This window comes from Gluconobacter sp. DsW_058 (assembly GCF_002153615.1).
Classification (GTDB): Bacteria; Pseudomonadota; Alphaproteobacteria; order Acetobacterales; family Acetobacteraceae; genus Gluconobacter; species Gluconobacter cerinus.
Window position 1 is genome coordinate 55,612 of sequence record NZ_JOPH01000002.1, and the last position, 81,628, is coordinate 137,239.

The 81,628-nt window shown below is 57.5% G+C and carries 66 protein-coding genes, 3 tRNA genes and 1 pseudogene (1 of these 70 cut by a window edge); 42 read left to right on the forward strand and 28 right to left on the reverse strand.

The annotated features are described in order from the left end of the window. The 5 genes from ileS to dld form a co-directional block, all read left to right on the forward strand. A protein-coding gene (gene ileS, locus HK24_RS01985; protein WP_086633101.1) for an isoleucine--tRNA ligase crosses the window boundary here: on the forward strand, positions 1 to 2,506 show its 3' portion. The gene continues 341 nt to the left of window position 1, outside the view; the window shows 2,506 of its 2,847 coding nt (coding positions 342-2,847); its start codon lies off the left edge, out of view; its stop codon occupies positions 2,504 to 2,506. Beyond that, entirely contained in the window at positions 2,506 to 3,018 is a 513-nt protein-coding gene (lspA, locus tag HK24_RS01990) for a signal peptidase II (RefSeq protein WP_080951423.1), read from the forward strand. The genes ileS and lspA overlap by 1 nt, the downstream gene beginning before the upstream one ends. 49 nt (positions 3,019 to 3,067) lie before the next feature. Beyond that, on the forward strand, positions 3,068 to 3,643 hold the full coding sequence (locus HK24_RS01995) for a DUF3035 domain-containing protein (protein WP_064274244.1): 576 nt from the start codon (positions 3,068 to 3,070) through the stop codon (positions 3,641 to 3,643). Positions 3,644 to 3,682: 39 nt separating this feature from the next. Then, positions 3,683 to 5,545 carry a DNA mismatch repair endonuclease MutL gene (gene mutL, locus HK24_RS02000; protein ID WP_086633102.1) on the forward strand — a complete coding sequence of 621 codons (1,863 nt, stop codon included), beginning with the start codon at positions 3,683 to 3,685 and terminating at the stop codon, positions 5,543 to 5,545. A gap of 165 nt (positions 5,546 to 5,710) precedes the next feature. Beyond that, positions 5,711 to 7,426, forward strand: coding sequence for a D-lactate dehydrogenase (gene dld / locus HK24_RS02005; protein ID WP_086633103.1), 1,716 nt, complete (start codon positions 5,711 to 5,713; stop codon positions 7,424 to 7,426). A gap of 19 nt (positions 7,427 to 7,445) precedes the next feature. Here dld and HK24_RS02010 read toward each other — a convergent pair whose 3' ends face one another. From HK24_RS02010 to HK24_RS02020, 3 genes are all read right to left on the reverse strand, one after another. Then, a complete protein-coding gene (locus HK24_RS02010; protein WP_086633104.1) occupies positions 7,446 to 8,342 on the reverse strand; it encodes a DMT family transporter in 897 nt (298 codons plus the stop codon). A gap of 2 nt (positions 8,343 to 8,344) precedes the next feature. Further along, positions 8,345 to 10,360: a DNA topoisomerase IV subunit B gene (gene parE / locus HK24_RS02015; RefSeq protein ID WP_086633105.1), complete on the reverse strand. Its 2,016-nt coding sequence runs from the start codon at positions 10,358 to 10,360 to the stop codon at positions 8,345 to 8,347. A gap of 81 nt (positions 10,361 to 10,441) precedes the next feature. Beyond that, the gene (locus HK24_RS02020) at positions 10,442 to 11,002 is read right to left on the reverse strand and encodes a hypothetical protein (protein ID WP_249203008.1); all 561 of its coding nucleotides are present in this window, start codon (positions 11,000 to 11,002) and stop codon (positions 10,442 to 10,444) included. Between the two features lie 316 nt (positions 11,003 to 11,318). On the opposite strand from HK24_RS02020, the gene HK24_RS02025 reads away from it, so the two are divergent. Further along, a complete protein-coding gene (locus HK24_RS02025; RefSeq protein WP_233125953.1) occupies positions 11,319 to 11,870 on the forward strand; it encodes a hypothetical protein in 552 nt (183 codons plus the stop codon). 139 nt (positions 11,871 to 12,009) lie between these two features. Here the strand turns inward: HK24_RS02025 and HK24_RS02030 are convergent, their stop codons facing one another. The 9 genes from HK24_RS02030 to gltX all read right to left on the reverse strand — a co-directional run bounded on the left by HK24_RS02030 (position 12,010) and on the right by gltX (position 23,722). Next, the gene (locus HK24_RS02030; protein WP_086633107.1) at positions 12,010 to 13,158 is read right to left on the reverse strand and encodes an OmpA family protein; all 1,149 of its coding nucleotides are present in this window, start codon (positions 13,156 to 13,158) and stop codon (positions 12,010 to 12,012) included. 142 nt (positions 13,159 to 13,300) lie between these two features. After that, the gene (locus HK24_RS02035) at positions 13,301 to 13,642 is read right to left on the reverse strand and encodes a DUF1491 family protein (protein WP_086633151.1); all 342 of its coding nucleotides are present in this window, start codon (positions 13,640 to 13,642) and stop codon (positions 13,301 to 13,303) included. Positions 13,643 to 13,668: 26 nt separating this feature from the next. Then, positions 13,669 to 15,384: a S41 family peptidase gene (locus HK24_RS02040; protein WP_233125954.1), complete on the reverse strand. Its 1,716-nt coding sequence runs from the start codon at positions 15,382 to 15,384 to the stop codon at positions 13,669 to 13,671. A gap of 148 nt (positions 15,385 to 15,532) precedes the next feature. Further along, entirely contained in the window at positions 15,533 to 18,238 is a 2,706-nt protein-coding gene (topA, locus tag HK24_RS02045) for a type I DNA topoisomerase (protein ID WP_086633109.1), read from the reverse strand. Between the two features lie 20 nt (positions 18,239 to 18,258). Continuing rightward, a complete protein-coding gene (dprA, locus tag HK24_RS02050; protein WP_086633110.1) occupies positions 18,259 to 19,446 on the reverse strand; it encodes a DNA-processing protein DprA in 1,188 nt (395 codons plus the stop codon). A 41-nt stretch (positions 19,447 to 19,487) separates the two neighbouring features. Continuing rightward, positions 19,488 to 20,117: a glycerol-3-phosphate 1-O-acyltransferase PlsY gene (gene plsY, locus HK24_RS02055; protein WP_086633111.1), complete on the reverse strand. Its 630-nt coding sequence runs from the start codon at positions 20,115 to 20,117 to the stop codon at positions 19,488 to 19,490. After that, the gene (locus HK24_RS02060; RefSeq protein ID WP_086633112.1) at positions 20,114 to 21,388 is read right to left on the reverse strand and encodes a dihydroorotase family protein; all 1,275 of its coding nucleotides are present in this window, start codon (positions 21,386 to 21,388) and stop codon (positions 20,114 to 20,116) included. Before HK24_RS02060 ends, plsY begins: the two co-directional genes overlap by 4 nt. Continuing rightward, entirely contained in the window at positions 21,385 to 22,326 is a 942-nt protein-coding gene (locus HK24_RS02065) for an aspartate carbamoyltransferase catalytic subunit (protein ID WP_046900251.1), read from the reverse strand. The genes HK24_RS02060 and HK24_RS02065 overlap by 4 nt, the downstream gene beginning before the upstream one ends. Beyond that, on the reverse strand, positions 22,319 to 23,722 hold the full coding sequence (gene gltX, locus HK24_RS02070) for a glutamate--tRNA ligase (protein ID WP_086633113.1): 1,404 nt from the start codon (positions 23,720 to 23,722) through the stop codon (positions 22,319 to 22,321). Before gltX ends, HK24_RS02065 begins: the two co-directional genes overlap by 8 nt. A 200-nt stretch (positions 23,723 to 23,922) precedes the next feature. Between gltX and HK24_RS02075 the strand changes: the two genes are divergently transcribed. From HK24_RS02075 to HK24_RS02085, 3 genes are all read left to right on the forward strand, one after another. After that, the gene (locus tag HK24_RS02075) at positions 23,923 to 24,510 is read left to right on the forward strand and encodes a cupin (protein ID WP_086633153.1); all 588 of its coding nucleotides are present in this window, start codon (positions 23,923 to 23,925) and stop codon (positions 24,508 to 24,510) included. Continuing rightward, the gene (locus HK24_RS02080; RefSeq protein ID WP_086633152.1) at positions 24,507 to 25,232 is read left to right on the forward strand and encodes an NADPH-dependent F420 reductase; all 726 of its coding nucleotides are present in this window, start codon (positions 24,507 to 24,509) and stop codon (positions 25,230 to 25,232) included. The genes HK24_RS02075 and HK24_RS02080 overlap by 4 nt, the downstream gene beginning before the upstream one ends. A gap of 163 nt (positions 25,233 to 25,395) precedes the next feature. Beyond that, entirely contained in the window at positions 25,396 to 27,480 is a 2,085-nt protein-coding gene (locus HK24_RS02085; protein ID WP_086633154.1) for a ComEC/Rec2 family competence protein, read from the forward strand. A gap of 6 nt (positions 27,481 to 27,486) precedes the next feature. Here HK24_RS02085 and nth read toward each other — a convergent pair whose 3' ends face one another. Beyond that, positions 27,487 to 28,167, reverse strand: a complete 681-nt coding sequence (nth, locus tag HK24_RS02090) for an endonuclease III (protein ID WP_198942037.1) — start codon at positions 28,165 to 28,167, stop codon at positions 27,487 to 27,489. A gap of 121 nt (positions 28,168 to 28,288) precedes the next feature. On the opposite strand from nth, the gene HK24_RS02095 reads away from it, so the two are divergent. From HK24_RS02095 to HK24_RS02105, 3 genes are all read left to right on the forward strand, one after another. After that, positions 28,289 to 30,127 carry an ABC transporter ATP-binding protein gene (locus HK24_RS02095; RefSeq protein ID WP_086633156.1) on the forward strand — a complete coding sequence of 613 codons (1,839 nt, stop codon included), beginning with the start codon at positions 28,289 to 28,291 and terminating at the stop codon, positions 30,125 to 30,127. Positions 30,128 to 30,228: 101 nt separating this feature from the next. Beyond that, positions 30,229 to 31,614 carry an amidohydrolase family protein gene (locus HK24_RS02100; RefSeq protein WP_086633157.1) on the forward strand — a complete coding sequence of 462 codons (1,386 nt, stop codon included), beginning with the start codon at positions 30,229 to 30,231 and terminating at the stop codon, positions 31,612 to 31,614. A gap of 235 nt (positions 31,615 to 31,849) precedes the next feature. Further along, complete coding sequence (locus HK24_RS02105) at positions 31,850 to 32,311, forward strand: hypothetical protein (RefSeq protein WP_198942038.1); 462 nt, start codon at positions 31,850 to 31,852, stop codon at positions 32,309 to 32,311. Here the strand turns inward: HK24_RS02105 and rdgB are convergent. After that, the gene (gene rdgB, locus HK24_RS02110; protein WP_086633114.1) at positions 32,289 to 32,888 is read right to left on the reverse strand and encodes an RdgB/HAM1 family non-canonical purine NTP pyrophosphatase; all 600 of its coding nucleotides are present in this window, start codon (positions 32,886 to 32,888) and stop codon (positions 32,289 to 32,291) included. The genes HK24_RS02105 and rdgB overlap by 23 nt on opposite strands. After that, positions 32,888 to 33,598, reverse strand: coding sequence for a ribonuclease PH (gene rph / locus HK24_RS02115; protein WP_086633158.1), 711 nt, complete (start codon positions 33,596 to 33,598; stop codon positions 32,888 to 32,890). The genes rdgB and rph overlap by 1 nt, the downstream gene beginning before the upstream one ends. A gap of 83 nt (positions 33,599 to 33,681) precedes the next feature. Here rph and hrcA point away from each other — a divergent pair, with 83 nt between their 5' ends. From hrcA to HK24_RS02160, 9 genes are all read left to right on the forward strand, one after another. Next, positions 33,682 to 34,752: a heat-inducible transcriptional repressor HrcA gene (gene hrcA / locus HK24_RS02120; protein ID WP_198942039.1), complete on the forward strand. Its 1,071-nt coding sequence runs from the start codon at positions 33,682 to 33,684 to the stop codon at positions 34,750 to 34,752. Positions 34,753 to 34,814: 62 nt separating this feature from the next. After that, positions 34,815 to 35,705, forward strand: coding sequence for an aldo/keto reductase (locus tag HK24_RS02125; protein WP_086633116.1), 891 nt, complete (start codon positions 34,815 to 34,817; stop codon positions 35,703 to 35,705). A gap of 85 nt (positions 35,706 to 35,790) precedes the next feature. Continuing rightward, positions 35,791 to 38,409: a penicillin-binding protein 1A gene (locus tag HK24_RS02130; RefSeq protein WP_086633117.1), complete on the forward strand. Its 2,619-nt coding sequence runs from the start codon at positions 35,791 to 35,793 to the stop codon at positions 38,407 to 38,409. A 37-nt stretch (positions 38,410 to 38,446) separates the two neighbouring features. Then, positions 38,447 to 39,578, forward strand: a protein-coding gene (prfB, locus tag HK24_RS02135) for a peptide chain release factor 2 (RefSeq protein ID WP_099213300.1) whose coding sequence is annotated in 2 segments (ribosomal slippage) — positions 38,447 to 38,515 and positions 38,517 to 39,578 — 1,131 coding nt in all. Because the reading frame shifts where the segments join, the coding sequence is not laid out codon by codon here. A 397-nt stretch (positions 39,579 to 39,975) separates the two neighbouring features. Next, complete coding sequence (locus tag HK24_RS02140; RefSeq protein WP_046900242.1) at positions 39,976 to 40,641, forward strand: energy transducer TonB; 666 nt, start codon at positions 39,976 to 39,978, stop codon at positions 40,639 to 40,641. Positions 40,642 to 40,782: 141 nt separating this feature from the next. Then, complete coding sequence (locus HK24_RS02145) at positions 40,783 to 41,862, forward strand: MotA/TolQ/ExbB proton channel family protein (protein ID WP_080951457.1); 1,080 nt, start codon at positions 40,783 to 40,785, stop codon at positions 41,860 to 41,862. A 4-nt stretch (positions 41,863 to 41,866) separates the two neighbouring features. Beyond that, positions 41,867 to 42,292 (forward strand): biopolymer transporter ExbD, encoded by a 426-nt coding sequence (locus HK24_RS02150; RefSeq protein ID WP_086633118.1) that lies wholly within the window; start codon positions 41,867 to 41,869, stop codon positions 42,290 to 42,292. A 72-nt stretch (positions 42,293 to 42,364) separates the two neighbouring features. Next, positions 42,365 to 42,799, forward strand: a complete 435-nt coding sequence (locus HK24_RS02155) for a biopolymer transporter ExbD (protein WP_086633119.1) — start codon at positions 42,365 to 42,367, stop codon at positions 42,797 to 42,799. A 3-nt stretch (positions 42,800 to 42,802) separates the two neighbouring features. Next, a complete protein-coding gene (locus HK24_RS02160; RefSeq protein ID WP_086633120.1) occupies positions 42,803 to 44,050 on the forward strand; it encodes a hypothetical protein in 1,248 nt (415 codons plus the stop codon). A gap of 59 nt (positions 44,051 to 44,109) precedes the next feature. Here HK24_RS02160 and flgH read toward each other — a convergent pair whose 3' ends face one another. After that, positions 44,110 to 44,856 carry a flagellar basal body L-ring protein FlgH gene (gene flgH / locus HK24_RS02165; protein WP_086633121.1) on the reverse strand — a complete coding sequence of 249 codons (747 nt, stop codon included), beginning with the start codon at positions 44,854 to 44,856 and terminating at the stop codon, positions 44,110 to 44,112. 302 nt (positions 44,857 to 45,158) lie between these two features. Between flgH and HK24_RS02170 the strand changes: the two genes are divergently transcribed. From HK24_RS02170 to HK24_RS02175, 3 genes are all read left to right on the forward strand, one after another. Continuing rightward, the gene (locus HK24_RS02170; RefSeq protein ID WP_233125956.1) at positions 45,159 to 46,661 is read left to right on the forward strand and encodes a carbohydrate porin; all 1,503 of its coding nucleotides are present in this window, start codon (positions 45,159 to 45,161) and stop codon (positions 46,659 to 46,661) included. A gap of 78 nt (positions 46,662 to 46,739) precedes the next feature. Further along, positions 46,740 to 46,907 carry a hypothetical protein gene (locus tag HK24_RS13665; RefSeq protein WP_167386170.1) on the forward strand — a complete coding sequence of 56 codons (168 nt, stop codon included), beginning with the start codon at positions 46,740 to 46,742 and terminating at the stop codon, positions 46,905 to 46,907. Positions 46,908 to 47,112: 205 nt separating this feature from the next. Then, positions 47,113 to 48,018, forward strand: a complete 906-nt coding sequence (locus tag HK24_RS02175) for an NAD(P)-dependent oxidoreductase (RefSeq protein ID WP_086633122.1) — start codon at positions 47,113 to 47,115, stop codon at positions 48,016 to 48,018. A 56-nt stretch (positions 48,019 to 48,074) separates the two neighbouring features. Here HK24_RS02175 and HK24_RS02180 read toward each other — a convergent pair whose 3' ends face one another. Next, entirely contained in the window at positions 48,075 to 48,719 is a 645-nt protein-coding gene (locus HK24_RS02180; RefSeq protein ID WP_086633123.1) for a D-sedoheptulose 7-phosphate isomerase, read from the reverse strand. A 207-nt stretch (positions 48,720 to 48,926) separates the two neighbouring features. Between HK24_RS02180 and HK24_RS02185 the strand changes: the two genes are divergently transcribed. Then, the gene (locus HK24_RS02185) at positions 48,927 to 50,672 is read left to right on the forward strand and encodes an alpha-glucosidase (RefSeq protein WP_086633124.1); all 1,746 of its coding nucleotides are present in this window, start codon (positions 48,927 to 48,929) and stop codon (positions 50,670 to 50,672) included. 26 nt (positions 50,673 to 50,698) lie between these two features. Here the strand turns inward: HK24_RS02185 and nagA are convergent, their stop codons facing one another. The 5 genes from nagA to HK24_RS02210 are packed head-to-tail and all read right to left on the reverse strand — an operon-like array spanning position 50,699 to position 56,296. Continuing rightward, entirely contained in the window at positions 50,699 to 51,808 is a 1,110-nt protein-coding gene (gene nagA / locus HK24_RS02190) for an N-acetylglucosamine-6-phosphate deacetylase (protein ID WP_086633125.1), read from the reverse strand. Further along, complete coding sequence (gluP, locus tag HK24_RS02195) at positions 51,805 to 53,085, reverse strand: glucose/galactose MFS transporter (protein WP_086633126.1); 1,281 nt, start codon at positions 53,083 to 53,085, stop codon at positions 51,805 to 51,807. The genes nagA and gluP overlap by 4 nt, the downstream gene beginning before the upstream one ends. Then, the gene (locus tag HK24_RS02200) at positions 53,082 to 54,368 is read right to left on the reverse strand and encodes a D-tagatose-bisphosphate aldolase, class II, non-catalytic subunit (protein WP_086633127.1); all 1,287 of its coding nucleotides are present in this window, start codon (positions 54,366 to 54,368) and stop codon (positions 53,082 to 53,084) included. The genes gluP and HK24_RS02200 overlap by 4 nt, the downstream gene beginning before the upstream one ends. A gap of 3 nt (positions 54,369 to 54,371) precedes the next feature. After that, positions 54,372 to 55,325, reverse strand: coding sequence for an SIS domain-containing protein (locus HK24_RS02205; RefSeq protein WP_086633128.1), 954 nt, complete (start codon positions 55,323 to 55,325; stop codon positions 54,372 to 54,374). 11 nt (positions 55,326 to 55,336) lie between these two features. After that, positions 55,337 to 56,296, reverse strand: coding sequence for an N-acetylglucosamine kinase (locus HK24_RS02210; protein WP_233125959.1), 960 nt, complete (start codon positions 56,294 to 56,296; stop codon positions 55,337 to 55,339). Positions 56,297 to 56,356: 60 nt separating this feature from the next. Here HK24_RS02210 and HK24_RS02215 point away from each other — a divergent pair, with 60 nt between their 5' ends. Genes HK24_RS02215 through HK24_RS02230 form a run of 4 tightly spaced genes read left to right on the forward strand, consistent with a single transcriptional unit; the run spans position 56,357 to position 59,180 of the window. Beyond that, complete coding sequence (locus HK24_RS02215; protein WP_233125965.1) at positions 56,357 to 57,256, forward strand: DeoR/GlpR family DNA-binding transcription regulator; 900 nt, start codon at positions 56,357 to 56,359, stop codon at positions 57,254 to 57,256. 1 nt (position 57,257) lies between these two features. Beyond that, positions 57,258 to 57,638: an oxalurate catabolism protein HpxZ gene (gene hpxZ, locus HK24_RS02220; protein ID WP_086633130.1), complete on the forward strand. Its 381-nt coding sequence runs from the start codon at positions 57,258 to 57,260 to the stop codon at positions 57,636 to 57,638. Between the two features lie 31 nt (positions 57,639 to 57,669). Continuing rightward, positions 57,670 to 57,849 (forward strand): DUF4089 domain-containing protein, encoded by a 180-nt coding sequence (locus HK24_RS02225; protein WP_046900228.1) that lies wholly within the window; start codon positions 57,670 to 57,672, stop codon positions 57,847 to 57,849. Next, positions 57,846 to 59,180 (forward strand): AtzE family amidohydrolase, encoded by a 1,335-nt coding sequence (locus tag HK24_RS02230; RefSeq protein ID WP_086633131.1) that lies wholly within the window; start codon positions 57,846 to 57,848, stop codon positions 59,178 to 59,180. The genes HK24_RS02225 and HK24_RS02230 overlap by 4 nt, the downstream gene beginning before the upstream one ends. A gap of 46 nt (positions 59,181 to 59,226) precedes the next feature. Here the strand turns inward: HK24_RS02230 and HK24_RS02235 are convergent, their stop codons facing one another. Beyond that, positions 59,227 to 60,792 carry a gamma-glutamyltransferase family protein gene (locus HK24_RS02235; RefSeq protein WP_086633161.1) on the reverse strand — a complete coding sequence of 522 codons (1,566 nt, stop codon included), beginning with the start codon at positions 60,790 to 60,792 and terminating at the stop codon, positions 59,227 to 59,229. 39 nt (positions 60,793 to 60,831) lie between these two features. Next, positions 60,832 to 61,713, reverse strand: a complete 882-nt coding sequence (locus tag HK24_RS02240) for a LysR family transcriptional regulator (protein WP_086633132.1) — start codon at positions 61,711 to 61,713, stop codon at positions 60,832 to 60,834. 101 nt (positions 61,714 to 61,814) lie between these two features. On the opposite strand from HK24_RS02240, the gene HK24_RS02245 reads away from it, so the two are divergent. Next, entirely contained in the window at positions 61,815 to 63,050 is a 1,236-nt protein-coding gene (locus HK24_RS02245; protein WP_086633133.1) for an allantoate amidohydrolase, read from the forward strand. After that, positions 63,047 to 64,273 carry an alanine--glyoxylate aminotransferase family protein gene (locus tag HK24_RS02250; RefSeq protein ID WP_086633134.1) on the forward strand — a complete coding sequence of 409 codons (1,227 nt, stop codon included), beginning with the start codon at positions 63,047 to 63,049 and terminating at the stop codon, positions 64,271 to 64,273. The genes HK24_RS02245 and HK24_RS02250 overlap by 4 nt, the downstream gene beginning before the upstream one ends. Before the next feature lie 50 nt (positions 64,274 to 64,323). Here the strand turns inward: HK24_RS02250 and HK24_RS02255 are convergent. Further along, a pseudogene (locus tag HK24_RS02255) lies at positions 64,324 to 64,491 on the reverse strand (plasmid stabilization protein); the annotation flags it as partial. Positions 64,492 to 64,665: 174 nt separating this feature from the next. On the opposite strand from HK24_RS02255, the gene HK24_RS02260 reads away from it, so the two are divergent. The 4 genes from HK24_RS02260 (at position 64,666) to HK24_RS02275 (ending at position 68,727) form a co-directional block, all read left to right on the forward strand. After that, positions 64,666 to 64,741, forward strand: a tRNA-Thr gene (locus HK24_RS02260). Positions 64,742 to 64,965: 224 nt separating this feature from the next. Continuing rightward, the gene (locus tag HK24_RS02265; protein ID WP_086633136.1) at positions 64,966 to 66,441 is read left to right on the forward strand and encodes a paraquat-inducible protein A; all 1,476 of its coding nucleotides are present in this window, start codon (positions 64,966 to 64,968) and stop codon (positions 66,439 to 66,441) included. Next, positions 66,438 to 68,108, forward strand: coding sequence for an intermembrane transport protein PqiB (locus HK24_RS02270; RefSeq protein WP_046900221.1), 1,671 nt, complete (start codon positions 66,438 to 66,440; stop codon positions 68,106 to 68,108). The genes HK24_RS02265 and HK24_RS02270 overlap by 4 nt, the downstream gene beginning before the upstream one ends. A 4-nt stretch (positions 68,109 to 68,112) precedes the next feature. Then, positions 68,113 to 68,727, forward strand: a complete 615-nt coding sequence (locus tag HK24_RS02275; protein ID WP_086633137.1) for a membrane integrity-associated transporter subunit PqiC — start codon at positions 68,113 to 68,115, stop codon at positions 68,725 to 68,727. A gap of 75 nt (positions 68,728 to 68,802) precedes the next feature. Here HK24_RS02275 and nusG read toward each other — a convergent pair whose 3' ends face one another. The 3 genes from nusG to HK24_RS02290 form a co-directional block, all read right to left on the reverse strand. After that, on the reverse strand, positions 68,803 to 69,333 hold the full coding sequence (nusG, locus tag HK24_RS02280) for a transcription termination/antitermination protein NusG (protein ID WP_046900219.1): 531 nt from the start codon (positions 69,331 to 69,333) through the stop codon (positions 68,803 to 68,805). A gap of 9 nt (positions 69,334 to 69,342) precedes the next feature. Next, complete coding sequence (secE, locus tag HK24_RS02285; protein ID WP_232309136.1) at positions 69,343 to 69,597, reverse strand: preprotein translocase subunit SecE; 255 nt, start codon at positions 69,595 to 69,597, stop codon at positions 69,343 to 69,345. Between the two features lie 62 nt (positions 69,598 to 69,659). Further along, positions 69,660 to 69,736, reverse strand: a tRNA-Trp gene (locus HK24_RS02290). 174 nt (positions 69,737 to 69,910) lie between these two features. Here HK24_RS02290 and HK24_RS02295 point away from each other — a divergent pair. From HK24_RS02295 to HK24_RS02325, 7 genes are all read left to right on the forward strand, one after another. Then, a tRNA-Gly gene (locus tag HK24_RS02295) sits at positions 69,911 to 69,984 on the forward strand. 503 nt (positions 69,985 to 70,487) lie between these two features. Next, positions 70,488 to 71,060 carry an ATP synthase F1 subunit delta gene (gene atpH / locus HK24_RS02300; protein WP_064274294.1) on the forward strand — a complete coding sequence of 191 codons (573 nt, stop codon included), beginning with the start codon at positions 70,488 to 70,490 and terminating at the stop codon, positions 71,058 to 71,060. Then, positions 71,060 to 72,595: a F0F1 ATP synthase subunit alpha gene (gene atpA, locus HK24_RS02305; protein ID WP_086633138.1), complete on the forward strand. Its 1,536-nt coding sequence runs from the start codon at positions 71,060 to 71,062 to the stop codon at positions 72,593 to 72,595. Before atpH ends, atpA begins: the two co-directional genes overlap by 1 nt. Positions 72,596 to 72,604: 9 nt before the next feature. Then, positions 72,605 to 73,492: a F0F1 ATP synthase subunit gamma gene (locus tag HK24_RS02310; protein ID WP_046900217.1), complete on the forward strand. Its 888-nt coding sequence runs from the start codon at positions 72,605 to 72,607 to the stop codon at positions 73,490 to 73,492. Positions 73,493 to 73,513: 21 nt separating this feature from the next. Continuing rightward, on the forward strand, positions 73,514 to 74,977 hold the full coding sequence (atpD, locus tag HK24_RS02315; protein WP_086633139.1) for a F0F1 ATP synthase subunit beta: 1,464 nt from the start codon (positions 73,514 to 73,516) through the stop codon (positions 74,975 to 74,977). Between the two features lie 5 nt (positions 74,978 to 74,982). Continuing rightward, positions 74,983 to 75,399, forward strand: a complete 417-nt coding sequence (gene atpC, locus HK24_RS02320; RefSeq protein ID WP_046900215.1) for an ATP synthase F1 subunit epsilon — start codon at positions 74,983 to 74,985, stop codon at positions 75,397 to 75,399. A gap of 125 nt (positions 75,400 to 75,524) precedes the next feature. Then, a complete protein-coding gene (locus HK24_RS02325) occupies positions 75,525 to 81,539 on the forward strand; it encodes a DUF4011 domain-containing protein (RefSeq protein ID WP_086633140.1) in 6,015 nt (2,004 codons plus the stop codon). Positions 81,540 to 81,628 lie beyond the last annotated feature (89 nt).

The window sequence follows — 81,628 nt, forward strand, 5'->3', positions numbered from 1 at the left end:
CGAATGGCGGATCGAGGAACAGTACCGCAAGGCTGGCAAGGACAAGGATCAGGTTCCCCTGCTCCAGTTCCGTGCAGAGTGTCGCCAATATGCCGCCGAGTGGGTGAGCAAGCAGGCGGAAGACTTCAAACGCATCGGTGTTCAGGCCGAGTGGGCCAATCGTTACGTCACGATGGACTACAGCTCTGAAGCCAAAATCGTTGGAGAAATCGGCAAGTTCCTGCTGAATGGCGGTCTGTATCGGGGCCTGCGCCCTGTTATGTGGAGCCCCGTCGAGAAGACCGCTCTGGCCGAAGCCGAGATCGAATATCACGACGTTGATTCCACCACGATCTTCGTCGCCTTCCCGATCATCAAAGACCCGACGCCGGGTGACGCTCTCGATGGCGTCTCAGCCGTTATCTGGACCACAACGTCGTGGACCATTCCAGCCAACCGCGCGCTCGCTTATGGTCCGGACATCACCTACGTGGTTCTGCGTGCTGATGAGATCACGGAAGCCAGCGTTGTCCCGCAGGGCGCGCGTCTGCTGATCGCGGAAGACCGTGTTGAGGCCTTCTGCGCTGAAACCGGTATCAGCGCGCATCACATTCTTTACACGCTGCCCGGCAGCGCGCTGGAAGGCGCTATTGCCGCTCATCCGCTACGTGGTCGTGGTTACGAATATGACGTGCCGATGCTTCCGGGCGATTTCGTCACGACAGATGCTGGTACGGGCCTTGTTCACATGGCGCCGTCTCATGGTCAGGATGACTTTATCGTCTGCCGCCAGTTCGGCATTGAAGTGCCGGAATTGGTGCAGGATGACGGTCGCTACGCGTCATGGGTTCCGCATCTCGAAGGCATCCATGTTTTCAAAGCGGCTGACCCGGTCTGTGATCTGCTGACGGAAGCCCGCCAGGCCGGTGAACATGACGACGCACCAGCGACTGGCCTTATGGCCCGCAGTAAGATCCGTCATTCGTATCCGCATTCCTGGCGTTCCAAGGCGCCAATCATCTTCCGCGCCACACCTCAATGGTTCATCGCGATGGATGGGGAAACGAAGCTGCGTGAGAAGGCTCTCAAGGCGCTTGATCCTGTCACCTTCGTGCCTGAAGCCGCCCGTCGCCGCCTGACCTCCATGGTCGAGCAGCGTCCGGACTGGTGCATCTCCCGTCAGCGCGCCTGGGGCGTGCCGATTGCCGTCTTCGTTGAGAAGCGGAGCGGTGAAGTTCTGCGTGATGCAGACGTCATGGACCGGATCGTCAAGGCTTTCCACGAAAAGGGTGCGGACGTCTGGTACGACACAGACCCGGCTGTTTTCCTTGGTCCAAACCGTGACCCGGCAGACTACGAACAGGTCTTCGATATTGTGGACGTGTGGTTTGAATCCGGCTCCACGCATCAGTTCGTTCTGGGGCAGGAAGGCCTGAATTTCCCGGCAGACGTTTATCTGGAAGGCTCTGATCAGCATCGCGGGTGGTTCCAGTCGTCCCTGCTGGAAAGCGTCGGCACACGTGGCGTTGCCCCCTACAAAGCCCTTGTGACGAACGGCTTCGTGCTGGACGAGCAGGGCCGCAAGATGTCCAAGTCGCTCGGCAACGTCATTGCCCCGGCAGACGTCACGGACTCACTGGGTGCCGACATTCTGCGTCTGTGGGTGCTGAACTCCGACACGAATGAAGATCTGCGCATCGGCAACGAGATCCTGAAGCAGCAGGGCGAACTTTACCGTCGCCTGCGCAACACTCTGCGCTGGCTGCTGGGGGCGCTGGATGGCTTCACGGAAGAAGAGGCTGTCCCCTACGCTGAAATGCCGCCGCTGGAGCAGTACATCCTGCACCGCCTCTCGGAACTGCGCGGCCTGATCAGCACGGCCGTCGAGACGCATCAGTGGGTGGGTGTCTATCCGGCCCTGCATGGTTTCTGCACGACGGATCTGTCCGCCTTCTATTTCGACATCCGTAAGGACGCGATCTACTGCGACGCTCCTTCTGATCTGACGCGCCGCGCCTCCCGCACGGTTTTGGATGCTCTGCACCGTGCGCTCTGCACCTGGCTGGCACCCGTTCTGGTCTTCACCGCAGAAGAAGCCTGGAGTGCCCGTTTCGGTGAAGGGAGCAGCATCCATCTGGAGCAGTTCTTTGAGCCTGATCCCGAGTGGAACAACCCGGAACTGGGCGCCAACTGGGACGAGATCCGCGCCTACCGCCGCCTTGTCACGACCGAGCTGGAAACAGCCCGCCGTGATGGCGTCATCGGCGCCTCCCTGGAAGCCAGTGTGACGCTTCCGATCTCACAGGAAGAGGCAGCGTCTCTTACCGGAATTGACTGGGCAGAGCTGCTCATCACGTCCCACGCGGAGATCGAGCTTCTTCCGGGCGAAACAGTTCACGGTGGCCCAGAAGTCGAGCGTGCGCCGGGTCATAAATGTGCCCGTTGCTGGAAGGTGCTTCCGGATGTGGGTGAAAATGCCGAGCATCCGGCTCTGTGCCGTCGCTGCGTCAGTGTGGTGAGTGCCTGATGTCCCTCTGGCAGGAAGGTATGAGCCGTATGGGGCGGCTGGTTCTTGGGCTCGCCCTGCTGGTTCTGGTCCTCGTTCTGGATCAGGCCAGCAAGGACTGGATTCTCTACGGTTATAATCTGCCGGAGAAAGGGTCTGTCCAGATCCTCCCATTCCTGAACTTCACTATGGTCTGGAACCATGCCGTGACGTTTGGAATGTTTGGTGGTCTGGGCAGCAAAGGGCCTCTGGTCTTCTGCACGGTCTCGCTGCTGGCTGTCTGCCTGCTGGTCTGGACCATGACAAAGACGCGCCGAACCCTGGTTGCCGGCGCCTGCGGGGCCATCGCAGGCGGAGCCATCGGTAACGTCATTGACCGCCTGCGGTACGGCGCTGTTGTAGATTTCCTCCATGCTCATGCCTTCGGCTGGTCATGGTATGTCTTCAACATTGCCGATGCCGGTATTGTGTGTGGAGTGGCCGTCTGGCTGATCGACTCTCTTCTTGCTGAACGTAACAGCCAGCCGCAGTGAGCAAGGGGAGCTTGCCCCCACGCTGCGTGGACTGTAGGACTATCCCATCATGATCGCGTCCCAAGGTCCCTCAATGCGCCGTAACCGTCTTCCAGTTGCCCGTCTCAGCGTACAGATGGGTGCAATTGCTTCATTCGGCCTGATGCTGTCTGGTTGCTCAGGCAGCGATCTGGAGCGGGCCTTCGGCATGGAACGCTACATGCCAGACGAATACACCGTCACGACGCGTGCTCCGCTGTCCATGCCGCCTACAGAGAAGATGCAGCTTCCTGGCGCTGCCGACGCGCACCGTCCGGACGAGAGCCCGCGGATGCAGGCTCTTGAAACGCTATCTCCGGATGCAGCCCTTCACCCGTTCAACGGCGAAAACAGCAGCGGCCAGTCCGCTCTAGTTGGCCAGGTGGACAAGGCTTCGGGTGCTCCCAACAATGCCGAACTCGGTGCTGCCGATGCTGGCTTCGTTGATAACTTAATGTTCTGGAAGGGCGGCCAGGCTGGCTCCGTAGTCGACGGGGACGCTGAAAACCGCCGTATTCGTGAGAACTCGGCTCTGGGGCGTAACCCTGCAACAGGCGCGACCCCGACCGTCAAGAAAAAGAGCGGTCACTTTCTGGGCGTGCTGTAAACAGCACTCTCCCTGCCTTCAGGATTGTGAGCCACCATCCTGTCTGAGAAAACTTCCCTTGTACGCCCGGTCATCCGTCGGCTTTCAGGTCATGTTGTTGATCTGATTGCTGCGGGTGAGGTGATTGAACGCCCGGCTGCGGCTCTGAAAGAGCTTGTCGAGAACGCGATTGATGCTGGCGCCACAAGTCTTGTGGTCGCCCTGCGCGCTGGCGGCACAGATCGTATTGATGTCACGGACAATGGTTGCGGCATGACGCCGGAAGAGCTGGACATGGCTGTCCAGCGCCATTGCACATCCAAATTGCAGGACGAACGTCTCGTTCAGATCCGCACGCTTGGTTTTCGTGGAGAAGCCCTGCCATCCATTGGGGCAAGCGCACGCCTTTCCATTACATCCCGAACAGCCGAATCTGACACGGCCTGGTGCATTCGTGTCGACGGAGGCGTCATCACGCCGCCACACCCATCGTCCGGTCCGGTGGGCACGCGGATTGTGGTTACGGATCTGTTCTTCGCCACCCCTGCGCGACGCAAATTTCTTAAAAGCCCGCGTGTGGAAAACAGTCATGCTGAATCGGTCATGCGGCGGCTGGCTCTGAGCGCGCCGCATTGCGCCATGCGCGTCACACTGGACGACAAGGTCCTGTTTGACCTGCCCGAACAGAGCCCCATCTCCCGGACGGCAACGGTTCTGGAGACAACACCTGACACGCTGATCCCGCTTGATGAACAGCGCGGCCATATACGCCTGTCCGGCTTTGCATGTGGCCCTGCCAAAACCAAGGCTACCGGTTCGGGCCAGTTCATCATGGTCAATCACCGCCCGGTTACAGACCCCATGCTGCGGACCGCCATCCGTGTGGCGTATCGTCCCGTCATTGAACGTGGACGTTTTCCGGTGATGGCTCTTCATCTCAAGGTGCCTCTGGAGCGACTGGATGTGAACGTACATCCTGCCAAGACAGAACTGCGCTTTGCGGATGAAGCTGAAGTCCGTGCGCTCGTTATTGGCGGTTTGGGTCGGGCACTCGGTCACGGGTCCAGTGGCGGAGGCGGAATCCACGCCAGCTTTGGGTCACGTCCAGCGCGTCCCTCAATTTCCTACCCGTCGCGACCAGACGTTCCCGTTGAACTGCCCTCTTTCACGGAGTTCCGGGCAGAGCCAGCAGCATCGTTACCGTTGAACGTACACAAGGCAGCACCATTCGCTCCCGATCGATCGGGCTTTGCTGAGCAGGAGGCCGGTTTTGCGCCGGCTGCGCGTGCGCCCCAACCTGTCCCGGAGCATCTTGACGCTTCTTTTCCGCTTGGCGCTTCGGTGGCTCAGGTCTTTGACACGTACATTATTGCCGTTGCCCCTGATGGAGATCTGGTTCTCGTGGATCAGCATGCGGCTCATGAGCGTCTGACTCATGAGCGCTTGCGAGAGCAATATGCCAGCGGGATTCTACGCTCTCAGGCTCTTCTTCTGCCTGAAGTCGTGGACCTTCCCCGACGGGACGCTGAGGCTCTGCTGGCACGGTCTGAAGATCTGTCTAGGCTGGGGATAGACCTCGAATCCTTTGGTGCAGGGAGCGTGCTGCTCCGATCAGTCCCCGCCCTTCTCGGCACAAAGGACGTTCAGGGCCTTCTGCGGGATGTGGCGGACGAACTCGCCAATGATCCGGATCTTGATGCTGGCAATACGGATAGTTTTTCCAATCGTCTGGATGCCATTCTGGCCCGAATGGCCTGTCATGGAAGCATTCGCGCCGGCCGACGCCTGAAACCGGAAGAAATGGATGCCCTTTTGCGGGAAATGGAGCGTACTCCGCGCGCCAATACCTGTTCGCACGGCCGTCCAACCTGGTTAAAACTGACGCGTAGCGAGATCGAGCGTCTTTTCGGGCGTATTAAATAGTCGCCCAATTGTGATCCCATTGCTTGATCTGAGGCATGGACGGCGCGCTCTTGCGGGGGTGTCTGTAAGCCTGTCGCTGAACAGGCGTAAATTTTGGAACCATGGAGTCCGCTGGCTGCGCTTTGACGGTAGCAACGCCAGAAACGTTGAAGGAAGAATACAGACATGCCGGCCAGCTCCAGCGGGAACACGGTTTTCCTTGATGCCCTTCGTTCGGTCGTTGGCCGTCGTCATGTTCTGACCAAGCCCAACGCGACTTATCGCTTCCGTAAAGGATACCGGTTTGGGCTCGGCGATGTGCTGGCCGTTCTACAGCCAGGAAACCTTGTTGAACTGTGGAAAGCTGCCAAGCTCTGTGCTGAAAGTGGCAAGATCATCATCATGCAGGCCGCTAACACCGGCCTAACCGGTGGCTCTACACCGGATGGCAACGATTATGACCGCGAGATCGTCATCATCAGCACGAACCGGTTGGATGGCATCCACCTGATCGGTGAGGGGCGGCAGGTTGTTTGTCTTCCTGGCTCGACCCTGCATGATCTGGAAGAAAAGCTCGCCAAGATTGGCCGCGAGCCCCACTCGGTTATTGGCTCATCCTGTATTGGTGCCTCCGTTCTGGGGGGTGTGAGTAACAATTCCGGCGGCGCTCTGGTGCAGCGCGGGCCTGCTTTCACGGAAATGGCCCTGTTCGGTCAGATGGGGGCAGATGGGAAACTGCATCTCGTCAACCATCTGGGAATCCGCCTTGCAGGTGATCCAGAGCAGATTCTTTCTGCCGTCCAGGCTGGGCAACTTCCGGATAGCGCTATCGACTGGAACGCAGGCCGCGGCCATGACGCTGGTTACGCCCAGCATGTGCGGGACGTGGATGCTGAAACGCCTGCACGCTTTAATGCGGACCCCAACCGCTGGCACGAAGCCGCTGGATGCGCGGGAAAGCTGGTTGTGTTTGCCGTTCGCCTCGACACCTTCAAGGCCAATAAAAATCCAGCGGTGTTCTACATCGGGACCAACAGCACGCAGGATCTGGAAGACCTACGCCGCCATATCCTGACAAGCTTCGATGAGTTGCCAATCGCCGGAGAATATATCCACCGGGACGCGTTCAATATTGCCGAGGTGTATGGCAAGGACACGACAGCCATCATTCGCTACATGGGTACACGGTTCCTGCCCACGTTCTTCGGTCTGAAATCCCGGTTCGATATTGCCGTACAGCGCATCCCCGGCATTTCAGGCCACCTGAGTGACCTGTTGCTTCAGGCTTTCAGTAAGGTCATTCCCAAGCAGCTCCCGGCACGCATGTGTGATTTCCGGGATCGTTTCGAACATCATCTCATGCTCAAGGTATCGGCAGAGCTCGCAGCGCCCGTCAAAGCGTATCTTGAAGAATGGCACTCAAAAACGTCTGGCGATTTCTTTGCCTGCACCTCGGAAGAAGGCAAGCTGGCCTTCCTCCATCGCTTTGCCGCAGCCGGAGCGGCCATCCGTTACCGTGCCGTTCATTCAAAGACGGCAGAAGACATTGTTGCTCTTGATGTGGCGCTGCGCCGAAATGACCGGGAGTGGTTTGAAACCCTACCGAAAGAGATTGAAGACAAGCTTATCGTCAAACTCTACTACGGCCACTTCTTCTGCCACGTGATGCATCAGGATTACGTGGTGAAAAAGGGCTACAACGCTATGGCCGTGGAGCACTCCATGCTGCCAGGTTTGGAAGCCCGGGGTGCCCGTTATCCTGCCGAGCATAACGTTGGTCATCTTTACGATGCGCCGGAAGAGATGATCGAACACTATCGCAGTCTGGACCCATGCAATTGCTTTAACCCGGGTATTGGCAAAGCCACCAAACGCCGGAACTGGGTTGCTGAAAGCGTCTGATTATCCTTTTCCCGGATGGTTAGTGCAGAGTGGCTTTCCGGGCTGTGAGAACGTTGCCGAGAGACGCAACAACGATGCACAGAACGCCTGCCCATCGCGTGATCGACAGCGCTTCGCCCAGAAAGATCCAGCCTGAAACGGCGCCGAGCATGGGCTCCATGCTCAGCAGAATTCCAAGGTCTTTCGGTCGAAGGCGACGCATGGCCATCATGTCAAGAATATAAGGCACGGCTGAGGAAAGAACGGCCACGCTGAGAGCTGCTCCACCCTGCCACGGATGCGTGATGACGGTGGGAATTGTGGGGATCAGGCAGGGGAGAAGAAAAATCCCCGCCGTGGCCATCCCCAGTGTTGTCGCTTGCCCCGCATCCAGAATTTTCCCCATGCGGGTGCCTGTGAGGATGTACACGATCCACCCGCAGCCACTCAGGAGTGCTGCACAGACTCCGAATATATCCAGAGCATGGGCAGATCCGGCGACGGCTGCTGTCTCGGGACGCAGCAGCAGATACAGCCCGGAAATTACAAAGAGTACCCAGCACAGGTCGAGCCAGCGACGTGACCCAGCAAGTGCGAGCGTCAGCGGGCCCGTGAATTCAAGTGCAACCACGATTCCCAGTGGCAGGCGAACCAGCGCCACATAGAAGCAGAAGTTCATGACCGCGACAGACGCGCCATAAGGCAGCAGCAGTTTCAGGGCAACTGGTGTCAGGGTCATGCGAGTCGGGCGCCAGATGGCCAGCAGAATGAGTGCGGCCATGCAGACACGCAGCCCCACCATTCCGGTTGGACCAAAGAGCGGGAAAAGCCCCTTCGCCAGCGTGGCGCCGATCTGGAAGGAGGATATCCCCCCGATCAGTAGCCCTACCGCCTTAAGTTGTCCGTATTTTTCAACAGGCTGCACACCAGTGGTCACGTTCAGACGTCAAGATCTTCGACGGAACGGGCATGCTCCTGAATGAAGCGGAATCGGAGTTCCGGCTTGCGCCCCATGAGGCTTTCCACGCGTTCGCTTGTCAGCGCGCGATCTTCAGGAAGAGCAACAACCCGCAGAAGCGTCCGGCGTGCAGGATCCATCGTCGTCTGCTTGAGGTCCTTCACAGGCATCTCGCCCAGACCCTTGAATCGGGACACTTCGACCTTCGCATTGGACTTGAAGTCCGCCTTGATGCGCTTGTCACGATCCTGATCGTTCATCGCATAGACCGTCTTCGCCCCATGCGTCAGGCGATACAGCGGCGGCTGAGCCAGATGCAGATGACCATGACGGATCAGTTCCGGCATTTCGCGATAGAAGAATGTCATCAGAAGGGAGGCAATATGCGCCCCGTCGACGTCGGCGTCTGTCATAATGATGACGCGGCCGTAGCGAAGCCGGCTGATGTCGAAAGACGACCCCAGACCGCAGCCAAGAGCTTCCGTCAGGTCACGGAGTTCCTGATTCCCGCGGAGCTTGTCAGCGGTGGCGGAGGCGACGTTCAGAATCTTGCCGCGTAGTGGCAGAACAGCCTGCGTTTCCCGGTCACGTGCCTGGCGCGCAGAGCCACCGGCCGATTCGCCCTCGACCAGAAACAGTTCGGTCTCGGAGGCGTTCTCGCGGGTGCAGTCTGTCAGCTTGCCGGGAAGGCGCAGTTTGCGGGTCGCGCTTTTTCGCGCCGTTTCCTTGACTTCACGACGGCGCAAACGCTCTTCAGCGCGCTCCACCATGAACGCCAGAAGATTATCGGCCTGCTGCGGGTTCCCGCCGAGCCAATGATCGATTCGGTCACGCAGGGCGCCTTCTACAAGACGCGAGGCTTCCTGATTGGTCAGCTTTTCCTTGGTCTGGCCCTGAAACTGCGGGTCACGAATAAAAACAGAAAGCTTGGCGGCAACGGCGCCAAGAACATCTTCAGCCGTGATCGCCGCTGCTCTTTTGACCTTGCGCTGGTCCCCCCAGGAACGGAAACCCTTAACCAGAGCGGCTCGAAAGCCCGCTTCATGCGTGCCGCCCTGCGGCGTGGGAATCGTGTTGCAGTAGGAGGTGAGTGTGGATGTGCCAGCTTCCAGAAACGCGACAGCCCACTCTACCTTGCCACCTGTTCGGCCGTCGGCTGCCAGGGGAAGCTCGGCTTCTCCGGCCCAAAGTGGCGTCAACAGATCAGGGTTGGCACCGAGTTCTGCCGTCAGGGCATCTTCGAGGCCGTTCGGAAACTGGATCGTGGCTTCGACTGGTGTTTCGTCGCCAGCCTTGATGAGCTCCGGATCACATTTCCACTGAATGATGACGCCACGGAACAGAGCGGCCTTGGAGCAGCAGAGCCGGTACAGGCGGGATGCGGAGAAATGAAGGTTCCCGAAGATTTCCGGATCAGGCGAAAATCGGACCGTGGTGCCTCGGCGATTGGGAGCCTTGCCGACTTCGGCCAAAGGGCCAAGCGGCACACCACGGGAGAAATCCTGCCGATAAAGTACCCGGTCCCGGGCGACTTCCACTTCAAGCTTGTCGGAGAGCGCGTTGACAACCGAACTGCCGACACCATGCAGGCCGCCAGACGTATCATATGCCTTGCCAGAGAATTTTCCGCCCGCATGAAGCGTCGTAAAGATCACTTCCAGCGCGGATTTATCCGGGAATTTGGGATGAGGGTCCGTTGGGATGCCGCGACCGTTATCGCGCACCATGAGGGTCCGCGGGCCTTCCAGTCGCATTTCGATGCTACTGGCATGGCCGGCCACGGCTTCATCCATGGCGTTATCGAGAATTTCGGAGGCAAGGTGATGATAGGCGTTATCATCCGTGCCACCGATATACATTCCAGGGCGACGACGAACAGGCTCCAGTCCCTCAAGGACCTCGATATCCTGTGCGCCATAATCCGTGTTGACGGCGCCTTTGCGGCCGCCAGTCGCCTTGGTATTTCCTGCTTTGCCTGACTCGAACAGATCGCTCATGTCTGCGTTGTCGCCGCCCCAGTCCGGAACGTCAAGAGAACGCTTCCGGATGGAACAGAACGACTGACTTTTGGCAACAGATCAGGCGCGGTGCGTGCGACGCGTCGTGGTGCTTTTGGTTGTGCCATGGCGCGGGCGACGGTCAACCGTGGCAGGTGCTGCACAGCTCTCATAGGACGCAGGCTGGGCAACATCTTTGGCTTCGGCGTAATGAGCCAGGTCGGAACCTGTTTCGAGTGCATCAATCTCATCGAACATGGCTGTGCGCTGTTCACAGAAGACCGTGCCGGACTTCAGGCCGCCAAGAGACTGCACATCAGCTAGCTGCGTGATGTAATCATCGTGAGCCGCCTGAGCGCGGCGGCCGTATGTGGTGCGGAAATAGCCATCAAGGCGCTTTTCCGCGTCCAGAAGGGACGGCCGGAACTTGGCAACGAACGCGTTGTAGCGATCCTGCGACTTGCAGGAGAGAGCCGTTACCATCAGTTCGGACTTCAGGCCCGCGACGTCAAAAGCTTCATGAGCCGGGGAGTTGCCGCACTCAGCTGCGAAAGCTGGCGTGGCATGAGCGGCAAACAGTGTTGTGCACGCCAGGCCAGCACCAGCCAGACGGACGAAGGAACGACGGAAAAACGAAGGCATCGACAAACTCCACAAGGCCGGGACTGATGGCCGGAAACAGACAGACAGCATAATCCGGGCTTGCGGCCCGCGGAAAGATGAATCCGCATGTGAGAAACGTGCGGCAAGCTCTTTACCTGCAACATAATTTCGTGGCGGAAAATGGGCGTTCGCGTTCTCAATTGTAATTTATCGCGCCGACCGCAGAAAAAGCCCTGAAAGTGCGCTTAAGGGAGACGGACAGGCTTTCACCCTGCCTCGTCCTGTTCTACATGCGAACGTCTATCTTGTCGCGGGAAGCGCGGCATTAAGTCTGTCACGAGCGTTGGAGTTGACCGTGCGCCTGCGAGGTTCCGTCATTACCCTGGGATCGGCCTTTGCCTTTTCCCTGCTTCTTTCCGGCTGCGCACAGCAGGCGATCGTTCAACGCTCTGTGACGCCGAACCCCTTCGGCTACCAGAAGGTTTCTGCAGTCTGCCACGTCTCGCCGGTCACAACCGCCGCTGATGGCACGATGAATGTGGACATGACCGTTCGCAGTGACGATGGCCTCTGCGCGATCTCCGTGCAGAAATCCTTCGGCAGCAGCTATTCCTCCTTCGGTGTGAATCCTGCGCCGTCACACGGCAAGGCTTTCCTCTACAACTACGATGGCCACACCTACGTGAACTATACCCCTGCAACGGCCTATGCTGGTGCAGACACGTTCACGGCGGAGCTGATCCCAGGTGGTGGCAAGAAGCGCGAACACCTGGTTGTACACATCACTGTGGACGCGACCGGCGTTGTTGTTGCCAAGCCTGCTGTTACGGCACCGACGCCGAAGGCTGCTACAACCACTACGAAAAAGAAGGCAGCTACGCGTCAGACGACACGTCGCAAGCACTGAAGCTCTTCAGCTTCGTGACGAAAAAGGCGGGGATTATCCCCGCTTTTTTTGTATCGTTTTACCGGATCAGACATGAAAAAAGCCGGCACCCAGTCAAGGGCGCCGGCTTTCAAGGCTGTTTGAAACGTAAGGCTAAACCTTACTTGAAATCGATTTCAACGCGGCGGTTCTGAGGCTCACGAGCATTTAGGCCTGTCGGGACGAGGGGGTGAGCCTCGCCAAAGCCCTGCGTGGAAATGAGGCCAGCCGCCACACCGTCACGGATCAGCTCAGCCTTCACACTTTCGGCGCGACGGTTGGAGAGGCCGAGATTGTAAGCCTGACCGCGTGCCCCTGGCTGGGCAGCGGACGTGTCCGTATATCCGCTGACTTCAATATGCGTGACCTGGGTCGAAGTGGAGTTCTTGGCAGCTTCAGCCACCACAGACTTCGCACGTTCGCTCAGAGCAGCCGAATCCCAGTCAAAGAAAACCAGATACGTGCGTGTCGGGGCTGGCGCGGGCGCAGCGATCACTGCTGGAGCCGGTGGTGCAGGCGGCGGAGCCGGGTTGAACTCGTAACGCAGGCCTAGGAGCAGCGAGTGATTGAAGTTCGTGCGGGTATCGCGGTTGCCCGTGGAAGAGCCATAAGCCTGCTTCTGATCCCAGCCGCCGTAAACGCCTGTCGCCGTAGCGTGATGACCGTTAGGCCCAAGCAGGGAGTAGAAACGGTATTCTGTCGTGGCAGAGAGACCAACCACCCAGGGAACAGGGAAGGACAGACCGAAGATGCCCTGATAGGCGAAGTTTCCTGCCGTACCCGTGACGTGCTGGTCGAATGCACCGCTAGGCGCATGAACATAGGTGTTCATGGACTGCCAGCCGTAGCCTACGCCTGCGCCGAAATACGGATAAACCCAGGACTGGCCGATATCCATGTCGAACAGGGCATTTGCCATCACGCCGTAGCTCTGCTGGCGACCACCAACAGACGACGGGAATAGGCTGCTCTTGAACTGCTGGAGACGATTGTTGCGGTAATTTCCCTCAACCTCGACCCGGAACCCGTTTCCGAGGCCCCAGCCAACGCTGCCGAGTCCCGTGACGCCTGCCTGATAATGGTCACGGCCGCTCGGGAAGACAGGAGAAAGACGGACTGTCTGATCCTGGTTGAAGCTCGCGCCGCCAGACCCGGAAACGTACAGTCCCCTGACCGGCTGCGCCTCTGCGGCCCCCATGACCAGCATCGAAACGCCTGCAGTGAGCCCGGCCCGGGCAAGCCAGGTCCTGAAAACGGATCGCTGCATCATGTCATTTCTCTCCAACCAACCCAATTTGAAAGTCTTCTTGCCGAAACTACAGGCGATGGCAACGCGCCGAACCCTTTAATGGGTGATGCGAAAGTTTCACAATGGGCATGTTCGTCGCCCAGTGTGTCCTCCCTCCCACAGTTCAGTGCATCACGTCCAGATCTGCGCGACGCGAACCGAGTGTTCGTTCCAGCGGCGTGGCCACATTCCGAACTTCCAGTTCAATGACCCAGAGGTCCGGATCATAACGACGCTGGCGTTCCAGATAGTCTTCCAGTCCTGCAGCGCCTTCAACGTCTGCCCGAATCCAGTCCGGACCATTTTCACGGAGGAGGGCAACATTGTCGTCGCGGTCCCTGAGAACGATCAGAACGGCTCCAGCATCCTCATCACCCTTTTTCAGAACCATGGCGGACGTGCCGTCGGAAGAAATCCGTCGCATCACGGCGCGCACCCAGAGACCTGTTTTTAAACGTGCACCCATGAAAGTTCCGTCCATATCCTGAAAAGTTAGTGCAGAGGTGCGGTATTTTCGTCAGGGACAGCTTCAAGCGCTGCCTTGTAGGCCGAAGCAGAAGACAGCATGAATCTTGCCGTGTCCATGTCTGCGTCTGTCCCGATCGCTGCCGGGCAATGACGTCGGATGTCCAGAATTCGGGCGACAGGAACAGGGTAGCGCGCTGCCCGAGCCATCTGAACGGCGCCTGCCTGCGGGGCGTTTCCGTTTTTCAGAGCGTCAAGCTGCGCATGCAGGTCATCGCTCCCCCGGGAGGTGCAAACCTGAGGCATGACGCCCAGACCTTGAATGGGCCAGCCCAGCGGGGCCTGATTGCGGCTCCATGTCACGAACAGTTCGCCGCCATTGGGCATCTGGCCAATCACCTGCACAAGACCCTTGCCCAAGGTCTCGCTGCCAATGACGACGGCGCGGCGATGATCGGCCAAGGCTGCGGCAAGAATTTCTGCTGCACTTGCTGTGCGACCATCCACGAGAATGACAATCGGCGCTCCACTTGTCATGTCGCCGCCTTGAACGGCCCAGATGTGATTGGCCTGAGGATCGCGGCCATGCGTCGTGACTGCTACGCCATGATCGAGAAACAGGGCGGCAGCCGTAACAGCCTGTTGAAGAACGCCGCCACGGTCCCCGCGCAGATCAATGATGATCCCGGCAGGGCGCTTCGCTTTGCCTGCTGCCTGCGTGGCACCAGGGCCATCGGGTGTGTCATCTTCCACCACCTGATCGAGATACTGGCTGATTTCCTCAGCCGTCTGGGTCGAAAAGGAAGTGATCCTCAGAAGCGTGTAGGCATCCACCGTAGATGCAAAAACAGTCTCGGGCGGGACCTGCACTCTCATCAGCTTCAAGGTCGCCGGACGTTTCCCCTTGGAGGCCAGGGCCAGAGATACGGCTGTGCGCTCATCGCCGTCCAGCCAGCTCTGGACTGTATCAGGAGACTGTCCGTGCGTAGATTTTCCATTCACCGAGACCAGACGCTGTCCCATGTCCACCCCAGCCTCCCAGGCCGGTCCATTGGCATTAACAGCCGTCACAACAATCGAATGACCTTTTTGTCCCAGTGTCAGGCCTACAGTGCCGCTTTGGCCCGTCCGGCGTGTTCGGTCCGCAACCGCCGGGGTCGGTCCCAGATACCGTGAATACGGGTCCATGTGGTTGAACAGTTCATCAAAGAACCCCTGAAGCAGGGCATCATCACCCGCCTCCCGGATCGTGGATGAGTGGGACCAGGCAGCGTCCATGGCTGCAGTTACAAGATCGGCCCATCCGGTTCGGCTGGTATCAGCGGGGAGGGGATGCTTGAAGAAAGCCTTCTGCCCCCGCGTGATTGTCACGGTTTCAGGAATATGCTGACCGTCACGATCCTCAGCAGGGTTCGTTGTCACAATAATCGTGGGATCGATCGCCGTTAGCCCGTCCAGTCCCCAGATACAGAATTCCCTTGCGGAATGGGCATCAAGGGTGCGCGGCGCCAGAAACCCAAGGGCGGCGACAAGAACGTCTCTGGTCATTCCACCAGCAAAGGCCGGAGCGGCTTCAGGGGATGTAGGTGTGCTGCTTGATGGCGTGGCCTGCGTCTGGGCAAGAGCAGGCTGGACACTGCCTCCCAGCGCCAATGTGAGAAGGCTGAGGATAAGAACCGGGCGGCACGCCGTCTCGCGAATATGCGACAGAAACAGGATCATGGGACGTGCGGCATGGCGCAAAGAGGGGTCCTTGAGGAGAGGCGGAAAGAAGGAAGTGGTTACCCCATCCATCTTTTGACCACGCCACAAACTTCGGCCCCGGTAAAGACACACCAATGACATTGTTGGAAGGAGTGCAACCAGGTCACACCCCCTCCAGAGTAACGCTTCAGGCCTCCGAGGAAGAGTCTGCTGCCGTTTTCCGCTTTTTCGTTGCGGATCCGGCTGTTTTCCGCGCCGTCGAAGTTTTTGTTGTGGCGCGGGTCGTCTTTTTCTTTGGAGCTTCTTCGCCAGAAGTTGCATCCACATCCGAAGTTTTTTTGCTTTTTGCCGTTTTGGCTGGAGCCTTCTTCGCAGTGGTCTTCTTGGCTGCACCCTTAAGAGGTTTGCCCTTCTCAGCCAGGAGCGCCACCGCAGCATCGAGCGTGATGTCGTTCATGTCCTGATCTTTGGGCAGATTGGCAATCAACTGGCCATGCTGCGCATAGGGACCAAAACGACCCTTGCGGATCATGACCGGCTCACCGTCCTTGGGATGTGCTCCCAGGTTACGGATGGAGGCGAGCTTCTTCGCCAAGCTGTCGACTGCCCGGTTCAGCCCAACCGTCAGGACGTCATCGTCCTTGTCCAGCGTGCCGTAGATCGCACCCATCTTCACATAGGGCCCAAACCGTCCAAGGCCGGCTTCGATCTTTTCCCCTGTTTCCGGATGCATCCCAACCAGCCGGGGCAGGGACAGAAGTCCGAGAGCCTGCTCCATGGTCATGGTGTTGCCGTCCAGCCCCTTGGGGATGGTTGTACGTTTGGGCTTGGCCTTCTTGTCTTCCGGGTTGGGTTCCCCCTGCTGGACATACAGTCCATAGGGCCCACGACGAATGGTGATGTCCTCACTGGTGTCCGGATGCTGGCCTAGAACCTTGATGCCGTCCTTGAGGCCCTCATCCGCACCGTCATCAGCGACCAGACGTCGCGTAAATTGGCAGGTCGGATAGTTGGAGCAGCCGATGAAGGCGCCAAACTTGCCAAGACGCAGCCCCAGACGGCCTGTTCCGCAGGATGTGCAGACCCGTGGATCAGTACCGTCGTCCTTGGGCGGGAAGAAGTGATCGCCCAGATCTTCATCCAGAGCGTCAATGACGTCCGAGATTTTCAGATCTTTTGTCTGATCTACGGCTGCCGAAAAGTCATGCCAGAAGGCTGCCATGACATCGTGCCAGTCAGCCCGGCCACCGGAAATGTCATCCAACTGTTCTTCGAGAGACGCCGTGAAGCCGGTATCGACATAACGCTCGAAAAAGGACGTCAGAAACGCTGTGACCAGTCGTCCGCGGTCCTCCGGCAGGAAGCGCTTGGCTTCCAGTCGAACGTAGTTACGGTCCCGCAGAACGCCCAGAACAGAGGCATAGGTGGAAGGACGACCAATGCCGATCTCTTCCATTTTCTTGACCAGAGACGCTTCGGAATAGCGCGGCGGCGGCTGGGTGAAGTGCTGCTCAGCGTCAACAGCCGTCGTCGCGACGCGGTCCCCTTCCTTCATGGCAGGAAGCAGCTTGCCGTCGTCGTCTTCCGCCTTCGAATCGTCCTTGCCTTCGATGTAAAGCTTCAGGAAGCCATCGAAGGCAATCGTCGAACCCGTTGCCCGAAGCAGTGTTTGTCCGCTGGCATCCGCCAGGGTGACTGCAACCTGATCAAGCTCGGCAGATTGCATCTGTGACGCAACCGCGCGCTTCCAGACCAGTTCATACAGCCGCCGCTGTTCAGGAGACAGCGCATGAGCGACCTGTTGAGGTGTGCGGAACACATCCGTAGGGCGCACGGCTTCATGCGCTTCCTGCGCGTTTTTGGCTTTGGTCGAATAGGCGCGCGGATAATCCGGTACGTACTCGTCTCCAAACGCCTTGCCGATATGCCCGCGAATCGCACCGATTGCCTCTTTGGCCATCGTGACGCCATCGGTTCGCATGTAGGTGATCAGACCGATCGTCTCACCACCAAGATCCACGCCCTCATAAAGCTGCTGGGCCGTGCGCATCGTTGTCTGCGCGCTCATGCCAAGCTTGCGGGAGGCTTCCTGCTGAAGCGTAGAGGTCGTGAATGGCGGCGGTGGGTTGCGCTTCGTCCGTTTGCGCTCGACAGAGCGAACGGTGAACTGACCGGCCTGTACGATGTCACGAGCCTCAAAGGCCAGCTGCTCATTATTGAGATCGAACTGGTCGAGTTTGTCACCACGCAGATGGGTAAGGCGCGCCTGAAAAGCTGCTTTCGCCGGAGTATTGAACCCACCAGTAACGGTCCAGTATTCCTTCGGTTTGAAAACCTCGATCTCGGCTTCACGCTCACAAATGAGGCGGAGCGCTACGGACTGCACGCGGCCGGCACTCTTGCTGCCCGGCAGCTTGCGCCAAAGCACTGGCGACAGCGTAAAGCCCACCAGATAGTCCAGCGCACGACGGGCCAGATAAGCGTCAATCAGGGGCTGATCCAGCTCACGTGGGCCAGCCATCGCAGCAGTGACGGCAGATTTCGTAATTTCGTTGAAGGTGACGCGATGAACGTCGATTCCCTTCAGGAGCTTCTTTTCTTCAAGGACACTGCGCACATGCCACGAGATTGCTTCACCTTCGCGATCCGGGTCAGTGGCCAGATAGAGGTTCTTTGCTCCCTTGAGAGCCTTGGCAATGGCCGCAATCTGTTTGGCGCCCCGGTCGTCCGTCTGCCAGCTCATGGCAAAGTTCTCGTCCGGGCGTACGCTCCCGTCCTTGGGCGGCAGATCCCGCACATGGCCGAAGGAAGCAAGAACGGTAAACCCGCTTCCCAGATACTTGTTGATCGTCTTGGCCTTTGATGGGCTCTCGACTACCACAACGTCTGTCATTGCCACTCCGGTCTTCCGCGTCACTTCCTGTTCGGCTGTAACGCCACGCGCCCGCCGGGCACGAACTCCACGACACCCCCAAGCTCAAGCTCGGTCAGTGTCGACAGTACTGCCGAAACGGAGAACTGGCAGCGGCGCATCACCTCGTCAACTGTTACCGGTGTCATGGAGAGAAGCGGAAGCACCTCAGACAGCACAAGATCGGGGTCTTCCCAGTGATCCTCCGTACTCACATTCCATGCTGTGTAAGGTTCTGAAAAGCCTTGCAAAATACCAGGTTGGTGCGCCTGCTTTACCCATGGAGGTGAAAGGGGAGCCGGGAGCTCGGAAGGGAGGCAAGAAAGAATATCCTGCACATTTTCCGTGAGCGTCGCTCCGCGCCTTAAAAGCTCATTGCCGCCGCGAGACCGGGGATCGAGTGGCGAGCCGGGAACGGCATAGACTTCTCTGTCATATGAGATCGCCAGACTGGCCGTAATCAGCGTTCCGGAATGCAGTGCGGCTTCCACAACAACGCATCCGAGAGAGATCCCGGCAATCAGCCGATTGCGGCGAGGAAAGTGCCGCGCCTGGGGAACGGTCCCCAATGGCGCCTCTGTCACCAGGCACCCGCGCTCGGCAATACTGGCCTGCAACTTTGCATTTTCTGGCGGGTACACGTGATCCAGCCCTCCAGCGACAGCCGCCGCCGTCAGGCCGGGATAAAGGGCTGCCTCATGAGCAGCCGAATCGATCCCACGGGCCAGACCTGAAACAACACAGATTTTCGAGTCTGCAAGCTCAGCAGAGAGGCTCTCGGCCATGCGAATGCCCGCAGCAGAAGCATTGCGTGCTCCCACAATGCCGACAGAGCGCAGAGAGAGTTTAGCTGGATCTCCCTGAACAAAAAGCACAGGTGGAGCGTCTTTGATGAAGGACAGCATCAGGGGATAATTGGCGTCCCCCCGGATCAAAACGTTTCCACCCATTCTCCGGAGGGTTTCAACTTCATCGGCCATTTGGTTAGCCGATGGAATAAGCGGCAGATCCAGACGGCCAGCCTGACGCATCCGTTCAGGAAGTGCGGAAAGAGCCGCAGTCGGGCCGCCATATTGGCAGAGTAGTCTGGAAAAATTGATCGGACCCACGCCCGGCGTGCGAGCAAGACGCATCGCGTCGAGTCGCTCTTGATCAGACAACCGGAACGGTGGAGCAGAAAACGTCGTCATGTTTTCGCTCCTATCCGAATTTCATTAACGGTTGCTTAAAATCAGGATGATTTTGTCTTGGCGTTCACCCGAGGTTCGTTGCCCGTCAGCAGACGGACTATATTGCTATAGTGTCGTACCCAAATCAGGAGGGCGATGAGAAAAGTCGCGACAGGAATGGGAGAACTGGCACCCCGGCCCAGCACGACAGCCATCAAAATCGGCGCAACAAGGAATGCTGAAAGCGCTCCGGCCGACGAAATCCGGCTTATCCGCGCTACGGCGAGCCAGACCACGCAGCACGCCACACCAACAGGCCAGCACAAAACCCAGATTGTCCCGAGTCCCGTGGCAACGCCCTTGCCGCCCCTGAATCCCAGCCAAACGGGGAAACAGTGACCGACCACCACCGAGACTGCCGCTACGGCCATGGCGAGTGACGGCGGGCCACCACCGAACCGAAGCGCCAGAAAGACTGCCAGCGCCCCTTTGAGAGCATCCAGAAGAAGGGTGGCGGCGGCCAAGCCCTTGCGACCGGTCCGAAGGACATTGGTGGCGCCGATATTGCCGGAACCAATCTGGCGAATGTCTCCGCCGCCGCCGAGAGCCGTTAAAATCAGCCCGAACGGGATGCTCCCGATAACATACGCGACTGTGGCGACAAGCAGCAGGTTGGGATGTGACAGCGTCATGCCAAGCCCTCAGCCATGAAGACCTCGCGGCCTCGTCGGAAGGTCCGCAGGACCCGTCCTGTCAGCTTCTGACCATCAAATGGCGTATTTTGGGCCCGGCCCGGCAGTTCGCCAGCCGTCACTTCCCAGACGGCGTCAGGATCGAACATGCAGAGATCGGCATCCTGACCAATTGCCAGTGTTCCAGCCGAAATCCCCAGAAGAGCAGCAGGAGCACAGGTGACAAGACGCAGAGCATCCATCAGAGGCAGCCCTGCGCCCAGTGTCACACCCAGAAGCGTGACAAGACCTGTCCCACCTGCACGCGCCTGCGCGAATGGAAGACGTTTGTCGTCCGCATCAGCCGGGGCGTGATCAGATGCCACGGCATCAATCGTGCCATCGGCAAGAGCCGCACAAACCGCTGCCCTGTCTGATTCCGCACGGAGCGGTGGGGAGAACTTCGCGTAGGTACGGAAGTCCCCAATGTCTTCTTCCGTCATGGCGAAATAAGGGGGCGCTGTGTCACATGTTACTTTGACGCCACGTGTTTTGGCTGTTCGGATCAGATCCAGCCCTTCGGCCGTAGAGACGTGCGCGAAATGCAGTCTCGCCCCAGTCATCTCCGCCAAACGAAGATCGCGGGCAATCATGATCGCCTCAGCCGCGGCCGGAACCTGCGGTAGACCTAGCCGGACCGCCAGCGCACTTGCCGTCGCGCAGGCGCCTTTGGCGAGCGAAGGCTCTTCTGGATGCTGCACAACCAGCGCGTCAAGGAAGCGGGAATAGGACAGCAGATTGCGCATCTGCTTGGCGTCTGTGATGGCGCGCGTGCCATCGGTGAACGCCACGGCGCCTGCGTCCTGCAACAGGCCCAGCTCCGCCATGTCGCCACCCTCACAGCCGCGCGTCAGCGCGCCATAAGGGTGAATAGAGACCATACCCGTCTCTTCGCCGCGCACCTTCAGAAGATGCACCAGAGCCGGATTATCGATTGCCGGAGACGTGTTGGGCAGAACGGCCATGGTGGTAATCCCACCCGCTACGGCAGCCCGCGCACCTGACTTGACGCTTTCACGATACTCAAAACCCGGTTCACCCAAGGCAACACGCATATCCACAAGCCCAGGGCACAGAACTGCACCCTGACCATCAATCACGCGCGCGCCTTCTGGCGTCTCGGGGCTGTCGATAGCGGCGATGCGGCCGTCTTCAACCGTCAGGCGTCCGATGCCATCTCGGCCAGATGCTGGATCGACCAGACGGACATTTTCAAAAACAGTAATCGTCATGAGGGCATCCGTGCGCGTGACAGGCGATCAAGAACGGCCATACGCACCGCCACACCCATTTCTACCTGTTCGGCAATCACGCTCTGGTCTGAATCCGCAACATCGGACGCAATCTCGACGCCACGGTTCATGGGGCCGGGATGCATGACCAGCGCGCCCGGGTTAGCCAGTGCCAGACGACGGCTATCCAGACCGAAAAAGCGGAAATATTCGCGCGAGCTTGGTACGAGACCAGCGCCCATGCGCTCTTTCTGAAGCCGCAGGGACATGACGACGTCTGCGCCCTTCAGGGCCTCGTCCATGTCCGAATACAGCGTGACGTTCCCAAGCTCTGCCATGGCGGACGGTAGAAGCGTTGGCGGTCCAACCAGGCGGATCGTATTTCCCATTGCGGTCAGAAGGTGAATATTGGATCGCGCGACCCGGCTGTGACCTACATCTCCGCAGATCGCAATGGTCAGACCTTCCAGCCGCCCGAAATGACGGCGAATGGTCAGAGCATCCAATAAAGCCTGAGTTGGATGTTCATGCGTGCCATCGCCAGCATTCACCACGCTGGCTTCGACCTTCTGCGACAGCAGGGCAGGCGCACCGGACTGGCCATGACGCACGACCAGAAGATCGCAGCGCATGGCATTCAGCGTGGATGCCGTATCCAGCAGCGTCTCGCCCTTGTTCACCGAGCTGGTCGCGACCGTCATGTTGATGACGTCTGCGCCAAGGCGTTTGCCTGCCAGTTCGAAACTGGTGCGGGTACGGGTACTGTCCTCAAAGAACAGATTGATGACTGTCCGGCCCCGCAACGCATCCCGTGGTGCGGAACGGGAACGGCTCAGGAGTGCATAGCTCTCCGCCAGATCGAGGAACGGAGCAATTTGCCCCGCTGTTAGCCCCTCGATTCCCAGCAGATGCCGGGGGACGGATGGCCGCTCAGGCACTGAGCACACTCGCAATGCGGGCCAGAGCCTCGTCACGGCCGAGAGCGGCCAGCGTCAGGTCGATGCCCGGAGACGTGGTGGATCCGGTCATGGCAGCACGTAGCGGCTGGGCAACGGAGCCGAGCTTTAGTTCGTTCTTCTCGGCATAGGCGCGGAGGGCACCGTCGATGGCTTCCGCTGTGAAATCCGGCAGGGCTGCCAGATCATGCCCGACGCCTTCAAGAACCTTGCGACCGTTCTCGTCCAGCAGTTTCTCAGCCTTGGGCGTGAAGGTCAGCGGAAGTGTGAAGCCTGCGAAGGCTGCGTTATCCGTCAGTTCGACCAGCGTCTTGGCGCGTTCTTTGAGGCCGGACATCATGGCCAGAATACGGGCACGCGTGCGGTCATCAGCAACAACGCCTTCACGGCCTTGCAGACGCTCCAGAACGTCGTTTGTGAGACGCTCATCGTCAGCTTGACGCATCCAGACACCATTGAGGTGTGCCAGTTTTACGTAATCCATACGGGACGGGGAACGCCCGACGCCATCCAGATCGAACAGCTTGATCTGCTCTTCACGGGACAGAACCTCAGCATCACCATGGCCCCAGCCCAGACGGAGCAGGTAGTTGCACAGGGCTTCCGGCAGATACCCTTCCTCGCGGAAATCTACGACGGACTGCGCGCCGTGACGCTTGGACAGCTTGGCGCCATCCGGTCCATGAATGAGCGGCAGGTGAGCGAAGTGCGGCAGATCCCAGCCCATTGCGCGGTAGATCATGGCCTGACGGAAGGTGTTCGTCAGATGGTCATCACCGCGCATGACATGGGTGATCTCCATGTCATGGTCATCACAGACCACGGCGTGCAGGTAGGTCGGCGTACCGTCGGAGCGCAGGATGATCAGGTCGTCCATTTCCACGTTCGCAACGCGGACTTCGCCCTGTACCAAATCCTTGATGACGGTCTCGCCCTCACGTGGTGCTTTCAGGCGAATCACATAAGGCGCACCTTCCGGCGCTTCGGACGGATCACGGTCACGCCAGGTGCCGTCGTAACGGGGCGGACGCTTCTCGGCCATGGCCTTCTCGCGCATGGCAGTCAGTTCTTCTGGCGTGCAATAGCACTTGTAGGCTTCGCCTTTGGCCAGAAGCTCAAGAGCGACTTCCGTATGGCGGTCCTGACGGGCTGACTGGAAAACGGGCTCGGCATCGGCCGTAATTCCCATCCAGGCAAGGCCGTCAAAGATGACGTCCACGGCACGTTGTGTGGAACGTTCCTTGTCAGTGTCCTCAATCCGCAACAGGAATTCGCCACCGTGATGGCGTGCGAAGAGGAAATTGAACAGAGCAGCCCTGGCATTACCAACATGCAGCAGGCCCGTAGGGGAGGGTGCAAAGCGCGTACGGATGGTCATGCGGCTCTCATATCATGGTCATGCGGCACGGGCCATCCGCATCGTTCGACCATAAAGTGTGTCACTCTTTTGCAATGTGTTGCCTTTAAGTGTCACAAGGCCGTTACATGAAGAAAAACCCGGTTTTTCAAGCGTGTGTGATTTCCTGCACCAACGATGCGTTCCCTATCCTGTCTTCAGTATTTCCACTGGGGGTGATCATGGACAGGCGAGATTTCAACGCCATGCTGACGGGGGTCGGGCTGACTCTGGGGAGTGGCCGCATCCGGAAGGCCGCTGCGTCTTCCGCACGGGTTGAGACCTTCATGCTCCGCTCCAATGGATGGGTGCCCAATAACCAGCATCTACCCGTCATTCTCTATCGGAATGTGCTCGAGAGCGGCGTGGGCCGTGAAGATGTCTATGAACACCTGTTCGGTCAGAACGGGTGGCCTGCGCGGTGGCGGAACGGGGTTTATTCCTTCCATCACTATCACAGTCTGGGCCATGAGGTTCTGGGGTTCTCTAACGGTTCCGCCAGATTGATTCTTGGTGGCCCTGAAGGGCGGGAAGTCGAAGTTCGCGGTGGCGATGTTGCACTGCTCCCGGCAGGAACCGGGCACTGTAACGTCGGTTCCACAGACGATTTCACAGTCATCGGGGCTTATCCGCCGAGCCAGTCTTTCGACATTCTGCGGAGCGCGCCATCTGCGGAGCAACTGGCTCGGATCAATGCGCTGCCTTTCCCTTCGATCGACCCCGTCCAGGGTAAGGGCGGTTCTCTGTCCCGAGAATGGCACCCTTCATGAAGAATTTTCCTCTCCGCAGACGCCCTTTCCTTGCCGCTGTTGCCGGACTGGCTGCCGTTGGCAGCGCAGCAATGGCCGAATCGAAGCGTGAACTCCCAAGAATCGGTATTATTGGTTCCGGGCAGGTTGGCAGAACGCTGGCAGCCCTGTGGGTACAGGCGGGTTACTGTGTCATGCTTTCCGCCCGTAATATTGCGGACGCCCAAGCTCTGGCGCAGACGCTCGGGCCACTGGCGTCTGCCGGCACGCCCCTTCAGGCTGCTGCTTTCGGCAAAGTCGTGGTGCTTGCCGTGCCGTATGGCGCGATACCTGCTCTCGGGCGCGATCTGAACCGGACATTGACCGACAAGGTCATAATTGACCCGGCCAATCCCTATGTGGGCCGCGACGGATGGATTGCTGATGTTGCTCTCAGAGATGGCGCAGGCATCACCACGCAGCGATATTTTCCCTCTGCGCATGTCGTACGGGTTTTCAATTCCATCGACATGACCAGCCTGCGTGCCGAAGCACATCGGCCAGACCCACGTCTCGCCGTACCAATCGCGGGCGATGACACGGCGGCGGTGCTCAAGGTCAAGGATCTGGTTGAGGCCGCCGGTTTCGACCCTGTCGTGACGGGGGGGCTCGTCAGCGCTCGGCTCTTCCAGCCAGGAAGCGCGGGTTTCGAGCTGGAACGGGACGCTGCGGGTCTCAGAAGCGCGCTGCACCTTCATAACTGACGGGCACCGGAATTACGGCAGAGCGTGATGGACTAAAATCCGTTACGCTCTGCCCGTGACCCGTCCGATATCTCCTGCCGATACTCTGTTGCTTGATGAGTTTGACACCTCTCCTGACGCGCCAGCCAGTGGTGGCTTCCGCCCGTCGCTGATTGAGAGGATCTTGGCAGAGCAGGGGCGGCGGCTGTTCTGCTGGCTCCCTGTCGCGGTTGCGGTGGGGGCCCTCACGTATCTGACACTCCGCTCCGAACCTCCTCTTTGGCCTGCATCCGGTATTTCGGGCTGCGTAGCGGTAGCCGTCTGGTTCTGGCGGAATCGTCCGACCTTACTGTTTCTATTCCTGGTACTTTCAGGGTTTCTGATCGGCTTTCTGGATGCTTCATGGCAGACACGCCGACAACCGCCCATGCCGTCTCTGCCAACGCGAGCCTCTGTCGTAACGGGGCAGGTTATCGCGCTAGAGACACTGCCTCCCAGGCCAGGCAGCGATGAAAGCGGCAGACGGATTGTTCTAGCGCACGCGACGTTCGATACGCCTGTCGACGCAGGAATGGCGCCTCTCAAACGTATGTTGCGTTTGAAACTCCGTGATGATGATCCGGCATCCGCATTACCGGGCAGTACAGTCCAGATCAGAGCAATGTTGCGGTCTCCTTCGGCTCCGTCATGGCCGGGCGGTCGCGACCTGCAACGGGAAGCCTGGTTCTCTGGCTCAGCAGGGAGTGGGTATGCTTTGGGCATACTCCAGCACGCGGACAGTGCAGACGCGACGGCAGGCCTGGAGGGACTGAGAGAAGCCATAGAAGCGCGCATCGAAAGCGTGCTCCTCGGCCAGACCGGCGCCATTGCCGCGACGCTGCTCGCAGGAGAGGCAGACGGGATTGATGCCTCCACCCGTCAGGAATTCGCTGCCTCCGGGCTGGCGCATCTTCTGGCTGTCGCCGGACTGCATCTTGGGTTGGTCATGGCCTTTGTCACGGTGTCTGTTCGCGCGTTGCTGACCGCCTTCGAGCGTCTGGCTCTGTATTGGCCCTGTCGAGAAATCGCAGCAGTTTCAGGATTTTTTGCCGGTATCGGATATGTCCTGTTGACCGGTGCTCATCTGCCCAGCGTCCGCGCGCTCGGTATGGCGGCACTGGTCACGCTGGCTCTTGTTACAGGGCGGCGCGCACTATCCATACGATCACTTGCCCTGATTGCGCTCGTTATCCTGCTGGTGTCTCCGGTTTCTGTTCTGGACGTTTCTTTTCAGATGTCTTTTGCCGCCGTGATGGGGCTGATCGCCGGGTATGAAGTTCTGCGTGAACCGCTTGCACGACTTCGAGGCGAAGGTGGGTCAGTGCGCGTCATCCTGTCCCATCTGGCTGCCTTGTCCCTCACCAGCCTTCTTGCGGGGTTAGCGACCCTGCCGGTCAGCATGGCGCATTTTGGTGTCTTCCAGCCGTGGTTCGTGCTCGCCAACATGCTGGCCGTTCCTTTGGCCGCCGTTTGGATCATGCCCGCAGGTCTCCTGTCCCTGCTCCTGATGCCACTGCATGCCGCAGGTCTTCCGCTCATCGTCATGGGGTGGGGCATCCGGATTATTCAGATCATCGCGCACACCGTTGCGATGTTCCCATTTGCTTACGCACCTGTTCCAGCCATGCCAGGCTGGGGGCTTGCTGCCTTGCTTCTCGGGCTGTGCTGGTTGTGCCTCTGGAAGAGGTGGCCGCGCCTCGTTGGATTAGGGCCTATTGGTGTGGGAATTCTCTCCATCTGGATGGCGCCTCATCCGGACCTTCTGGTTTCCGCTGATGCAGGGTTGCTTGCCTTGAGGGACGACGGCGTTTTGATGGTTGGTCCTCATGGCAGTCTCGAAAATCTGGCACTTCAGGACTGGGAACGGGCGCTGGCTCTGCCAACAGGCTCCCTGCCACCTGACTGCATGACGGGTCTCTGCCGTGTCTCACTCAAAGGCCAGACGGTGCTGCTGCGGGTCAAAGATAGCCTGGATGGTGTTCGTTTGCCGTCTGAGCAGGACTGTCAGGGAATTCGTCTGTTTGTGAGTGCATCCCCGGCCCGTAATGCCTGCCCAGGAGTTCCGTTTATTGACCGCTTTTCGGTCTGGAGAAATGGCGCCTATGCGGTCTTTCTCCATCAAGGCGGTCCAGAGCTTGTCTCGGATCGGAGCTGGCGTGGGAGCCGTCCCTGGGTTCCTGCCATAGGCTCACACGGAATGCCCAATCTGCCCTTGGCTGAGGCAGAGTAGCTTCGATCAGGCAGCTTCTTTTGTGCGGGGTGGTGTCAGGCGCTTGTCCGGATACAGACACCATTGCGTTGCCGGGCAGCGCCAGCATTCAGGCGCGCGAGCCTTACAGACATAACGCCCATGCAGGATCAGCCAGTGATGGGCTGGTCGCAGCATATCCTTTGGAATACGCGCCACCAGACCATCCTCAACCTGCCGGGTCGTTTTCCCCGGAGCCAGCCCGGTCCGGTTCCCGATGCGAAAAATATGCGTATCAACCGCCATGGTATCGGCTCCAAACGCAACATTCATCACCACGTTGGCGGTCTTCCGCCCGACACCCGCCAGCGCCTCAAGAGACTTGCGATCAGCAGGAACTTCCCCGCCATGTCGTTCCAGAAGCTGCTCGCACAGCTGGGCCACGTTATGCGCCTTGGCGCGCCATAAGCCGATCGTCTTGATGTACTGCGCGATCCCGGCTTCCCCGAGTTCCGTCATGCTTTTCGGATCGGGCGCGTGTTCAAACAGCCCCTTGGTCGCCTTGTTGACGGACTTGTCCGTGGCCTGAGCCGACAGAACCACGCTTACCAGAAGCTCGAACGTATTGCGGAAGATCAGTTCACTTTCCGCATCTGGGTTGGCTTCGGCCAGAGCGGTAATGAAAGCCTTGGCCGCGGCCTTGCTCATGGGTCTGGGGGCGTCTGTCATGGCTGAAACTCCGCGCGGGCTGTTGCGTCTGATCCGGACTGTCCGGCAAGATACGCGAAACATCTGAAAATTTCATGCCATCAGGCCGTTGTCCTTGAGGGACAAGACGGCGGAGCTCTTCGTGTCCGATACTTCTACGCAACTCACCGGCCAGAAACAGGAAGGCCGGAAAATCGACGTTTCCTTTACAGAAGTCCTGTCCTTTGTCTGCCGCCGCTGGCTGGCACATCCAGCGCTGCTGGCCTGGACACTCTCTGGTGTGGCGCTCGCCACACTGGCAGACGTCGTCACACCGATTCTGGCTGGTCGCCTCGTCTCGGATATTTCCAAGCACGCTGCCGGGCCAACCATCCCGAAAACCGATGAGTTTCTGAGCCTGCGTAATGATGCGTTCCTTATGGTGGGAGGATTGATTGCGCTTGGCTTGATTGGGCTGTTCGGTCGTCGGTCGTCTTTTGTCGGGATTTCACATCTGACGCTGGCAATCATGCACAAGGTCCTCAATCAGGCCTTTGCCCGCGTGCAGAGATTCTCAACAGACTGGCACGCCAATACCTTTGCCGGGTCGACGGTTCGCCGTCTGACCCGAGGCATGTGGGCTATCGACACACTGGACGACACCCTGCTGCTGATGATCGGGCCAGAGGTTCTGGTGCTCGGTGGCACTACGGCCGTCCTCATGTTCCGTTCACCTCTGATGGGATCGGTCCTTGCGGTTTCGGTCGTGCTGTTTGCCTGGCTCTCAATTATCCTGACGCTTCGTTACGTTGCGCCCAGTGCCCGTGCGTCCAATGAATGGGACACGAAAATGGGTGCAGCCATCGCGGATTCCGTTACCTGCAATCCGGTTGTCAAAGCATTCGGCTCTGAAAAGCGGGAAGAGCAGCGGCTGGACACCATCGTCGAAGGCTGGCGCGGACGTACCCTGAGGACATGGCTGCGCGGCACCAATAGCGCCAATATTCAGGCGCTGGCCTCTCTCGTGATGCGGATGCTCATGATCGGGCTTGCCGTCATGCTGTGGTGGCAGGGCAAAGCCGGTCCGGGTGACGTCGCATACGTTCTGACAATGATGTTTCTTGTGCAGGGATATCTTCGAGACCTGGGCCAGCAGGTCAGTCAGGTGCAGCGTTCCGTCAATGAGATGGAAGAGCTGATCGCCATCTTCCGCCGGGATTCGGCTATTCAGGATGCACCAGACGCCCAGCCTGCACGCTTTACGAAGGGCGAAGTCCACTTCGATCACGTGACGTTCCAGTACCCGGGGCAGGACAAACCTCTTTATCAGGACCTCACGATCGATATCGCGCCGGGATCACGTGTGGCCCTCGTGGGGCCGAGTGGGTCTGGAAAGACGACCCTCACGAAGCTTCTGCAACGCCTGTATGATGTGAACAGTGGGCGCATCACGGTTGATGGTCAGGACATCGCGCATGTCACGCAGGATTCCCTGCGGTCGCACATTGCCATTGTTCCACAGGAACCCGTGCTGTTTCACCGCACACTGGCCGAGAATATCGCCTATGCCCGGCCTGCGGCATCCATCGAAGACATCAAGGAAGCAGCGCGTCAGGCCAATGCAGCAGCCTTCATTGAGCGTCTGCCGGAAGGCTACAACACGATGGTCGGTGAACGCGGGGTTAAGCTCTCGGGCGGTGAGCGTCAGCGTGTCGCGATTGCCCGGGCGTTCCTTGCAGATGCCCCCATCCTTATTTTCGATGAAGCAACATCCAGTCTGGATTCAGAATCTGAATCCCTGGTGCAGGAGGCAATGCGCCGCCTGATGCAGAACCGCACCGTCATCGTGGTGGCCCATCGCCTTTCCACGGTGATGGAGCTGGATCGGATTCTTGTCTTCAGTCGGGGTGAGTTGAAGGAAGATGGCACTCATGCCGAGCTGGTGGCTCAGGAGGGCGGTATTTACCGCCGCCTGTTCGAGCTTCAGTCTCTCGAAGGCTAAAAGTTCCAAGGGTCTTTTCACAATCGCGAGACTGTATTGGTCTTTTCCGCATGACAGAACGTTTCCCCTCAGCCTGAATGCTGCTGAGGGGAAATTCCATCATGACACTTCGTTCTGCTTTCGCTGGGCTTTTGCTGGCCGCTCCGGCGACGTTGATGGCCTGCACCGCGCAGGCAGAACCTGTAGCATTCGATCATGCCCGTCTGATCGACGGAACAGGAGACCCTGTCCGTGAAAATGTTACAGTCGTCATTAACGATGGACGAATTGTCTCTATCGGTGATCCGGCCCCATCAGGAGCCGAACATGTCGATCTCAGTGGCAAAACCCTCTTGCCCGCTCTGATCAGCGACCACAGCCATGTTGGTATCATCAAGGGAACGTCTGGCAGCAACGAGAACTACACCCGAGCCAATATTCTGGCGGCTCTGAAACAGTACAGTGATTATGGCGTCCTTACCGTGACTGCGCTGGGCTTGAACCGATCGCCGCTCTTCGATGATCTGCGGCGGGAACAGCACGCGGGTAAGAATCCAGGCGCGGATCTGTTTGGCGTCGATCAGGGCATTGGTGCTCCCAATGGTGCACCGCCATCGGCCATGGTCAAAGGGTTAGGCCCGGATCAGGTTTATCGTCCGACCACGCCGCAGGAGGCACGTCAGGACGTAGACCGTATGGTCGCGGAACACACGGATCTCGTGAAACTCTGGGTGGATGATTTCCGGAACGGTGTGCCGAATGGCAAGACACTTCCAAAGATGTCTCCTGACATTTACCGGGCGGTCATAGACGAAGCCCATCAGCACAATACGCGCGTGGCGGTCCATATTCATGATCTGGATATTGCCAAAGCTGTCGTGGATGCTGGCGCCAATATCCTCGCGCATGGTGTGCGGGACCAGCCGGTTGATCAGGCTTTGATCGACGCCGTAAAGGCCCATGGTGTCTGGTATATCGCTACTCTGGGCTTGGACGAGGCGAATTACCTTTTTGCAGAGCATCCGGAGCTTCTAAATGTTCCTTTCGTTGCGGCCGCCATCGATCCTGCCCTGATGGCTCAGCTCTCAGATGCAGACTGGCGTAAACAGACACTTTCCAAGCCGCTTGTCGCGGCTTCTCACACTGCGCTTGCGATTAATCAGAAGAACCTTCTGACGCTTTATCGGGCAGGTGTGAAAGTGGGCTTTGGAACAGACTCAGGGGCTGCTCCAACGCGTTTGCCGGGGTTTGCGGAACATCGCGAACTTGCCTTGACCGTAGAGGCTGGCCTGACACCGCTTGAAGCCATTCATCTGGCAACTGGAAATGCCGCTGAACTGCTTGAGCTTGAAGATCGCGGCGTTCTGAAAACAGGGAAGCGGGCAGATCTTCTGATCGTTCGTGGCGCCCCAGACCAAAGCATCGCGGATATCGATCAGGTAGATCAGGTGTGGCAGCGGGGTATTCTCGTCAGTCACGGGCCTGTTGTTAGGCATCAGGGGCTCTGACGGGAGTGCATCCTGACGCATATCATTTCGACAAAGTATCTATCGAGCCGTTTTTCTCTACAGAGGCCTGATTTTATACTGTTACCAGATCTGTTTATGACATAATATTTCTATGAAGCGGGCGAGAATGTAGTGTGGATGAGAGACTGCAGTCTGCTTCATGGAGCTGTCCATGGTCGGGAAAGTGCGTGCTCGATGATGGACAATAAAATCACTGCATACGGCAGGAAAACGCATGTCCTCTTTTGACTACCTTACAAACGATCCCGGCCTCCACCTTGCTTGTGATGATGGATATCTCATCCATCCAGCCCGCTGGCAGGGAAGCCATGCCCTTTTTATTCTTTCCACCCCTATAAAATCACTCTGGCTTCTCTCTCGCAGGCACAGTCAGTCTTGCCCCAGCGAAGAGCGCGGGGTCCTGATCCGGGACATCACTCTTTACGCCGTGAGAGGGGCTCACCGCCTCACATCACATCTTACATTTCCTGAAAGTATGGGATGGGCGTCGAGCGAAGGCGATGATGCCCGCTGGACAGAGGGGCGCGCTCACCTGGAACTCGAAAATGTTCTGGGCAAGGAAACGGGCATGCTGTCTGTGGAGGTCTGTTCAAAAGGGCCCTATCACCTGGAACAGGAGAGTCCGCCGCTCTCCTGTTCGCCGAACCTAGAGTTCAGTCTTCCACACATTCAGTAAGGAAAAGGGTGAGCGCGCGGCCACGGTGACTGATCGCGTTTTTCTCGTGCTCGCCCATTTCTGCGAAGGTCCGGCTTTCGCCTTCTGGTGCAAACATCGGGTCATAGCCGTGACCATGATCCCCACGCGGAGGCCAGACTGTCTGGCCATGGCATTCCCCAACCACGCAGTGTGTTTCGCCGTCTGGCCATGCCAGGCAGAGCGCCGCCACAAACGATGCTGCGTGGTCTGACGTTTCACCCATTTCGCGATGCACGCGCTCCATGGCAACAGTCATGTCTTTTGCAGGGCCGCCCCATCGTGCCGAATAAACGCCGGGCTGGCCGCCAAGTGCCGAGACGCAAAAGCCGGAATCATCTGCCAGGGCCGGCAAACCAGATGCACGGGCCGCCGCCAGAGCCTTAATTTCAGCATTGCCCGTAAATGTGTCTGCCGTTTCGTCCGGTTCTGGCAGATTCAGCTCCCCTGCAGACACAACAGTGATGCCGCTTTCTGCAAGCAGGCTGGAGAATTCACGCAGTTTCCCGGCATTGTGGCTTGCCAGAACAATTTTTGACCCACGGGACAGGCGACGCATTACAAAGTCTCCAGTGCGGAAGTCTGAGCTTTAAAGAGGGAAGCTGTGCCCAGCTTGGCCAGACGCAGCAGTTCAAAAAACTCGGTTTCCTGAAAGGGGGACGTTTCCGCCGTCCCCTGAATTTCGACGATGCCACCCTCTGCGGTAAGAACAAAGTTCGTGTCAGCCTGAGCAGCACTGTCCTCAACGTAATCCAGGTCCAGCACGGCGCCAGCAGAGGTCAGGCCGCAGGAGACTGCCGCAATTTGTGCTGTCATGACTGAGGACAGATTGGCTTTTTTCAGAGCCATGGAGAGAGCAACCCAGGCGCCGGTAATGGAAGCGCAGCGTGTCCCGCCATCAGCGTTCAGGACATCACAGTCCAGCGTAATGGTCCGTTCTCCCAGCTTCTTCAAATTCACACAGGCCCGCAGGGATCTTGCAATCAGGCGCTGGATTTCCTGCGTCCGGCCAGACTGCTTACCCTTGGACGCTTCACGGTTGCCACGCTGATGGGTTGCGCGTGGAAGCATGCCATACTCGGCCGTAATCCAGCCCTGACCCTTGTTGCGCAGAAATGGCGGGACACGATTTTCGAGAGACGCCGTGCACAGAACTTCCGTTCCACCTACCCGGATAAGTGCTGAACCTTCCGCATGTCGGGCAAAGCCTGTTTCAATGGAAATGGCGCGACCTTCGTCACAGGCGCGTCCGGATGGGCGCTTTGTCATGCGAAAAAATCCTCTCTCAGAACCGAGCCCTGCCTCTACCGCGTTTGACGAGAAGCCTTCCAGCCCCGACATACAGTTTTACCATGATCAGACCTGACCCTTCCTGCTTCCGCATGCCGAACTCCTTTGCTTCCGGATTGGGAGAACGGGAAGCTACGATCCTGCGGGAAATCGTTGAAGAATACGTTGAAACAGGGGAGCCGATCGGCAGTCGTACTCTGGCGCAGCGCTTGAATCTGTCTCTGTCTCCCGCCACGATCCGCAACGTCATGGCAGATCTTGGCCGGGCCGGGCTGTTGTTCAGCCCTCATGTGTCCGCAGGGCGTCTGCCGACCGAGAAGGGCGTTAAACTCTTCGTTGAAGGTCTTCTGCAATTCGGTGCCCTGACTGACGAAGATCGAGCCAGTATCGACAGCCGGCTGGAAATTCATGGTCGGTCGTATCAGGAGACCCTGGCGGAAGCATCGTCCATGCTGTCGGGTCTGTCATCCGCAGCAGGTCTGGTGTTGGCCCCTAAATCTGACGCGACGCTCAAACATATTGAGTTCGTTGCGCTCGGTCCGGGACGTGTTCTCGTGGTGCTGGTCAGTTCAGACGGCCAGGTGGAAAATCGCATCATCGAAACCCCGGCAGGACTGCCGCATTCTGCCCTTGTCGAGGCTGGGAACTATCTTAACGCCCACCTGGGGGATCTGACGCTTGGCACTCTGAAAGAGCGTGTCAGCAAGGAAATGGACGTCAACCGTCATGAACTTGATGCTCTGACCGCCAGCGTCATCGAAAGTGGTCTGGCCACATGGGACGCTGATGGCGGAACGCTGTTCGTTCGGGGGCAGGGCAAGCTGCTGGCGGATATCACCGAGATCGAACGCCTCACCACGATCCGTATGTTGTTCGATCACCTCGAAACGCAGGAGACCATGCTTCAGCTCCTGCAACTGGCAGACGCTTCGGAAGGTGTGAGAATCTATATTGGCAGTGAGAGCGGAATGTTTGGAATGTCGGGCGTGTCCATGATCGTCGCGCCAGCCCGTAATGAAGCCCAGAAAATCGTGGGCGCCATTGGCGTCATCGGGCCAACGCGCCTGAATTACGGGCGAATTGTACCCGTCGTGGATTACACGGCCCGGATGGTCGGACGCCTGCTGGGATAGTGACTGCAACCCTTCCGCCTTTGCGCTGTTGAATCCTGCGTCCATCGGAAAGGAAAGAGTCCATGGCTACGATTGACGCAAAGAAATCCGGTACGTTCCTCATTGGTGGTGATCTCAAGGTCCACCGCCTCGGGTTTGGAGCGATGCGCATTACCGGCAAGGGCATCTGGGATGAACCTCCAGACCACGAAGAAGTGGTCCAAACCCTTGAAAGCCTCCCGAAGTTCGGGGTGGATTTTATTGATACAGCGGATTCCTACGGTCCGTTCGTCTCGGAAAATCTGATCCGTGAAGTGCTTTATCCTTACAAAAAGATGGTCATTGCGACGAAGGGCGGCCTGACACGGCATGGTCCAGACATCTGGAAGCCAGTCGGAAATCCGGACTATCTGAGGCAGTGCGTGTTGATGTCCATGCGACGGCTGGGCGTAGAGCATATTGATCTCTGGCAGTTGCATCGGATTGGGCCAGACTGCCCGGCAGAGAAGCAGTTCGAGGCAATTGCCAAATTCCGCGAAGAAGGCCTGATCCGACACGTAGGTCTGTCGGAAGTGAGCGTGAAAGACATCAAGCTCGCGCAGAAATACTTCCCGGTCTCAACGGTTCAGAACCGCTTCAATCTTGTGGACCGTAAGTCCGAAGATGTTCTGGATTTCTGTACCAAGGAAAACATCGGCTTCATTCCCTGGGCGCCGTTGGCTGCCGGAGAGCTGGCCAAGCCCGGTACGGACATGGACAAGATCGCGCATCGGCATCATGCAGATGCAGGGCAGATTGCTCTGGCGTGGCTCCTGAAAAGGTCACCGGTCATGTTGCCCATTCCGGGGACGGGAAGCAGAGCCCATCTGGCCTCTAATGTTCGGGCAGCATCCCTGAATCTCAATGATGAAGAGTTTGCTACTCTAAATCGGCAGGGTGAAGAGGTGTGGAAGAAATCCGCCGCCGGATCATAACGATCACGAGCCGCCGTAAACTGTCACAAAATGACCCTTTTCAGTGGGGGCGACGAACGGCTCGTTTCAGTGCTATGCAGTTTGTATGACGCGCCGTTCCATTCGCTCCCGTAATCCGCAGGACCCCAGGGCCAGTGTGCCCCGCGGGCCCCGTTTCCGCCGTTTCCGTCAGTCTCTTGCCATCGTCGCCGGTGTCGGGCTGGTCGGTGTTGCGGGTGCGGGTATCTTGGGTTGGACCACCTACGCCAAACTTGTGGCTGATCTGCCAAGTGTGGACAGCCTGAGAGCCTATCAGCCCCCGACCGTCAGTCGCATCTATGCGTCTGATGATCGCCTGATGGCTCAGCTTGCCAATGAGCGACGTATTTTCGTTCCGCTGGAAGCGATTCCGGATCGGGTAAAGCGCGCCTTCCTCGCAACGGAAGATCACAATTTCTACACCCATGGTGGTGTGGATGTGATGGCCATTGCCCGTGCAGGCGTAACGGACGTTTTTGCCCGCCATGGACGCCGTGCTGTCGGTGCGTCTACCATTACGCAGCAGGTTGCGCGTGGGATGCTGCTTAACAGCAATGCCCGCACACTTGATCGTAAAATCAAGGAAGCCCTGCTTGCCGTCAAAATGGAGCAGGTGCTGTCCAAGGATAAGATTCTTGAGATCTATCTGAACTGGGCGGATCTGGGGAACGGCTCTTTCGGTGTCGCCGCCGCGGCCCAGACCTATTTCAACAAGCCTCTAGACCAGCTGAATGATGCAGAAGCCGCGTCACTGGCGGCCCTTCCGAAGTCACCGACACACTACAATCCGTTCCTTCATCCTGACGCAGCCTTGATGCGCCGAAATCTTGTTCTGGATCTGATGGCCGATAACGGCGTCATTTCCCGCGAGCAGGCTCAGGAAGACAAGAAGGAGCCACTGGTCCCGCAGAAGAAGCAGCGGTTTGGACCTTTGCCGGATTCAGAATGGTTTGGGGCCGAGGTCCGGCGTCAGCTCATCAGCTTGTATGGTCAGGATCGCGCTCTTCAAGGCGGCCTTGAAGTTCATACCAGTCTGGATCAGCCCCTTCAGGTATCAGCGACGAAGCTGCTGCATGAAGGTCTGATCGATTACGATCGGAGCCGTGGCGGTTGGCGTGGCCCGGTCATTCATCTTGATGGCATTGACGCAGAAGGCTGGGAAGAAAGTCTCGATAAGGTCTCCGGTCCAGCCGGAATGCTAAGGGAGTGGCGTCTGGGCGTCATTCTTCCCGGCGGAACTCATGTCGGCTGGAATGAGGAAGGCCAAGCGAAGACTGGTCCTCTTCTGGCAACAGACATCGCATGGGCACGTCGGATGCACTCGCTTCGTGCTGGGGATGTCATCATGATTGAACCGCAGGAAAGTGGCTCCGTTGCCCTGCGTCAGATTCCGCAGGTTGAAGGCGCTGTCGTGACGATGGACGTCCATACAGGCCGTGTTCTGGCGATGGTTGGTGGATGGTCGTTCCACGAAAGTCAGTTCAACCGCGCAACGCAGGCTCTGCGTCAGCCGGGCTCTTCCTTCAAGCCGTTTGTGTATCTGGCGGCCATGGAACAGGGTATTTCTCCGTCCGAAAAGTTTGACGACTCCCCTGTCTCTTACGGCGACTGGCATCCCAAGAACTACGAACACGACAATTGGGGCCCGACCACTCTGCACGATGCCCTGCGTGAAAGCCGGAACCTCGTGACGATCCGGGTGGCCGCCCATCTGGGCATGAAGGCTGTTGCAGATACTGCCATCAAGGCGGGGCTTGTGGATGAAATGCCGCATGTGTTGCCTGCTGCTCTTGGTGCTGTCGAGACAACGGTCCTCAAGGAAACAGCAGCCTACGCAACCATTGCAAACGGCGGTCATGTAGTGTCGCCGACACTGGTGGATGACGTTCAGGATCGTCTGGGCAATATCATCTGGCGTGCGCCAGGTCTGGCGTTGGGAACAACGTTGCAGGCTCCTCCAGCTCCACCGGCGGCCGATCCTTCATCCCCCACGATTGCTCCGGTCACGCCTGAAGTTGGTGCAACACCTGCGCCGCCAGCAGCTCCCGTTGCCGGGAGCATTTCGGTTCCCTCCATTACAGACAGCCGTCCCGTGCTCGCCAGCGAAGCCAGCTCCTATCAGATCGTGGCCATGCTGAAAGACGTCATTGCGAACGGCACAGGTCGCATGGCGGGGGCTGGGATCGACCGTCCCATCGCGGGGAAGACCGGTACCAGTCAGGATTTCCATGATGCCTGGTTTGCTGGCTTTTCACCGGATATCGTCACGATCGTCTGGGTTGGTTTCGATACGCCACAAACGCTCGGACGGAACGCTGATGGTGCCCGCATTGCCGGCCCGATCTGGAATAAGATCATGAAGGTGGCGCTCGCCAACCGGCCGAAGCTGGATTTCCGTGTTCCGGCCGATATCACGTTGGCGTCCTACAACACCGGCCGTATCACTGCGACTGACGGCTTCAAGGCTGATCAGGTTCCGGGTGCGTCGGTGGCTCTGCATGGCTTCGGTGCTGGTACGGAAGCCCTGACAGCGGCAGATACCGGGGCGGATGCCGTTATTTCGGATTCTGAGAGCGATATGACAGACACCAGCGTGCCGAGTGTTGGGTCTTCCCCGAATGCCAAGCCTCAGGCCCAGAAACCTGCTGCATCGGATGGTGACATTGGTGTAGGCGGCCTGTACTGAGGGCAGCCAAACCACCTTATATAGTGGAGTATTTATAATGTCGGCTGAGACCGAAGCCCTCTCCGAACAGATCAAGCAGTCGGTGGCACTGCTGAGGAGGCATCTTTAACTGGGATGTCGCCACAACACGCCTCGCGGAACTGAACCACCGCGCGGAAGACCCAGACCTTTGGAATGATTCTGACGCTGCCCAGAAGCTGATGCGCGAGCGAACCATGCTTGCCAATCAGATCGAGGGCGTTGAACAGATCGAACAGGATGTTGAAGGCACGCTGGAACTTGTCGAGCTCGCAGAAATGGAGAACGACACGGATCTGGTGCAGGAAGCCATCGCGACGTTGCGTGGGCTGGCTGCCGACGTGCACAAGCGCGAAATCGAAAGCCTGTTGTCCGGCGAAGCTGATAGCAATGACTGCTACGTCGAAGTGAATGCCGGTGCAGGTGGAACGGAAGCCCAGGATTGGGCCGAGATGATCCTGCGCATGTACACCCGTTGGGCAGAACAGCACGGCTACAAGGTGACCTTCATTGAAAGCAGTGAAGGTGAGCAGGCGGGCATCAAGTCTGCCACCATCCAGATCAGTGGCCTCAACGCTTATGGCTGGATGAAAACGGAAGCTGGCGTGCATCGTCTCGTCCGCATCTCGCCCTTCGATGCCGCTGCCCGTCGTCAAACGTCCTTCGCGTCTGTCTGGGTGTATCCGGTGGTCGATGATTCCATTGAAGTGGAGATCAACGATTCGGATCTGCGTGTGGATACCTTCCGTGCTTCAGGCGCAGGCGGTCAGCACGTTAACAAAACCGATTCGGCCATTCGTATTACCCATATCCCGACAGGCATCGTTGTCGCCTGTCAGACGGACCGCTCACAGCACCGCAACCGCGCCAAGGCGATGGAAATGCTGAAGGCCCGGATGTACGAAGCAGAACTGCAAAAGCGCGAAGCTGCTGCAGCCCAGACGGAAGCTGCCAAGACGGATATCGGATGGGGCCACCAGATCCGCTCTTACGTCCTGGCACCCTATCAGTTGGTCAAGGATCTGCGGACAGGCGTGGAAAAGGGAAATCCGGACGCTGTTCTGGACGGTGCCCTGGACGACTTCATGTCGGCTTCCCTTGCGCAACGCGTCGGGGCAACACGATCGGAAGCCAGCGCCTCTGCTCAGTAAGAGTACTCTGGCGCATTAAAACGAAACTGGAAGGCCGGGGCGGCGTAATTAATACGCTGTCCCGGCCTTCTTGTTATAATTCTGTTACAGTTTTTGGAAATTTGATTTTCTGAAGGCAGAAAAAAAGCGGAAAAGTGTACTTTTTCGCCCGCTCTCCTGCGAATATTGGCGCCAGACGATCGAAAGATGAGAATTTTTCGTTTCGGGACAGGCAATAATCAGCTTGACACCATGGCCCGAAGGCTGCCCAATCAGCATATCGGGTATGTTCTCACGACATGAGACGAATCACACGTCCGTGAGGTGAGGGAACTCGATGCAAACACAAGGTCGAGATCTCGCACCGTACAGGTGTGGATCCATTGTCGGTGTCAGTGAGGGGTAAGAAGGTTTCGACATGAAGAGCTACGCCGCACAGCAGCGCAAGCCGACGGACTATATTGTCGCGATCGTCGTGGCCGTGCTGGCTATGGGCGCGGTAATCTATGCGCTCATGAGCGGTGCTGTGGGCAAACTCGTCCACGAAAAGCCGCCCATCAAGACGGAAGTGATCAAGGAGCAGCCTAAGCCGCCTCCGCCACCACCACCTCCGCCGCCGCCGCAGATGGAACAGCCGCCGCCGCCGTATATTCCGCCGCCGAAGATCAGTGTTCCGCCGCCACCCAAGGCGATCCAGCGGGTCACACACGCCAAGCCGCCGCATCCGGTTCCGCCGAGCCCGACGCCTGCACCTGAGCCTGTTCCGGCTCCTCCGCAGGGTCCGCCAGCTCCGGCAGTGCCTGATCACACGGCTGGCGCGTCTCCGATCAACGGCGCCAAGCCGGAGTATCCGGAGGAAGCCCAGGAAGAAAACCGTGAAGGTAAAGTTACGGCTTCCTGCGACATTCTTCCGAACGGTCACACGGCAAACTGCGCGATTGTCAGCTCCACCGGTGGTCACGAGTTTGTGGAAAGTGCGCTCGACTTCCTTCGTCGAGCCCGGTACCAGCCCGCCGTCGTTAACGGCGCTCCGGTTACCGAGCATCACCACATTCTGCACGTTGACTTCACGATGGGCGACTAAGTGTCCGTCAGCCAGTAGTCCAATAAGATTGCCTCTTCGGATCAGGTGGTTCGGAGAGGTTCAGGAAAAGGGCCGGTCCCCATATGGCCGGCACCCCAGACAGCTCCTAAAACGGGCATCTCTAACGAGGATATGGAGTTCATGACCAGACTGTTCCGCCTTCCTGCTCTTGACGTTCCGACGAAGGCGCGCGCCGTCCGGGCCAGCGCCATGGCTCTGACGCTGGCCCTGGCTTCGGGTGCAATCGCACCGGCCGTCGCTTTCGCTCAGCCTGCACCGGCTGATCAGAGTGCTCCGGCTGCCGCTCCGGCCGACCCGTCGGCAGTGCCGCCGGCTCCGTCCTCGGACCCGTCTGCTGCACCTGCTGCTTCTGCACCGAATGATGCTGGCGCTCCGGCACCTGCCGCCGGTGATGCAGCTGCTCCTGCTGACCAGACGCCTGCTGCTGCTGCCACCCCGGGTGAAAGCGCAACGGCCGCTCCTGAAGCTCCGGCTCCGCAGGGCAACCCGTACGGTCTTGGCGCTCTGTGGGCCAATGGTGACGTGATCGCTCGTGGCGTTCTGATCATCATGGTTATCATGTCCGCTGGTACCTGGATCATCATGGTCATGAAGTTCCTGGAGCAGGGCCGTGTGTTCGCTGCCTCCAAGGAAGCTTCCCGTGAATTCTGGACGAAGCCGTCCGTTCAGGCTGGCGCTGCGTCCCTGAAGGCTTCTTCTCCGTTCCGTTACATCGCTGAAACCGGTATCGTTGCTGCAGAGCACCACGAAGGTTCCATGCGTGATGCGATCGACCTGCACTCCTGGACGGAAATGTCCATCGGGCGCTCCGTTGACACCATCAACACGCGTCTTCAGGGCGGCCTCGCGTTCCTCGGTACGGTGGGTTCCACCTCTCCGTTCGTCGGCCTGTTCGGCACGGTTTGGGGTATTTACCACGCTCTGACCGCCATCGGCATTGCAGGTCAGGCATCCATCGACAAGGTTGCTGGTCCGGTGGGTGAATCCCTCATCATGACGGCAATTGGTCTTGCAACCGCTGTTCCGGCCGTTCTGGGCTACAACCTGCTCGTTCGCCGTAACAAGGGTGCTATGGATCGCGTTCGCAACTTCGCTGCAGACGTCCAGTCTGTCCTGATCGGTGGCTTCCGTCACGGCGTGTCTCCGGAAGACGGCGGCATGTCAGCTCCGACCACCATCACCACCAGCCAGCGGGTCTGATACTATGGGAATGAACGTCGGAGGAGGCGGCGGTGACGACGAGGTGGTGTCGGCAATCAACACCACCCCCCTCGTCGACGTCATGCTGGTGCTGCTGATCATCTTTTTGATCACCATCCCAGTCGCCACGCATACTGTGAAGCTGAAGCTGCCGGTTGATGCAAATCAGCCGACTCAGACTAAGCCAAACAATGTTGTTCTGGCAGTGACTGCGAATGGCCAGGTTTTCTGGAACACCACTCTGGTCCCTACGCATCAGGATCTGCTGAACCGCCTCGTAGAGGTGGCCAAGCAGAAGCCTCAGCCACAGGTCCAGATCCGTGGTGACGGTGCTGCCAAGTATCTGGCAGTTGGCCAGGTGGTCGCTACAGCTCAGGAAGCTGGTATCGCTCACGTGGACTTCATCACCGAGCAGCCCCACACGAACTGAAGGTCTGCCGGGCCGTTATAGAAAAACGGTCCGGCAACCTCTTTCAAGTCACCCTTTTGGAGAACCGCCGTCATGGGCATGAGCGTCGGATCGGACAGCACGCACGAAGACGAAGGTATCGTCGATATCAACACCACGCCGTTGATCGACGTGATGCTGGTGCTGCTGATCATGCTGATCATCACCATCCCGCTGCAGACACATTCGGTGGCGATCGATCTGCCTCAGGGCAATCCTCCGCCGTCTACCGAACAGCCCAAGCTGGTGACTGTTAGCATCAACTACGACAACAGCATTTCGTGGAACAGCGAGCCGGTCAACTCGGAAGCAGCACTCCAGGCCCATTTCCAGGCCGCTGCTGCTGAAGGTGATCAGCCTGAAGTCCACATTCATCCTGACCGTCTTGCCGATTATAAAACGGTTGCCCACGTCATGGCTGACGCTCAGCGTCTCGGCGTGACTAAGCTGGGTATCGTCGGTCTGGATCAGTTCATGGAAGGACAGTAATTCGTGTCTTTGTCCCTTAACCGCCGTCTGAGCGCCCGCTCCCTTCTGCTGGCTGGCGCTATTGGTGCAGCTCTTGTTGCTGGGCCCGCTGCCCATGCTGATGATGTGCTGGGCCAAGCTGTCGGCAAGGATCTTCAGCAGGCGCAGAGTGCTCTTGCCGCGAAGAGCTATGAAAAAGCCATGGCTGCGGTTGATGCCGCAGATGCGGTCAAGGGCAAGACGGATTACGAATCCTATACTATTGCCCAGATGCGTGCAGCGGTTGCCGCTCAGTCCGGTAACGTGGCGGCGGCAACGAAGGCGTATGATGTGCTCATCAACAGCTCTCGCACGCCGAAGGCTGCCAAGGGTCAAATGTTGATGGCTCAGGCCACCATGGCTTATGGCGCCAAAAACTATGCGGCTGCCATTCCGCCGACCGAGCGCTATCTGCATGAGCACGGGCCCGATCCGCGCATGCAGACCATGCTGATCCAGTGCTACTATCTTCAGGGTGACTGGAAGGGAACGGCCAAGGCTGCTCAGGAGCAGGTGGACGAGACGATCAAGGCAGGTAAGATTCCTGCCGAAAATCAGCTTCAGATGCTTGCCACGGCTTATACGAACCTGAAGGATGCGGACGCCAAGACGCACGCTTACGTCCTGCTGGCCAAGTATTATTCCAAGCCTGATTATTGGGCGATGCTGATCCATGATCTGGTCGCAAATCCTAATCTGGCACCGCCGCTGGTTTTCTATGTTGAGCGTCTGCGTCTGGCGACGGGTGTCCTGAAGGATCCGTCTGACTATCAGGATATGGGCGAGCGCGCTGTGCAGTTGGGTCTTCCCCAGCTTGCGCTGAACCTGCTCAATCAGGGCTACGCCAACAAGTCTCTGGGTAACGGTCCGACAGCTGCTGGCGATGCAAAGTTCCACGCATTTGTTGCACAGCGTGCTGCTGCCGATCGTGCACAGCTTGCACAGGCTACTGCTTCTGCTGCCACAGACCCTTCTGCCGGTCCTGCTCTGACAACGGGTTATAATCTCGTTCTGAACGGTCAGGCTGATCAGGGTCTTGCCCTGATGAAAACGGGCCTGGGCAAAAATCCGCACTATCCGGATCTGGCTCAGGTCGAATTTGGCATGGCTCAGATGGATGCAGGCCATAAGGCTGATGCCATCAAAACCTTTGAATCCATTGCCGGTAATGGTCCTGCAAAGGATGTTGCTGAGCTTTGGGCCCTCTTGTTGTCTCGTCCTGCCGCTCACTGAGCTGCATAAGAGCTAAGAGTTCAAGGAAAACGCCGGAGTCATTCCCGGCGTTTTTTTGTTTAAAAAGGCAGGACCGAGTCCATGACCTGCTGCCCGTAGCGCGGCGTCTGGATCTGGGTAATGGTCCCTCTGCCACCGTACGAAATGCGGGCTTCTGCCATTCTGTCGTGAGTAACAGTATTGTCGGCCGTAATGTCCTGTGGTCTGACAATGCCACTGACCCCGAGTTCGCGTAGCTCGCTGTTAACCCGGACTTCCTGTTTTCCCATCACGACAAAATTGCCGTTTGGAAGAACCTGAGTGATGGTTCCTGCCAGACGAAGGGTTACGGTTTCATTCCGGATGATCTTTCCTGTCGCGCTGCTATCGCTACTGCTGGCTGTGTTCAGACTGTCAGCGCCTGTGACCGCGCTGATCACCCGTCCTTTGATGCCAAACAGATTTGGGATTCCGAATTTTTCGTCTGCTGCCCGATTGGCCGTCGTGCCGTTATTGAAAGCAGCGTTATCGGTGATGTCCACAATGATCGTGACCAGATCTCCGACCTGAGAGGCGCGCTGGTCCTTGAAGAAAGCACGGTTGCCACTTCGCCACAGGCTGGAAGCTTCTTGCGGCGGGGGACGCAGGGGCGGCATTGGCATTGTGACCGGACGGTAGCTGGCTGCCAATGTGGGGTCGGTGATTGACGTCATGCGGGGTGGGCGACCTACCTCGGAGAGTTGGGCCAGCGAGTTACAGGCGGAGAGGGCGGGAATCAGCCCCAATAGCCCCAGGCAACGCACAGCATGACGAGATGGAAGCAGCATGTGTGGGGCAATTCCGTTTGTTATGAACAAAAAGACCCAAACATATATTTCGTAAAAAACGGGTTAACTCTGCCCCTGGACGGCCCCTTTAGCGCACTTTTCTCCGGTTTGTGAAAGTTACAATATCCATATTATCCCACGTCTAGGGTTCATGCCGTGCAAGGGGCAGCATTTGCAGGATGGAAGCTGATGTCGTCGTGTGCATAAACAGGGTGGGTTGAAGCGACATCAAGGAAAATTCATTTTTGAGCGGTGATAGTTCGATAAGCGATCACGTAAAAAGCGATACGGAAGAAAGCTGCATGGCCGTTGTGCGGCGTATGATCCGTGTTGCTGTTTCCGTATGTGTGCTGTCCTCGGCCGGTGGCGCCATGGCCGCCGAACCGGCGTCTGAAACGTCTTCGCCCGAAGGACGTACTGCGTCAGATCAGGCCAGTGGGGAAACAGAGGCTGCACCGTTGTCAGCAGGGGCTGCAGAACTTTTGCCCAAAGCGTCAGCTTATGAAGACCTTGCTGGAAACCTGTCTGCTCCGCCTTCGCTTTTTCCTTTTGTCAATGATGCTCATGGTTGGTTGAGACGCCATGGAACGATTGCCCAGTTCGACAATATGAACGAGATGATGGGCGCCGTGACGGCTCCGACCAAAGGGTATGGTTACAAGCAGGGCGCGTCTAATGCCGGCCAGTATGCTCTGAATATTGTCACGGATTGGAACCGTCTGGCGAAGCTTCAGGGCTTTGCGACTCATGTGATTTTCATCGGGCGCTACGGCACAACAGCTAACCGCATGTTTGGAGACTGGCTGGCTCACAGTCAGGAAACCTACGGTGGTGGCGGAAACGTCGTCGTGCATCTTGTGATGGCATATGGGGAGCAGCATTTGTTCCAGAACCGACTGGCAATCGCAGCGGGGCGTATGTCCCAGCTTTCGGATTTCGCCGCCGGTACTGTGTTTTGCTCCTTCGTGAACAATAGTTTCTGTGGTCGGCCCAAAGGTGCTTCTGACAGCGCCTATTACAGCTCTTATCCGGCGTCTGTCTGGGCGTTGCGGGTGAGGGGGCGGCCTTGGCGGCGGGATGTTTATGTTGAAACGGGCGTCTATTTTGCGGAAGAGGGCATTTATTCGGTCGCGCAGCACAGAACAGGGTTCAAGCTGAATGGCTCGAATATTGTTGGTGAAATCTTTCCCGTAGAAATCGGATGGCAGCCCATCTTCCGTCGCCCTTCCGGAGAGCTGGCGTATCCGGGCCATTACAAACTTGGCATAGCCGTGGAGACGATGGGGCGGTCTGAGAACTTTCTGGATACGTTGGGAAACCCGTATGCGGATAGCGGATACTCTGCTGCCCGACATAGCGGTTCATGGTCCACCTGGCTAATGGTGGACCAGCGGATCAAAGGCTCCAGAATTAACCCACAGGGCGGCGTCACGCTTATGGGGGGCGTTGTACTGAACGAGCCTCGAACGGCACTCAGGGATCGGCAGATCTATCTGGGAGCAACCTGGAAAGGCTTCTGGGCTGCCCGACCGTCAGACTCGATCGGACTGGCGGTCTCGTATGTTCATATCGCGTCAGGTGTGCAGAGAACTGAACGGATTCTTCTGGCTGCCGGCAAGTCTCTGCCTTATCGGGCGACGGGCTTGCAGACGCATCAGGAAGTTGCAGAGCTGAACTACACGTTCGCAATCGGCCGTGCGATGACGTTTGAGCCTGATCTCCAATATTACCATAACCCGAACGGGCAGGTGAACTTACGGGATGCCGTTATGATGGGCTTCAAGAGTCATATCGAAATCTTCTGAATTCGTTACGTGCAGGGAACCGGAAACGGCGCTGATCGTTTCTGATGGCTTCACCGCCTTTTCGGAGGATTACTCCACGTGCGTAAATCGATACTGCTTCTTCTGGCCCTTTCCGTGTCCTGCGTGACGTTGACGGCCTGCGAACACCACCGGACGTTCGGTGAGAAGGTGCGAGACACCGTTGATCCGCCGAAGGGCCCGATCGAACGCGCTGGCCGCTCTGTTGATCGTTCCCTCGGGAACTGATCCTGTACCCCTGCACAAGAGTTGCTCTCTTGCCCCGTGACTGAATGTGGTCGAGAACGAAGGGATGGCGGAACGGCCGTGCCTTTGTTCGGTCCTCAGACCCGTCAGCATGGGAGAATGATCAATGCCGCCTGTTTCGGAAAATTCGCTTCTCACGTTGTCTAATTCCCGTGGTCCCTCAGGGCGGCCAGTGTGAGTGCAGGCGATGCGAATTCTTCTGACGGGTGGTCTTGGGTTTGTCGGCACCCATCTCAAAACACGCCTTAAAGACCGGATGCCCGATCATGTTCTGATTGAAGGGCAACTGGATCTTCTGGATCGTGAGGCCGTAGAGCGTGTTGTGCAGGATACACGCCCTGACGCCTGCATTCATCTTGCGGCTGTGTCATCGGTTCTGGAAGCCAGTCAAGACACTCGGCGCGCCTGGCAGGTCAATCTTGATGGTACAATGAATCTGGCGGAGACGTTTCAAAAACACGCCCGTCACATCAGATTTGTGCATGTCTCCTCAGCTGAAATTTACGGCGCTTCTTTCGTAGAGGGTATTCCTTTGAACGAAGCAGCGACCGTAGCGCCGTTGAATTCCTATGCTGCCAGTAAGGCGGCCGCGGACATGGCTGTAGGAATGATTGCGAAAGAAGGCCTGCATGCTGTAAGGATGCGGCCGTTTACGCAAGCTGGAAGCGGCCAGGATGTGAATGCCATTTTACCCTTTCTGGCCTCTCAGGTCGCTCGGGTTGAGGCGCGTCAGCAGACTAGCATTACGATCAACCATCCGGATGTCGGATATGACATTACAAACGTCCGGGATGCGTGTGACGCCTATATCGATGCCCTGACGTTAGAGGATGCTCCTGCGGATGGCACGATTTTGAACATCTGTAGTGGTGAGACCCGAACCGTACAGTCCATGCTGAATGATCTGCTGGAAATGGCGGGAGTGCACGCAGAAGTCCGTCTGGATTCTACTCATCCGCCGCCGTCAGGATTGCAGAATATGGTGGGGGATCCTTCTGAAGCCCAACGTATTCTGGGATGGACAGCTCAGATCTCCTGGAAAAATACTCTTGAGGAAGTTCTGAACGACTGGCGTTGGCGTGTACGTTCCTGACCGTTCAAAATTTTGAGCCAGCAGGCAGAGACTGAAATCTGGCTGCTGGCTTGTGCTCAGTGCTGTTCCTGATCGTCGGACTGTGGGCACAGTGCCCGTTCAACCAAGGCGCAAACAATATGTGCGGCGGTGATATGCATCTGCTGGATCAGGGGCGTCCATGCGGAAGGAACGCGGAGCACGAAGTCGGCTTCGGGAATGTCCACGGATGTCTGGCCAGTAAAGACGACGGTTATAACACCCTGTGCGTGCGCAGCCTTGAGCGCCTCTATGATATTCGGCGAACGTCCGGACGTTGTAATGCCGAGAAAAACATCCCCCTTGCGCCCCAGAGCGAGAACCTGCCGGGAAAAGACGTGATCGAAGCCATAGTCGTTGCCAATGGCCGTTAAGCTGGATGTATCCGTTGTCAGCGCAATAGCGGCTAGTGGTCGGCGGTCATACATCAGGCGTGCCGTGAACTCACCGGCAATGTGCTGGGCATCGGCGGCGCTTCCACCATTGCCTGCAACCAGAAGCTTTCGGTCATCCTGCAGGGCTGACATGATGGTCAGAGCAATTCCTGCCATCATCTCGGAGCAGGCGTCGTCCTTTGAGAACGCCACCATCGTTTCTACCGACTGGTTAAGATAGTCCTGCATATAATTCCGCTCGGAAGCAGGAAGGTCATTCAGCAAGGTGGATGTCTGGATCGATGACATCAAGGTCAACAGCTCCTGGAATACGATATAAAAAGCGGCGGTAATCCCTCTTGAGGCTCACCGGCATGACACAGAGACAGACTGGCTCAGGGCGCATCTGTCAAGCCGCTGACCTATAAAGCAGTCTCGCTAACTTGTGCGCTAAAGATTGAAACGCTTTTTGCGTGTGGCTCGTTGCAGGCCTGTATCCGTGAGGAGATAGACCCGATGTCACAGCCATCCTCCAGCAATTCGAGTGCACCCTTCCTGACTGCCCTTCGCGCCAGTGAAGCCAATACGCCTAACAGGAGGCGCTGGTGGAAGGAAGCCGTGGTCTATCAGGTTTACACACGTTCATTCTGTGACAGCGACGGAGACGGAATTGGTGATCTTCCAGGCCTCATCAGCCGGTTGGATTATCTGCAATCGCTCGGAGTACAGGTGATCTGGCTGGCCCCGCATTATGACAGCCCGAATGTTGATAACGGGTATGACATCCGGGATTACCGCAAAGTCGATCCCCTTCAGGGCACCATGGAAGACTTTGACCGGCTGGTGGAAGGCTTAAATACCCGTGGGATGAAACTCATTGTGGATATCGTGGCTAACCACACGAGTGATCAACATGTCTGGTTTCGCCAAAGCCGTGCCAGCAGGGAAAACCCCTATCGCGATTTCTATATCTGGAGGGATGGCCGGGATGGCGGACCGCCCAATAATTATCTGTCCATCTTTGGTGGAAGCGCATGGCAGAAAGATGAGACAACAGGGCAGTATTATCTGCACTATTTTGCTTGTGAACAGCCTGATCTGAACTGGGAAAATCCGGCAGTCCGGAAAGAAATGTACGAGATGATGCGTTTCTGGCTGGACCGGGGCGTCGCAGGCTTCCGGCTGGATGCGATCTGCTTTCTGTCCAAGCTACCTGATCTCAGAGACCTGACGCTGGCTGAGATGGAGAGCCTTGAGCATGTGTATGTCACCGGTCCCAAAGTGCATGATTATCTACAGGACATGCATCGGGAGGTTTTCGCAGACCGGGACCTTTTGACAGTTGGGGAAGCTTTTGGTGTGCCCTTCGATGAGACCCCGGCTTTTGTAGAGGAAAGCCGAATGGAAATGACGATGGTTTTCCATTTCGAAATTGTCCGCCTTGGTCGTCATGACTGGCAGGTTCAGGATTGGACGATCAAGGATCTCAAAGCAGTTTTAAGAGGGGAAGATACGTCGTCTGGCCCAGAAGGCTGGCTGACATCTTTTCTGGAAAACCATGATAACCCACGATCTGTCTCATGGTTTGGGGATCCGTCGCCCAAAGGGCACGGCCCATCAGCCAAGGCTCTGGCAACAATGCTCCTGATGCGACGTGGGACGCCCTATATCTATCAGGGGCAGGAAATTGGCATGACGAATATCCGGTTCGATGGGATCGAGGATTTCGAGGACATCAACGCCAGAGGCATTTGGGACAATACTGTCGGTATTGGAAAAATGTCCGCAAAAGAGGTGTTGTCCAGCCTGTCAAAGATCAGTCGGGATAATGCACGAACACCCATGCAATGGGATGGGACGTCGCGTGCCGGGTTTACGACTGGTGTGCCGTGGTTTCGGATCAATCCAAATCATACGGACATCAATGTGGCTCAGCAGGAAGCTGACCCCGGGTCTATTCTGAACTATTACCGCCGCTTGATTGAGCTGCGCGCTACGCATCAGGCGCTGATTTACGGTACATTTGAAGATGTTGATCCAGACCATCCTTCGGTCATTGCGTTTACGCGTACGCTAGAGGACGAGCAGTTTCTTGTTCTGATCAATATGTGTGGGGAAAAGGAACACTATATTCTGCCGCATGGTCTGAAAATATCTGAGGTTCTGATCGACAGCGCATCAGCTCAGGCAGCGGACGTGCTACCTGAGCTGATGCCTTGGCAGGCAGGCGTTTATCGGCTGGCACCACCAGCGGATATCTGAAGAGACGTCTGCTCAATTAGGCAGCCTCAAAAAGTTCTTTGCCCACCAACCCAGACTTCCGCGATTTGCAGCGTGTCATCCAGAACGGTGAAATCGGCCAGGAGATCGGGAGTAATTGTGCCCCGATCATGAAGGCCAAGATAAGCAGCTGCATTGGTGCTGACGAGCCGTGCAGCCTCCGGAAGTGATTTCCCGGCCTGCACCGCGTTGCGCACAGCTTGGTCAAGGGTCAGGACACTTCCTGCCAGAGAGCCGCCGGGAAGGCGGACAACGCCGTCCTGGATCAGGACGTCCTGCCCGCCCAGACTGCTGGGGCCTTCCGGTTCACCCGTTCCCCGCATGGCATCTGTCACGAACAGGAGGCGGTCTCCCATAACGCGTGAGGCCAGACGAAAGCTGGCGGGATGCACGTGGTAGGTATCGAAGATCATCTCCGCATACGCGGTGTCGCTGCACATGAGTGCCGTTACAGGGCCGGGCTTGCGCCCCTCAATCGTAGACATGGCATTGAAAAGATGGGTCGCACCAACGGTTCCGCCAGCTCCACAGACAAGGCAGATGGCGCGTTCAGCACCTTCATAATCTGTGGTGGTATGGCCAAGACTGACCCTTACGCCAGCCGCTGCAAAACTGCGCATGGCACTTTCTGCATGGTCCAGTTCGGGAGCAAGCGTGACGACGCGGACACACCCGGTTTCAACAGCCTCCTGAACCCGGTCAGGGGAGGGCGGAATGGCAAAGGGAGGCTGCGCACCCAGCTTGTGGGGACTCACAAACGGCCCTTCCAAATGGGCTCCATGAATGCGCGGACCGTTTTTTACCCCGCGTTCACAGACTTCCGCGACAGCTCTCAAGGCATTCATTACGTCATTCCAGGGTGCCGTAATGGTTGTGGGGAGAATGGTCGTAGTGCCGTGAGACATGTGGAATCGGGACAGTGTTTCAATGGCTTCCACACCGTCCATGGTGTCGGCCCCACCGCCACCGTGAACATGTCCATCAATGAAGCCTGGAAGAATGTAGCGGTTGCCAGCGTTTTTCAGCGGCTCAAGATCGTGGATATGGGTGCCGAAGGTCACGCGACCGGGGACGATCCGGTCCCGGAGTACGAGATTTCCATCGAGATGAGACGTCATTGTTTCTGGTCCAGTGGGAGAAGGCCCGTCTGTCCGTAGCGGCGAGCGTAGAAAAGAACTGCGAGATAGGATGGCAGGACGAGGAGGGCGAACATGGCCTGAAACCCGACATAAGGCTTTAGCAGGACATAGATCTGCGGAATGATTGCGCCACCGCTATACGCCATAACAATCAGGGCCGAAGCCAGTGGGGTCCAAGGGCCAGCGCCTCGAATGGCAATCGGGAAGATCGTCGGCATGATCATGGCGTTTGTGGCGCCCAGCAGAGCGACGCAAAGTACGGAGGCGTAACCATGCGTCAGGAAGGCCGCAATGGTCAGGATGCAGCCGCCAATGCAGGAGAACTCAAGAAAGCGTTCCTGCGTGATGATGCGTGGAACAACGACGAACCCGGCAACATAACCCGCCAGCATTCCGGCTAGGGTCAGGGAGGTGAAGAACTTGGTCTCGCTTAGCGGAAGGCCAAAGCCCTGCCCATACGTGCCGATGGCATCGCCTGCCATGACTTCGATGCCGACATAGATGAACATGGCCGCAATGCCGAAGACGAGATGCGGCCGGAAAATCTTATCTGTACTTCCGCTCACGCTTGGGAGCGGCGGGGCCTGGAGTTCCGGCAGAGGAAAAAAGATCACGCCCACTGCAGCAACCAGAAGAACGACAGCCATGCTCATATAGGGCGCATAAATGGCATGGACGAAGCTGTTTAGAATGGCGTCTCGTGCTTCTGGCGTCGCAGCGAGCTGCGCTTTCTCCGCGACATTTCCGATATCGCCCATGACGACTGTGGCCAGGACGATGGGTGCCAGAATACCGGCGAATTTATTGCAGACACCCATGATGGCGATACGCTGGGCGGCCCGTTCGGACGGACCAAGCAGGCTGACCAATGGATTGATGACGACCTGCATCAGTGCAAGCCCTGAACCCAGCACCAGAAGCCCGGTGAGTGCGCCGCCATAAATGCGCATGGAGACGAATTGCCCGAAGAGGGCCACGCCTGCCGCACATAAAACCAGTGCTCCGGACAGACCGCGGCGCAAACCCAATGAGCGGGCGACAAACGATGCGGGAATGGAGAACAGGAAATACGACAGGTAAAAGACCAGAGGCACCAGAAAGGCGCTGACGTCTCCCAGTGAGAACGCAACCCGGACAAACGAGATCAGCGGCCCGTTTAGCCAGGTCACAAAACCCATCATGAAGAAGATGGCGGCGGCAACACCAAGTGGACCAAGGCCGTATGAGCCAGTCAGGCTGTCCGGGGAACGGTTCATGTCACTTCGGCTCCACAGGCCTGATCGTACAGGCCAAGAACTGTGTCGATTGCGGAAAGAATAACTGCGCGCGGATGCCGTGGAAGCAGCCCGTCGCGGATTTTTTCATACTGCACCGGCAGGAACTGGCTCAGAAGGGGATCTGGCAGTCCTGTTTCCTCAAGTTGGCGCAGAAGCGTTTCAACAGCCGCTTCCGCATCAGGTTGAGGCCAGTAATAGCGGATGCGGTCGCTGTACGCATAGTGACGGAGAATGGCGAGCTTGCTCTCTGTGCCTTCGTAATGGCCACGCCACTGCGCAGGCTGCTGGGTCATGATCCGTTCCATAAGCGCCCGTAGGCTTTCCTGCTGCGGCAAAAGGACAGAGCGGATGCTGTCCAGCCCATACAGGGCTTCACGCAGGGCAAAGGTCAGGCCCGGTCCGACTTTCAGGAGCAGGAAGCCGTCTTCCACAAGCGCGCGCAGGGCGGGGAGGGGCTGATAATCGGTCGAATGGGCCTCGAAGATCTGGCCCGGCATCTGGTTCAGTGTGGCCGAGAGGGACTGCGCGCGTGGTCGGTCGTAAATCACGACATCTTCCACACCGAATTCCACGCCCGGCTGAACGACAAGCCCGATCACACGGCTCCAGACGTCGTCGCCCAGAACCCGGCGGAACAGCGTTTCGTGAACCTGAAGTGTTGCAGTGGCAGCGTCCGGGGATGTTGGCTCCAAATGGTCCAAAGCTTCAGCCGCACCACCCGGAACGGGGACTTCCGTTCCAATGATATAGACGGCCTGACCGGGAGCCGCGCTTTCGGCGCGCTGTGCAAGGGCGCAGGCGCGTTCGGCAACGGTTTCATCGGAAAGCGCAACCGGTTCGCCCGCGCAGCCCATGCTGGCATCGAGATGCAGTTTGACGAAGCCCGCTTTCGCAAAGGCTTCGATCATGGTCAGGGCCTTGTCCATGGCCTCCTGTGGAGGCAGGGCTTTCCATGGATTGGGGCCAAGATGGTCGCCACCCAGCAGAACAAGATGCGCCGGGCAGCCGACCTTAGCGGCAATTCCAAGCACAAGATCCCGGAAATCTGCCGGGGTCATGCCAGTATAACCCCCTTCCTGATTGACCTGATTGCAGGTCGCCTCGATCAGAACATGCCTCTTGGTCCGGGCAGCGCGTTGAAGCGCCGCCTCCAGCACCAATGGGTGTGCGGAACAGACAGAGGTCAGTCCTTGACGTTGGGCTTTCGGAACGTCTGGATCGTGCGTCTGGCGAACGAGGTTCAGGAACGGAGAAAGGCTCATGAATCAGGCGATCGTCACAACTTTGGTCAGATGACGAGGGGCCAGAGTATCCAATCCCTTCGAGCGCGCGACATATTCGCCGAAAAGCTGAAGCACTGGCAGAACGACCAGCGGGCGAACATCTGCGTCTTCCTTAACGGAAAGAGAGACGGTGCCGGGGCCACCAATGCCGAGAATGCGTGCGCCCTTGCCGATCAGATCCTTGGCAAGAATGCTCTCTTCTTCCAGCGTGTCCGGGTGGTACAGGAAGACGACGAGAGAGCTGTCATCAATCAGGCTGATCGGACCGTGACGGTATTCCAGCGGATGATGCGCTTCCGTCTGGCTCAGGCTCATTTCCTGAAGCTTCAGGGAGCCTTCGCGGGCAACACCATAAAGCGCACCAGCGCCCAGGAACACGAAATGGGAACGGCCTTCGATCAGACCCTTGAGCTGCGGATCCGCGGCGTCAAGGAGTTCCTCGGCAGCCTTTGTTGTTTCCGGCGTGACAGAAATACCTGCATAACGCAGGCCCATCAGCAGCATCAGACTGGCCGACGCTGTCATGACGATGCCTTCTTCTGCATGGGTTTCGGCCAAGACGGTTTCGTCTGCGTTCTTCTCGAGACTGGTCTCTTCCGCGCAGGTGAAAGCCGTAACGTGCAGACCGTTCTTTCGGCTTTCGATGGTAGCGGCGACCGTCTCAGTCGACTCTCCGCTGCGTGAAAGAGCTAGAATGTTTGGGCGGATTGAGGACGGCACATAATCCTGCGGGCGGCGTGTCCACTCATTGCCTGCAACAGCACGCGAAAACACACCGTTGGCATTCAGGCTTGCCGCGATTGAATCCGCAATATGAACAGATGTTCCACATCCCACGACGACTGTGAAAGTCTCCGGGTCCGGATGGACATCCTGCATGTCTACCTGGTTCCAGAGGGGAAACTGTTCGCGAATACCGCGTTCAGTAGCGTTCATAAGAAAACCTTTCAGGCCCCTGAGCCTACGGTGTCGAGGGTACGGGAGAGGGATTGAATCCAGTGTGTATCTGCGGCCCATCCGGCCTGGCGGGCAGCAGAAATGAGGCCTCCGCCAATGGGAGGGAGAAGGGGCGGGCGAGGCGCTCCGCATTGTTTTGCGATGGCATTTCGCAGGTACGTGCTTTGAAGCGTACCGCCCGCATAGCTCCAGGGAAGGTCTAATCCTGGCATTTTTCTACGCGCCGCAAGGATATGCGTGGCCAGATCGGATGCGGCCTGATCCAGAAGAGCCATGGCCGGGACACAATCGTCTTCAGCAAGGGCAGACACATGGCGGGCGAGAGCTGCAACGGCAGAGCGAGGATGCTCAAGGGTGCCATACCACTCCAAAAGAGCAGGCGTGCAGAGTTCCGGGCTGGATGGCAGGCCCATGGCCGCAGTGAAGGGCGCCAGAAAGCTGGTATCCTGCGTGTTTCGACCATCGAGAATGTGCGTCAGAAGTGCCAGGGCGTTTCGGCCGATCTGGTAGGCGCTGCCTTCATCGCCAAACAGGCTGCCCCATCCGCCGACCCGGCAATGCTTGCCCGCAGCATCGGACGCCCATGCCATGGAGCCTGTGCCAGACAGAAGAAGAATGCCGGGCTGCCCCCCAAATGCGGCTGAACAAGCCATGTCCACATCATTTGTGAGGGAGTATGGAATGTCTCTGAGATTTTCGGAGACAGCGTTTTTTTGCCGGGCGCAAAGCGTTTCACTTTCGCCGTATCCGGCCAGCCCAAGTCCGACAGACTGGGTCTCGACAGGGAGCGCCTGCAGAAGGCCTGTCAGTCTCTCGCGCCAGAGGGGTTGGTCAAAGGGGTTCGTTCCGCCTGTCTGCCGGCTGGCGGCGACTGTTCCATCCTGACGAAGGACAACAAGGAGAGTCTTGCTGCCCCCGCCGTCAATCGCTGCGATACAGGGTTCAGTCACGGCCAGGCTTTCTTGCGGGTAGTAGGATCCTGTCTCGATCTGACTAGCCAGAGGCCAGTCATGTCAAGTCATCTTTCTGAGCGAAACGTTCCGATTTCGATCATTTTATGCGTGCTTTTTGAAAAATATGGGTATGCTTCGGCGCACCGTGTCATGGCTCAGTGGGGAGAGCGTCTTTTGGCTTCTGACCGGCTGGCTCAGATCCGGCATTACCTTTACCTGAACGGAATGAGTGGTGTCCACGAGCTGGCCAGACAGGTGGATGCTTCTCTTGCGACGATCCGGCGGGATCTTCAGTTGCTTGAAGAGCAGGGCATCGTCATCCGGACACGCGGCTGTGCTTCCCTGACTGCTACCATCGATCGAGAGGTTGCGTTTGAGGCGCGGGAAAATCACGCACTTGAACACAAGCGCGCCATTGCGGATCTGGCTTTTCGTCGTATCAAGCGAGGATCAAAGGTTTTCTTTGATGCCGGGACAACCGTTCTGCAGCTCGCGCGGCGTTTGCGCATTTCTCCCATGCCACTGACGGTCTTTTCCAACAACATCATGGTTTCGGAAATGCTGAGCGGTGTTGAAGGTGTCGAGACGATTCTTCTTGGTGGAAGAGTAAGGCATACCAATCGCAGTCTGGTCGGACTTTTGGCAGAGCAGGCACTGGAGAAACTCTGGTTCGATCAGGTATTTCTCGGCGCCAGTGCTGTGCAGCCAGATGCGACGATTTCGACGCCTGATGAGGAAGAAGCCAGGCTCAACGCGCTTATGATGAAGCGGACGGAGACGTGCTTTCTTCTTGTGGATAGCACAAAATTTGCGCGCCACTCCACTTACAGTGTCGGGTTCCTGGATCAGGTTTCCTGTATTTTTACAGACACCGATCTTGATGCCCGACAGATTCAGTCTCTGCGAGACGAGGGGCATGACGTCGTGCTCGCAGGGCATGCAGAAGGAAAGATATAGGATGCTGAACGAGCCCAAAATTCTGGCTGAGGTTTCAGGCCTGGCTGATCTTTATGAAAAAGCGTTGGGTGAGAATGATCTTCAGACCCTGGATGACCTCTTTTATGCGGGGCCAGAGACAGTCCGGTACGGTGTTGGTGAAAATCTCTATGGCATCGAAGAAATCAGGGAATTCCGGAAGCAGCGTCCAGGAGGCTCTCCGCCACGGGATGTGCTGAAACGCGTCATTACGGTGATTGGTCAGGATGCTGCCGTGGTTGATCTGGAGTTTCAACGCCGGGGCGGTTCCAAAAACGGCCGTCAGAGCCAGACATGGTTTCGTACACAGCATGGCTGGAAGATTCTGGCTGCGCATGTTTCCCTGATGGCCGACATATCCTGAAGACTGACTCTGAAGAGGCGACGGCAGCAGCATGAATCTTTCGGAAGATAAAGAAATCGAGGTTCTCGCAACGGCGAATGGCCTTGTGATACCCGCTGAATTTCATAAGGGGGTTCGGATGAACCTCGACCTTCTGCGTTCCTATGCGACCCTGATCGAGGGAATGGAACTGTCAGACAGGCTCGAACCTGCGTTCGAGTACGAACCATGAGCGGGCTTGAATTTCGCACGCTGGACATTGCTGCGCGTGTTCGAAGCGGCGACTTATCTGCAACAGGCGTAACCAAAGCTGTTTTTGCAGACATCGCGGAGCGGGATGGAGCATTGAATTGCGTCACGCGTACCCTCACGGATCGTGCATTTGCCGCTGCCGCTGCGGTTGATTCTGCCGTTGCGGAAGGCCGTGATCCTGGCGCGTTGGCGGGTGTTCCATTCGGGATCAAGGATCTGTTTGATGTGGCCGGTCAGGTTACGACAGCGGGTTCGAAGGTGCTGGCAAATGATCCGCCTGCGACGCGGGATGCCGCACTCGTGGCACGTCTGATCGAAGCGGGAGCCATCCCTGTAGCACTGACAAACATGGACGAGTTCGCTTACGGGTTTGCGACGGACAATGCCCACCATGGCGTCACACGCAACCCTCATGCGCCGGATCATCTGGCGGGTGGTTCGTCTGGTGGATCGGCGGCGGGGGTGGCGGCGCGCTTGTTTTCGCTTGGCCTGGGGTCCGATACCAACGGGTCCATCCGTGTTCCAGCCTCTTTGTGTGGCGTTTGGGGGCTCCGGGGAACGCAGGGGCGTTTTCCAATTGAGGGTAGCTACCCGTTTGTTGCCAGCCTCGACACAGTTGGGCCTTTCGCAGACAGTGCGGGCGGCCTGAGAGCGTGTTTTGAGGCATTGGTACGAACGGAAAACGCACCTGTTGATGTTGGTGGCTTGAAAGTGGCGCGCCTGGGTGGATGGTTTGCAGAGAACATGTCTGCTTCCATGCAGGAGGCAGTAGACGCACTGGCGGCCCGGCTTGGTGCCAAAAATACGGTGGAACTGCCTGAAGTTGCGCGGGCGAGAGCGTCTGCTTTCGTGATCAGTGCCTCGGAAGGAGCAGCATTGCATCTGCATCGTCTGCGCACACAGGCGAAAGATTACGATCCGTCAGTGCGTGACCGTCTGCTTGCTGGCGCCCTTTTGCCGGCTTCCCTGATTTTCCAGGCGCATCGTCTGAGAAACTGGTTCCGCGCACGGATGCATGAGGCTTTTGCTGATGCAGATATTCTGCTGGCGCCTGCTGTGGTGGGTGAGGCACCGCGCTTTGATCAGCCGTTGATTGAAGTAGGGGGTAAAATGGTCTCTGCGCGTGCCAATCTGGGGCTTTATACGCAACCGCTAACGTTGGCAGGCTTCCCGGTTTTGACGGTCCCGATGAAAACGGCAGGACTACCGTTGGGTGCCCAGCTTATTGCGCGTCCGGGCAGGGAAGATCTGCTGCTGGCTCTGGGGGAATCCTTGGAGCGGGATGGGACTGTGGAAGCTCGATTGGTCTGAACATGAGAAGGAGGCGCTTTTATAGGAGCGCCTCCTTCTCTTGAAGTTACCAGGCCGCCACGGACCCATCGCTGCGTGGGTCCGTGGCCCCTTCGAGGCGACCATTCGCGTGCCTTACGATGGCTCCGGCATGTCCCATGATGGATGACATGCCAGGAAGCTGCTCAATCACATGCCCTGCATCCTGAAGGGCCTGAACTACGGTCGGATCAAATCCAGGCTCCAGTTTGAGCGACGTGCTTTCCTGCCCCCATGTGCGACCCAGGAGCCAGCGGGGACGGCAAATTGCCTCCTGTAGTGGGACGCCATGTCGGGCATAGCGGCTGAAAACGGCGGCTTGTGTCTGGGGTTGGCCTTCACCCCCCATGGTTCCGTAAACCATGACGCGTCCATCATTGAGGCGCGTAGCGGCGGGGTTCAGGGTGTGGAAAGGCTTTGAGCCGGGAAGCAGGCAGTTCCAGCCAGAGGGTTTCAGGCGGAATGAAGATCCACGGTTCTGCCAGAACAGACCGCTTTGCGGCAGCATTACACCGGAGCCAAACTCGAAATAGAGGCTCTGGATCATGCTGACCGCTACACCGTTGCTATCAATGGCACCCATCCATGTCGTGTCGCCCCACTGGGTTTCTTCCGTCCATGGGAATGCTTCTGTCATGGAAATGCGGGCGGCCATTTCGTCGAGCGCTGACGGGTCTTGCAGAAGGGCGCGAATATCCTCTTCCGCAGTTGAGCGGCCATCGATTTCGCGATTTCGGTAACGAAAAGCCTGCTTCGTGGCCTCGATCAGTCCGTGAAGGTGCTCATAACTTTCTGGCGCGTCGCATTGTGGAAGACGATCTTCCAGCGCGAGTATCAACAGAGAGGCTGCCCCCTGTGTCGGGGGTGGCATATTATAGAGCGTCCCCATCGAAGTCTGAACATCCAGCGGCGCTTTGACTTCAGCGCGATGAGACAGGAAGTCTTCCAGACGCAGGGGGCTGCCAGCGGCCTCAAGATCGGCCGCCATGCCTTTTGCCAGATCGCCCTCATAAAAACTCCGCAGACCGTGGTGAGCGAGGCTTCGCAGGGTAGCCGCCAGAATAGGGGAGGTCTGAATTTCCCCTTCCTGCCAGGGAATATCGTCAGGGATGCAAAAAGACCGAAAAGCCTCGTTTCCGCAAAGCTCTGCCTGCTTTTCCTTCAGAAGTGCGGCTTCGCTCTCCGAAACGACGCGTCCTGTGCTGGCATAATGGATGGCATCGCGCAGGAGGCGATCTAGCGGGAGGGAGGGCAGTTGCTTGGCGCTTTCTTTCAGGGCTGCTTCCCATCCAGAGACCGTTCCGGCGACAGTATTGGCCGCCAGACCGCCCCGCCAAGGGATGACGCTGTGACCAGCCTGAGCATACAGATCCAGCGTGGCGTTTCTGGCCAGCCGTCCGCAGGCATCAATCGAAATGGTCTGCCCGTTTGGGTAGGAAATCAGCCAGAACGAATCCCCTCCGAGGCCTGTCATGTGGGGGTAGACCGCAGACAGTGCGGCCGCTGTTGCTACAATGGCTTCAATAGCTGTCCCGCCATCTTTCAGGACGTCCAGTCCAGCCTGACTTGCGAGGTGATGGGGGGATGTCACCATCCCGCGGAGAGAATTGGGCGTCTGCATGGAAAATACCCGTCAGGCAGGAGGGGAAGATTGGAGGCGGGAGATATGGTCACACAAAGTCTGGATCAGCAGCTCTTCTGGCCCCTGAGCCGTCTGGTGACGTGTGGCCGCAATAAAATCGACATTCGGGATGCGCGGCAGGGAGGGCATCTCGCAAAGGGAAAGCCCATCAGACTCTCGCAGAAACCCAGGCTGCGCCGTAATGCCGTATCCTGCACGGACAGCGGCCAGAATTGCGCTCAGATTGCCGCTGGTGAAGGCGATGTGCCACGGGAGTTCGGCACGGTTCAGGGCTTCGATTGCAAGGCGCCGGGTGACGCTACCTTCCGGGAACGTCACCAGTGGAATGGACTGACCGTCTGAGAAAGGTGTTTGCGCCGGGCCGAACCACCGCAGTTCTTCGGTCCAGAGCTTCTGGCCGTGCGTCTCGGAAGAGCGACGCATCCCGCAAAGCAGATCAATTTCATCATTGTCCAGAAGGCGCGTCAGGGATGCACTGAGCCCGATGGTCATTGTGATCTGAAGAGAGGGATGTGCCGCGCGAAAAACGCCCAGAATTTCTGGGAAACGCGTTAACAGAAGGTCTTCCGTCACACCCAGCCGGATGGTTCCACGTGGTGTCCCGTCCCGGAAATAGGCAAACAGACTATCTTCAACCTGCAAAAGGCGCTGCCCTAATGAGACGAGGGCCGTGCCGTTTTCTGTCAGGCGTACCGCTTTGGTGCTGCGTGCCAGCAGCCGGGTGCTCAGTTGCTCTTCCAGCCGGCTGACATGCTGACTGATCGTGGACTGACTGACACCCAGCATCTGCGCGGCAGACGTGAAATGCAGAGTTTCTGCAACTGCCAGAAACGACTGTAGATGCATGGGATCAAGGTGGGTTTGATCTTTCATGCGAATATGTGAGGTGAGTTTTATCACGAGGTCAACTTGATCTGGTCCCGTTATGAGCGCAAACTTTATTCAAGATTGTACGTCCTTCTGGCGGAGACAAAATGACAGCCCACGGAGCCCGTGCCGTTCAACGGTGCCGCATTCTCGTTGAACCTCCATTCAGCGAGACGGCTGGTAGCCTTTTCCGTTTCTGGCTCGGAACATCCTATCGACATACCCTCGCTCAGGTCCAGATCTGGATGGAAGAAGCTGGTATGGTTGTGCGGACCGATGCCGTGGGCAATCTGGTTGGTCGCTATGAAGGGACAGATCCGAAGGCGCCGGTTCTCATGATTGGCTCGCATCTTGATACGGTGAGGAATGGGGGCGCATTTGACGGCAACCTCGGGGTGATGCTGGGAATCGAGCTGGTTGCAGCCTTGAAGGATCGGGGCACGCGCCTTCCATTCCCAATTGAAGTTATTGGGTTTGGTGACGAGGAAGGATCCCGGTTTCCTGTTCCCATGATCTGCTCCCGAACAATGACGGGGGAGATCAGTGCCGTTCCTCAGGGCGTAACGGATTCTCAAGGCATGACGGTTGCCGACGCGATGCTGGCATATGGCCTGGACCCGTCGCAGCTAAAGAATGCAACGCGCCGACCAGAGGATATTCTGGCCTTTATCGAACCGCATATCGAACAGGGGCCTTGTCTGGAAGCTGCGGATGAGCCCTTGGGCGTCGTGACCGCGATCGCTGCCCAGACCCGTCAGCGCGTCATGGTCAAGGGGCAGGCCGATCATGCTGGTACTACGCCGATGACTCTGCGCCGCGATGCGCTAGCCGGGGCTGCGGAGATGATGCTGGCAGTAGAAAAGCGTGGGTTGAACGGGGCCGGAAATCTCGTGGCAACGGTCGGGCAAATAGAAGTGACGCCTAATACGTCAAACGTCATTCCCGGCGATGTCTGGTTTTCACTGGATATGCGCGCAGGCTCCAATGAGGTGCGCGACGCACTGGCTGAAGGCATCCGGTCTGACATTCGCGACATTGCGAGCCGGCGCCGACTGGATGTCTCCTTTACGGCTCCACAGCAACTGGCAGCGGCAGCGTGCTCTCCGGGGATCATTGAACGATTTGCTTCGGCTGTTGAAGCGGTAACAGGGCTCTCTGCTCCTCGGCTTCTCAGCGGTGCCGGGCATGACAGCATGGCCATGGCGGGCTTCTGCCCGATGGGTATGCTGTTTATTCGCAGCCCTGGTGGTCTGAGCCATCATCCAGATGAAACAGTGCTTGTGGAAGACGTTGAACTCGCCCATCGCACCCTGCTTGCTTGCGTCAAGGAATTTCAGTCATGACATCATCTTTTGCTCAAATTGATCCACCATCGCGCCTGCTGATGGGCGCAGGTCCTGCCAATGTGCATCCACGCATTCTACGGGCCATGGCAACGGACGTCATTGGCCAGATGGACCCCGAAATGACGGCGTACATGGATGAAACCATGGCGCTGTATCGGGAAGTTTTTCAGACAAAAAATCACTGGACGCTGCTGATCAACGGTTCCGCCCGTTCGGCCATTGAGGCTGCTCTGGTTTCGCTGGTTTCTCCGGGCATGAAGGTGCTTATTCCGCGGATCGGGCGCTTTGGCCTTCTGCTGACGGAAATTGTTCATCGGTGCGGCGGTATTCCCTGCACTGTGGATGTGGAGTGGGGGCAGGTTGTCGATCCTGCTGCCATTGAAGCTGCCATCATCGAACACAAGCCTGGCCTTGTGGCGACCGTGCATGGCGATACGTCCACCACAACGGCCCAGCCACTCGCTGAAATCGGGGCCATCTGCCGCCGTCATAACGTCCTTCTCTACGTCGATGCGACTGCTACGCTGGGCGGAATGGAGTTCAAGACGGACGCCTGGAACATCGATGTCGCAACTGCCGGGCTTCAGAAATGCCTTGGTGGACCTCCGGGATCTGCACCGATAACGCTATCGGATCGTGCTGTAGAAGCCATTCTGCGTCGGCGGCATGACGAAGCCGGTATTGCGACAGGCCAGCCGCAGGGTGAGGGGCCGGTGATTCAGTCGAATTACTTCGATCTGGCGATGCTCATGAATTACTGGTCTCCGGCACGGATGAACCATCACACTGAAGCGACGTCCATGCTTTATGCGTCCCGCGAGGCTGCTCGGATCGTGGTTGAGGAAGGTGTGGATGCCCGGGTCGCACGTCACACGCGTGCTGGACGAGCCATGGTGGCGGGTCTGCGGGCGATGGGGCTGCGCGTCTATGGCGACGACGCTACGCGGATGACCAATGTGACTGGCGTATGGGTTCCTGAAGGGGTTGATAACGCCCGGGTTCGCGAGCTGATGCGCAAGGACTTTGAAATCGAGATCGTCTCGTCTTTCGGTCCATTGACAGGCAAGATCTGGCGTATTGGCGCGATGGGTGTGAATGCGCAGAAGCACAAGGTTCTGCTGACCCTGTCGGCGTTTGAAGCCGTTCTCGCAGGTGAGGGCGTCCAGCTACCCCGTGGGGCCGGAGTAGATGCGGCGCGTGCTGCCTGGGATGCTGCCTGAAGTCTTTCGCAGTCAGATATAGGCCGGATTTAACTTTTCGGATGATTTTTCCGGCCTGACCCACTTTTCCTGCCACCGCCACTTTCCTTGTTGACGGTTGCCCAGGCACGGCTCTCAGCTTCTTTCTTAGGGACGCCGTGCTTTCCATAGTTTTCTTCAATGTGTTCAGCCTGGCGTTTCTGCTTGTCTGTGTAGGCTGATTTGTCTCCACGTGGCATGGTCTGTCCTCCTGAAAACAAGGTCTTAAGCGGCATTACGCTTTAAGAACCGTCAGGTTTTGCCAGTAAGATGGCCGGATGTGGTATTTTCATAGAATGTAAGACAGTTTTCTTTCATTAAGGGCTTGCCAAGCTCAAAGCCGTTAGTTAGAAAGCGCCCACCTCGATGGATGCGCCGGTGTAGCTCAGCTGGTAGAGCACGTCATTCGTAATGATGGGGTCGGGAGTTCGAATCTCTTCTCCGGCACCATCGAGGTATTTTCCTCAAAATAGATCAGGCTACCAGGCATACAGTTCCAGTATGCAGATGGACTTTGATGTCTGGTTTTTGTCAGATTATTGCCAGAAAATTTTCTGGCTCTGGGCAAATGCTGTAAAATGGGTCTACCATTCGGCATCAGATCCTGATGCGTGGGCCACGTTGTGCTGGCTGCACTGTCTTATGGCGGCTCCATGCGTTAGGTTAGGAGCGTCATGACTGACCGTTTTCACAAACGCCTCTGGCAAAATGCCGTCAACCTGTCCCGGACACCGCAGCGCCCACGTGCGTCGTTGCATGTTGTGGAAGGTTTGCACGAATGCTCCGTCTGTGGGCTGTTCCAGAGGGTTCCCGAACTCAAGCCTGGGTTTCTGGCAAAGTGCGAACGCTGTGGCGCGCAAATTGCACGCCGTCGAAAGACCTCCGTCATTGGTGCGCCTGCTGCTTTCTGTGTGGCCTCCGCTGCGCTCTACATTGCTCTCCTGATCAGTCCACTCATGACGCTGAACGTCTATGGACGTGAGAACACCGTTGCTTTGATGTCTGGCCCTATTGAGCTATCGCATCAGGGCTACAACACCATGTCTTTCCTGGTCGGACTGACAACTCTGGTCATGCCAGGCATTGTCATCGCCTTGATGGGGGCTGTGCTGTATGGCGCGTCCCGTCCCCACATGCCTGACTGGACCCCGAGACTTCTGACCTGGTACGATCGCCTTCGTGGCTGGTCCATGGTGGAAGTCTATGTTCTGGGCGTTCTGGTTGCCTATACCAAGCTCGTGGATCTTGCCCTCGTCGATCTGCAACCCGGAGTGTACCTGCTGGGTGGCCTGATGCTGACGATGGCCGCCATGGATTCCACGTTTGATGACGATCTGATCTGGAACAATCGCGACTTGCGAAAAAGGGTGGACGGCCATCGGGGGCGTATTCTGGATGTTGCTCATCTGGATGCTCACGAAGACGCGCTTCCTCCTGTTGAGCACATGCTGTCCTGTCACGCCTGCGGACTGGTGGTCGCTTTTGATCATCCTGTTTTGCAGGAGGCAGATATGGGCGATTGTCCGCGGTGCGATCAGATTTTGCGCCGACGTAAAAGGCAAAGCCTGGCATCGGCCAGCTGTCTTCTGATCGCAGGCGTTATTTTCTACATTCCGGCCAATATGCTGCCTGTCATGACCTACACCAAGGTGGGATCAGGCGCGCCAAGTACCATTATCAGCGGCGTGATTGAGTTGTGGCAGGCTGGTATGGTGCCTTTGGCCCTGCTGGTTCTTTTTGCCAGCATTACCGTTCCGGTTCTGAAAATTCTGGCCTTGAGTTTCATGATCATCAGCACGAAGGTGAGGTCCCGGTGGCAGTTACCGCTGCTTGGGAAACTCTATCGCATGGTGGACATTATCGGGCGTTGGTCGATGATCGACGTCTTCATGATCTCTATTCTCTGTGCGGTGGTCCATTTTGCGTTTCTGGCTAATGTGACTGCCGACCCCGGCATGATCTGTTTTGCTTTGGTCGTGATCCTGACCATTTTTGCCGTGGAGCTGTTTGATCCTCGGGCAATGTGGGATGCGGCAGGCCTGAACAGTTCTGTGGCTAGCGACGCAACGAGGCGTAGCCTTTCTGATGGCAGGCCAACCGATGGCCCGACCCCTTCTTCTGATATCTCTATGGAGCCTGAAAGCGCGTGAGCGATTCCCGAAATAATCGCGGGCAGCAGCCGGCCTTTCCGGAGGAAGCTCCGGTACGCCGGACCCGCTTCTCCCTGATTCTGCTGATTCCAGTTCTGGCTATTCTGATTTCTGGTTGGCTGGCCTGGAAGCATTTTGCCACGCGTGGGCCCGAGATCACGATTACCTTTGATACTGCAGATGGCCTCACTCCTGGCCAGACGCAGGTCAAGAACAAGGCCGTGACGCTGGGTACAGTGCAGGACATCACTCTGAGCCGTGACATGCGTCATGTGAGCGTCAAGGTTCAGATGAATGCGAATAGCGCCCATATTCTGACAGACAGCACGCGTTTCTGGGTTGTGCGGCCACGTATCAACGGTGCCAGCATCACCGGACTCGATACGTTGATCTCCGGGGCTTATATCGCGATTGATCCTGGAACCTCTGGGGAGCATTACCAGACTGAATTCCGCGGTCTTGAAGCAGCACCGGGCGTCCGCTCTGACCAGCCTGGAACAACATTCTGGCTCGTGTCACCGGCTCTCGGTTCATTGGGTGAGGGCGCTCCCGTATTCTTCCGGGATGTCCCAGTTGGTGACGTGCTGGGCTATACGATGCCGCCCGGGGGGGAGGGCCCAATTGTTGTGCAGGTCTTCATCAAGGCGCCATATGATCATTACCTGCGTACGGACAGTCGCTTCTGGAATGTCTCGGGAATTCAGGTTGGTCTGGGGGCGGGTGGTCTGAAGGTTCAGATGCAGTCGCTGCAAGCGCTGTTCTCTGGTGGTGTGGCATTTGGGCTACCGGATAATCGGAATGCCGTGAACGCGCCTGTTGCCCCTGCAAACTCGGTTTTCAAGCTTTACACAAGCCAGGCCGATGCAGAAAGTGCCCGCTACCATCAGCGCCTCCGTGTCGTGACCTATATCGATACATCCGTGAAGGGGCTTGCGGCTGGAAGTCAGGTCAGTCTGTTCGGCCTGCAGGTTGGAACAGTGACATCTGTAAAGTTGCAGATGCCTTCTCCGCAGGCGCACCCGAAGGTCCGGGTGGAAATGCAGATCGAGCCCGAGCGCATGATGCCGGAATGGAGCGAAAGCCAGCTTGCGCGTGCCAAGGAGTATCTTGCCGCGTTCGTGGCCAATGGCCTGCGTGCTTCCGTCCAAAGTGCCAGCTTCCTGACGGGTGAATCGCTGATCGGGCTACAGTTCGTGAAGAATGCACCACCTGTGACCATGACGTACGAGGGTGACGTCGCTGTGCTTCCCAGTCAGCCAGGTGGCATGGATGGGATTATGGAGTCTGTTTCCACCATCACGGACAAGATTGCAGCGATGCCGCTCACGCAGATTGGTGAGCACGTCAATGACCTGATCGCGCATGCGGATGGCCGTTTGAACAGCCGCGAAGTGACGCAGTCTCTGGTTGCTTTGCGGAACTCGCTCCAAAACCTGGATGCGTTGAGCAAGAATGCCAATCAGCATCTTCCAGAGCTTATGACGGCCTTGCAGGGAACCTTGACCAACGCTCAGACTCTTCTTGGGTCCTACGGCGGAGATACGGATTTTCAGCGTAGCCTTCAGGGCATGATTACACAGATGACGCAGATGGCGCGTTCGCTCCGTTTCCTGACAGACTATCTGGGACATCATCCATCAGCACTTATTACCGGTCGTAGGAACTGATCCCATGGCAAAATATTCGCCTTTTCGTATGCGCCTATTGTCCATGGGGTGCATGTTTGGCCTTGCAGTCTCACTGACGGCCTGTAGCAGTGACCCCAAACTGTATACGCTGGCACCTGTATCCGGGATGGTCCAATCGGGCGGTCCTGTTGTCGTGGAAGTCCGAACGCCTGTTGTTCCTTCTCGCCTCGATCGGGATACTATTGTTCGCCAAAATCGCGATTACCAGACGACATTGGCGACTGGCGATAGCTGGAGCGAAGCGCTTCCTGATATGATAGCCCAGACATTAACGACTGATCTGTCGCAGCGTCTTCCGGGGACAACGGTCGTGTCTCAGGGAGACGCGGTAACTACGACGCCTTCTGCTTATGTAGAGGTGACAATCCGGAATTTCGAAGCCGATGCGGCTGGCCATGCGCTTATCACTGGTGCGGTATCCGTTCATCCTGCCCAGAAGATGATTGGCCCGGTCCTGACTGAAGCGTTTGCCTGGCAATCTCCTGAGAGTGCGCAGCTTAATACCGGTAAGCTGGTGGCGTCTCTCAGTCAGGGGCTGTCCGTTCTCGCGGATCATGCGGCTTCCCGGCTGCGATCACTTCCCTCTACAAGCCGGTAAGAGGGAATACCCGAGGCAATAAAAAAGGCTCCCAAATGGGAGCCTTTTTTATTCATATCGTCTCACCAGAAGAGATTAGAGCTTCTCAACCTGCGTGAAGTCCAGGTCCACCGGGGTCGAACGACCGAAGATGGAAACGCTAACCTTGAGGCGCTGACGTTCTTCGTCGACTTCCTCGATCATGCCCGTAAAGGACGTGAACGGGCCGTCTGCAACGCGGATCTGCTCGCCGATCTCGAAGGTGAGGGCAGAACGTGGACGTTCCACACCTTCCTGAGCCTGCTTCATGATCCGGTCTGCTTCTGCAGCCGTAATCGGGGTTGGGCGATTGCGCGTTCCCAGAAAGCCGGTGACCTTGGGGGTGTCCTTGACGAGATGCCATGCATCATCTGTCAGTTCCATCTTCACAAGAACGTAGCCGGGGAAGAACTTGCGCTCTGAATTGACCTTACGGCCCCGGCGCATTTCCGTCACGTCTTCGGATGGGACAAGGATCTGCTCGAAATGGTCAGATAAGCCCTTCTGTGCAGCCTGCTCCTGAATGTGGCTCGCGATCTTTTTCTCGAACCCGGAATAGACATGCACAACATACCAACGTTTTGCCATGCTGCGGACCTAGCCTCCAACGCCAAACAGCTCGCGGACGCCCAGGCCAATGACCTGATCCACGATGAAGAAGAAGATGCAGGTCACGGTAACCATGGCAAGCACCGCACCCGTCGTAATGAGGGTGTTACGACGTGTAGGCCACGTAACCCGCTTGGCTTCGTTGCGCACGTCTTTGATGTACGTGCCCAGATTGAAGCCGGATCCGTTTTTATGAGGCGCCGTCTTACGCGACTCGTCTTTCGGGGTAGTGACCGACACCATCGTCCTCGAATCAAATGAAAATCCGCGTCCCGGTGCCGGAAAAGCTATCCGGTAAAGCGGGGTGGCAGGGGCGGAGGGTCTCGAACCCACAACCTTCGGTTTTGGAGACCGACGCTCTAGCCAATTGAGCTACGCCCCTATCATCGGGGGTACCACAAAGACTGTGATACACCAACGACAGTGGGGCGGAAAAGATAATGTTCAGGGATGAAAGTCAAGTACCCATAAGCATCTAGGTTCATATTTTTCATTTCTGGCATTCCCCCTCTTGCGAGGATGCTGAGGAATGGAGTATGACACCGGCAACCTAAGGGCGGGCGTAGCATAGTGGTAATGCAGTAGCCTTCCAAGCTTCTGAGGAGGGTTCGATTCCCTTCGCCCGCTCCAGTAGGTTCCCCAAAAAATCTGATCCAGGCGACTAAAAAAGCTGGCTACTTCTATATGCCTTTTTTGCTCTGGCAGGCGTCCGGCCGCAGTTCCTGTGAACTGATTGCATACTCCGCAACTCTCTTGCTCGATGCCGGCATTTTATCTCTGCCTGGACACAGTCCCCAATGAGTGTAAGGCAATTCCGCAAAATTTTAGAAATTCTGAGCTCTCCCTGACAGCAGCAGGCTGGCATGCGCACTACTGTTTTTTGGGAATGAAGAATTTGCCTGCAAAGAGCAGTGTTACGCTGAAAAATTTAGTTGTGCGGTAAGGTTGTAGCTCTGGCTCGGTTGCACTGGATCATGGGGACGTGCTAGAGGCGGCGCCAAGTGGAGGACCGGGTTCAGACGAATCCTGCGTAGGGTCGTGTGTGCCTGAATCCCAACGGATTTGGAAGCAAGGGACCGGATAAGCCGGTTCCGGCCGCATCCTGCGGCGGAAAAGTGAGACGGAACACGCGTGTGACGGTGACACAGGTGCCGCAGATGGGACCCACAGGTGGCTTGGCTCAACGCTATGCCCGAGCGCTTTACGACTATGCCTCAGAGCAGGGAGCGCTCTCTGATGTGCTGGCTCAGGTTCGGGGACTTCGCGATGCGATTTCCCAGAGTGCTGACCTGCGGACGTTCCTTGCGGACTCCCGCCTTGACGCACATCGCTCAAGCAAGGTTGCTGGTGCCCTGACCGAGAAACTCGGTTTCGGAGATGCCGTCCGTCGCTTCGTCGGCGTGATTGCTGCTAACCACCGTCTTGCTGATCTCGCTTCTATTCTAGACGGCGTGCTGGCCCTTGATGCGAGCCTCCGCGGCGAAACCGTTGCAGAAATCCGCTCCGCTCAGCCTCTTACTGACATGCAGCGCAGCCAGCTTCAGGGCCGTCTGGCCGAAGCGGGTTACAGCCGTGTGTCCATGATCGAACGTACAGATGCCTCCCTGATTGGCGGCATGACTGTACGTGTCGGTTCTACATTGTTTGATACTTCGATCGCCGGGCGCCTGACTCGCCTGCAGAACGCCATGAAGGGAGCCGCGTGATGGATATCCGTCCCGCTGAGATTTCGGACATCCTCAAGCAGCAGATCGCGTCTTTCGACAAGGTCGAGACCGTTTCCGAGACGGGCACGGTCCTGTCGATTGGTGACGGCATTGCTCGTGTTTACGGCCTGACGAATGTCATGGCTGGCGAAATGGTCGAGTTTGAAGGCTCTGGCCTCAAGGGCATGGCGCTGAACCTCGAAGCCGACAACGTCGGTATCGTGATTTTCGGTGATGGCGACGAAATCCGTGAAGGTGACACGGTTCTTCGCACGAAGTCCGTTGTTGAGGTTCCGGTTGGCAAGGGTCTTCTTGGTCGCGTTGTTGACGGCCTTGGTAACCCGATCGACGGTCGTGGCCCGCTGACGGACGTGGAATATCGCCGCGCCGAAGTGAAGGCTCCAGGCATCATGCCACGTCAGTCGGTTAGCGAACCGATGCAGACGGGCATCAAGGCCATTGACGCTCTGGTGCCGATTGGACGTGGCCAGCGTGAGCTGATCATTGGTGACCGTCAGACCGGTAAGACGGCGATCCTGGTTGACACCATTGTGGCCCAGAAGCCAGTCAATGCTGAAGGCGACCCGAAGAAGTCTCTTTACTGCATTTACGTTGCTGTTGGTCAGAAGCGCTCTACGGTTGCAAACCTGGTTCGTACGCTGACGGAGCAGGGTGCGATGGAATATTCCATCGTTGTTGCTGCCACGGCTTCTGATGCTGCACCAATGCAGTATCTGGCTCCCTACACGGCTTGCGCCATGGGTGAGTACTTCCGTGACAACGGCATGCATGCTCTGGCTTGCTATGATGACCTGTCGAAGCAGGCTGTTGCATACCGTCAGATGTCCCTGCTGCTGCGCCGTCCGCCTGCACGTGAAGCTTTCCCAGGTGACGTATTCTATTTGCACTCCCGTCTTCTCGAGCGTGCAGCCAAGATGTCTGATGCCAACGGCGGCGGTTCTCTGACGGCTCTGCCGGTCATTGAGACGCAGGCTGGTGACACGGCTGCATACATCCCGACCAACGTGATTTCCATCACCGACGGTCAGATCTTCCTTGAGACGGACCTGTTCTACAAGGGTATCCGTCCGGCTGTGAACGTCGGTGGTTCTGTGTCCCGTGTGGGCTCAGCCGCTCAGATCAAGGCGATGAAGCAGGTTGCTGGCAAGATCAAGCTTGAGCTGGCTCAGTATCGTGAAATGGCTGCGTTCTCGCAGTTCGCTTCCGATCTGGATGCTGCAACGCGCAAGCAGCTTGATCGTGGTGCACGTCTGGTCGAGCTGCTGAAGCAGCCTGAGACGTCCCCGCTTCCGGTTGAAGAGCAGGTTGTTGTTCTTTTTGCTGGTACCCGTGGATATGTTGATCCGATCGCCGTGGATAGGGTTGTGGCCTACGAGGCTGCACTGCTGACGGAAATGCGTGGCGCTGGCGCTGGCATTCTGACGGCCATCCGCAACGATCGCCAGATCAAGCCGGAGACGGAAGGTAAGCTCAAGGAGCTGCTCGAAGCTTTCGGTAAGCGCTTTGCAGCCTGAGGATAGTCCATGGCTTCGCTGAAGGAACTGCGCGGTCGGATCACGGGCGTCAAATCGACGCGCAAGATCACGAACGCCATGAAAATGGTCGCAGCATCCAAGCTGCGACGCGCCCAGTCCCAGGCTGAGGCGGCTCGTCCCTACGCCGAGGCCATGGGCCGCATGATGGCGGAACTGGCAGCGGCAAGCCGCGGCGCTGATGCGTCCAGCCTGCCGACGCTGCTGGGCGGTACGGGTAAGGATCAGGTCCATCTTGTGGTGGTCCTGACTTCGGATCGTGGTCTGGCGGGTGGCTTTAACGCCAACATCGTTCGGAGTGCGCGTCAGCTGATCCGCACACTGCGGGATGAGGGGCGGACAGTGCGTCTTCTGCCGGTTGGCCGTAAGGGTGCTGATATTCTTGCAAAGGAATATCCGGATCTGGTGGTTGAGCGCGTGGCAGGGACGGAAGGCCGTGACGTCGGTTTCGACAAGGCTGAGTATGTGGGCAAGAAGATTGTCGCCATGCTTGAAGCCGGCGAGATTGATCGCTGCACGCTGATCTACAACCGCTTCGTCAACGCGATGACGCAGATTGCCATCCAGCTTCCCCTGGTGCCTCTGTCCGTCGCGGAAAATGACAATGCGGCGCCTGCCGAGGCCGCCCAATACGAATTCGAGCCCGATGAGGCTACGCTCCTGGCCAATCTTCTGCCACGCAATCTTCAGGTGCAGATTTTCTCTGCCCTGCTGGAGAGTGCAGCAGGTGAGCAAGGTGCACGGATGACGGCTATGGACAACGCGAGCCGGAATGCCAGCAAGGCAATCGACCGTCTGTCCCAGAAGTACAACCGTACGCGCCAGGCCAACATTACCAATGAACTGATCGAGATCATCTCCGGCGCAGAAGCCGTTTGAGATCACGCAGGAGACGAACCGATGTCTGAGACTCTTAACCCTTCTGCCCCGGCTGCAAATAACGTCGTCGGCCGTGTCACGCAGGTGCGTGGCCCGGTTGTTGACGTGCAGTTCGAAGGCGATCTTCCGTTTATCCTGAACGCCCTGCATGTTCAGAACGGCGATCACACGCTTGTTCTGGAAGTTGCACAGGAAATCGGTGAGCGTCAGGTCCGCTGCATTGCCATGGACACGACGGACGGCCTGAACCGTGGCGCGGAAGTCCGTGACACTGGCAAGCAGATCATGGTTCCGGTTGGCCCGGCTACACTTGGTCGTATCCTGAACGTCATTGGCGAAGCCATTGACGAACGTGGTCCGATCGTTAGCGACAAGTATTTCCCGATCCATCGCAAGGCTCCGTCCTTCGAGGAGCAGGCTGCTGCGTCCGAAATTCTCGTAACGGGCATCAAGGTCGTTGACCTTCTTTGCCCGTACCTGAAGGGCGGCAAGATCGGCCTGTTCGGTGGCGCAGGCGTTGGCAAGACCGTTATTATTCAGGAACTCATTAATAACATCGCGAAGGCACACGGTGGCGTGTCTGTGTTCGCAGGTGTGGGTGAGCGTACCCGTGAAGGTAACGACCTGTATTTCGAAATGCAGGACGCTGGCGTTATCAAGATCGCTGAAGACGGTTCCACGGAAGGCTCCAAGGTTGCTCTGGTCTATGGCCAGATGAACGAGCCGCCGGGAGCACGTGCCCGTGTTGCTCTGACGGGTCTGTCACTCGCAGAATATTTCCGTGACGAAGAAGGTCAGGACGTTCTGTTCTTCGTGGACAACATCTTCCGCTTCACGCAGGCTGGTTCGGAAGTGTCCGCTCTGCTGGGCCGTATTCCTTCCGCTGTGGGCTATCAGCCGACGCTGGCAACGGAAATGGGTGCCCTTCAGGAGCGCATTACGTCCACCAAGAAGGGCTCCATCACGTCTGTTCAGGCCGTGTATGTCCCTGCCGACGATCTGACCGATCCGGCACCTGCCGCGACCTTTGCTCACCTTGATGCTACGACGGTTCTGAATCGTTCGATCGCAGAAATGGGCATCTACCCGGCTGTTGACCCGCTGGACTCCACGTCCCGCTCGCTCGACCCGAAGATCGTCGGTCAGGAACACTACGATATCGCTCGTAAGGTTCAGCAGACGCTTCAGACCTACAAGGGTCTGCAGGACATCATCGCGATCCTGGGCATGGATGAGCTGTCTGAAGAAGATAAGAAGATCGTTGGCCGCGCACGTCGCATCCAGCGCTTCCTGTCCCAGCCGTTCCATGTGGCTGAAGTGTTCACAGGCGCACCTGGCAAGCTGGTTGCTCTGGAAGACACGATCCGTTCCTTCAAGGCTGTTGTAAATGGTGAATACGATCACCTGCCAGAAGGCGCGTTCTACATGGTTGGCGACATTGACGAGGCCATCGCCAAGGCCGAGAAGATGAAGCAGGAGGCCTGATCCTGATGCCCCTACGCATCGAGATCGTCAGCCCGGAAAAGCGCCTTGTTGACCGTCAGGTCGACATGGCGGTGGTCCCGGGCATGGAGGGCGATATTGCAGCCATGCCGGACCGTGCACCGCTGATGCTTCAGCTGCGTGGTGGCGTTGTGGCCCTGTATGAAGGCGACAAGATCGTCGACCGTTATTTCGTGGGCGGTGGTTTCGCAGATATGGGCGCAGAACACTGCACCATTCTGGCAGATTCTGCTCAGCTCATGAGCGAGCTGTCTGCGGATGATGCCCGTGATCGTCTGCGGGATCTGGAAACCACATGGGCCCAGATCGAGCCGAACGATACTGATGCGCATGACCGTCTCAGCCGTGAAATCCAGAGCGTTCGCGCTGAACTGGAAGCTGTTGAAGGTCCTGCTTCAGTCTAAGGCTGAACGCAGCATCTATGAAAATAGGAAGAACCCATCCGGTCAGTTGACTGGGTGGGTTTTTCTTTGTCCGCAAGCTTCCTGTATGCTGCCGTTTAGACTTTACCAAGTGATGGTGGCGCGTAATGACGGACTCTTCCCCTGACACTGAAATTATGTCCGAGGGCGTTGACCTCGCCCCTGTAGAGGCAATCGGATGTGCAGGGGATGTAGTAGTAGATGCAGAGCGGGAAGAAGGCGCAACATCTGAACCAATTGCAGAAGATATCGTCGAGCTGACGGTTGTCGTCCGGGATAGCGTCAGTAGTGCGCTCTGGGAAAACAGCGTCCCAGTTTTGCTGGAGCTTGCGGTTCGTAATCTTGCAGATCGGGATCTCTCAGATGTCGAGATTACGCTGCATTCCAAGCCCAGTGTGCTCCGAACAACCTCCTGGCGACTTCAGTCTCTCGGAATGGGACAGTTTCGGGCGTTAGAGCGCCTCGATGTGGAACTGGATGGTGCCTATCTCGCCTCGCTAAGTGAAGCAACACGCGCTGAAGTTCATTTTACAGTCTCGGAGATACAGCCCGATGGTGCGCGGGCGACGCTTCTCGAACGCGTTTTTCCTTTGACTGTCCGCTGCCGGAGCGAATGGGGCGGATTACAGGGGCTGCCCGATCTGCTTGCTGCCTTTGTTCTGCCTAATGATCCAGCTGTCGCAAAAATTCTTCGTTCAGCTTCTCTTCTTCTACAGGAGGCCGGCCACAGTGGCTCTTTGGAGGGATACCAGGGCGGTCGAAAACGGGCGTGGGAACAGGCACAAGCGATCTGGTGCGCGATCGCGGGTTTGAACATTACGTATGTTAGTCCCCCGGCCTCTTTTGTGGAGGCTGGCCAGAGGGTGCGTCTTCCCACTCAGATTGTGGAAGACCGACTGGCGACTTGCCTGGATACAGCCTTACTGTTTGCGTCCTGTCTTGAAGCTGTTGGCTTGCGGCCATTACTGATCATGCTCAAAGGTCATGCGTTTGCTGGTCTATGGCTATCCCGGGAGCAGTCTGGAACCTCAGTCATTCAGGATCTGCCTGGATTGCGGAACAGGGTAGCCCTTGATGATGTCTGTGTGTTCGAGACAACGCTTGTAACTGCAGCGTCTTGCCCGGATTTCGCAAAGGCATGTGAGCGTGGGCTTGCCCAGCTTCAGGATGATGGTGAAGAGTCGAAATTTGAAGAGGTCATAGACGTCCACCGCGCCCGACTGCGCCGCATTCGGCCGTTGTCATCGCTTGTGCCTAATACTGATCCGGCCGAGAGCGATGATGTGGAGCCCTCTGCCACGCCTCAGCTAAAAGCAGCGCCTGATCTTCGGGAAGAACTCGGAGACCATGAAAACGAAGAGACACCGGAATCCCGTTTGGATCGCTGGTGTAAGCGGCTACTGGATATTTCAGGCCGAAGCCGTCTTCTGAACCTGCCACGCTCTGAGAAGCAGATCATCGAGATCTGCTGTGCAGATCCGGGAAGGTTGGAAGACCGTCTGGCAGAAATGCGGGGAGGGGAATGGAAACCAGCGCTCAGGCTTCGAGCCCGTCCCGAACTGATGGATGGGTCTGACCCGAGGAGTGCTGTGCTCCATCAGCAGCGTCATCATGACGATCAGCACAGGGCTATTGCTGCGGAGGCTCTGGAGCACGGTGAACTGCTGGTTGCAAGGGATGAAGCTGGCTTACAGTCCGCTCTTACAGAAATCTATCGCAAGGCGCGTGCGGCTGCGCAGGAGGGAGGGGCAAACACACTTTTCCTGACTTTGGGAGAACTTGTGTGGGAACCTCGGGGGCGGGATCGCAAGGCGAGAGCCCCCTTGATTCTGGTCCCCGTTATTCTGGAACGTAGCAGCATCAACGCTCCGTTCCGGTTGCGCGCGCATACCGATGAAAGTCGGGTGAATGGCAGTCTTCTGGAAGTTCTTCGGCAGGATTTCGCCATGCGGTTTCCTGAACTGGAAGGAGAGCTTCCTCAGGATGAGGCTGGCTTGGACGTTGCGCGCATCTTTGACATTTTCCGCGCAAAAATCCGCCAGCTCCCGCAATGGGAAGTTCAGGAACGTGTCAGCCTGACGACCCTCTCTTTCGCTAAGTTCCTCATGTGGAAGGATTTGCAGGAAAGACGGAACGCGCTGCGTATTAACCCGGTTGCCAGTCGTCTGCTGGATGGGGTTTCAGAGGCTGATGGCACCGGAAGTGGCTTCTCCACGGCTTTGTTCGAGGGCCAGAAATCGCTGGATAACGCTCTGGACGAGGCTTCCCTGCTTTGTCCCATGGAAGCTGACTCGTCCCAATTGACCGCCGTTGCCCGGGCGGCAGCGGGTAAAAATTTTGTCCTGATCGGTCCGCCGGGAACTGGCAAAAGTCAGACGATTGCCAATATCATCGCTGATACGCTGGGACGGGGTAAGACGGTCCTTTTCGTCGCAGAAAAGAGAACTGCGCTGGAAGTCGTGCGGAATCGTCTGCGTTCTGTAGGACTGAGTGAGTTCTGCCTGGATCTGTTTTCGCCTCAGGCTGGGCGCGGCGCAGTGCTGGAACAGTTTCAGCAGGTTCAACTGGTCAGGGAAGAGTTTTCAACAGCGGAATGGACCTCGGCCCAAAGCCGTCTGATGGCAGTCCGCCAGGATCTGAATGCCTATGTGCAGGATCTGCATAAGCGGTGGAGCAACGGATGGACTCCCTATCAGGCCATAGGCGTGGTTCTGGAGGCTGATCGTAACGGCACTTATCCGCTTGCTCTGAAATGGTCAGCTCCAGACGCCCATGCTGAAGCAGACTGGGAGTCGCTCAAGAATGCGGCCAGTCTGTTGGCGGGACTCTATGAGCGCTTCGGGCGGGATGCCCTGTCGCCTCAGTTGTCGGGAATAGAGCAGGAAGAGTGGACGTCTCGCTGGCAGGACCAGATCCTTCAGCAGAGTCAGGCCTTGAGAGGACAGCTCGATGCGCTGTCTCAAGCAACGGATGATCTGTGCCGCGTACTGGGTTTGACTGGCACTGACCGATCGTTGGCTCAGCTCCATCGACTCCAGTCGTTCTGTGCTCTGTTGTATCGACCGGAAGCGGCCTGGGGAGCCTGGGCCCTTTCCGAAGATGCGCAGGACAAGGCTCAGGTTGTTCTTGCAGAAAAAGAACGGATTGCACGTCATTGCACTCTGGAGCAGGGGCTGGCTGTGCGTTGGAGTGATGCGAAAACACTCCCGTTGGATGACTTGCATCGTGAGTGGAAAGACTCCGAAGACAAATGGCTTCTTTCGCGCAGGAGTGCTCAGAAAACTGTACGCCGCCGACTTGAAGTGAGTGCGAAAAGCGTCTTACCGGACGATTTGAGTGATGAACTGTCCCGGCTTCTGGACCTGTCTGCGCTCGAACGCGACCTGAAGGGAGCCCCTCATAGAGAGGTTGTCGGTTCTCTCTGGAGTGATGTGACGACCGATTTTGGCAAGATCGAAGCCGCTCTGCTCTGGGGAGCTGAGATTCGCGCCGCATTGGCAAGCTGCGTCCCGGATCTCGCAGGATTGCTCTCTGTGAGACGGCAAATCCGGGAGCTGCTTACAGAAGGGCGTGATCTTCTTGCAGAGAGTGGGCCGGTAGGTCTGAAAATTACGGGGTTCAGGAAGGCACTTTCGGCGGCTGAGGAAAGCCTGAGCCTTTTGGCTGACCTGGCGGGAAGTCCTCTTCTTGCAATCGAGCCAGATGGCGAAGACTGGCTGATGCGTTTGTCTCAACATCTGACTGGCTGGCTTGAGCAGGGTAAGAATCTGCGGGACTGGTGTGCGTGGCGAAAGGCCTGTCACACAGCTGAGCGTCTGGGACTGGGTCCGTTAGTAGAGGCGCTTGTGGCAGAGCACGTGGCTCCGAAAGAGCTTCAATCGGTTCTGACTGCCGCTTATGCCCGATGGTGGTTGGCAGCAGCTGTTGATGAGCAGCCACGACTGCGCGGTTTCGTTGCCGCAGCACATGAAGAACAGATCGAGCGCTTCAAGACGTGGGATGGTGATGCTGCCAGTCTGGCAGGGCGTCTGACCCGGGCAAGGCTCTCAGGTAATATTCCCGCTCAGGACGTGCGCCGGCAGGACTCACAGTATGTGATGATTCATCGTGAAGCGCAGAAAAAAGCCCGGCATATGCCGATTCGTCAGTTGGCTGCTGCTGCACCACGGGCGGTGAGAGCGCTTACGCCCTGCTTCATGATGAGCCCTCTTTCCGTAGCGCAATATCTTCCCCCAGACAGTGAGCCGTTCGATCTGGTCATTTTCGATGAAGCCTCGCAGATCCCCACATGGGATGCCATTGGGGCCATCGGACGTGGCCGACAGGTGATCGTGGTCGGAGACCCCAAGCAGCTACCGCCGACCAGCTTCTTTGCACGAAGTGAGAATGAGGACGACGACGGTGAACTCTGCGATATGGAGTCCATTCTCGATGAATGTCGTGCGGCAGGTGTGCCGGAAATTACGCTGAAATGGCACTATCGCAGCCGGCACGAGAGCCTGATCGCGTTTTCCAACAGTCAGTATTATGGCGGTGACCTCATCACGTTCCCCTCGAACGTGACGCAGGATCGAGCTGTTTCTTTTCAGTTTGTGGAGGGGGGCAACTACCAGAGAGGTGGCAGCAGAACCAATCCCGCAGAAGCCAGAGCTGTTGCGGATGCTGTTGTAAGGCATTTGAAGACTGACGGAGAGAAATCCGTTGGGGTCGTAACGTTTAACGGAGAGCAGCAGACACTGATTACTGATCTGCTGGAAAAGGCCCAGATGGAGGATTCCTCGCTGGTGCCGTTCTTTAGAGAAGAGTGCCCGGAACCCGTCCTGATTCGGAATTTGGAAAATGTGCAGGGCGAAGAGCGGGACGTGATGTTCTTTTCCCTCACCTATGCGCCGGAGCTAAAAGGGGCGCCTTATGTTTCGTTTGGGCCGTTGAATCGTGCGGGCGGTGAAAGACGTCTCAACGTCGCTGTGACGCGGGCGCGTGAAAAACTGGTTGTTTTTGGTTCCTTGCGCGCTGAACAGATCGATCCGTCCAGAAGCTCTGCAGAAGGTGTATTGCATCTTCGGAAGTTTCTGACTTTTGCAGAGCACGGTGCAGGTGCACTTGCCGGTTTGCATCAAGGGTCAGTCGGAGAAGAAGAAAGCCGCTTTGAACTCGAAGTCTCGGCGTTATTGCGTCAACGCGGATGGGATGTTCGTCCCCAGATAGGTGTCTCCCGCTTTCGGATTGATCTGGGTGTGGTGGACCCGGACATGCCCGGAAGCTTTCTTGCGGGCGTCGAGTGCGATGGCGCAACTTACCATCGCAGTGCCACCGCGCGTGATCGCGACAGACTGCGTCAGGTCGTTCTGGAAAATCTTGGCTGGGTGATTTTCCGTGTTTGGTCGACTGACTGGTGGCTGAATGCGAACCGCGAGGTGGAACGTCTGGATCAAGCCCTGAAGCTGAGGTTGGAAGCCGTACGAGAAAGCCGACTTAGTCTTCCGGTCGAGGCGCCAGATATTGAGGTCCAGGAAGTGCCGGAGACTGAAAGCGCTTTCGTAGAAGAGCCATCTCTCTACGCGGGGGTTGTCCCTCATGACACGAGCGCTGCTGTGCCTGCTCCCTATATTCCGGAGGACGATAGTGAAGAGGCATTATCGGCACAGCCAGATGCGGCGCGTTTCACAGATGATGACTATCTGCCGGTTCTGCAGTCTCTGATTCAGCAGGCTCTTTGTGAGAAGGGGGTTCTGCATGAAACGGCCCTGATCCAGAAAATCGCGAGACAACATGGTTTCGCGCGGGCGGGACGACAGATCCGGGAGCGAGTTCTCACAGCCATCCCTGATGGCGTGAGAAAAACTACCGAAGATGCGGGAACGTTTTTTTGGGAAACAGAGGACGTTGTCTGCGATCCTGAGACCGTCTTGAAGCGAGACTCTGGAGAGAGTGTTGATCCTGCTCAACTTCCGATGTCGGTTCTTACGGCCCTAGCCAAAAAGCAGCAGGACCGGGGACTAGGAGAGGAAGAGGGTATCGGAGAGATGCGAAAAGCCTGCGGATTAGGGCGTATCGGGGCCACGAGCAGGCTGCGTTTCCACGACGCATGGCTTTCTGCGGCGGGAAACATAGAAAACTAAGGAAAAAGGGACGCCAGATGATTTTTCTGGCGTTTTTTTTGATTTTTTTAGTTTTGTTTTGTGAATGGAAAGTGTGTGTAAGGGGGGAA

Excerpts from the sequence above, each read along its gene's own strand:
- nagA (WP_086633125.1), bottom strand. The coding sequence starts at position 51,808 with ATGACGTCTCATCTCGATGGAAATCTCGTACTCCGGGACCGGATCGTC.
- HK24_RS02105 (WP_198942038.1), top strand. The coding sequence starts at position 31,850 with ATGTCCTCTTTTGACTACCTTACAAACGATCCCGGCCTCCACCTTGCT.
- HK24_RS02030 (WP_086633107.1), bottom strand. The coding sequence starts at position 13,158 with ATGATGCAGCGATCCGTTTTCAGGACCTGGCTTGCCCGGGCCGGGCTC.
- dld (WP_086633103.1), top strand. The coding sequence starts at position 5,711 with ATGCCGGCCAGCTCCAGCGGGAACACGGTTTTCCTTGATGCCCTTCGT.
- HK24_RS02275 (WP_086633137.1), top strand. The coding sequence starts at position 68,113 with ATGGCAAAATATTCGCCTTTTCGTATGCGCCTATTGTCCATGGGGTGC.
- lspA (WP_080951423.1), top strand. The coding sequence starts at position 2,506 with ATGTCCCTCTGGCAGGAAGGTATGAGCCGTATGGGGCGGCTGGTTCTT.
- HK24_RS02205 (WP_086633128.1), bottom strand. The coding sequence starts at position 55,325 with ATGAACGCTACTGAACGCGGTATTCGCGAACAGTTTCCCCTCTGGAAC.
- HK24_RS02245 (WP_086633133.1), top strand. The coding sequence starts at position 61,815 with ATGACAGCCCACGGAGCCCGTGCCGTTCAACGGTGCCGCATTCTCGTT.
- HK24_RS02150 (WP_086633118.1), top strand. The coding sequence starts at position 41,867 with ATGGGAATGAACGTCGGAGGAGGCGGCGGTGACGACGAGGTGGTGTCG.
- HK24_RS02060 (WP_086633112.1), bottom strand. The coding sequence starts at position 21,388 with ATGACGATTACTGTTTTTGAAAATGTCCGTCTGGTCGATCCAGCATCT.
- HK24_RS02130 (WP_086633117.1), top strand. The coding sequence starts at position 35,791 with ATGACGCGCCGTTCCATTCGCTCCCGTAATCCGCAGGACCCCAGGGCC.
- atpA (WP_086633138.1), top strand. The coding sequence starts at position 71,060 with ATGGATATCCGTCCCGCTGAGATTTCGGACATCCTCAAGCAGCAGATC.
- HK24_RS02175 (WP_086633122.1), top strand. The coding sequence starts at position 47,113 with ATGCGAATTCTTCTGACGGGTGGTCTTGGGTTTGTCGGCACCCATCTC.
- plsY (WP_086633111.1), bottom strand. The coding sequence starts at position 20,117 with ATGACGCTGTCACATCCCAACCTGCTGCTTGTCGCCACAGTCGCGTAT.
- HK24_RS02200 (WP_086633127.1), bottom strand. The coding sequence starts at position 54,368 with ATGAGCCTTTCTCCGTTCCTGAACCTCGTTCGCCAGACGCACGATCCA.
- HK24_RS01995 (WP_064274244.1), top strand. The coding sequence starts at position 3,068 with ATGATCGCGTCCCAAGGTCCCTCAATGCGCCGTAACCGTCTTCCAGTT.
- HK24_RS02325 (WP_086633140.1), top strand. The coding sequence starts at position 75,525 with ATGACGGACTCTTCCCCTGACACTGAAATTATGTCCGAGGGCGTTGAC.
- HK24_RS02140 (WP_046900242.1), top strand. The coding sequence starts at position 39,976 with ATGAAGAGCTACGCCGCACAGCAGCGCAAGCCGACGGACTATATTGTC.
- HK24_RS02035 (WP_086633151.1), bottom strand. The coding sequence starts at position 13,642 with ATGGGTGCACGTTTAAAAACAGGTCTCTGGGTGCGCGCCGTGATGCGA.
- HK24_RS02235 (WP_086633161.1), bottom strand. The coding sequence starts at position 60,792 with ATGGTGACATCCCCCCATCACCTCGCAAGTCAGGCTGGACTGGACGTC.
- HK24_RS02020 (WP_249203008.1), bottom strand. The coding sequence starts at position 11,002 with ATGCCTTCGTTTTTCCGTCGTTCCTTCGTCCGTCTGGCTGGTGCTGGC.
- atpD (WP_086633139.1), top strand. The coding sequence starts at position 73,514 with ATGTCTGAGACTCTTAACCCTTCTGCCCCGGCTGCAAATAACGTCGTC.
- HK24_RS02170 (WP_233125956.1), top strand. The coding sequence starts at position 45,159 with ATGGCCGTTGTGCGGCGTATGATCCGTGTTGCTGTTTCCGTATGTGTG.
- gltX (WP_086633113.1), bottom strand. The coding sequence starts at position 23,722 with ATGACCATCCGTACGCGCTTTGCACCCTCCCCTACGGGCCTGCTGCAT.
- HK24_RS02250 (WP_086633134.1), top strand. The coding sequence starts at position 63,047 with ATGACATCATCTTTTGCTCAAATTGATCCACCATCGCGCCTGCTGATG.
- nth (WP_198942037.1), bottom strand. The coding sequence starts at position 28,167 with ATGACAGACGCCCCCAGACCCATGAGCAAGGCCGCGGCCAAGGCTTTC.
- atpC (WP_046900215.1), top strand. The coding sequence starts at position 74,983 with ATGCCCCTACGCATCGAGATCGTCAGCCCGGAAAAGCGCCTTGTTGAC.
- HK24_RS02215 (WP_233125965.1), top strand. The coding sequence starts at position 56,357 with ATGTCAAGTCATCTTTCTGAGCGAAACGTTCCGATTTCGATCATTTTA.
- flgH (WP_086633121.1), bottom strand. The coding sequence starts at position 44,856 with ATGCTGCTTCCATCTCGTCATGCTGTGCGTTGCCTGGGGCTATTGGGG.
- rdgB (WP_086633114.1), bottom strand. The coding sequence starts at position 32,888 with ATGCGTCGCCTGTCCCGTGGGTCAAAAATTGTTCTGGCAAGCCACAAT.
- dprA (WP_086633110.1), bottom strand. The coding sequence starts at position 19,446 with ATGACGACGTTTTCTGCTCCACCGTTCCGGTTGTCTGATCAAGAGCGA.
- HK24_RS02145 (WP_080951457.1), top strand. The coding sequence starts at position 40,783 with ATGACCAGACTGTTCCGCCTTCCTGCTCTTGACGTTCCGACGAAGGCG.
- rph (WP_086633158.1), bottom strand. The coding sequence starts at position 33,598 with ATGACAAAGCGCCCATCCGGACGCGCCTGTGACGAAGGTCGCGCCATT.
- HK24_RS02240 (WP_086633132.1), bottom strand. The coding sequence starts at position 61,713 with ATGAAAGATCAAACCCACCTTGATCCCATGCATCTACAGTCGTTTCTG.
- HK24_RS02100 (WP_086633157.1), top strand. The coding sequence starts at position 30,229 with ATGACACTTCGTTCTGCTTTCGCTGGGCTTTTGCTGGCCGCTCCGGCG.
- nusG (WP_046900219.1), bottom strand. The coding sequence starts at position 69,333 with ATGGCAAAACGTTGGTATGTTGTGCATGTCTATTCCGGGTTCGAGAAA.
- HK24_RS02180 (WP_086633123.1), bottom strand. The coding sequence starts at position 48,719 with ATGTCATCGATCCAGACATCCACCTTGCTGAATGACCTTCCTGCTTCC.
- parE (WP_086633105.1), bottom strand. The coding sequence starts at position 10,360 with ATGAGCGATCTGTTCGAGTCAGGCAAAGCAGGAAATACCAAGGCGACT.
- HK24_RS02155 (WP_086633119.1), top strand. The coding sequence starts at position 42,365 with ATGGGCATGAGCGTCGGATCGGACAGCACGCACGAAGACGAAGGTATC.
- HK24_RS02080 (WP_086633152.1), top strand. The coding sequence starts at position 24,507 with ATGAAGAATTTTCCTCTCCGCAGACGCCCTTTCCTTGCCGCTGTTGCC.
- HK24_RS02125 (WP_086633116.1), top strand. The coding sequence starts at position 34,815 with ATGGCTACGATTGACGCAAAGAAATCCGGTACGTTCCTCATTGGTGGT.
- topA (WP_086633109.1), bottom strand. The coding sequence starts at position 18,238 with ATGACAGACGTTGTGGTAGTCGAGAGCCCATCAAAGGCCAAGACGATC.
- HK24_RS02225 (WP_046900228.1), top strand. The coding sequence starts at position 57,670 with ATGAATCTTTCGGAAGATAAAGAAATCGAGGTTCTCGCAACGGCGAAT.
- HK24_RS02075 (WP_086633153.1), top strand. The coding sequence starts at position 23,923 with ATGGACAGGCGAGATTTCAACGCCATGCTGACGGGGGTCGGGCTGACT.
- hrcA (WP_198942039.1), top strand. The coding sequence starts at position 33,682 with ATGATCAGACCTGACCCTTCCTGCTTCCGCATGCCGAACTCCTTTGCT.
- hpxZ (WP_086633130.1), top strand. The coding sequence starts at position 57,258 with ATGCTGAACGAGCCCAAAATTCTGGCTGAGGTTTCAGGCCTGGCTGAT.
- HK24_RS02230 (WP_086633131.1), top strand. The coding sequence starts at position 57,846 with ATGAGCGGGCTTGAATTTCGCACGCTGGACATTGCTGCGCGTGTTCGA.
- HK24_RS02310 (WP_046900217.1), top strand. The coding sequence starts at position 72,605 with ATGGCTTCGCTGAAGGAACTGCGCGGTCGGATCACGGGCGTCAAATCG.
- HK24_RS02185 (WP_086633124.1), top strand. The coding sequence starts at position 48,927 with ATGTCACAGCCATCCTCCAGCAATTCGAGTGCACCCTTCCTGACTGCC.
- gluP (WP_086633126.1), bottom strand. The coding sequence starts at position 53,085 with ATGAACCGTTCCCCGGACAGCCTGACTGGCTCATACGGCCTTGGTCCA.
- secE (WP_232309136.1), bottom strand. The coding sequence starts at position 69,597 with ATGGTGTCGGTCACTACCCCGAAAGACGAGTCGCGTAAGACGGCGCCT.
- HK24_RS02265 (WP_086633136.1), top strand. The coding sequence starts at position 64,966 with ATGACTGACCGTTTTCACAAACGCCTCTGGCAAAATGCCGTCAACCTG.